Source organism: Agromyces sp. NPDC056389 (assembly GCF_042262385.1).
In the GTDB taxonomy this organism is placed as follows: Bacteria; Actinomycetota; Actinomycetes; order Actinomycetales; family Microbacteriaceae; genus Agromyces.
In genome coordinates this window covers 1,813,839-1,925,010 of record NZ_JBHJPN010000001.1, presented here as the reverse complement: position 1 = coordinate 1,925,010, position 111,172 = coordinate 1,813,839, and the positions used below count along the sequence as shown (strand labels likewise).

At 71.3% G+C, this 111,172-nt stretch carries 104 protein-coding genes (1 of these 104 running past the window's edge); 54 read left to right on the top strand and 50 right to left on the bottom strand.

Annotated features, from left to right (window positions below):
* Positions 1-66: 66 nt before the first annotated feature.
* From ACFCVM_RS08925 to ACFCVM_RS08890, 8 genes are all read right to left on the bottom strand, one after another.
* Positions 67-660: a TetR/AcrR family transcriptional regulator gene (locus ACFCVM_RS08925; protein WP_375835769.1), complete on the bottom strand. Its 594-nt coding sequence runs from the start codon at positions 658-660 to the stop codon at positions 67-69.
* 71 nt (positions 661-731) lie between these two features.
* Positions 732-1,574 (bottom strand): VOC family protein, encoded by an 843-nt coding sequence (locus ACFCVM_RS08920; RefSeq protein ID WP_375836686.1) that lies wholly within the window; start codon positions 1,572-1,574, stop codon positions 732-734.
* Positions 1,575-1,683: 109 nt separating this feature from the next.
* Positions 1,684-2,439 carry a sugar isomerase domain-containing protein gene (locus tag ACFCVM_RS08915; protein WP_375835768.1) on the bottom strand — a complete coding sequence of 252 codons (756 nt, stop codon included), beginning with the start codon at positions 2,437-2,439 and terminating at the stop codon, positions 1,684-1,686.
* A complete protein-coding gene (locus ACFCVM_RS08910; RefSeq protein ID WP_375835767.1) occupies positions 2,436-3,680 on the bottom strand; it encodes a hypothetical protein in 1,245 nt (414 codons plus the stop codon). The genes ACFCVM_RS08915 and ACFCVM_RS08910 overlap by 4 nt, the downstream gene beginning before the upstream one ends.
* Entirely contained in the window at positions 3,674-4,627 is a 954-nt protein-coding gene (locus tag ACFCVM_RS08905) for an N-acetylglucosamine kinase (RefSeq protein ID WP_375835766.1), read from the bottom strand. Before ACFCVM_RS08905 ends, ACFCVM_RS08910 begins: the two co-directional genes overlap by 7 nt.
* On the bottom strand, positions 4,624-5,526 hold the full coding sequence (locus ACFCVM_RS08900; RefSeq protein WP_375835765.1) for a carbohydrate ABC transporter permease: 903 nt from the start codon (positions 5,524-5,526) through the stop codon (positions 4,624-4,626). Before ACFCVM_RS08900 ends, ACFCVM_RS08905 begins: the two co-directional genes overlap by 4 nt.
* A complete protein-coding gene (locus tag ACFCVM_RS08895) occupies positions 5,526-6,452 on the bottom strand; it encodes a carbohydrate ABC transporter permease (RefSeq protein ID WP_375835764.1) in 927 nt (308 codons plus the stop codon). Before ACFCVM_RS08895 ends, ACFCVM_RS08900 begins: the two co-directional genes overlap by 1 nt.
* Positions 6,449-7,723, bottom strand: coding sequence for an ABC transporter substrate-binding protein (locus ACFCVM_RS08890; RefSeq protein WP_375835763.1), 1,275 nt, complete (start codon positions 7,721-7,723; stop codon positions 6,449-6,451). Before ACFCVM_RS08890 ends, ACFCVM_RS08895 begins: the two co-directional genes overlap by 4 nt.
* A gap of 181 nt (positions 7,724-7,904) precedes the next feature.
* On the opposite strand from ACFCVM_RS08890, the gene ACFCVM_RS08885 reads away from it, so the two are divergent.
* The 3 genes from ACFCVM_RS08885 to ACFCVM_RS08875 all read left to right on the top strand — a co-directional run bounded on the left by ACFCVM_RS08885 (position 7,905) and on the right by ACFCVM_RS08875 (position 12,466).
* The gene (locus tag ACFCVM_RS08885) at positions 7,905-8,690 is read left to right on the top strand and encodes a GntR family transcriptional regulator (protein ID WP_375835762.1); all 786 of its coding nucleotides are present in this window, start codon (positions 7,905-7,907) and stop codon (positions 8,688-8,690) included.
* Between the two features lie 113 nt (positions 8,691-8,803).
* Positions 8,804-11,740, top strand: a complete 2,937-nt coding sequence (locus tag ACFCVM_RS08880; RefSeq protein WP_375835761.1) for a beta-N-acetylglucosaminidase domain-containing protein — start codon at positions 8,804-8,806, stop codon at positions 11,738-11,740.
* Positions 11,741-11,938: 198 nt separating this feature from the next.
* Positions 11,939-12,466 (top strand): DUF1269 domain-containing protein, encoded by a 528-nt coding sequence (locus tag ACFCVM_RS08875; protein ID WP_375835760.1) that lies wholly within the window; start codon positions 11,939-11,941, stop codon positions 12,464-12,466.
* A 48-nt stretch (positions 12,467-12,514) separates the two neighbouring features.
* Here ACFCVM_RS08875 and ACFCVM_RS08870 read toward each other — a convergent pair whose 3' ends face one another.
* Together ACFCVM_RS08870 and purD are read right to left on the bottom strand one after the other, a co-directional pair.
* Positions 12,515-13,462, bottom strand: coding sequence for a phosphoribosylaminoimidazolesuccinocarboxamide synthase (locus tag ACFCVM_RS08870; RefSeq protein ID WP_375835759.1), 948 nt, complete (start codon positions 13,460-13,462; stop codon positions 12,515-12,517).
* 8 nt (positions 13,463-13,470) lie between these two features.
* Positions 13,471-14,808 (bottom strand): phosphoribosylamine--glycine ligase, encoded by a 1,338-nt coding sequence (gene purD, locus ACFCVM_RS08865; RefSeq protein WP_375835758.1) that lies wholly within the window; start codon positions 14,806-14,808, stop codon positions 13,471-13,473.
* A 127-nt stretch (positions 14,809-14,935) separates the two neighbouring features.
* Between purD and ACFCVM_RS08860 the strand changes: the two genes are divergently transcribed.
* Positions 14,936-15,565, top strand: a complete 630-nt coding sequence (locus ACFCVM_RS08860; RefSeq protein WP_375835757.1) for a signal peptidase II — start codon at positions 14,936-14,938, stop codon at positions 15,563-15,565.
* 46 nt (positions 15,566-15,611) lie between these two features.
* Positions 15,612-15,995 carry a sterol carrier family protein gene (locus tag ACFCVM_RS08855; protein WP_375835756.1) on the top strand — a complete coding sequence of 128 codons (384 nt, stop codon included), beginning with the start codon at positions 15,612-15,614 and terminating at the stop codon, positions 15,993-15,995.
* 4 nt (positions 15,996-15,999) lie between these two features.
* On the opposite strand, the gene ACFCVM_RS08850 is transcribed toward ACFCVM_RS08855, so the two are convergent.
* From ACFCVM_RS08850 to ACFCVM_RS08840, 3 genes are read right to left on the bottom strand one after another with little or no spacing between them, the layout of a single operon-like run.
* Positions 16,000-16,836 carry a heme ABC transporter ATP-binding protein gene (locus ACFCVM_RS08850; protein ID WP_375835755.1) on the bottom strand — a complete coding sequence of 279 codons (837 nt, stop codon included), beginning with the start codon at positions 16,834-16,836 and terminating at the stop codon, positions 16,000-16,002.
* The gene (locus ACFCVM_RS08845; protein ID WP_375835754.1) at positions 16,833-17,948 is read right to left on the bottom strand and encodes a FecCD family ABC transporter permease; all 1,116 of its coding nucleotides are present in this window, start codon (positions 17,946-17,948) and stop codon (positions 16,833-16,835) included. The genes ACFCVM_RS08850 and ACFCVM_RS08845 overlap by 4 nt, the downstream gene beginning before the upstream one ends.
* Entirely contained in the window at positions 17,941-19,086 is a 1,146-nt protein-coding gene (locus ACFCVM_RS08840) for a hemin ABC transporter substrate-binding protein (RefSeq protein WP_375835753.1), read from the bottom strand. Before ACFCVM_RS08840 ends, ACFCVM_RS08845 begins: the two co-directional genes overlap by 8 nt.
* Before the next feature lie 161 nt (positions 19,087-19,247).
* Here ACFCVM_RS08840 and ACFCVM_RS08835 point away from each other — a divergent pair, with 161 nt between their 5' ends.
* The 3 genes from ACFCVM_RS08835 to ACFCVM_RS08825 all read left to right on the top strand — a co-directional run bounded on the left by ACFCVM_RS08835 (position 19,248) and on the right by ACFCVM_RS08825 (position 23,706).
* Complete coding sequence (locus ACFCVM_RS08835; RefSeq protein ID WP_375835752.1) at positions 19,248-22,982, top strand: HtaA domain-containing protein; 3,735 nt, start codon at positions 19,248-19,250, stop codon at positions 22,980-22,982.
* 80 nt (positions 22,983-23,062) lie between these two features.
* Positions 23,063-23,428 (top strand): potassium transporter Trk, encoded by a 366-nt coding sequence (locus tag ACFCVM_RS08830; protein WP_375835751.1) that lies wholly within the window; start codon positions 23,063-23,065, stop codon positions 23,426-23,428.
* A gap of 107 nt (positions 23,429-23,535) precedes the next feature.
* Positions 23,536-23,706, top strand: coding sequence for a hypothetical protein (locus tag ACFCVM_RS08825; protein WP_375835750.1), 171 nt, complete (start codon positions 23,536-23,538; stop codon positions 23,704-23,706).
* A gap of 22 nt (positions 23,707-23,728) precedes the next feature.
* On the opposite strand, the gene purF is transcribed toward ACFCVM_RS08825, so the two are convergent.
* The 3 genes from purF to ACFCVM_RS08810 form a co-directional block, all read right to left on the bottom strand.
* The gene (gene purF, locus ACFCVM_RS08820; protein WP_375835749.1) at positions 23,729-25,186 is read right to left on the bottom strand and encodes an amidophosphoribosyltransferase; all 1,458 of its coding nucleotides are present in this window, start codon (positions 25,184-25,186) and stop codon (positions 23,729-23,731) included.
* Between the two features lie 124 nt (positions 25,187-25,310).
* Positions 25,311-25,742, bottom strand: a complete 432-nt coding sequence (locus ACFCVM_RS08815; RefSeq protein ID WP_375835748.1) for a hotdog fold thioesterase — start codon at positions 25,740-25,742, stop codon at positions 25,311-25,313.
* Between the two features lie 48 nt (positions 25,743-25,790).
* On the bottom strand, positions 25,791-26,402 hold the full coding sequence (locus tag ACFCVM_RS08810; protein WP_375835747.1) for a zinc-binding alcohol dehydrogenase: 612 nt from the start codon (positions 26,400-26,402) through the stop codon (positions 25,791-25,793).
* Positions 26,403-26,482: 80 nt separating this feature from the next.
* On the opposite strand from ACFCVM_RS08810, the gene purM reads away from it, so the two are divergent.
* Positions 26,483-27,586 (top strand): phosphoribosylformylglycinamidine cyclo-ligase, encoded by a 1,104-nt coding sequence (gene purM / locus ACFCVM_RS08805; RefSeq protein ID WP_375835746.1) that lies wholly within the window; start codon positions 26,483-26,485, stop codon positions 27,584-27,586.
* Between the two features lie 11 nt (positions 27,587-27,597).
* Positions 27,598-28,359 (top strand): LLM class flavin-dependent oxidoreductase, encoded by a 762-nt coding sequence (locus ACFCVM_RS08800; RefSeq protein ID WP_375835745.1) that lies wholly within the window; start codon positions 27,598-27,600, stop codon positions 28,357-28,359.
* 141 nt (positions 28,360-28,500) lie between these two features.
* Here the strand turns inward: ACFCVM_RS08800 and ACFCVM_RS08795 are convergent, their stop codons facing one another.
* Complete coding sequence (locus tag ACFCVM_RS08795; protein ID WP_056654186.1) at positions 28,501-28,704, bottom strand: DUF3073 domain-containing protein; 204 nt, start codon at positions 28,702-28,704, stop codon at positions 28,501-28,503.
* A gap of 202 nt (positions 28,705-28,906) precedes the next feature.
* Here ACFCVM_RS08795 and ACFCVM_RS08790 point away from each other — a divergent pair, with 202 nt between their 5' ends.
* On the top strand, positions 28,907-30,082 hold the full coding sequence (locus ACFCVM_RS08790; protein WP_375835744.1) for an NAD(P)-binding domain-containing protein: 1,176 nt from the start codon (positions 28,907-28,909) through the stop codon (positions 30,080-30,082).
* A 15-nt stretch (positions 30,083-30,097) separates the two neighbouring features.
* Here the strand turns inward: ACFCVM_RS08790 and ACFCVM_RS08785 are convergent, their stop codons facing one another.
* Positions 30,098-30,526, bottom strand: coding sequence for a DUF1801 domain-containing protein (locus ACFCVM_RS08785; RefSeq protein ID WP_375835743.1), 429 nt, complete (start codon positions 30,524-30,526; stop codon positions 30,098-30,100).
* A 10-nt stretch (positions 30,527-30,536) separates the two neighbouring features.
* Positions 30,537-32,642 (bottom strand): APC family permease, encoded by a 2,106-nt coding sequence (locus ACFCVM_RS08780; RefSeq protein ID WP_375835742.1) that lies wholly within the window; start codon positions 32,640-32,642, stop codon positions 30,537-30,539.
* 104 nt (positions 32,643-32,746) lie between these two features.
* On the opposite strand from ACFCVM_RS08780, the gene ACFCVM_RS08775 reads away from it, so the two are divergent.
* The 4 genes from ACFCVM_RS08775 (at position 32,747) to ACFCVM_RS08760 (ending at position 35,986) form a co-directional block, all read left to right on the top strand.
* Entirely contained in the window at positions 32,747-33,355 is a 609-nt protein-coding gene (locus ACFCVM_RS08775) for a hypothetical protein (protein ID WP_375835741.1), read from the top strand.
* Positions 33,356-33,457: 102 nt separating this feature from the next.
* Complete coding sequence (locus tag ACFCVM_RS08770; RefSeq protein ID WP_375835740.1) at positions 33,458-34,186, top strand: copper resistance protein CopC; 729 nt, start codon at positions 33,458-33,460, stop codon at positions 34,184-34,186.
* A gap of 19 nt (positions 34,187-34,205) precedes the next feature.
* Positions 34,206-34,730 carry a copper chaperone PCu(A)C gene (locus ACFCVM_RS08765; protein ID WP_375835739.1) on the top strand — a complete coding sequence of 175 codons (525 nt, stop codon included), beginning with the start codon at positions 34,206-34,208 and terminating at the stop codon, positions 34,728-34,730.
* Positions 34,730-35,986, top strand: a complete 1,257-nt coding sequence (locus tag ACFCVM_RS08760) for a Dyp-type peroxidase (RefSeq protein ID WP_375835738.1) — start codon at positions 34,730-34,732, stop codon at positions 35,984-35,986. Before ACFCVM_RS08765 ends, ACFCVM_RS08760 begins: the two co-directional genes overlap by 1 nt.
* Here the strand turns inward: ACFCVM_RS08760 and ACFCVM_RS08755 are convergent.
* The 3 genes from ACFCVM_RS08755 to ACFCVM_RS08745 form a co-directional block, all read right to left on the bottom strand.
* Positions 35,962-36,489 carry a GNAT family N-acetyltransferase gene (locus ACFCVM_RS08755; protein ID WP_375835737.1) on the bottom strand — a complete coding sequence of 176 codons (528 nt, stop codon included), beginning with the start codon at positions 36,487-36,489 and terminating at the stop codon, positions 35,962-35,964. The genes ACFCVM_RS08760 and ACFCVM_RS08755 overlap by 25 nt on opposite strands.
* Before the next feature lie 95 nt (positions 36,490-36,584).
* Complete coding sequence (locus ACFCVM_RS08750) at positions 36,585-37,235, bottom strand: PadR family transcriptional regulator (protein ID WP_375835736.1); 651 nt, start codon at positions 37,233-37,235, stop codon at positions 36,585-36,587.
* On the bottom strand, positions 37,232-38,122 hold the full coding sequence (locus ACFCVM_RS08745) for a DUF4097 domain-containing protein (RefSeq protein ID WP_375835735.1): 891 nt from the start codon (positions 38,120-38,122) through the stop codon (positions 37,232-37,234). Before ACFCVM_RS08745 ends, ACFCVM_RS08750 begins: the two co-directional genes overlap by 4 nt.
* Positions 38,123-38,361: 239 nt before the next feature.
* Here ACFCVM_RS08745 and ACFCVM_RS08740 point away from each other — a divergent pair, with 239 nt between their 5' ends.
* The gene (locus tag ACFCVM_RS08740) at positions 38,362-39,120 is read left to right on the top strand and encodes a MerR family transcriptional regulator (protein ID WP_375835734.1); all 759 of its coding nucleotides are present in this window, start codon (positions 38,362-38,364) and stop codon (positions 39,118-39,120) included.
* A gap of 107 nt (positions 39,121-39,227) precedes the next feature.
* On the opposite strand, the gene ACFCVM_RS08735 is transcribed toward ACFCVM_RS08740, so the two are convergent.
* Complete coding sequence (locus ACFCVM_RS08735) at positions 39,228-39,953, bottom strand: YitT family protein (RefSeq protein WP_375835733.1); 726 nt, start codon at positions 39,951-39,953, stop codon at positions 39,228-39,230.
* A 62-nt stretch (positions 39,954-40,015) separates the two neighbouring features.
* On the opposite strand from ACFCVM_RS08735, the gene ACFCVM_RS08730 reads away from it, so the two are divergent.
* Together ACFCVM_RS08730 and ACFCVM_RS08725 are read left to right on the top strand one after the other, a co-directional pair.
* Positions 40,016-41,458: a PLP-dependent aminotransferase family protein gene (locus ACFCVM_RS08730; RefSeq protein WP_375835732.1), complete on the top strand. Its 1,443-nt coding sequence runs from the start codon at positions 40,016-40,018 to the stop codon at positions 41,456-41,458.
* Positions 41,459-41,612: 154 nt separating this feature from the next.
* A complete protein-coding gene (locus tag ACFCVM_RS08725; protein WP_375835731.1) occupies positions 41,613-44,384 on the top strand; it encodes an esterase-like activity of phytase family protein in 2,772 nt (923 codons plus the stop codon).
* Between the two features lie 179 nt (positions 44,385-44,563).
* On the opposite strand, the gene ACFCVM_RS08720 is transcribed toward ACFCVM_RS08725, so the two are convergent.
* Positions 44,564-45,913 (bottom strand): hypothetical protein, encoded by a 1,350-nt coding sequence (locus ACFCVM_RS08720; protein ID WP_375835730.1) that lies wholly within the window; start codon positions 45,911-45,913, stop codon positions 44,564-44,566.
* A 90-nt stretch (positions 45,914-46,003) separates the two neighbouring features.
* A complete protein-coding gene (locus ACFCVM_RS08715) occupies positions 46,004-47,086 on the bottom strand; it encodes a hypothetical protein (RefSeq protein ID WP_375835729.1) in 1,083 nt (360 codons plus the stop codon).
* Between the two features lie 172 nt (positions 47,087-47,258).
* Between ACFCVM_RS08715 and ACFCVM_RS08710 the strand changes: the two genes are divergently transcribed.
* The 4 genes from ACFCVM_RS08710 to ACFCVM_RS08695 all read left to right on the top strand — a co-directional run bounded on the left by ACFCVM_RS08710 (position 47,259) and on the right by ACFCVM_RS08695 (position 52,516).
* Positions 47,259-50,654 carry an efflux RND transporter permease subunit gene (locus tag ACFCVM_RS08710; RefSeq protein WP_375835728.1) on the top strand — a complete coding sequence of 1,132 codons (3,396 nt, stop codon included), beginning with the start codon at positions 47,259-47,261 and terminating at the stop codon, positions 50,652-50,654.
* A 16-nt stretch (positions 50,655-50,670) separates the two neighbouring features.
* Complete coding sequence (locus tag ACFCVM_RS08705) at positions 50,671-51,360, top strand: alpha/beta fold hydrolase (RefSeq protein ID WP_375835727.1); 690 nt, start codon at positions 50,671-50,673, stop codon at positions 51,358-51,360.
* A gap of 50 nt (positions 51,361-51,410) precedes the next feature.
* Positions 51,411-51,914 carry an RrF2 family transcriptional regulator gene (locus ACFCVM_RS08700; protein WP_375835726.1) on the top strand — a complete coding sequence of 168 codons (504 nt, stop codon included), beginning with the start codon at positions 51,411-51,413 and terminating at the stop codon, positions 51,912-51,914.
* A gap of 116 nt (positions 51,915-52,030) precedes the next feature.
* Complete coding sequence (locus ACFCVM_RS08695) at positions 52,031-52,516, top strand: cupin domain-containing protein (protein WP_375835725.1); 486 nt, start codon at positions 52,031-52,033, stop codon at positions 52,514-52,516.
* Between the two features lie 3 nt (positions 52,517-52,519).
* On the opposite strand, the gene ACFCVM_RS08690 is transcribed toward ACFCVM_RS08695, so the two are convergent.
* Together ACFCVM_RS08690 and ACFCVM_RS08685 are read right to left on the bottom strand one after the other, a co-directional pair.
* Positions 52,520-53,827, bottom strand: coding sequence for an RNA polymerase sigma factor (locus ACFCVM_RS08690; protein ID WP_375835724.1), 1,308 nt, complete (start codon positions 53,825-53,827; stop codon positions 52,520-52,522).
* A gap of 9 nt (positions 53,828-53,836) precedes the next feature.
* Positions 53,837-54,265: a YciI family protein gene (locus tag ACFCVM_RS08685; RefSeq protein ID WP_375835723.1), complete on the bottom strand. Its 429-nt coding sequence runs from the start codon at positions 54,263-54,265 to the stop codon at positions 53,837-53,839.
* A 180-nt stretch (positions 54,266-54,445) separates the two neighbouring features.
* Here ACFCVM_RS08685 and ACFCVM_RS08680 point away from each other — a divergent pair, with 180 nt between their 5' ends.
* The 4 genes from ACFCVM_RS08680 (at position 54,446) to ACFCVM_RS08665 (ending at position 58,431) form a co-directional block, all read left to right on the top strand.
* Positions 54,446-54,784 carry a heavy-metal-associated domain-containing protein gene (locus tag ACFCVM_RS08680; protein ID WP_375835722.1) on the top strand — a complete coding sequence of 113 codons (339 nt, stop codon included), beginning with the start codon at positions 54,446-54,448 and terminating at the stop codon, positions 54,782-54,784.
* Positions 54,785-54,834: 50 nt separating this feature from the next.
* Positions 54,835-55,422 carry a DUF305 domain-containing protein gene (locus ACFCVM_RS08675; RefSeq protein WP_375835721.1) on the top strand — a complete coding sequence of 196 codons (588 nt, stop codon included), beginning with the start codon at positions 54,835-54,837 and terminating at the stop codon, positions 55,420-55,422.
* 162 nt (positions 55,423-55,584) lie between these two features.
* Complete coding sequence (locus ACFCVM_RS08670; RefSeq protein WP_375835720.1) at positions 55,585-57,468, top strand: glycoside hydrolase family 15 protein; 1,884 nt, start codon at positions 55,585-55,587, stop codon at positions 57,466-57,468.
* A gap of 204 nt (positions 57,469-57,672) precedes the next feature.
* Positions 57,673-58,431, top strand: a complete 759-nt coding sequence (locus ACFCVM_RS08665; protein ID WP_375835719.1) for a hypothetical protein — start codon at positions 57,673-57,675, stop codon at positions 58,429-58,431.
* A gap of 60 nt (positions 58,432-58,491) precedes the next feature.
* Here ACFCVM_RS08665 and ACFCVM_RS08660 read toward each other — a convergent pair whose 3' ends face one another.
* Positions 58,492-60,738: a copper-translocating P-type ATPase gene (locus tag ACFCVM_RS08660; protein ID WP_375835718.1), complete on the bottom strand. Its 2,247-nt coding sequence runs from the start codon at positions 60,736-60,738 to the stop codon at positions 58,492-58,494.
* A 194-nt stretch (positions 60,739-60,932) separates the two neighbouring features.
* Between ACFCVM_RS08660 and ACFCVM_RS08655 the strand changes: the two genes are divergently transcribed.
* The 9 genes from ACFCVM_RS08655 to ACFCVM_RS08615 all read left to right on the top strand — a co-directional run bounded on the left by ACFCVM_RS08655 (position 60,933) and on the right by ACFCVM_RS08615 (position 69,921).
* On the top strand, positions 60,933-61,919 hold the full coding sequence (locus ACFCVM_RS08655; RefSeq protein WP_375835717.1) for an NAD-dependent epimerase/dehydratase family protein: 987 nt from the start codon (positions 60,933-60,935) through the stop codon (positions 61,917-61,919).
* A gap of 107 nt (positions 61,920-62,026) precedes the next feature.
* Positions 62,027-62,572: a GNAT family N-acetyltransferase gene (locus ACFCVM_RS08650; protein WP_375835716.1), complete on the top strand. Its 546-nt coding sequence runs from the start codon at positions 62,027-62,029 to the stop codon at positions 62,570-62,572.
* A 74-nt stretch (positions 62,573-62,646) separates the two neighbouring features.
* Positions 62,647-63,579: an arginase family protein gene (locus ACFCVM_RS08645; RefSeq protein WP_375835715.1), complete on the top strand. Its 933-nt coding sequence runs from the start codon at positions 62,647-62,649 to the stop codon at positions 63,577-63,579.
* A gap of 48 nt (positions 63,580-63,627) precedes the next feature.
* Positions 63,628-64,119, top strand: coding sequence for a histidine phosphatase family protein (locus ACFCVM_RS08640; RefSeq protein ID WP_375835714.1), 492 nt, complete (start codon positions 63,628-63,630; stop codon positions 64,117-64,119).
* Between the two features lie 172 nt (positions 64,120-64,291).
* A complete protein-coding gene (locus tag ACFCVM_RS08635; protein WP_375835713.1) occupies positions 64,292-64,819 on the top strand; it encodes a histidine phosphatase family protein in 528 nt (175 codons plus the stop codon).
* A 47-nt stretch (positions 64,820-64,866) separates the two neighbouring features.
* Complete coding sequence (locus tag ACFCVM_RS08630) at positions 64,867-65,457, top strand: sulfite oxidase-like oxidoreductase (RefSeq protein ID WP_375835712.1); 591 nt, start codon at positions 64,867-64,869, stop codon at positions 65,455-65,457.
* Positions 65,454-66,284, top strand: a complete 831-nt coding sequence (locus tag ACFCVM_RS08625) for a ferredoxin reductase (protein ID WP_375835711.1) — start codon at positions 65,454-65,456, stop codon at positions 66,282-66,284. The genes ACFCVM_RS08630 and ACFCVM_RS08625 overlap by 4 nt, the downstream gene beginning before the upstream one ends.
* The gene (locus tag ACFCVM_RS08620; RefSeq protein WP_375835710.1) at positions 66,284-66,541 is read left to right on the top strand and encodes a DUF6510 family protein; all 258 of its coding nucleotides are present in this window, start codon (positions 66,284-66,286) and stop codon (positions 66,539-66,541) included. The genes ACFCVM_RS08625 and ACFCVM_RS08620 overlap by 1 nt, the downstream gene beginning before the upstream one ends.
* A 140-nt stretch (positions 66,542-66,681) precedes the next feature.
* Positions 66,682-69,921 carry a NosD domain-containing protein gene (locus tag ACFCVM_RS08615; protein ID WP_375835709.1) on the top strand — a complete coding sequence of 1,080 codons (3,240 nt, stop codon included), beginning with the start codon at positions 66,682-66,684 and terminating at the stop codon, positions 69,919-69,921.
* On the opposite strand, the gene hutI is transcribed toward ACFCVM_RS08615, so the two are convergent.
* The 4 genes from hutI to hutH all read right to left on the bottom strand — a co-directional run bounded on the left by hutI (position 69,911) and on the right by hutH (position 76,144).
* Positions 69,911-71,215, bottom strand: coding sequence for an imidazolonepropionase (gene hutI / locus ACFCVM_RS08610; protein WP_375835708.1), 1,305 nt, complete (start codon positions 71,213-71,215; stop codon positions 69,911-69,913). The two genes, ACFCVM_RS08615 and hutI, sit on opposite strands and share 11 nt — an antisense overlap.
* Positions 71,212-72,891: a urocanate hydratase gene (gene hutU, locus ACFCVM_RS08605; RefSeq protein WP_375835707.1), complete on the bottom strand. Its 1,680-nt coding sequence runs from the start codon at positions 72,889-72,891 to the stop codon at positions 71,212-71,214. The genes hutI and hutU overlap by 4 nt, the downstream gene beginning before the upstream one ends.
* Before the next feature lie 108 nt (positions 72,892-72,999).
* The gene (locus ACFCVM_RS08600) at positions 73,000-74,439 is read right to left on the bottom strand and encodes a M23 family metallopeptidase (RefSeq protein ID WP_375835706.1); all 1,440 of its coding nucleotides are present in this window, start codon (positions 74,437-74,439) and stop codon (positions 73,000-73,002) included.
* A 133-nt stretch (positions 74,440-74,572) separates the two neighbouring features.
* Positions 74,573-76,144, bottom strand: a complete 1,572-nt coding sequence (hutH, locus tag ACFCVM_RS08595) for a histidine ammonia-lyase (RefSeq protein WP_375835705.1) — start codon at positions 76,142-76,144, stop codon at positions 74,573-74,575.
* A gap of 100 nt (positions 76,145-76,244) precedes the next feature.
* Between hutH and ACFCVM_RS08590 the strand changes: the two genes are divergently transcribed.
* On the top strand, positions 76,245-77,021 hold the full coding sequence (locus ACFCVM_RS08590; RefSeq protein ID WP_375835704.1) for an IclR family transcriptional regulator: 777 nt from the start codon (positions 76,245-76,247) through the stop codon (positions 77,019-77,021).
* Between the two features lie 90 nt (positions 77,022-77,111).
* Complete coding sequence (locus ACFCVM_RS08585; RefSeq protein ID WP_375835703.1) at positions 77,112-77,771, top strand: DedA family protein; 660 nt, start codon at positions 77,112-77,114, stop codon at positions 77,769-77,771.
* 21 nt (positions 77,772-77,792) lie between these two features.
* Here the strand turns inward: ACFCVM_RS08585 and ACFCVM_RS08580 are convergent, their stop codons facing one another.
* The 5 genes from ACFCVM_RS08580 to ACFCVM_RS08560 form a co-directional block, all read right to left on the bottom strand.
* Positions 77,793-78,392, bottom strand: coding sequence for an antibiotic biosynthesis monooxygenase (locus tag ACFCVM_RS08580; protein ID WP_375835702.1), 600 nt, complete (start codon positions 78,390-78,392; stop codon positions 77,793-77,795).
* Between the two features lie 177 nt (positions 78,393-78,569).
* The gene (locus ACFCVM_RS08575) at positions 78,570-78,734 is read right to left on the bottom strand and encodes a hypothetical protein (protein ID WP_375835701.1); all 165 of its coding nucleotides are present in this window, start codon (positions 78,732-78,734) and stop codon (positions 78,570-78,572) included.
* A complete protein-coding gene (locus ACFCVM_RS08570) occupies positions 78,731-79,381 on the bottom strand; it encodes a M15 family metallopeptidase (RefSeq protein WP_375835700.1) in 651 nt (216 codons plus the stop codon). The genes ACFCVM_RS08575 and ACFCVM_RS08570 overlap by 4 nt, the downstream gene beginning before the upstream one ends.
* A complete protein-coding gene (locus ACFCVM_RS08565) occupies positions 79,359-79,892 on the bottom strand; it encodes a VanZ family protein (RefSeq protein WP_375835699.1) in 534 nt (177 codons plus the stop codon). The genes ACFCVM_RS08570 and ACFCVM_RS08565 overlap by 23 nt, the downstream gene beginning before the upstream one ends.
* 261 nt (positions 79,893-80,153) lie before the next feature.
* Positions 80,154-81,515: a MinD/ParA family protein gene (locus ACFCVM_RS08560; protein WP_375835698.1), complete on the bottom strand. Its 1,362-nt coding sequence runs from the start codon at positions 81,513-81,515 to the stop codon at positions 80,154-80,156.
* Positions 81,516-81,722: 207 nt separating this feature from the next.
* Here ACFCVM_RS08560 and ACFCVM_RS08555 point away from each other — a divergent pair, with 207 nt between their 5' ends.
* Both ACFCVM_RS08555 and ACFCVM_RS08550 read left to right on the top strand, forming a co-directional pair.
* Positions 81,723-82,310, top strand: coding sequence for an RNA polymerase sigma factor (locus ACFCVM_RS08555; protein ID WP_375835697.1), 588 nt, complete (start codon positions 81,723-81,725; stop codon positions 82,308-82,310).
* Positions 82,307-83,080: a peptidase M56 family protein gene (locus ACFCVM_RS08550; protein WP_375835696.1), complete on the top strand. Its 774-nt coding sequence runs from the start codon at positions 82,307-82,309 to the stop codon at positions 83,078-83,080. The genes ACFCVM_RS08555 and ACFCVM_RS08550 overlap by 4 nt, the downstream gene beginning before the upstream one ends.
* A gap of 91 nt (positions 83,081-83,171) precedes the next feature.
* Here ACFCVM_RS08550 and ACFCVM_RS08545 read toward each other — a convergent pair whose 3' ends face one another.
* Positions 83,172-84,083 (bottom strand): LysR family transcriptional regulator, encoded by a 912-nt coding sequence (locus ACFCVM_RS08545; protein ID WP_375835695.1) that lies wholly within the window; start codon positions 84,081-84,083, stop codon positions 83,172-83,174.
* A gap of 70 nt (positions 84,084-84,153) precedes the next feature.
* Here ACFCVM_RS08545 and ACFCVM_RS08540 point away from each other — a divergent pair, with 70 nt between their 5' ends.
* From ACFCVM_RS08540 to ACFCVM_RS08530, 3 genes are all read left to right on the top strand, one after another.
* Positions 84,154-85,230 (top strand): YeiH family protein, encoded by a 1,077-nt coding sequence (locus ACFCVM_RS08540; RefSeq protein ID WP_375835694.1) that lies wholly within the window; start codon positions 84,154-84,156, stop codon positions 85,228-85,230.
* 91 nt (positions 85,231-85,321) lie between these two features.
* Positions 85,322-85,729 (top strand): DUF4383 domain-containing protein, encoded by a 408-nt coding sequence (locus tag ACFCVM_RS08535; RefSeq protein ID WP_375835693.1) that lies wholly within the window; start codon positions 85,322-85,324, stop codon positions 85,727-85,729.
* A gap of 9 nt (positions 85,730-85,738) precedes the next feature.
* Positions 85,739-86,308, top strand: a complete 570-nt coding sequence (locus tag ACFCVM_RS08530) for a hypothetical protein (protein WP_375835692.1) — start codon at positions 85,739-85,741, stop codon at positions 86,306-86,308.
* Between the two features lie 24 nt (positions 86,309-86,332).
* Here ACFCVM_RS08530 and ACFCVM_RS08525 read toward each other — a convergent pair whose 3' ends face one another.
* Positions 86,333-86,878 carry a helix-turn-helix domain-containing protein gene (locus tag ACFCVM_RS08525; RefSeq protein ID WP_375835691.1) on the bottom strand — a complete coding sequence of 182 codons (546 nt, stop codon included), beginning with the start codon at positions 86,876-86,878 and terminating at the stop codon, positions 86,333-86,335.
* A gap of 80 nt (positions 86,879-86,958) precedes the next feature.
* On the opposite strand from ACFCVM_RS08525, the gene ACFCVM_RS08520 reads away from it, so the two are divergent.
* Both ACFCVM_RS08520 and ACFCVM_RS08515 read left to right on the top strand, forming a co-directional pair.
* Positions 86,959-87,705, top strand: coding sequence for an ABC transporter ATP-binding protein (locus ACFCVM_RS08520; RefSeq protein ID WP_375835690.1), 747 nt, complete (start codon positions 86,959-86,961; stop codon positions 87,703-87,705).
* A complete protein-coding gene (locus ACFCVM_RS08515) occupies positions 87,702-88,499 on the top strand; it encodes an ABC transporter permease (protein WP_375835689.1) in 798 nt (265 codons plus the stop codon). The genes ACFCVM_RS08520 and ACFCVM_RS08515 overlap by 4 nt, the downstream gene beginning before the upstream one ends.
* Here the strand turns inward: ACFCVM_RS08515 and ACFCVM_RS08510 are convergent.
* The 6 genes from ACFCVM_RS08510 to ACFCVM_RS08485 form a co-directional block, all read right to left on the bottom strand.
* Positions 88,439-89,845: an acyltransferase gene (locus ACFCVM_RS08510; protein WP_375835688.1), complete on the bottom strand. Its 1,407-nt coding sequence runs from the start codon at positions 89,843-89,845 to the stop codon at positions 88,439-88,441. The genes ACFCVM_RS08515 and ACFCVM_RS08510 overlap by 61 nt on opposite strands.
* A gap of 108 nt (positions 89,846-89,953) precedes the next feature.
* A complete protein-coding gene (locus ACFCVM_RS08505; RefSeq protein ID WP_375835687.1) occupies positions 89,954-90,622 on the bottom strand; it encodes a response regulator in 669 nt (222 codons plus the stop codon).
* Positions 90,619-91,938: a sensor histidine kinase gene (locus tag ACFCVM_RS08500; protein WP_375835686.1), complete on the bottom strand. Its 1,320-nt coding sequence runs from the start codon at positions 91,936-91,938 to the stop codon at positions 90,619-90,621. The genes ACFCVM_RS08505 and ACFCVM_RS08500 overlap by 4 nt, the downstream gene beginning before the upstream one ends.
* A gap of 83 nt (positions 91,939-92,021) precedes the next feature.
* Complete coding sequence (locus ACFCVM_RS08495; RefSeq protein WP_375835685.1) at positions 92,022-93,071, bottom strand: YihY/virulence factor BrkB family protein; 1,050 nt, start codon at positions 93,069-93,071, stop codon at positions 92,022-92,024.
* A gap of 60 nt (positions 93,072-93,131) precedes the next feature.
* Positions 93,132-94,148: an alpha/beta hydrolase gene (locus ACFCVM_RS08490; protein ID WP_375835684.1), complete on the bottom strand. Its 1,017-nt coding sequence runs from the start codon at positions 94,146-94,148 to the stop codon at positions 93,132-93,134.
* Between the two features lie 68 nt (positions 94,149-94,216).
* Positions 94,217-94,696: a GNAT family N-acetyltransferase gene (locus ACFCVM_RS08485; RefSeq protein WP_375835683.1), complete on the bottom strand. Its 480-nt coding sequence runs from the start codon at positions 94,694-94,696 to the stop codon at positions 94,217-94,219.
* A 164-nt stretch (positions 94,697-94,860) separates the two neighbouring features.
* Here ACFCVM_RS08485 and ACFCVM_RS08480 point away from each other — a divergent pair, with 164 nt between their 5' ends.
* The 7 genes from ACFCVM_RS08480 (at position 94,861) to paaZ (ending at position 104,548) form a co-directional block, all read left to right on the top strand.
* Positions 94,861-95,568 (top strand): collagen-like protein, encoded by a 708-nt coding sequence (locus ACFCVM_RS08480; RefSeq protein WP_375835682.1) that lies wholly within the window; start codon positions 94,861-94,863, stop codon positions 95,566-95,568.
* 242 nt (positions 95,569-95,810) lie between these two features.
* A complete protein-coding gene (locus ACFCVM_RS08475; RefSeq protein ID WP_375835681.1) occupies positions 95,811-98,225 on the top strand; it encodes a DEAD/DEAH box helicase in 2,415 nt (804 codons plus the stop codon).
* A gap of 109 nt (positions 98,226-98,334) precedes the next feature.
* Positions 98,335-99,444, top strand: a complete 1,110-nt coding sequence (locus tag ACFCVM_RS08470; RefSeq protein ID WP_375835680.1) for a hypothetical protein — start codon at positions 98,335-98,337, stop codon at positions 99,442-99,444.
* 187 nt (positions 99,445-99,631) lie between these two features.
* Positions 99,632-100,840, top strand: a complete 1,209-nt coding sequence (locus ACFCVM_RS08465; protein WP_375835679.1) for an acetyl-CoA C-acyltransferase — start codon at positions 99,632-99,634, stop codon at positions 100,838-100,840.
* A complete protein-coding gene (locus ACFCVM_RS08460; protein WP_375835678.1) occupies positions 100,840-101,601 on the top strand; it encodes an enoyl-CoA hydratase/isomerase family protein in 762 nt (253 codons plus the stop codon). The genes ACFCVM_RS08465 and ACFCVM_RS08460 overlap by 1 nt, the downstream gene beginning before the upstream one ends.
* Positions 101,598-102,467 carry a 3-hydroxyacyl-CoA dehydrogenase family protein gene (locus ACFCVM_RS08455; protein ID WP_375835677.1) on the top strand — a complete coding sequence of 290 codons (870 nt, stop codon included), beginning with the start codon at positions 101,598-101,600 and terminating at the stop codon, positions 102,465-102,467. The genes ACFCVM_RS08460 and ACFCVM_RS08455 overlap by 4 nt, the downstream gene beginning before the upstream one ends.
* 11 nt (positions 102,468-102,478) lie before the next feature.
* The gene (gene paaZ, locus ACFCVM_RS08450; protein ID WP_375835676.1) at positions 102,479-104,548 is read left to right on the top strand and encodes a phenylacetic acid degradation bifunctional protein PaaZ; all 2,070 of its coding nucleotides are present in this window, start codon (positions 102,479-102,481) and stop codon (positions 104,546-104,548) included.
* A gap of 22 nt (positions 104,549-104,570) precedes the next feature.
* On the opposite strand, the gene ACFCVM_RS08445 is transcribed toward paaZ, so the two are convergent.
* On the bottom strand, positions 104,571-105,347 hold the full coding sequence (locus tag ACFCVM_RS08445; protein ID WP_375835675.1) for an SGNH/GDSL hydrolase family protein: 777 nt from the start codon (positions 105,345-105,347) through the stop codon (positions 104,571-104,573).
* Between the two features lie 29 nt (positions 105,348-105,376).
* A complete protein-coding gene (locus tag ACFCVM_RS08440; protein WP_375835674.1) occupies positions 105,377-107,500 on the bottom strand; it encodes a RecQ family ATP-dependent DNA helicase in 2,124 nt (707 codons plus the stop codon).
* Between the two features lie 146 nt (positions 107,501-107,646).
* On the opposite strand from ACFCVM_RS08440, the gene ACFCVM_RS08435 reads away from it, so the two are divergent.
* Entirely contained in the window at positions 107,647-107,868 is a 222-nt protein-coding gene (locus ACFCVM_RS08435; protein ID WP_375835673.1) for a hypothetical protein, read from the top strand.
* Between the two features lie 39 nt (positions 107,869-107,907).
* On the top strand, positions 107,908-108,288 hold the full coding sequence (locus tag ACFCVM_RS08430; protein WP_375835672.1) for a hypothetical protein: 381 nt from the start codon (positions 107,908-107,910) through the stop codon (positions 108,286-108,288).
* Between the two features lie 6 nt (positions 108,289-108,294).
* Here ACFCVM_RS08430 and ACFCVM_RS08425 read toward each other — a convergent pair whose 3' ends face one another.
* The 3 genes from ACFCVM_RS08425 to paaI form a co-directional block, all read right to left on the bottom strand.
* Positions 108,295-108,924, bottom strand: a complete 630-nt coding sequence (locus ACFCVM_RS08425; RefSeq protein WP_375835671.1) for a TetR/AcrR family transcriptional regulator — start codon at positions 108,922-108,924, stop codon at positions 108,295-108,297.
* Between the two features lie 58 nt (positions 108,925-108,982).
* On the bottom strand, positions 108,983-110,242 hold the full coding sequence (paaK, locus tag ACFCVM_RS08420) for a phenylacetate--CoA ligase PaaK (RefSeq protein WP_375836684.1): 1,260 nt from the start codon (positions 110,240-110,242) through the stop codon (positions 108,983-108,985).
* 103 nt (positions 110,243-110,345) lie between these two features.
* Positions 110,346-110,756, bottom strand: coding sequence for a hydroxyphenylacetyl-CoA thioesterase PaaI (gene paaI, locus ACFCVM_RS08415; protein ID WP_375835670.1), 411 nt, complete (start codon positions 110,754-110,756; stop codon positions 110,346-110,348).
* A 117-nt stretch (positions 110,757-110,873) separates the two neighbouring features.
* Between paaI and paaA the strand changes: the two genes are divergently transcribed.
* Positions 110,874-111,172: the beginning of a 1,2-phenylacetyl-CoA epoxidase subunit PaaA gene (gene paaA / locus ACFCVM_RS08410; RefSeq protein WP_375835669.1), read on the top strand. It continues 700 nt past the right edge of the window; the window shows 299 of its 999 coding nt (coding positions 1-299); its start codon is at positions 110,874-110,876; its stop codon lies off the right edge, out of view.

Here is a 111,172-nt window from a genome sequence, read left to right as displayed (position 1 = left end):
CATCGCATGAAGCGTTCGGATCTCATGGAGCACCTCCTTCCGCGGTCTCGAACGGTTCGGCAGGGCTCACGGCGCCGAGGGGCTCGTGCCGAGGACCGTTGCCGCGAGGTCGGGGTGCCGGATGCCGGCGGCGAGGGCCGCGGCCCATGGCTCGGACGTGTCGTCGAGCCCGAGGGTGGCCACGAGATGGCAGAGCTGGCCGAAGGCGATGAAGCGCTGCACCGCGGCATCCGCTGCGCCCGACCTCGTCGATGCGAACTCGGTCACGCGTTGGTAGCCGCGCCGCAGTGCCGCGCCGATCTCGGGCACGTCGACCGATGACTGCGCGTGCACCTGCAGCATGAGCAGGTCGCGGTCGGCGATGAGTTCGGCGTACGCGCCGCCCATGGAGTCGAGGATGGCGTCGGGGGTCTGCGAATCGGCCCGCTCGACCCCGGTCGCAAGCGAATCGACGACCCGGTCGTAGCAGGCGTCAAGGGCCCCGACGAAGAGCAGTTCCTTGCTCGGGAAGAGCTTGAAGACGTAGGCCGAGGAGATGCCGGCCTCTGCGGCGACGTCGGCGACGGTCGTCGCCCGATAGCCGGCGCGGGCGAAGGCGGTGATCGCGGCGGCGATCACGAGTGGTCGTCGTTCCTCGGCCGTGGAGAGCTTGGTTGCCATATGAGTGACTGTACACTCACTCGTCGCGCAGGCGCAAGCTCCGGACTGGCCGGCTGCATGGGCGGCGCGACTCAGCTTGCGGCGCGCACCACGACGAGGTTCGCCCACGGGTCGTCGAATGCGAGCGTGAGTCCGTCGTCGCGAGTCGCGACCCGGTAGTGCCCCATGCGCTCGCCGAGGTCGCCGAGGTCGTCGGCGCTCGGCACGACGATCTCGACCTTGCCGAGACCGAGGGCGAGGCCCCGGCGGCCGGCACCGCGGCTGTTCCACGTGTTCATCGCCATGTGGTGGTGGTAGCCGCCCGCCGAGACGAAGAGCGCCTGGTCGCCCATCTCGGCCGTGGTCTCGAAGCCGAGTCGTTCGACGTAGAACTCGCGGGCGCTCGCGACGTCGCCGACCGAGAGGTGCACGTGGCCCACGATGGCGTCGCCCAGGCCGGTGCCGGTTGCCGCGGCATCCGCCCCGCCCTCGGTCAGGTGCTCGCGCAGGTACGCGTTCGGGTCGAGGTGCAGCGTCGCCATCTCGATCGAGCCGTGCGCCCAGCTCCACTTGGACCGGTCGCGGTCGAAGTAGAGCTCGATGCCGTTGCCCTCGGGGTCGGTGAAGTAGAAGGCCTCGCTCACGAGGTGGTCGGCGCTGCCGGTGAAGGTTCCCGGATGCTTCGAGGCGATCGAGTAGATCGCCGTCGCGAGCGCCTCGCGGGTGTCGAACAGGATCGCCGTGTGGAAGAGGCCGGCGTCGCGCGGGCTCGCGTGCTTCAGCTCGGGCGCGTGCTCGAGGATCACGATCGGCGTGGTGCCGCGGCCGAGCACGGCGACGGGGCCGTCGTGGCTCAGGAGTTCGAGCGTGACCGCGTCGCGGTAGTAGCGGATCATGGCGTCGAGGTCGCCGACGCGCAGCGTCACGGCGCCCATGCCGGTGTCGGCGGCGAGCAGTCCCGCGCCTTCCGGCGCCCCATTGGTTGTAATCACAACTAATAGTAACCGCTGGGGCGGCGGAGTATTCCTTCGACGAGTTCGCCGGTCACGGTTCGATGGGTCGCACCCGGCTTCCGAACGCCGTGTAGAGCGCCCGATTGTGCTCGTCACCGTCGGGAAGATTCGCGGAGACGAAGACGGGAGCCTCGCCGCCCTGCTCCAGCAGCCTGCGCGTGATTCCCTCGGCGAGCATCTGGGCGATGACGATGCCCGTGAGGTTCGACACCGCGCCGATGCGGATGCCGCTTCCGAGGTCGATGGTGGCATCGCCGGCCGGGGCGGCGTTGTCGATGACGACATCGGCGAGGTCGGCGAGGTTCGAACCGGATGCGTCGCGCGTGGCGACCTGCGCATTGTGCTTCAGCGAGGTGATCGCGACGATGGGGTGGCCCTTGCTGCGCGCGAGCACGGCCATCTCGACGATCGCCGAGTTGATGCCCGAGTTCGAGACGATCACGAACGCGTCGTTCGGCTGTGGCCGGGCGAGCTCGTAGATCCTGGCCGCGATCCCCGACTCGCGCTCGAACGTGGGATCGAGGATCTGCTCGGGTGACGTGTCGCCGAAGAGGACCAGGTCTTTCACGGCGAGCATGCCGACCGCCGCGAGGCCCCCGGCCCGACCAGCGAGCTCGAGCGTCACCGCCCGAGAATGCCCCGTGCCGAACGCCTGGATGATCCCGCCGGCGGCGATCGCGTCGGTGAGGATCTCCGTGGCCTGTTCGATGCGTTCGGTCTGGGTGTCCAGCACCATCTGGATGTGCTCCAGCGCAACCGTCTGATACTGCAGTGTCGTCGTCGTCATGCCGATACTCCTTGGCTGTACGGGGTGGATTCGAGTTCGAAGAGCTGCTCCAGCGCGGCGGCGACGAGCAGCTCGCCGCTGCCGCGCCCGACCGGGCTGACGACCGTCTCGTAGCTCACCGGTGCGTCCGCATCCGGCAGGTAGCCGAGATATCCGTTCGTGTACCCGATCACGATGACCGGTCCCGGGAAGGGATGCTCCGTGCGGATGCGTTCGGCGAGCGAGAGGTAGAGCTCGGCGGGAACGGCGACGAGCCGGATGTGCGCGAGCGCGAACACCTCGAGGGTGACCTCCGTCGTCCCGGGTGCGAGGCGCTCGCGGTTCGCGGCCGCCAGGGCGAGCCCTTGCTCGAGCACCACGCGACGCCGTTCGGAGAACGCGTCGGCGGGGTCGAGTCGTGGAGCGAGGAGTGCGTGCTCCGAGTCCCCGCTCGCCGGCAAGGAGATGGTCCGCGAGATCGGCAGGATCAATCCGCCGATCGTCGCGGGAGTCGGGGCGGCGAGCGCTCCGCGGAGCGCGCTCGCGATCCGGCCTGCGAGGCGGTCGATCTCCGCGAGGCTGCGCGCCCGACGCGTCGCCCGTGTGCTGATGTCGCCGGCGGCGCCGGTCGCTGCGACGGCCCACTGGGCATCGGGGGCGAGGGCGCGCCGCACTCCGCCTGCGAGGTCGGCGCTGGCGAGTCGGTTGTCCGCGCCGAACACCGTCGGGTGCACGGGGGTCACGACGAGGAGACCGAGTCGCTCGCCGTCGATCCCGTCGAAGGCGATGGCGTCGATCGGGACGGTCGGTGCGCCCGAGGGCGGGACATTCCGGCGCCCGCCCACCTCCGAGACATCGGTGCGTACAGCGCGGACCACGGCGGTTCGTTCCGCGTCGATGGCATCGCGAGTCGCGGCGCGGGCGGCGGTGCTGACGCGCTGCGCCACCTCAGCGGGCGTGGTGGCTCCGCCCGGGAAGCAACCGGCTTCGGGCGTCGAATGGGCGTGGGTGGCGGAGACCCACACCGCCTCGACTCCGAGCTCGAGCACCGACTCGCGGATTCGAGCGACCAGGTCGGTGTTGACGCAGATGAGGTCGATGACCAGGAGCAGGATCCGTGTCTCGCCGGTGCTGATGCTGATCGCGTGGACCTCGAGCGGTTCGAGCGAGCCGATCGCCCCGCCGGTGCGGTCGATGTAGCCGCCGAGCGGCTCGCCGAGAAGAACGGGGAGCGGCGCAACCGCGTGTCCCACCGCTAGCACGGGCCCTCGCTCTCCCAGGCGCTCAGCGCCTGTGCGTAGACGGACATGTCGGTATCCGGATCGGTCGTGGCTCGTGCGAGCCGCAACCCGCCGGTGAGGGCGTCGCCGCGGGGGGAGTCGAGCCGGAGTCCGCGAGCGGCGAGGGCGGAGGAGAGGAACTCGCGGAGCGCGCCGTTCGCTTCGAGCAGCCGCCCGGTGTGGCTGATCGGGTACCCGGGCGCATGAGCTGCGGAAACCGTGTCGGCGAGGTCGGCGGCGGCAGCTCGCAGGATCTCGGTCGCGACACCGTCGCCGGCCTCCGATGCCGCTGCGACGCGGAGTGCGAACGACGAGACGGCGACCACCGTCGACTCCGAGCGGTAGAACCGCTGGAGCGCTGCAAGCGAGGTGCCTCCGAGTGCGTCGGCGAGGTCGGTTGACAGCGCGGTGATCGGCCCGGCCCCGTCGACCGCGGCGGAGGCCGCACGCATTCCGGCGAGACCGATCGCGTAGGCGCTCCCGCGGTCGCCCAGTATCGGCCCCCACCCGTCGACCGACTTCGGCCGCCCGTCTGCTGCGATCGCGAGGACGATCGACCCGGTGCCGGCGCTGAGGACGGTGCCGGGCCCTGCCACGGCCCCCGCGTGCGCCAGCAGCGCGTCGTCGACGAGCAGGACTCGCGTTGCGAGCTCCTTCTCGAGGGCCGTGATGAGCGCGGCTCGCTCCGCACGATCACCGGGCACGCCGGTGAGCCCGATCGCCATGGAATCGATCGGCGTCGCGGGGCCCAGGACCGGTCCGAGGGCGTCGTCTCGGGCGATGCGCACACCCCTGACGATCGCCCGGAGGTCATGCGAGGATTCCGTGTAGACGAACCCCGGCCCGTCGCCGGCCAGCTCGCCGGAGGGCGTCGAGATCCGAATGCGCAGCCCGGACTTCCCGCCGTCGACGGCGGCCACCGTCGTCACTTGCTGATCCCCGCGGTGAGGCCGGACATGATCTGCTTCGACGCGAATGCGAAGACGAGCGCCAGCGGAAGCAACGCGATCACGAGACCGGCGAACAAGGTGCCTCGATCGGTGGAGTACTCGCCGAAGAACTGGGTGAGACCGACCGGGATCGTGTACTTGTCGGTGTCGCGGAGCAGGATGAGCGGATAGAAGAAGTCGTTCCACGTCGGGGCGAACTGGAAGATGGTGACGACGGCGAGAGCGGGGCGCACGAGCGGCAGCATGACCGAGACGAAGATGCGCCCGTCGTGTGCGCCATCGAGGCGAGCGGCTTCTTCGAGCTCCACCGGGAGCCCGCGCATGAATCCCATCAGCACGAACATCGTGAACGGGATGCCGCTGGCGGCGTACAACAGGATCAGTCCGAGGTGGCTGTCGATGAGACCACCGGCCTGGAACATGTAGTAGATCGGGAGCAGGCCGAGTTTCGCCGGCACCATGAGTCCGGCGATGAAGAACGCGGCGAGGAAGGCCCGGCCCCTGAATCGTCGGCGCGTGATGACGAAGGCGGCGGCGACCGAGACGCCGACGCAGAGCGCGACCGAGCAGATCGTGATGAAGACCGAGTTCACGAAGTAGGTTCCGAGGGAGGCCGACTCCCAGGCCCTGACATAGTTCGACAGGTCGAAGCTGGTCGGAAGCGCGATCGGGTTCTGGAGGATCTCATTGGTGGGGCGCAGCGATCCGAGCACGACCAGCAGGATCGGGCCGAAGGCGATGGCGGCGTACAGCCAGAGCACCGCCTGCACCCCGATCTTCTGACCGAGGCGGGTCCGGCGCTGGGTTCGCAGCTGCCGGTCGGCCTCGCGCGATGGTTCGGGCGCCGTCGTTCGCGGAGCGTCGAGCGTGGCGGTCATCAGGCCTCCCGGCGTCGAAGGAATCGTTCGAGCGCAATCGCTACGCCGAAGACGAGGATGAACATGAGCACGGCCATGGCGGAGGACTCGCCGATCGCGTTGGTGCCCCCGCCGAAGGCGAGTCGGTAGTAGAGGAGTCCGAGGACGTCCATCGATCCAGACGGGCCGCCGTTGGAACCGCCGAGTGCGTAGACGAGGTCGAACAGGTTGAAGCAACCGATGAAGGTCAGCACGGTGATGATGCCGACGGCCGGCATGATCAGCGGGAATCGGATCGCCCAGAAGAGGCGGCTCGGTGAGGCGCCGTCGAGTGCCGCGGCTTCTTCGAGTTCCTGGGGGACTCCGCCGAGTGCGGCGCCGAAGATCAGGAGCGGGCCGCCGATCCACTGCCAGGCGTTGATGAGGATGAGGACGGGCAGTGCGGTGCTCGGTTCGCCGAGCCAGGGCATCGCCCATGCGTCGAGACCGACCGCGCGGAGGCCTGCGTTGATCGGGCCGAACGTGGGGCTGAGCAGCATCGCCCAGAGGTACCCGACGATCAGCGGACTCAGCAGGTAGGGCGTCGAGTAGAGGGTCTGGAAGAAGCGCTTGCCCGTGCCCGTGCGGTGGAGGAGCACCGCGAGTCCGAGCCCGATGGTGTTCTGCACCGCCATCGTGCCGATGAAGAAGAGCACGTTGTGCCAGAACGCGGCACCGAGCTGCTCGTTCACCGGGTAGCGGGTGAACAGCTCGACGTAGTTGCCGAGACCGACGAACGCCCCCGCGGTGGTGCCCTTCCAGTCGAAGAGTCCGTAGACGAACGCCGTCAGGATGGGGACGATGACCAGCACCGTGTACAGCACGAGCGCGGGGCCGCTGAACAGGGCGATCCAACCGAACGAGATGTGCTCGGGCGAATAGCGGCCCCGCACTCGTGCCGTGGTCATGAGCGCGGAGTGAACCACTGGTCGACGCCCTGCTGGATCTGTCCAGCGGCGTCGGCGGCGGTGATCTCTCCGAGCACGAGGCTCGAGAACGATGCGGAAGCGAGATCCCAGGCGGTCGGAGTGCCACCCGAGAAGTACGCGTAGGTGATGTACGGGCTCGGATCAGCGGCGTAGGCGTCGACGGCTTCCGCGAGCAACTCGTCGGAGGGAGTCACGCCGGGCACCGGCGAGATCTGGGCGAGCTCGTCGCTGAACAGCTGCCCGAACTCGGCGCTCGCCATCCACTCCACGAGTTCGAGTGCGGCCTCCTTGTTGTCGCTCGCGTCGGAGACCCCGAACGACCCGTCGACGTAGCCCGGAACGGGTGTGCCGTTGCCATCGGGTGCGGGTGCGTTGAAGATGCCGAGTTCGAGCTCGGGGTTGGCCTTGCGGAAGTTCGCGAGCTCCCAGATGCCGCCCGGGAACGCCGCGGCCTGGCCCGAGGTGAACAGTGCCTGAGCGTCCTCGTAACTCGTGCCCTTGAAGCTCTCGCCCCAGTACGGCTGCGTGCTCGTCCACGCGTCGACGGAGTCGACCCACGGGGCATCCGTGAAGGATGCCTCTCCGGCGAGCATCTGCTCGAGGTACGGTGTGCCGCCGTATGTGCCGGCGCCGAAGATCTCCTGCTCGATGGGGAGCATCCAGGTGTCGGTCACGGTGTTGGCCAGTGGGATGACCCCGGATGCCTTGATCGTCTCGAATGCCTCGGTCATCTCGTCCCACGTGCCCGGCTCCTCCAAGCCGAGCTCGTCGAAGATCGCGGTGTTGTAGATGACGTGGAGCGTCTGGACGGCGAACGGCACTCCGTAGACGGCGTCGTCCGAGGCGCCGCGGGCACCATCGAGCACCGACGGGGCGAAGTCCTCGAGCGCATCGATCTCGTCGTCGAGCGCGACGAGGCTGCCGGATTCCACGAGCGGCTGGAGCAGCCCGTACGAGCGCAACTGGGCGACGTCGGGGCCGGAGGCGTCCTTGAGACCGGTCGACAGGATCGTGTCGTACTCGGTGTTGAGATACGGCACGTACTCGACGGTGAGTCCGGGGTGCGCGTCTTCGAAGGTCTTGAAGATCGTCTTGTAGGTCGCGGCATCTTCCTGACGCCACCCCCAGACGGTGATCACGGAGTCATCGCCGGCTCCGCTGCTGCCGGAGCCCGGGGCGCAGGCGGTGAGGACGAGCGCACCTGCTGCGAGCATTCCGGTCGCGAGTGAGGCCCTTCTGATGTTCGACATGGTTCTCCTCTTGGTGAGACTGCTGCCGACGAGAGGTGGCAGTGAGTCGGCGGGGCGAATGTGGTGCGCTCACGCTAATACTGGTCTATACCGCATGTCAATGGTTGGTATAGACCAATGTGTCACGGGCGGCCCTATGCTGACTACACGCGGACCGAGCGCGTTGGGAGTGAGGAGTCACGTGGCACGCACACGGCAGTCCGACGGGCGCGCGGAGATCGGCCTGCTCGCCGAGCACGTCGGCGAGCAACTGGGCGAATCCGGCAAGGGCGAGCAGATCCGCCAGGCGCTCGCCGCCTACGCGGCCGCGTCCCGACCCGACACGCTGCTCCCCTCCGAGCGAGTCCTCGCCGAGCAGTTCGGTGTGGCTCGCATGACGGTGCGGGGCGCGATCGACAGCCTCGAAACCGCCGGGATGATCCGTCGGGAGCCCGGGCGCGGGGCGTTCGTCCAGCATCCGAGACTCACGCATTCCGAGATCTTCCGCTCCTTCACCGAGGACATGCGCCTTCGCGGAATGGAGCCGGGCGCCCGCGACTTCGCGGCCCGCATCGAGGAGGCGACCTCCCGGGTGGCCGTGGCGCTCGAGATAGCCGAAGGCGACGCGGTCATCCGCATCGAGCGCGTGCGCACTGCAGATGGCACGCCCATGGCGTTCGAGACGTCGAATCTCGCGCTCGCGCGGTTCCCGGATCTGCTCGATCGGATGTCGGAATCCGCGTCGCTGTACGAGGTGCTCGGCACGGCGTACGGCGTTCGCCTGGAGAACGCCGAGCAGACCGTCGCGATCGACCGGCTGAGCGAAGAGGATGCGGCGCGCCTCGAGACGGCCGCCGGCGAGCCCTGCTTCGCCATCGAGCGCAAGGCCCACGACAACATGGGGAAGGCCGTCGAGTTCGGCCGCTCGCTCTACCGCGGCGACCGGTACATCATCGAGATGCACGTCGGGCGCTCGCAGCACGCGTGACCGACACGATCTCGAGAAATCCTTGACAGGGATACCGCTCTAGACCAGTATCTGGCGTAGTCCGCCGCAACCGGTGCGGCGCTGGTCGGAAGGTGCCATGCCTCATGAATTCCTTGCGTACTGCCATACATCGTCGCCGCAGCGCTGCACTGGCGCTCGCCATCGCGGCAACCGTCTCCGTCGGAGTCCTCACTCCGACCGGCATCCTCGATGCCGCCCCGGCGGCCGCGGCCCCGACCGGACCGGTCATCTGGCCGAAGCCGAAGCAGTTGACGAGCAGCGGCCAGCAGCTGTCGCTTCCGGCGAGCGTCACGGTCGTCGCCCCCGCGGGTGCCGACGCGGCCGCCGTCGCGCTGACGCGCAGCGTGCTCAGCGCAGCGGGTACCGCGACCACGGTGGCATCGAGCGACCCCGGTAGCGGTCCGACGGTGTACATCGGGGGCCCCTCCGAGAACCCCGCCAGTGCCGCGGCGTTGACGGCACTCGGCACGGCGGGTCCGGCAGGACTTCCCGCCGAAGGGTACGTCCTCGCCACCGGTGCCGACGGCCAGGGCCGTGTCCGTGTCGTCCTCTCGGGTGCCGACAGGACCGGCACCTACTACGCCGCCCAGAGCCTCGCCCAGATCGTGACGCAGGGCGCCCCCGGGGCCGCGATCTGGAAGGTCGCCGTCAGCGACAGTCCGTCGTTCGTCATGCGCGGAGGCATGCAGTCCTTCTACGGACCGGTCTGGTCTGCGGCTGCGGAACACTCGCATATCGAGTTCCTCGCGCGGAACAAGATGGACACGTACTTCTACGGTCCGGCGGGCGACCCCAAGACCGGTTCAGAACCGGCCGACAAGGTGGTGACGGGCGACCACTGGCGGACTCTCTACTCACCGAGCGAGCTCGCCGCCATCGCCGCGACCGTCGACCTCAGTGCTGCGCGCCACGTGGAGTACATCTACCGCATCTCGCCGCAGGCGCCGATGGACTCGTCGAAGGGCATCTGCTTCTCCAGTCCCGCAGATGTCACCGCGTTGAAGAACCGCATCGATCAGCTCTGGAGCATCGGCGTCAGGCGCTACACCCTCGCCTGGGACGACATCCCCGAGAAGTTCGTCTGCGATGGCGACAAGCTCGGGTACGGCGTGACCGATGAGGGCCTCGCGACCGCACAGGCGGAGCTGGTCAACAAGATCCAGGCGTTCCTCGACGCCAAGGCGGGGGCCCGCCCGCTTCTGGTCGTGCCGACGGAGTACTTCTCCACACGCTCCACGGTGTATCGCACACGACTCGTGCAACTGATGACGCCGAAGGCAACGCTCTACTGGAGCGGACCCGAGGTGATCTCTCCCACGATCACGGAGTCGGATTTCGCCGATGCTGAGGACGCCTTCGGCGGGCGCCCCATCGCGATCTGGGACAACTACCCGGTCAACGATTACGCCGATCGCTTCAGCGCCGATCGACTGCTCCTCGGCCCCGTCGAAGGTCGCGACGCGAGCTTGGCGCAGCAGAGCGCGGGGATCACCTTCAACGCGATGCAGCAGGCCGAATTCTCGCAGCCCGCCTTGTTCACGGCGGCTGATTTCGCGTGGAACCCGGGAGCATACGACAAGGCAGCCTCCTGGGAGGCGGCCGTCGCGGCACTCGGCGGAAGTCGCACCGACGCGCTCCGCGCCTTCGCGGAGAACAACTACGCCTCGTCGCTGAGCGACATCGAGTCGGCGGGCATCGGAGCGAAGATCGCCGCGTTCCGTACCGCGTGGCAGTCGAACAGCGGGTTGGCGGCTGCCGGAACCCAGCTCACTGCCGCGTTCACCGCGCTGAAGAACAGCGCATCGACGCTCCGCGAGCCCGGTGCCAATCAGCTGCTCGCCGCGGAGGGCTCGCCATGGCTCGACAAAGCGAGCCTGTACGGTCGTGCGGGCGAGGCCGCCGTCGCCGCCCTCCTGGCCGAGCGCGCGGGCGACACGACGACGATGAAGCAGAAGCGCGGCGAAGTCACCACGCTCGTCGGGCAGCTCAGTTCGAGCACCGTTCGAGTCGGAGTCGGCGTGCTCGACCCGTTCCTCTCGTTCGCACTCGCTCGCGGAACCGAGCTCGGCGACCTCAGCGGCACCGGTCGGTCCGACCTGCTCGCCGTCATGGCCGACGGAACGCTGAACGCGTACCCGAACCACTCGACGACCAGCGGCGAGTCCAACCAGGACGGAGCCACGACGTTCGGTCAGAGCGTCACCGTCGGTTCCGGGTACAGCAGTGCGAAGCGTCCGATCGTGGGCGAGTTCTGCGGCGACCGCCACCTCGACATCCTCCAGGTCGAATCCTCCGGGACGCTGCGATACCGCGGGAACACTCGCGTCTTCGCGAACATGTTCACGGCTCCGGTGCAGGTGGGCCAGGGCTGGCAGGGCAACCTCTCGCTGAACGCCACCGATCTGGACGCCGACGGGCGCGCCGACCTGCTCGGGGTTCTGGCCAACGGCGATCTCATGGCCTACCGGAACACCGGGTGCAGCAACAACGTCCCCGCATTCAGCGGCACGGGGGTGAAGGTCGGCCAGGGGTGGTCAGCAACCCAGCTCCCCGTGCTCGCCGATCTCTGCGGTGATCGGGACACCGACCTGCTCACCATCGACGCCGGCGGCAACCTGAGGGCGTACAACAACAGCGGCGCATTCACCGGCTCGATGTTCTCCAGCACGGCGCAAGTGGGCTCCGGTTGGTCGGGCACGCTGCGGTTGAACGCCGTCGAGCTGAACGGCGACGGCCGTGCCGACCTCCTGGCCGTCCTTGCCGACGGAACGCTCGCCGCCTATCGGAACACCGGCTGCACCAACGGGATCCCCGCCTTCGGGCCGCGGGTGAACGTCGGCGCCGGCTGGACGGGCGCCAACCTGCCGGTCGTCACCGACCTGAACGGAGACTCGCAAGCGGACCTGCTGTCCGTCGATGGCTCCGGAGCACTGCTCGAGAACGTCAACACGGGAGTGTTCACCGGCAACATGTTCACCCCGGCGAACCGCGTCGGACAGGGGTGGCAGGGCGCCCTCTTCATCCTCTGACCATCGATCGGGTCGGTTCGGGTCGGACGTTCCGGCCCGGCCGACCCGATCCCGGCGGAGCACGGGAGCACGCCCCTGCACTCCGGCACCGGGTTCTGCGCCCGTGGAATTGGGCCTGCCGCTCGGGTTTCGCGATCCCTACGATGGAGGCACCGGCTCCCGGGGACCGACGGGGAGCCCTCCGGAGGGGACGAAGACATGGGCATGGACAACCTGCTGCTGTACGTGGCGACCTACGACGACGGTGCCACCGCCACCGACCAGTACCGCTCGCTCAAAGACGCGGAGGCGTCATCCGATCTCGAGGTCGTGTCCTCGGTCGTGATGCGTCGCGGCGACGACGGCAGGGTCGCCGTCGATGAGCACGGCACGGGCCAGGTCGCCGCCGGCACCTGGATCGGCGGTGCCGCCGGACTCGTCGTCGGGCTGTTCGCACCCCCGCTGCTCGCCGCAACGGCGATCGGAGCGGGCGTCGGCGCCATCTCGGGCGCAATCGCGAAGAAGCACGATGAGAAGAAGGTGGGCCTCGAACTCGAGGAATACCTGCCGAAGGGGTCGTCGGCCATCGTGGCCGTCATCGACGACAAGTACCTCGACCGCATCGACGCGGTGCTGACGAAGTACTCCAAGAAGGTCGACAAGGCGATCGACCGAGACGACTACGAGGCGCTCGAGAAGGCGATCAGCGAGGGCGGCGACAAGATCGCGAAGGCGATCGGCTCCTAGACGAGCGGATGCCGCGGCGCGAGCCGTCGCGGCATCCGGAACCGTGGCTCAGGCGCCGAGCAGGCGGTCGAGCAGTTCTCGGTAGCGGGCCGCCGTCTGCTCCACGATCTCGTGGGGGAGCGTCGGCGGCTCCTCCGAGACGTCCTGATCCCAGTTCGCCGCAAGCCAGTCGCGCACGATCTGCTTGTCGAAGCTCGCCATGCGCAGCTCGGGCGTCGCGGCCGTGGCGTACGCCTCGGCGTCCCAGTAGCGGCTCGAGTCGCTCGTCAGCACTTCGTCGGCGAGCGTCACGATGCCGGTCGCACGGTCGGCGCCGAACTCGAACTTCGTGTCGGCGAGGATGACGCCGCGCGCCTCGGCGATCTCTGAGGCGCGGGCGAAGATCTCGAGCGACAGCGAGCGCAGCTGCTCGGCGACGACCTCGCCGACGAGTTCGACCGTGCGCTCGTACGAGACGTTGACGTCGTGCTCACCGAGCGGCGCCTTCCACGCGGGGGTGTAGATCGGCTCGGGCAGGCGGTCGCCGTTCGAGAGGCCCTCGGGCAGGGCATAGCCGCCGATGGCGCCCGTCTCCTGGTATTCCTTCCAGCCGCCGCCCGTGATGAAGCCGCGCACGACGCACTCGACGGGGAACATGTCGAGCGTGCGGCAGAGCGTGCCGCGCTCGGCGAGCTCGGCCGGCACCTCGGGCAGCTCGAGCGCCTCGAGGCGGTCGTCGAGCGGGTGCGCCAGGTGGTTCGGCACCTCGGGCAGTTGGTCGAACCACCAGCGCGTGAGGCTCGTGAGCATCGCACCCTTGCCGGGGATCGCGGGCGAGAGCACCTGGTCGTAGGCGCTCACGCGGTCGGTCGCGACGACGAGCACGACCGGCGAGTGGCTCAGCGGGTCGCCGGTCCAGGTGTCGTCGTCGACGAGCAGCTTGGTCGGCACGTACAGGTCGCGCACCTTGCCCGAGTAGACGTGGGTCCAGCCGGGGTGCTCCTGCGTTTCACTCATGGTTCACCCTATTCCGCGACGCGTGCGGCGATGTCGGTGCGGTACTGGCCGCCGTCGAGGCGCAGGTGTCCGAGCGCCTCGTACGCACGGCGACGCGCCTCGGCGAAGCCGTCGCCGACCGCGACGACGTTGAGCACGCGGCCGCCGGTCGCGATGAGCGGCAGCTCCTCGGACCCGTCGCCGGTCGCCGCACCGATCGCGGTCGCGGCGTGGGCGAGATGCACGCCGGGCACGGATGCCGCGGCCTCGATGCCCTCGATCTCACGCCCCGTCTGGGGCGCCTCGGGGTAGCCCTCGCTCGCGAGCACGACCGTGACCGCGGCATCCGCTCGGAAGACCGGTCGCGGCAGCGAGCCGAGCCCGCCGGTCGACGCCGCGAGCAGCAGGCCAGAGAGCGGGGTCTCGAGGCGGGGGAGCACGACCTGCGTCTCGGGGTCACCGAAGCGGGCGTTGAACTCGATGACGCGGATGCCGCGCGAGGTGAGGATGAGGCCCGCGTAGAGCAGCCCGATGAACGGGGTCTGCTCCTCGGCGAGCTTGCGCACCGTCGGCAGGGCGATCGTCTCGATGACCTCGTCGACGAAGGCCTCCTCGCTGCCGAAGCGGCCGCCGCGACCGTCGATGGCATCGGCGAGCCACGGCAGCGGCGAGTACGCGCCCATGCCGCCGGTGTTCGGGCCCGCGTCGCCGTCGCGCAGTCGCTTGTAGTCCTGCGCGGGCGAGAGCGGCAGCACGTTCGTGCCGTCGGAGAGCAGGAACAGCGAGACCTCCTGGCCGTCGAGGAACTCCTCGATGAGCACGGGGCCCTGCTGCAGGTAGTGGGCGGCGTGGGCGACCGCTGCGGCGCGGTCGTCGGTGACGAGCACGCCCTTGCCGGCGGCGAGCCCGTCGGCCTTCACGACGTAGGGGGCGCCGAACTCGTCGAGCGTGGCCTCGACATCGTCGAGGGTGTCGGCGAGGTTCGCGCGGCCGGTCGGCACGTCGGCGTCCTGCATGATGCGCTTCGCGAAGGTCTTCGACCCTTCGAGCGCTGCGGCGGCCTTGCCCGGACCGAAGACGGCGATGCCGCGGGTGCGCAGGGCATCGGCGACGCCCGCGACGAGGGGCGCCTCGGGGCCGATGATCACGAACTCGATGTCGTTGTCGAGCGTGTAGTCGGTCACGAGCACCGGGTCGGTCGGGTCGAGCGCGATGGTCGTGACGCTGCCGCGAGCCGACGAGGTGGGGGATGCCGCGATGCCGGCATTGCCCGGCGCCGCGATGATCTCGTGGCCGGCCTCCTCGTCGAGGAGCGCGAGGATGATGGCGTGCTCGCGCGCGCCCGAGCCGAGGACGAGGATTCTCACCGGTTCAGGCTACCGCCTCGGGCTGGGCGGCCTCGCCTCGTGACGCATGGGCCGGAGGCGTGCGACCCTCGCCGCGGTTGCGGGCGACCGGGCGTGCACACGGACCGGTGCTGCGAGAATGGTGCGGGTGAGCTCAGACACGACCGGCGCCGACGACGCGCAGACCCCGGCCGGCCTCGACGACACGGCGAAGGCCGGGGCGTCCGGCCACCGTCTCTTCGGGTGGGTGCTCGGCATCGCCGCGCTCATCGTGGTGATCGACCAGGCCAGCAAGTGGTGGGCCGAGGCCGCGCTCGGCGACGGCACCACGATCCCGGTGATCGGCGACCTCATCCGTTTCGTGCTCGTCTACAACCCCGGCGCCGCGTTCTCGATCGGCACCGAGTACACGTGGATCTTCGCGATCCTCGCCGGCGTCGGCGCGATCGCGATCGCGTGGTTCGCCTGGCGGGTCGGTTCCGTGGGCTGGGCGATCGCGCTCGGCCTCCTCCTCGGCGGCGCCGTCACGCACCTCGGCGACCGCCTCTTCCGCGACCCCGGGTTCGGCCGCGGTCACGTCGTGGACTTCATCGGCTACGGCGACTGGTTCATCGGCAACGTCGCCGACATCGCGATCTTCGCGGGCGCCGTGATGATCCTCGTGCTGACGTTCATGGGCATCGCGCCCAAGGGCGGGCGCGTGCACGACTCGTCCGAAGCGAGCACCGATGCGAGCACCGACGCGAGCAGTGACTTGAGCACTGACGGCGAGCGCTGACGGCCTGCACTGACGGCCGCGGAGCGCCGGTGGCAGAATGGCCGACATGGCACGCGTGAGGATCGGCGACGACATCGGACGGGCGGCTGTGACGCTCGTGCAGACGGTGACGGCCGAAGGCGCGGATGCCGCGACCTCACTCGATCGGTCGACGCTCGCGCTCGCGGTGCGCTACTCGCTGCAGCTGCTCGCCGAAGAGGCGCCCGGCGGCACGGTCGAGGTGCGGGTGCCGCCCTTCGGCGCCGTGCAGTGCATCGAGGGACCGAAGCACACGCGCGGCACCCCGCCGAACGTCGTCGAGACGGATGTCACGACGTGGCTCGCCCTCGCGACCGGTACCCTCTCGTGGGCCGACGCGCGCGCCGCCGGGCGCGTGCACGCCTCGGGCCAGCGCGCCGACCTCGGTGACGTGCTGCCGATCATCCGCTGACATCTCAGCGCACCGGCAGCACGAGTGGGACCCCGGTGCGCGGGTGCGGCACGACGTCGACCGGCTGACCGTAGACCGCCTCGATGCGCTCCGCCGTCAGCACCTCGGCGGGCGCGCCGGTCGCGACGACCCGGCCGAGTCGCAGCAGCGTGATGTCGTCGGCGTAGGCGGCTGCGAGATTCAGGTCGTGCAGCACCACCACGACCGTGGCGCCTGCAGCGGCGTGGTCGCGGGCGAGGCGCAGCACGTCCTCCTGGTGCTTCAGGTCGAGGGCGGCCGTCGGCTCGTCGAGGAGCAGCACCGGCGTGCGCTGCGCGATGATGCGGGCGAGGGCGACGCGTGCGCGCTCGCCGCCCGAGAGCGATGGCACCGTGCGCGTGGCGAGATGCCCGACATCCGTCGCCGCCATCGCCGCATCGATCTCGCGGTCGTCGTCGTCGGCCGCCGGGCTGCCCGCCCACGGGTGGCGGCCCATCGCGATGATCTCGCGCACCGGGAACGGGAACGAGACGGTGTGCTCCTGGGTCAGCACGGCGCGGAGGCGCGCGAGCGTCTTCGGCGACTGCCGGGCGACCGGGGTGTCGCCGAGGTGCACGGTGCCCGCGGCCGCCGCTCGATCGCCTGCGAGGGCCGCGAGCAGCGTCGACTTGCCGGCGCCGTTCGGGCCGATGAGCGCATGCACGCGCCCCGGCGTCGCCGAGAAGTCGACGTCGTCGAGCAGGCGCGCGCCGTCGATCTCGATGGCGAGGCCCGCCGCGGAGAGCGAGAGGCCGGTGGTCGGGGTATCCGCCTTGGCCCGGGCAGTGGTCGTCGGCGTCGCGACCGCGCGTGAGCGGCTCATCCCCAGCCTCCCGACCGGCGCCGCGTGCGTCGCAGCAGCCAGAAGAAGAACGGTCCGCCGATGATCGAGGTCAGCATGCCGATCGGCAGGTCGGCCATCGGCACCATCGTGCGGGCGGCGAGATCGGCGAGGAGCAGCAGCAGGGCACCGCCGAGGGCGCTCGCGACGAGCAGGGGCCGATGGGCCGGGCCGATCACCATGCGCATGAGGTGCGGCACGATGAGGCCGACGAAGGCGATGATGCCGGCGAACGCGACCGCCGAGCAGACGAGCACGGCGACGACGACGATCGAGACGATACGCACCGTCTCGACGCGCACGCCGAGGTGGCGCGCACCGCGCTCGCCGAGCGAGAAGAGATCGAGCGTGCGGCCGAGGAGGAGGGCCGCGACGCCCGCGACGACCACGAGCGGGAGCATGACGGCGACTTCGGGCCAGCGGGCGCCGTTCAGCGAGCCGAGCTGCCAGAACACGATCTCCTCGCGGGAGCCGGTGTCGCCCATGAAGGTGAGGAACGCGAGGGCGCCGCCGGCGAATGCGTTGATGGCGATGCCCGTCAAGACGAGGGTGACCACCTCGGTGCGCCCGCCCGCACGGCTCGCGAGGTAGACCACGAGGGTCGCTCCGAGGCCGGCGACGAATGCGGCGACGGCCGTCACCCAGTCGCCGAAGGCCGTCCAGCCGAGCACGATCGCGGCGGCGGCGCCGAGCGCGGCGCCCGACGAGACGCCGACCACGCCCGGTTCGGCGAGCGGGTTCGCGAAGATCGCCTGCATGACGGTGCCGGCCATCGCGAGTGCGGCGCCGATCAGCAGGGCCATCGCGATGCGCGGGAAGCGGATGTTCCAGAGGGCCGAATCCGTGTTGGGCAGGGCCTCGGGCGCATCGCTCAGGCCGAGGCCGCGCAGCAGCGAGTTCCAGACCTCGTGCGGTGGCACCGGCAGCTGGCCCGCACCCGCGGAGATCACGACGCCGACGACGAGCGCGACGCCGAGGCCGCCGAAGAGCAGCAGGCTCCTCGTGCGCGGGGCGAGGCCCCGGGTGGGGTCGCTCGCGAGGCTCGGGAGCACGGCGTCGGCTGCCGCGGGCGCGCTCGCGCGGGTGTCAGTCATCGAGGTAGCCCGACTGCTCGGGCGCCCACACCGCCCGGGCGAGGGCCTCGACGACCTGCGGAGCGCGCGGCCCGAAGCTCAGGATCTCGCTGTCGGCCATGTCGACGAACCGGCGGTGCGCACCGGCAGGCGTCGAGGCGAGCGCCGGCACGCGTTCGAGCAGCCCGTCGATTCCGCCGGCCGACTCGAGCCCGCCGCTCATGAGCAGCACGACATCGGGCTGCGCGGCGACGAGCGCCTCGGCGGTGACGGGGCGCATCCCCTCCCAGCCGATCTCGCTCGCGATGTCGACGCCGCCGATCGATTCGATGAGCGAATCGGCGCCGGACTCGGCGCCGAAGAGGTAGTAGACGTTCGCCGATCCGCGCACGTAGAGGAACGCGATGCGCGGGCGCACCGCGGGGTCCGCGGGGATCGCCGCATCGATGTCGGCGACGACTCGGGCGAGGTCGGCGTCGACCTGCGCCGAGAGCAGTTCGCCCCGCTCGGGCACGCCGAGCGCCGCCGCGACCTGGCCGATGAGGTCGTCGATCGTGTCGAGGCTGCGCTCGGAGGTCGTGATCACCACGGGGATGCCGCTGTCGCGGAGCTGGTCGAGCACGTCGAGCGGGCCGAGCGTCGTGTCGGTGATCACGACGGTCGGGTCGAGGGCCAGGATCGCCTCGGCGGTGAGGTTGTGTCCGCCCTGCGTCACGACGGGCAGAGCGGATGCCTCGGCGAACCCGGTCGAGCTGTCGCGCCCGACCACGCGGTCGCCGAGTCCGAGGCCGAACACCGTGGCCGCGAGCGAGCCCGAGACGTCGATGGGCAGGATGCGCGAGGCATCCGTCACCGTGACCTTCGTTCCCTCGTCGTCGGTGACCGTCACCGGAAGCGCCGGCGACTCGTCGGAGTCGATCGCACGCAACGCGGCGTCGGCCAGGCATGCCGTCGACGGGCCCTCGACCGCGCGCGGCGACTCGTCGATCGCGAGTTCGGCGAATGGGGTCGCGCTGGCGACGCACTGCGGTTCGGCCGTCGAGCCGCTCGCGGTCGCGACGCAGCCGGTGGTGAGCAGGGTCGAAGCGGCGAGAACGGCGATGAACGCGAAACGGGTGGTGCGGGCCGACGTCGGGCGCGGAAAGACACGGGAAGCCATGAAGTGAGGTAAGCCTTACCTTAAAGTTGACAGGGCGGCGGTCTTCACTCTAGCGTCATTCTTAGCTGAGGCTTACCTAACTCGGCCTTCCCCATCTCACCCCCCGCGAGCTCCCGGCGCGCACAAGCGCCGTTGCTTCGCCATGCCTGGAGGACCGCGTCGTGAAGACACCGTCACCGATATCCACCCGCTCGGGGAGGCGCTGGATCGCCGGCGCACTCGCGGCACTGCTCGCCCTGGGCGGCTCGATCCTGACGGCGGCGCCCGCGCTCGCCGACGAGGTCGCTCCGGCCGCGGTGGCTGCGCCGTCGCTCACCGTCACGCCGGCTGCCGACGTGGATCCGGCGGTCGAGCACACCTTCACCGTGTCGGGCGCCGGCTACGTCGGCGACGGCGCGCGGGACGGCGCCTACGTGCTGCTCGGCGACGCGTCGATCTGGAGCGGCGGCGGGCCGCTCGTCGCCGAGGGGTGGATCGCCCAAGGCTGGGTGCGTCCGGCGTCGATCGTCGACGGTGCGTTCACGACGACCCTGACGGTTCCGGCGGGGGCGTTCGACCCGGCGACCTCCTACGTCGTGGCGACGTCTGCGGCGCACGGCCTCTCGGTCACGGATCGTTCGCTCGACCGGTTCGCCTCGATCACGATCGCACAGCCGGCCCCGGAGCCCGAGCCCGAGCCCGAGCCCGAGCCGGAACCGGTCGCGGACCCGGTGGTGACGGTGTCGCCGTCGGCGGACATCGACCCGGCGGTGGCGAACGCGTTCACCGTGTCGGGCACCGGTTTCGTGGGTGCCGGTGCGAAGGACGGCGCGTACGTGCTGCTCGGCGACGCGTCGATCTGGAGCGGTGGCGGTCCGCTGGTCGCCGAGGGCTGGCTGACGCTCGGCTGGGTGCGTCCGGCGTCGATCCTCGACGGTGCGTTCACGACGACGCTGACGGTTCCGGCGGGCAAGTTCGACCCCGCGACGTCGTACGTCGTGGCGACGTCGGCGGCGCACGGGCTGTCGGTCACCGACCGTTCGCTCGACACGTTCACGCCGATCGCGATCGCGCAGCCCGAGCCCGAGCCGGTGGTGCCGTCGGTGACGGTGTCGAAGACGAGCGGGTTGGATGCCGCGGGCGAGAAGGTCGTCGTGAAGGGCACCGGGTTCGTGCCGAACGCGCCTGCGACGAATGGCGTGCGTCCGCCGCTGGCGGGCAAGTTCGCCGGTGCGTACGTGGTGTTCGGTTCGTTCGCCGATGACTGGAAGCCGAGCGCGGGGGCTGCGTCGTCGACGCGGGTCGTGGACTCGCAGAAGTGGGTCGTGAACGCAGCGGATGTCGCGTCGATCGGCGGCGCTGCCGCCGGTGCGGTCGCGATCGGCGCCGACGGCTCGTTCGAGGTCGAGCTCACGGCACGCGAGTTCGACAAGGCCCTCGCCGATGGCAATTACGGCGTGTACACCTACGCCGGCAGCGGCGCCAAGGTCGCAGCCTTCGAGACGTACACCCCCGTCGCCTTCGCGACCGCGCCCGAGCCGACGCGGCCCGCCGTCACGGTGACGCCGTCGACCGGTGTCGATTCGGCCGTCGAGAACACGTTCACCGTGACGGGAACCGGCTTCGTCGGTGCCGGTGCGAAGGACGGCGCGTACGTGCTGCTCGGCGACGCATCGATCTGGAGCGGCGACGGCCCGCTGGTCGCCGAGGGCTGGATCTCGCTCGGCTGGGTGCGCCCGGCGTCGATCGTCGACGGCTCGTTCACGACCACGTTGAAGGCCCCTGGCGGATCGTTCGACCCGGCGAAGCAGTACGTGGTCGCCACCTCCGCAGCGCACGGACTCTCGGTCACCGATCGCTCCCTCGACACGTTCACCCCGATCTCCATCGCGAAGCCGGTGGTGCCGTCGGTGACGGTGTCGAAGACGAGCGGGTTGGATGCCGCGGGCGAGAAGGTCGTCGTGAAGGGCGCCGGGTTCGTGCCGAACGCGCCTGCGACGAATGGCGTGCGTCCGCCGCTGGCGGGCAAGTTCGCCGGTGCGTACGTGGTGTTCGGTTCGTTCGCCGATGACTGGAAGCCGAGCGCGGGGGCTGCGTCGTCGACGCGGGTCGTGGACTCGCAGAAGTGGGTCGTGAACGCAGCGGATGTCGCGTCGATCGGCGGCGCTGCCGCCGGTGCGGTCGCGATCGGCGCCGACGGCTCGTTCGAGGTCGAGCTCACGGCACGTCAGTTCGACAAGGCCCTCGCCGATGGCAATTACGGCGTGTACACCTACGCCGGCAGCGGCGCCAAGGTCGCAGCCTTCGAGACGTACACCCCGATCGGCTTCGCAACGGTGCTGCCGCCGAATCCCGATCCCGGCCCTGGCCCCGTCGCGCCGATCGCGAGCGGGTCGCTCTCGTGGGGCGTCTCCGACGCGTTCCGCACGTACATCGTCGGCAGCATCGCGAAGGGCTCGATCTCGGTCGGCTCGGGTGCGACGCAGTCGGGCGGCCGCTTCCAGTTCGGCCAGACCGGCGGCAGCTACAGCCAGGTGACCGGCACCGGCACCGCCGACTACGCGGGCTCGGTGCGGTTCACGGGCCACGCGGGCCTCCTCGACCTGACCTTCGCGAACCCGACCCTGCGCGCGACCACCCCCACGAGCGGAGTGCTCGAGGTCTCGGTCAACGGCTCGCGTGTCGACCTCGGTGTCGTCGATCTCGCACGCGGGGCGAAGTCCTTCGTGAACGGCGCCACGCGCATCGCGAACGCGCCGGTGACGCTGACCGCCGCCGGAGCGTCCGCGTTCCAGGGCTACTACTCCGCCGGAGCATCGCTCGACCCGCTGACGGTCGTCATCGGCACGCCCGGTGCCGCGCCGGCCGGCAACTCCGGCACGGTCGCCACCACCTCGACGAGCACGCCGGCGCCCAAGGCGGTGCCGGCGACCCCGCCGGCGACGACGGGCATCGAGCTCGACGCCGCCACCCTCGCCGCGCTCGCCGCCGGCAAGGAGGTCACGGTGACGGTCGGCGGCTTCCAGCCGAACGAGACCGGCATCATGGTCGTCGTCTACTCGACGCCGACGGTGCTCGCCCGCGACCTCGTCGCCGATGCGAACGGCGTCGTCACCTGGACGGGCAGCCTGCCCGCCGGCCTCGCGGCCGGCGACCACACGCTGACCTTCCAGGGATCGACGGCGAAGGGCATCCGCTTCACCGTCAGCGCACCCGCCGGTCAGTGCGCCGTGACCGAGGCGACGCTCGACTGGGGCTTCAAGGCGTCGTTCCTGCAGTACCTCGAGAGCGGCATCGCGAACGGCGACTGGACGGTCACCGGTGCGAGCGAGGCCGACGGGGTGTTCGGCTTCACCGGCGGCACGGGTTCGATCGAGGCCGAGACCGTGCGCGGCCTCATCGCCTTCCCCGGCTCGATCGAGTTCACCGGCCACGATGGTGCGCTCGACACGACGATCGCGAACCCGTCGATCGAGTTCGTCGGCAGCGACGAGGCCTACCTCCGGCTCGACGTGACCGGCACGACCCAGCAGGGCGAACCGGTCACCGCGACCGGTGTGCGCTTCGCGGCGCTCGATCTCGACGGCGCGCTCGTCCGCGACGGGGACTCGCTCGTCGGCGCGGCCGTGCCGGCCGAGTTCACCGAGGAGGGCGCCGCCGCGTTCGGTACATACGGGAGCGGCGAAGAACTCGACCCCGTCTCGTTCGCGATCACGCTGCCCGCAGACTGCGGCATCGAGGCGAACGCCGCGAAGCCCGAGGTGAAGGCCGCCGTCGCCGCGGAGCCCGAGGCGAAGTCGACCGCCTCGGCCGGCCCGTCGGCGTGGCTCATCTGGCTGCTCGTGGCGATCATCGTGCTCGCGCTGGCCGCACTCGTGGTGTTCCTGATCCTGCGGAGCCGTCGCTCGGCCGCATGACGCAGGCGCTTGAGAGGCTCACCCCGCCAGGGGTGGGCCTCTCGCTGCGTCGTCACAGCGGAGGGTGGGACAATGGAGGGGTGACCGACCCCGTGAGCACCCCCGAACCCGACGAGCAGCGCGCGCCGCATGGTGCGGATGCGCCCGTGCCGCTCGAGACCGAGGTCGAACGCGACACCGTGACCGTGCGCCGTGCGCCGCGCTACTCGCGATTCATGACGCTCGGCGCCCTCGTCGGCGCCGTGGTCGCACTCATCCTCACCGTGAGCTTCCCCGCGAACGACGAGTTCGACCTCGGCCAGGTGTTCGGGTTCCTGCTGCTCGCGTGCGCGGCGATCGGCCTCGCGCTGGGCGCCCTCGTGGCGCTGCTCATCGACCGCGCCACCGCGCGGCGAGCGAAGTCGGTCACCGTCGAGCACGAGACGATCCACCCGGTCGACGAGTAGCCGCCGCGCCGTCGGCCTCGCCGCCACGCCGCGGGCACTCTGGAGCGCGACAGTATCCGTCTCACGGGGGAGGCGGACCGTCGGCGGACTCGCGGAGAATTCAGCGTATGAGCGACACCATCTTCACGCCGGGCGCCGAGGTGTTCACGACGCGCGGACGCGGCGAGATCGTCGATGTCCGGGCCACTCCATCGGGCAAGTTCGTCTTCGGGGTCGAGGACGTCGACGGCGAAGTGCACTACTTCACCGAGAAGGCCATCCGGCTCGCAGGGAGCTGAGCCCTCTCCCGGCAGGCGCCCCCTAGCTCAGCTGCGTGCGCTCCACCCAGCCGAGGTACTCGTCGGTGACGGTGCCGGTGACGTACTCGCCCGTGAAGCACGACAGGTCGAGCTGCTCGATCGAGGTGCCCTCGGTGATCGCGGCCTGGAGGTCGGCGACCTCCTGGTAGATCATGTGGTCGGCGCTCAGCTCCGAGGCGATCTCGGGGATCTTGCGGCCGTAGGCGATGAGCTCCTGACGGCTCGGCATGTTGATGCCGTACACGTGCGGGAACCGCACCGGCGGGGCCGCCGAGGTGAACGTCACCTTGTTGGCGCCGGCGGCCCGGGCCATCTCGACGATCTCCTTCGAGGTCGTGCCGCGCACGATCGAGTCGTCGACGATGAGGATGTTCTTGCCCTTGAACTCCGTGCCCATGGCGTTGAGCTTCTGGCGCACCGAGCGCTTGCGCTCCGCCTGGCCGGGCATGATGAACGTGCGGCCGACGTAGCGGTTCTTGTAGAAGCCCTCGCGGTACTCGATGCCGAGCTTCTGCGCGACCTGCATCGCGGCGGGGCGCGATGAGTCGGGGATGGGCATGACGACGTCGATGTCGCCCTTGTCCATGTGGGTCTCGATGGTCGTCGCGAGCCGGTCGCCCATGCGCAGGCGGGCCTCGTAGACCGAGATGCCGTTCATGATCGAGTCGGGACGGGCGAGGTAGACGTACTCGAACGAGCACGGCACGAGCACCGGGTTCTTCGCGCACTGGCGCGAGATCATCTGGCCGTCGAGGCCGATGAAGATGGCCTCGCCCGGGTGCACGTCGCGCACGATCTCGTAGCCGCCCGATTCGAGCACGAGCGACTCGGATGCCACGATCCACTCGTCGCGGCCGTTGTCGGCGGTGCGGCGGCCGAGGATGAGCGGGCGGATGCCGAAGGGGTCGCGGAACGCGAGGAGGCCGTAGCCGGCGATCAGCGCGATGACGGCGTAGGAGCCCTCGACGCGCTCGTGCACCTGCTCGACGGCCGTGAAGACCTGGTCGGGGTCGAGGTCGAGCCCCGTGATCTGGCCCTGCAGCTCGGTGGCGAGCACGTTCAGCAGCATCTCGGTGTCGCTCGTCGAGTTCACGTGGCGGCGGTCGATGCGGAACAGGTCTTCGGACAGCTCGCGCGTGTTCGTGAGGTTGCCGTTGTGCACGAGGATGATGCCGTACGGCGCGTTCACGTAGAACGGCTGGGCCTCCTCTTCGCGCTCTGCGGCACCCTTCGTGGTGTACCGCACATGCCCGAGGCCCATGTTGCCGATGAGCGAGCGCATGTCGCGCGTGCGGAAGGCCTCGCGCACCTGCCCCCGCGCCTTCGCCATGTGGAACACGGGGCCGTCGGCCGTCGCGATGCCAGTCGAGTCCTGACCGCGGTGCTGCAGCAGCAGCAGGCTGTCGTAGATCTGCTGGTTGGCCGGTTCAGTGGAGACGATTCCGACGATGCCGCACATGCGAGCGATGGCTCCTCGAAGGTGGGGGAAGTGTCCGAGCAGGACGACTCAATCCTCGCATACGCGCGCGTGTGAGCCGGCTGAGCGAACGCTGCTGCTCAGCTGAGCGGGAGGCAGCGCGGAATCAGTACTCCGAGGGTTTCGCGAGCACGGCCATCGTGCACCTCGAGATGCACACGAGCTTGCCCGCGGCATCCGTGATCTTGATCTCCCAGACCTGGGTCGTGCGGCCGCGCGTGAGCGGCGAGGCCTCGCCGTAGACCCAGCCCTCCGCGACCGGTCGCACGTGGTTCGCGTTGATCTCCATGCCGACGCAGTAGAACTTCGCGGGGTCGACCGTGAGCGTCGAGCCCCAGCTCGCGAGCGTCTCGGCGAGGGCGACGGATGCTCCGCCGTGCAGCACCCCGCCGGGCTGGCGGGTGCGGTGGTCGACCGGCATGCGCCCCTTGAGGGAGCCGTCGGTGGTCTCGGTCAGCTCGATGCCGAGGGTGCGGATCAGGGTGTCGTCGCGCGCGTTTGCCCACTCCAGTGAGGGCTCGCCGAACCAGATGCTCATGCCGTCGAGTCTGGCACGCGGGCCGCAGCGGGGGTGCGAACCCGCGGCCTAGGCGAGCTCGGCGATGATCGGGTGCATGGCGTCGTCGAACGCCGAGGCATCCGATCGCAGCGAATCGGTCACCGCGACCGTCATGTCGCCGATCCACCAGACGCCCGACTCCGAGAGGGGCACGACCTCGACGTTGAGCTCGAAGGAATGGGCGCGGCGGCCGACCTCGCGTTCGTGTTCGGCGATCGTGCCGGCGTAGGCGCGGTACGAGTCGCCCCGGCGGGCGGCCGACGCGTTGCGATAGCCGTCGTGCGCCCAGTCGGCCCATGCTCGCGATGCCTCGGCGTGCGGCAGGATCGCGGCGGCGAACACCTCGGCGCCCGACGTCGGCAGTGCGACCTCGGTCTCGTAGGCGTCGACGAGCTCGAGCGGCACCGCCGACGGATGCGTCTCGGGCTCGACGGTCATCGCCCACCACGTGCGCCACTGCTGCTCGAGCAGGTCGTGCCGGTCGATCTCGAGGCGGTCGCCGACGGGGCCGACATCGCGCAGGCGCGGGAGTTCGACGGGGGAGGCGATGCCGAGCACTTCGCGCAGGTAGAGGGCGAGGAGGACCGGGCGACTCGCATTCTCACGGATCACCCACGACGGTGTGCCCCCCGGCTGCATGGCTGTATTTTAGTCCTCCGTTCAGGCAGCGGCACGGATAGGCACGCGGAACGCCTGCACGGCGCGGGTACGCTTGACGGGTGACCTCGAACTCGTCCTATGCCGCTGCCGGAGTCGACACGCACGCGGGTGATCTCGCCGTCGAACTGATGAAGGCGTCGGTCTCCGCCACTCACGGGCCGAACGTGCTCGGCGGGGTCGGCGGATTCGCCGGGCTCTTCGACCTCTCGTTCGCCAAGGACTACACGCGTCCGCTGCTCGCGACCTCGACCGACGGCGTCGGCACGAAGATCGCGATCGCGCAGGCGCTCGACAAGCACGACACGATCGGTCAGGACCTCGTGGGCATGGTCGTCGACGACATCGTCGTGGTGGGCGCGAAGCCGCTCTTCATGACCGACTACATCGCGTGCGGCAAGGTCGTGCCCGAGCGCATCGCCTCGATCGTCACGGGCATCGCCCGCGCCTGCGCCGAGACCGGCACCGCCCTCGTCGGCGGCGAGACCGCAGAGCACCCGGGCCTCATGGGCGCCGACGACTACGACGTCGCGGGTGCCGCGACGGGCATCGTCGAGGCCGACCGCCTGCTCGGCGCCGAGAAGGTCGAGTCGGGCGACGCCGTCATCGCGATCGCCTCGAGCGGACTGCACTCCAACGGCTTCTCGCTCGTCAGGCACATCCTCACGAGCGCCGGCATCGGGTACACCGATTCCTCGGCCGAACTCGGCACCACCTGGGGCGAGGCCCTCCTCGAGCCCACGCGCCTCTACACCGGCCAGCTCGTCGAGCTGCTCGCCGGCCCGCACGGCGATGCCGTGCACTCGCTCTCGCACGTCACGGGCGGCGGCATCGCCGCGAACCTCGCACGCGTGCTGCCGCTCGGCTCCTGGGTCGAGCTCGACCGCACGAGCTGGTCGCCGGCCCCCGTCTTCCGCGTGCTGAACGACCTGGCCGGCACGACGCTCGAGTCGACCGAGGGCACCTGGAACCTCGGCATCGGCTTCTTCGCCGTCGTGCGAGCGGATGCCGCGGCATCCGTCATTTCGGCGCTCGGCGCGCTGGGCCTCCCGTCATGGCAGGCGGGCACCGTGACGATCGGCGATCGCGACCTCTCCGGCTTCGAGCAGGGCGCCAAGGGCGTCGACGGCGGCGCCGTGCGACTCGTCGGCTCCTACGCGAGCTGATCGGCCGCCCCGTGCGCACGCCGGTCTCGATCGGGCTCATCGGCACGACGGATGCGTCGACCGTGGCGGCGCTCGCGCCCCGCGTCGAGCGGCTCGGGTTCCAGGCGCTGTGGCTCAACGACGTGCCCGGCGGGGACTCGTTGGCCGGGCTCCGCATCGCCGCGGCCGCGACCGAGCGACTCGGTCTCGCGACCGGCGTGATTCCGCTCGATCGGCGACCCGTCGAGACGCTCGACCTCGCGGGTCTTCCCGAGCGTCGCACGAGCGTCGGCATCGGCTCCGGCCGCGTCGCGCACCCGCTGGCACTCGTCGAGCAGGGGGTTGCGCACCTGCGCGAGCGCAGCGACGCCGAGATCGTGGTCGGCGCCCTCGGGCCGCGCATGCGACGGCTCGCCGCAGAACGGGCCGACGGAGTGCTCCTCAACTGGCTCACTCCGACGACGGCCGCCGCCACGACTGCAGAACTCCACGAGACGGCCGGCGCGCGCCGGGTCCGGTCGGTGCTCTACGTGCGAACCATCGCTGACGACGGCGCCCGAGCGGAGCTCGAGGCCGAGGCCGAACGGTACGAACAGGTGCCCGCATACGCCGCGAACTTCGCCCGCCTCGGCATCCGTGCGATCGACGCGACGATCGACGACGCGCGAGAGCTCGCCGCCTACGATTCCGCCGTCGACGAGATCGTGCTGCGTGTCATCACGCCCAGCGGGTCGCTCGACGAACTGGAACGATTCGTCGAGACGACCGCCGCGTGGCTCGAGCAGAGCGGGTAGTTCGCCGCAGCACGAACGCCTCGCCGTGTCGGTCAGCGGATGCCGCGGCATCCGCCGACCGGTCACCGCTGCGCCGAGCCTCGAGGGCCGGGTGTCTCGCGGTGGTGCGAGGTCGTTGCGAGCTGGAAGAGGAACGCGCGCCTATGCGCGCTGTTCGTCTCCTGCGACATAGGTGTCGTCATCGTCGGCGGCATACTCCGCCCACTTCGACGCCTCTTCGCTGTACTCGTCATGCGGCGAGCTCGTGAGCTCGCGCTCAAGCGCGTTGTAGTCGGTGTTCGGGCTGAAGTACTTCAGCTCCCGAGCGACTTTGGTGTGCTTGGCTTTCTGACGGCCGCGCCCCATGCGTGACCCCCTTACGGCATCTGGCCGGGTGGGATTTGGTCTTCACCCGGCGCTCATCTGATAAATGAATTCGTCCAACCGCCAGTTTAGCACCGCCGCAGACACGCTTCGGCGTACTGCACAGGCATGCCGGAGGACGTATGGTGGGCTTTCGGCTCGCGTGCTGCGAGCACACAGCAAGCCGTGCTGAGATTGTCAGGTGATGACGAGCCCCGAACGCGTGAAGGTCGTGGTGATCGGCGCCGGACAGGCCGGCTTGTCGGTCGCCTTCTATCTGCGTCGGTTCGAACTCGTGGCCGATGAGGACTTCGTCATGCTCGACCGCGCCCCCGGCCCCGGCGGCGCCTGGCAGCACCGTTGGTCGTCGCTCCGGCTCGGCACCGCCCACCGTGTGAACGACCTGCCCGGCATGTCGGAGCTCGGCCTGAGCTTCGACACCGCCGACCGCACCCTCCCCGCGAAAGACGTGGTCGCCGACTACTACGACCGGTTCGAGCAGCACTTCGACCTGCGCGTGCGACGGCCGATGAACGTGCGTCAGGTCGTGAACGACGGCGTCGACCTGCTCGTGCGCTACGAAGACCTCGCCCCGCAGCCCCTCGAGGAGGCGAAGGCGGCTCGAGGGCTCTTCGGCCGCCGGCGCAAGACGTTCGAGGAGCCGGCCGAACCCACGGCCCCGCAGCACCAGATCAGCACGCAGTTCCTCGTCAACGCGACGGGAACCTGGGGTTCGCCGTTCGTGCCGTACTACCCGGGCATGACCGAGTTCGCCGGCCGCCACGTGCACACCTCCGACTTCACCGCCGCAGAGGACTTCCGCGACAAGCACGTCGTGGTGGTCGGCGGCGGCACCTCGGCGATCGGGTTCATGCTCGAACTCGAGGAGGTCGCCGCCGGGCTCACCTGGGTCTCCCGTCGCCCGATCGACTGGCTCGACCGGCAGGAGCTCGACCTCGAAGGGGCATCCGCCGCCGTCGCCATGCAGGACGAGGCCGCACGCTCGGGCCGCGCACTGCCCTCGATCGTGAGCGGCACGGGCGTGCCGAAGAGCCGCCGTATCGCCGCCGGCATCGAGCGCGGGCTGCTCGTCGCGCGGCCCATGTTCGACCGCATCGAGGCCGACCGGGTGGTCTGGGAGGGCGACGATTCGGGCATGGCCCGGGCCGACGTCATCATCTGGGCCACGGGCTTCCGGCCCGACCTGCGCCACCTCTCGCCGTTGAAGCTGCGTGAGAAGGCCGGTGGCATCACGGTGGGGCAGGGTGCGGCGTGGAGCGACCCGCGCATCTTCCTCGCGGGCTACGGGCCGCAGGCCTCGACGATCGGGGCGAGCCGGGCCGGCCGCATGATCGCGCGCCAGATCATGGCGATGCTCTAGGCGGGACCCACCCCGTCACCCCTCGCGAGGCGCCTCAGCGTCGGGCCCCTCGGTGACCGACTCGTACGACTCGAGCACGAGCTCGGAGAGCACGCCGAGGTCGATGTCCGCGAGGTCCTTCAGGTAGAGGCAGGTCAGGCCGTTCGTGTGCGGCCCGAGCCGCTCGAGCAGCTCGGGGTGTTCGGTGAGTCCGGGGTTGAGGTAGACCGTCGTGGCGCCCTTGCGCGGCGAGAACGCCGCGGCCGGCGCATCGCCCTCGCGGCCGCTGTCGTACGTGTAGTGATACTCGCCGAAGCCGACGATCGTCGGCCCCCACATGCGCGGCTGCTCACCCGTGATGCGCGCGAACAGCGCGAGCAGCGTCTCCGCATCGCGGCGGCGCACGGGGTGCGCGACCCGGTCGATGAACTCGTGCACCGAGGCATCCGTGAATTCCGTGGCCATGGCCGGCAGCCTAACGCGGGCGCTTCTGATTCGCCTCGGAGAGCGGACGGCGCGGCACGGGGCGCACCGGCTCGCCGCGGCGGTCCTGGCCGGGCAGCGGGCGCGAGCGGCGGCCGTAGAGCAGGTCGGAGGAGTCGAGCAGCCACGGCACCAGCGCGACCGTGACGCCGTGCACGAGCAGCAGCTTCTGGCGGATGCGGCGGGCCTTGTGGTTGTGCAGGATGTTCTCCCACCAGTGGCCCACGATGTACTGCGGCATGTACACGGTCACGACCTCGGAGCCGTGCTCCTCGCGACGCGACTTGATGTACGTGATGAGCGGGTAGCTGAGGTCGCGGTAGGGCGAGTTCAGGATGCGCAGCTTCACGTGGATGTTCTGCTTGACCCAGTCCTTCTTGAGCTGCTTCGTCTGCTCCTCGTCGAGGGAGACGTGGATGGCCTCGAGCGAGTCGTGGCGGGCGGCGATCGCGTAGTCGAGCGCCTTGAGGGTCGGCTTCTGCATGCGGCCGACGAGCACGATCGCGTGGTCTCCGGTGGCGCCGAAGGTCGTGGTCGGGTCGACCTCGATCTCCCTCTCGACATCGCGGTAGTAGCGGTTCACGCCCATCATCAGGAAGAACAGGATCGGCATCAGCAGGAACACGATCCACGCGCCGTGCGTGAACTTCGTGACCGTGACCACGATGAGCACGACCGCGGTCATCGCGGCGCCGATCGCGTTGATCACGAGCGCGCGGAGGATCGCACCGCGAGTGAGCGGCGCTGGCGCGTCGGCGTCGGCGCGCGGGGCGCGCTTCGGCGCCCCCTTGGCCGGATGCCGCAGCCGCGAGAGCTCTCGCAGCCAATGCCGCACCATGCCCGTCTGGCCGAGCGTGAACGAGACGAAGACGCCGATGATGTAGAGCTGGATCAGGACGGTCAGGTTCGCCTGGAAGATCAGCAGGATGAGGGAGGCCGCGAGCGCGAGGATCACGACGCCGTTCGAGTAGATGAGGCGATCGCCGCGGGTCGACAGCGACTTCGGCGCGTAGCCGTCGCGGGCGAGCACCGAGCCGAGCAGCGGGAAGCCGTTGAACGCGGTGTTCGCCGCGAGCAGCAGCACGAGGGCGGTCGCCGCCTGGATCACGTAGAAGAACACGGTCGCGTCGCCGAAGGTCGCAGCGGCGACCTGCGCGATGAGGCTGCGCTGCGGTTCGGTCGCGCACTCGGTCCAGCCGATCAGATGGCATGGATTCTCGGCGTAGTGCACCTGCGAGATGAGCGCGACGGCCGTGAGGCCCGCGAACAGCACGATCGCGATGCCGCCCATGAGCACGAGCGTGCGCTGTGCGTTCTTCACCTTGGGGCGGCGGAACGCCGGCACGCCGTTCGAGATCGCCTCGACACCTGTCAGTGCGGAGCATCCGCTCGCGAAGGAGCGCAGCAGCAGCAGGATGATGCCCGCCTGGGTCAGCGACTCCGCCTCGACGCCGAACGTCGCCGACTCCGCCACCGGCGGATCGCCGAGGAGGGTGCGGGTCAGGCCGACGACGATCATCACGAAGACGCTGCCGATGAAGAGGTACGTCGGCACGGCGAACGCCTTCGACGACTCCGAGACGCCGCGCAGGTTGATCGCCGCGAGGATGATGACGAAGACGATCGCGAGCTCGACCCGGAACGGGTTCAGCTCGGGGATCGCCGAGATGATGTTGTCGACGCCCGACGCGACCGACACCACGACGGTCATGACGTAGTCGACGAGCAGGGCCGACGCGACGACGAGGCCCGCCTTCTCGCCCAGGTTGCGGTGGGCGACCTCGTAGTCGCCGCCGCCCGAGGGATAGGCGCGGATCAGCTGCCGGTAGCTCGCGACGACCGTCACGAGCAGCACGACGACCGCGAGCGCGACCCACGGCGCGAAGCTCAGGAAGGCGAGGCCGCCGACCATGAGGATCATCACGAGCTCCTGCGGCGCGTACGCCACCGACGAGAGCGGGTCGCTCGCGAAGATCGGGAGCGCGAAGCGCTTCGGGAGGAGCTGGCCCTCGAGTTTCTCTGTTGGCAGCGGGTCGCCGATGATCCAGTGCTTCGGCGACTTCAGCTCAGCCGGCGGTGTGTCCGCCTCATTCGTCACGGCGGTCGAGACTACACCCGCTTCAGGCGGTGTCAAGTGTGCCGCTCAGCAGTGCCTTGTAGAGTGGTGGCGATTCTTCGATCACTCGACTTCCGGGGGCACTTGTGAACCGTGCGGCGCAGCTCGCGCGTGGCTCGGCCACCGCTGTCGTCGCCCTGTTCCTCGCGGCCTTCTCGCACGGCGTCGCCGCCGGCGAGGCGCCCGGCGCCGTCGGGCTCCTGCTCGCGGGCATCGTCGCGCTCGGGGCATCCGTCGCCTTCGTCGGCCGCCGTGCGACACCGCTGCGCACGACGCTCGCGGTGATCGTCAGCCAGGGGGCCTTCCACCTGTTGTTCGGCGTCGGGGCGGGCGCCTCGAGCGGATCGTTCGTCATGAGCGGCGACGGACACCACCAGGCCGTGGCGTTCGTCGACGGCGGTGGCGCGGCCGCGGTCGGCCACGTGCACGCCGACACCGCCATGCTCCTCGGCCACGCGCTCGCCGCGGTCGCGACCATCTTCTACCTGCTCGCCGTCGAGCAGGCGGCGTGGCGAACCCTCACGGCGACCGCTCGCCGCTTCGTGCTGCGGCTCACTTCGCCGGTGCCGCAGCTCGCACCGCTCGCCTCCGTCGTTCGCCGCGTCTCCTCGGCGCGCGTGCCGCGGCTCAGATCACGACTCCGCTTCACCACCCTCGGTTCCCGGGGCCCGCCGCCCCTCCTCGCCTCCGCGTAATCCCGCCTATCGGCGGAACCCAGAGAATTCCGGATGCCCCTGCGGCCGCGCCAAGCGTGAGCACCGCCCGGCCCGGACCCGAGGAGAGAGACTCCCATCGCAATGAACACCCCGACGACCACAGCGACCACCCTCGACGTGCGGGAGCGCGCCACGCGCCTGCGCAGCGTGGTGCTCGCCGCCGCTGCGCTCACCGTCGCCGCCGGCATCACCCTGGCGGGCGCATCACCCGCCTTCGCGCACGACGAGCTGCTGGCCTCGAGCCCCGAACCCGGCCAGGTCTTCGAGACCGCACCCACCGAGGTCTCGCTCGAATTCTCGAACGACATCATCGAGGTCGGCACGGCGGTCGTCGTCGTCGACCACCACGGCGGCGACGTCGAGGTCGGCGACCCCGTGATCGCGGGCGCGCACGTCACGGCGGCGCTGCCCACCGACCTCGAGGGCGAATACCAGGTGCGCTGGCGCGCCGTCTCGAGTGACGGGCACCCCATCGAGGGCACGATCGACTTCGGCGTCGGCGCCGACGCCACGGGCGTTTGGACCGAGGAGCCGGTCCACGACGACGCGGCGACCGAAGAGGAGCCGGCCGACGGCGACCACGCCGAGGGCGACCACGACGAGGCCGATGCCACCGCCCAGAGCGGACCCGACGGCTGGGCCGTCGCCGGTTTCGTCGTCGGCGGGCTCGGGATCCTGGCGCTCGTCGTCGCCGTGATCCTGAACGCGAAGCGCAAGAGCGCCGGCCCCGGCGCGGGTTCGGGCGACGGATCCGGCGCGGGTGACGGCGCGGCCGGCACCGGCACCGGCACGTCCGGCGACGACGCCTGAGCCCGGGGGAGCAGAACACATGCGTTCCACTGCGATGACCCCTGCCCTCGGCGCCGCGCTCGCGGCCGTGCTCGCCCTCGCCGGGTGCGCCGGCGGGCAGCCCGCCGAGACCCCTGCCGCGTCGGTCCAGGCCGAGGCCGCGGCATCCGTGACCGTCACCGACGCCTGGGTGAAGGCCGGCGACGACGGCATGACCGCGCTCTTCGGCATGGTCGACAACGGCGGTGCCTCCTCGATCACCCTCTCGGGGGCCGAGACCGACGCCGCCGAGATGGCCGAGCTGCACGAGACGGTCGAGTCCGACGGCGCGATGACGATGCGCGAGAAGGAGGGCGGATTCGAGATCGAGGCGGGCGGCCACCTCATGCTCGAGCCCGGCGCGAACCACGTCATGCTCATGGGCCTGACCGGTCCGTTGCGCGCCGGTGACGAGGTCACCGTCACGCTCGCGTTCTCCGACGGCTCGACGCTCGACGTGGTCGCGCCCGTGAAGGACTACCAGGGCGCGAACGAACAGTACGACGAAGGCCACGAGGCGCACTGATGACCGGTGAACCCGGCGGTTCCGGGTTCTCGCGGCGGCATCTCCTGTTCGGAGGTGCCGCCGCGGCCGGAGCCGGTGCCGCGGTCGCGCTGGGCGCCTCCGCCGCGATGCGGGCGGGCGTCGACGGAGCGGATGCCACGGGTGCTGGTGCAGGTTCCGCCGCCGGTGGCGCCGTCGCGGCGACCGCCGTCGGCGCGACGGTCGTGCCGTTCCACGGCACGCACCAGGCGGGCATCGAGACGCCGCCGCAGTCGCACGCGCTCTTCATCGCGCTCGACCTCCTGCCCGAGGTCGATGCTGCGTCGCTTCGCCGCATGCTGCGGGTGCTGAGCGACGATGCCGCTCGCGTGACGCAGGGGCGCGCGCCCCTCGCCGATACCGAACCCGAGCTCGCCGAGGTGCCCGCACGGCTCACCGTCACGTTTGGCTTCGGGCCGGGGCTCGTCGCCCGAGCCGGTGCAGCGGCCCCGAGCTGGCTCCGCCCGCTGCCGCCGTTCGGCATCGACCGGCTCGAACCGCGCTGGAACGACGGTGACCTGCTCCTGCAGATCGGCGCCGACGACGCGGTGACGGTCTCGCACGCGGCGCGCATGCTCTTGAAGGATGCGCGCAGTTTCGGGGTCGTGCGCTGGACGCAGCGCGGCTTCCGCCGCGCGGCGGGCTCGGAGCCCGAGGGCCGCACGATGCGGAACCTGTTCGGCCAGCTCGACGGCACCGTCAACCCGAAGCCGGGCACTGCGGACTTCGACGAGCTCGTCTGGTCGGGGGGCGAACCCGGGTGGATGGCCGGCGGCACCTCGATGGTGCTGCGGCGCATCGCGATGGACCTCGACGGGTGGGACCGGGTCGATCGGCCCGGGCGCGAGGCATCCGTCGGTCGCAGGCTGGCCTCCGGCGCGCCGCTGACCGGCGAGCGCGAGCACGACGAGCCCGACTTCGCGGCGCTCGGCCCCGTGGGCTTTCCGGTCATCCCCGACTTCTCGCACCTGCGGCGGTCGAGGAGCGACGAGCCCGGAGAGCGCATCTACCGGCGCGGGTACAACTACGACGAGGCGCCCGCCGGCGAATCCGTCTCGGATGCCGGGCTGCTGTTCGCCTCGTTCCAGGCGGATGTCGACCGGCAGTTCGTGCCGATCCAGCGGCGGCTCGACGAGCTCGACCTGCTCAACGAGTGGACGACGCCCGTGGGCTCGGCGGTGTTCGCGATCCCGCCGGGCTGCGCCGAGGGCGGCTACATCGGGGACACGCTCGTCTGAGGCGGCGCGAGGTCGATGACCCAGTCGTTCGTGTGCAGCACGAGGCCGGGCTTCGCCTCGAACGCCTCCTCGCCGAGCAGTCGGAACCCCGCCTTGCGGCAGACGGCGTTCGACGGCGGGTTGTCGACCCGCGGGTAGGCGTGCACCGGCAGCTCCTCGCCGGCGGAGCGAGCCGCGTCGAGCATCGCGAGCACCGCGGCCGGGGCGATGCCCTGGCCGCGGTACTCGGCCTCGACCGACCAACCGGCCTCGAGGGCGGGAGCGCCGTGCCAGTCGTGCTGCCAGTAGCCCACGATGCCGACGCCCTCGGGGTGGCCGGGGATCACGATGCGGAACTGGTGGGCCGTGCCCTCGCGTCGCATGCGGAGGTAGCGCTCGTGCCGGGCGAGCACCTGCTCGTCGTTCTCGGGGCCGCCGAGCTGGTCCATGAGCTCGTGCGTGTTCGCGCGGTGCAGCAGGGCGAGGTCGTCATCGGACCATGGGCGCAGCTCGATCGAGGGCATGCGAACATCACACCACCGCCCGCAGACACCGACGAAGAAAGGGCGGCGCCCCGGGGGAGGCGCCGCCCGGTTCAGGGACTCGAGATGGACTCTGGCTAGTGGTCGCCGAGCGTCGCGAGCACGTCGGCCCGCACTTGCGCGAGTCGTGCGCGCAGCAGGGTGACCGTCTCGGGGGAGACCCGCCCGCGGCTCGCCCGCGTGCGGAGGTCGGTGCGCAGCTGCTGGCGGAACTCGCTCAGCACGAGGTCGGCCTCGTGCACCGCGCGGCTCGTCTCGGCGCGGGCGTCGCCGCCCCAGCCGGTGGTCGAGGTGCTGCCGGTCGTCGCCGCCGAAGCCGGCATCTTCGTCGACGCGCGCTTGGCCTCGCGGGCGGCGCTCGCGAGTTCGGCGCGGAGCGACCGCATCGCGTCGTTGACCTCGGCACGCACCCCGTCGGCGAGGCGGCGCACCGAGTCGGTGACCTCGTTCTCGATGCCGTCGAGCTCGTCGCGACGGGCCTCGAGTTCAGCGCGGCCGGCATCGGTGATCTCGTAGACGGTCTTGCGGCCGTCGGTGGTCTTCGAGACGAGGCCCTCCTCCTCGAGCTTCGAGAGCCGTGGATAGATCGTGCCGGCGCTGGGGCTGTAGGTGCCGCCGAATCGGTCGGAGAGCGCCTGGATCAGCTCGTAGCCGTGTCGCGGCTGTTCGTCGAGCAGGGCGAGCAGGTAGAGGCGCAGGCTGCCGTGGGCGAAGACGGGCGGGGTCATGCGGATGCCTCGTCGTCGCTCGGCCCCGAACCGCTCGACGTCGCGGAGCTGCCCGCACCCGCGGCATCCGCTGTCGTGCTCGCCGTCTCGCGGCGCATGACGGAGATCGAACCCGAGACGCTGTTGGCGCCGAGGTCGAGCCAGGAGCCCGAGAGTTCGCCGGTGACGCGCTCGAAGCCCTTGCCGAGCATGCCCCTGATCGTCGTGTCGTCGATGAGCACCGTGCCGCCGACGGTGTTGATGCGGTAGCGGGCGCCGGATCCGGGGGCGAAGCGCACCGTGAGGTTGCCCGCGACGGTGTTGGTGTCGACCCGATCGGGCGTGCCGAACGCGTCGAGGATCATGTTGCCCGAGACCGTGTCGGCGTTGAAGGAGCGCACGTCGCCCGTGGCGACGACGTCGCCCGACACCGAGTGCGCGGTGATGCGGCCGGTGTGGTTGCCCGCCGAGACCTCGCCCGAGACGGTCGAGAGCTCGACGTCGCCCTCGTGGTTGTCGAGCACGAGGTCGCCCGACACGGTCGAGAGCTTCGCATCGGTCGTGAATCCCGAGACGAGCGTGTCGCCGGAGACCATGCCGAGCTTCATGGCCACGTGGCGCGGCGCGAGGATCGACACCTCGGCCTTCGCGTTGCCGGCCCAGCCCTTGAAGACGTCGATGAAGTTGTCCCACCGCAGCTGCGGGTGGTCGATCTCGAGGGAGTCGCCGTCGATCTCGACCTTCAGGTCCTTGCCGGTGACGTTCGAGATCTCGATGCGGGCGCCGGGCTCGTCGTGGGCGATCACGTCGACCTTGCCGCCGATGAGGCTGACCTTGAGCTTGCGAACCAGTTCGAGGTCGATGACCCGGGTCTCTCCGGGGTTGATGACCCACTTCTCGATGGACATGCCGTGCTCCTTCTGTCGCGGTTGCGTTCGCTGTGCGAGGTGCGGGATGCAGCGGCATCCGATGCCCTCGAAATCTCTGACGCGATATATCGCGTATTTGTCTCTGAACACGATATATCGCGTTTGCGCGCAGTGCAAGTCCTGCCGGATGCCGCGGCGCTTGACATTGACGTGGCGTCAACCTTTACCGGTGCAGGCACGGGGGGTGAATGCCCCACGATCAGGAGAGAGGAGCCGCCGTGGACTGGTCGATCCAGGAGATCGCGAAGCTCGCCGGCACGACGAGCCGCACCCTGCGTCACTACGACGACATCGGGCTGCTCCCGCCGACGCGCATCGGCTCGAACGGCTATCGGCGCTACGACGACGCCGCGCTCGTGCGCCTGCAGCGCATCCTGTTGCTGCGGGAGCTCGGGCTCGGACTCCCCGCGATCGGCGAGGTGCTCGACCGCGAGGCGAGCGCCCCCCATGCGCTGCGCAGCCACCTCGAGTGGCTCCGCGGCGAGCAGGACCGGCTGGCGCGGCAGATCGCGTCGGTCGAGCACACCATCGGAGCATTGGAAGGAGGTGAACGACTCATGGCGGAGAACATGTTCGACGGCTTCGACCACACCCGGTACAAGGAGGAGGTCGAAGAGCGTTGGGGCACGGACGCGTACGCGAAGAGCGACGCGTGGTGGCGCTCGATGAGCGCCGACGAGAAGGCCGAGTGGCAGCAGCGGATGTCGCAGCTGGGCCGTGACTGGATCGCGGCGTACGAGCGGGGCGTCGACCCCGCGGGCGACGAGGCGCAGGCGCTCGCGCAGCGCCAGTTCGACTGGTTGCGCGGCATCCCGGGCACGCCCGGCGGCGGCGGAGCGGGCCCGAGCAAGGAGTACTTCCTCGGCCTCGCCGAGATGTACGTGGCCGACGAGCGCTTCGGCGCGAACTACGGCGGCCGGGCGGGTGCCGAGTTCGTGCGCGACGCGATGACCGCGTACGCCGAGCGCGAGCTCTAACGCGAGCTCAGCGCGAACCGGCGATCGCGGTCACGGCGTGGCCGCGCGACAGGTGCAGTCGCCCCCGAGGTGTCCCGACCTCGGGGGCGACTGCCGTCTCTGCGCGGTCAGGCCGCGGGCTCCGGTGAGGGCGCGGGGCTGACGGGCGGCGCGGGCGCCACGGCATCCGTCGGCTCGACGCTCGGTGCACTCGACTCGCTGGACCTCGTCGCCGGGCGCTTGATCGCGAACATCGGGATCGTGTACCCGCACAGCGGGCCGATGAGCAGGGCGAAGGCGACCGTGCCGATGCCGACGTTGCCGCCGAGCGCCCAGCCGATCGCGAGCACGATGAGCTCGATGCCCGTGCGCACGATCCAGATCTTCCAGCCGGTGACGCGGTGGAGGCCCGTCATGAGGCCGTCGCGCGGGCCGGGGCCGAAGTGCGCGCCGATGTAGAGGCCGGTCGCGATGGCCAGCACGACGATGCCGGCGGGAAGCAGCAGTACGCGCACCCAGAGGTCGAGTCCCGGCGGAATGAGCCAGAGGCCGATGTCGGCCGAGGGGCCGACGAGCAGTGCGTTCATGACGGTGCCGAAGCCGAGCCGCTGCCGGATCGGGATCCAGAGCAGCAGCACGATGCCGCTGAGCACCACGGTGATGAGGCCGAAGCCGAGGCCCGTCTGCTTCGCGATGCCCTGGGTCAGCACGTCCCACGGGGCGACGCCGAGCTCACCGCGCACGATGAGCGCGATTCCGAGGCCGTAGAGGAACAGGCCGACGAAGAGCTGCACGAATCGGCGCACGAGTACGGGCGTCGAATCGGCTGTGGTGAAACGGATGGTGCGGCGCATTCTGCAATCCAATTACACGATTGGCCTGTTCGCAAAGAGCCAATTCGTCTAAAGTGGCTCGAATGGCGGAGTCCACACTGAGTGCACGAGCGCTCGACACCCTGCTCGGCGACTGGCGCAGCGGCGCCGGCAGCGCGTACCACGCGCTCGCCGAGCGCATCCGGCTGCTCGTGCTCGACGGGCGCATCCCCGTCGACACCCGCCTGCCGGCCGAACGCGACCTCGCCGAGCGCCTCGGCCTCAGTCGCACGACCGTGACCGCGGCCTACCGGCACCTGCGCGAGCAGGGGCTCGTGCTGAGCGTGCGCGGCTCGGGCAGCGTTGCGCGACTGCCCGGTGCGCCGACCGTGCTGCCCCCGGCGCCGGCCGCCGACTACATCGACTTCTCGAAGGCGGCACCGCCCGCCCTGCCCTGGCTGCCCGACCTCGCCCGACAGGCCGTGGACGACCTGCCCGAGCACCTCGGCGACGCCGGATTCGACCCGATCGGCACTCCCGCGCTGCGCGCGGCGATCGCCGATCGCTACACGGCACGCGGGCTCCCGACGACGCCGGAGCAGATCATGGTCACGATCGGCGCGCAGCATGCGATCGCCCTGCTCTCGCGCGCGCTCATCGGCCGCGGCGACCGGGCGATCATCGAGGCGCCGACCTATCCGCATGCGTACGAGGCGCTCCGCGCTGCCGGAGCCCGGCTCGTGCCGGTCGGGGTCGCGCCTCGAGACGGCTCCGACCCGAGCGGCAGGGCCGAGTCCGAGGCGCTCGTGCGAGCGATCGGCCACTCGAACCCCGTCGCCGCCTACCTGATGCCCGACTTCCAGAACCCCACCGGGCGCTCCATGAGCGCCGAGACGCGTGAGCGCGTGCTCGACGCGGCCGCCCGGCAGGGCACGGTCATCGTCGCCGACGAGACCACCGGCGAGCTCGACATCGACCGCCCCGAGTCGTTGCTGCCGATGGCCGCCTACGGCCCGGCGATCATGGTGGGCTCGGTCGGCAAGACCGTCTGGGGCGGCGTGCGCGTCGGCTGGATCCGCGCCGACCGCCCGCTCATCCGCCGCCTGCTCGCCGTGCGATCACCGGGCGACCTCGGCACGCCGATCATCGAGCAGCTCCTCGTGACCCGCGCGCTGCCGCACATGGACGACATCCTCGACCTGCGCCGCGAGCAACTGCGCGCCGGGCGCGACCGGCTCGAGGGGCTGCTCGCGCAGTCGTTCCCCGAGTGGCACGTGCCGCACGTCGACGGCGGCATCGTGACCTGGGTCGGCCTCGGCGCGGCGGTGAGCTCGCAGCTCGCGCTCGCCGCGCGATCGCAGGGGCTCATCATCGCCGCAGGGCCGAGGTTCGGCATCGACGGTGCGTTCGAGCGGTTCCTGCGATTGCCCATCTGCTATCCGGCCGAGACGACGGATGCCGCGGTGCAGGCGCTCGCCCGCGCCTGGCGCTCCCTCTCGGGGGCCGCGCCGGTGCCCGACCAGAGCCTGCTCGCCTCGGTGATCTGAGCTGTCGAGCCGCTGAGCCTCGAAGCCGCTGAGCGGCGCCTCCGATTGTTCACGTGCTGGGCATCCGGCGTCCACCTCGGTCCCACCGGTCGGTCGCACGACTCGGCCAGCCTGTCGGCGTTCCCCTGCCTCGACTCGCTGGAGTGTGCCCGACATGTCCGTTCGCCCCTTGTCCGTCGCCGCGCTCGCCGTGGCATCCGTCATCGCGGGCGGCGCACTCGCCGGGTCCGCGGCCGCGGTGCCCGCCGAGGCCGCGCCGGGAGCCTCAGCCTTCCAGCGCACGGCCACGTATCCCGTGTTCCAGAACCTTCCCGACGGTGTCGACCCCGCCTCGGAGACCGTCGCCGAGATCTCGGCGATCACCCCTGACGGATCGACCGTCGTCTACACCGACGCGCTCGGCAAGCGCATCGGGTTCCTCGACGTGACCGATCCGTCGAACCCCGTCGGCGACGGCACGATCGAACTCGCATCGCTCGGCCACGCCGACGACCAGCCGACCTCGGTCGCCGCGTACGGCGACTACATCCTCGTCGTCGTCGACGAGACCGGCGGGGTGTTCACCGAGCCCGCCGGTCGGCTCGACGTGATCCGGGCCGACGATCGCAGCGTCGTTCGCAGCATCGACCTCGAGGGGCAGCCCGACTCGATCGCGATCTCGAAGGACGGCGCCTACGCGGCGATCGCGATCGAGAACCAGCGCGACGAGGAGGCGACGCCGCCCGGCGGCAAGAAGGGCGACCTGCCGCAGCTGCCCGGCGGCTTCGTGCAGGTGCTCGGCCTCGGCGCCGACCCCGCAGCCTGGTCGATCGACGCGGTGCCCTTCCTCGAGGAGGACGGGGCGCCGATCGACGTGATCGCCGCGGCCGGTCTCGACACCCCGACCGACCCCGAGCCCGAGTACGTCACCATCAACGCGAAGAACCAGCTCGCGGTGACGCTGCAGGAGAACAACGGCATCGTGATCGTCGACCTGCCGACGCGCGAGGTCGTGCGGGCCTTCTCGGCCGGATCGGTCGCCGTCAGCGGCATCGACACGAAGAAGGACAAGCGCATCGACCTGTCGGGCTCGATCGGGCAGACGCCGCGTGAGCCCGACTCCATCGCGTGGATCGGCGACGACCGCCTCGCGACCGCCAACGAGGGCGACTGGAAGGGCGGCACGCGCGGCTGGACCGTCTTCGACGCCGCAACGGGTGACGTCGTCTGGGACGCCGGCAACTCGTTCGAGCGCCTCGCCGTGCAGCACGGCCTCTACAACGACGACCGTGCCGCGAAGAAGGGCAGCGAGCCCGAGGGCCTCGCCGTCGCCGAGTACGACGGCGTGCCGTACGTGTTCGTCGCGAGCGAGCGGTCGAACTTCGTCGCCGTCTACGACGTGAGCGACCCGGCATCCCCGGCGTTCCGCCAGCTGCTGTTCGCGACGAACGGGCCCGAGGGTATCCTGCCGGTGCCCGGCAGCGACCTGCTCGTCGTCTCGAGCGAGACCGACGACGCGTCGACCGGTGTGCGCGCCGCGGTGAACCTCTACGCCTTCGGCACCGAGCAGCCCTCGCTGCCGAGCATCGTCTCCGACGTCGTCGGCGGCGCGCCCATCGGCTGGGCGGCGCTCGGCGCGCTGAGCGGCCACCCGAGTGATGCGGGCGTCGTCTACGCCGCGAGCGACGTCGCCGTCTCGCCGAGCACGGTCTACGCCGTGGACGTCACGCAGACCCCGGCTCGCATCACCTCCGCACTGCCCGTGACCGACGGCGGCGTGCCCGTCGCGCTCGACATCGAAGGTCTCCAGGCGCGCGCCGACGGCGGATTCTGGCTCGCGATCGAGGGCGCCACCGGCGCCGAGAACCGCGTGCTGCGAACGGATGCCTCCGGGGCCGTCGTCGAGACGATCGCCCTGCCCGCCGACGTCACCGCGCACGTCGCCAAGTGGGGCCTCGAGGGCGTCACCTCGATCGGCACCGGGGCCGAGGAGCAGCTCTGGGTGGCACTGCAGCGCCCGCTCTGGGTCGACCCGGCGGTCACCGGCGCCGACGCAGCGACGGTCGACGGCGCGAACCTCGCTCGCATCGGTCGCTACGACCTGGCGTCCGGGGCCTGGTCGTGGTTCGGCTACCCGCTCGAGACCACTTCGGTGGCCGGCGACTGGATGGGGCTCTCCGAGATCACGGCGATCGACGACGACACCCTCGCCGTGATCGAGCGCGACAAGCTCAACGGCCCGGCCGCCGCGGTCAAGCGCGTGACCCGCGTCGAGATCCCGGCGACGATGCCCGAGGCCGGCACGCTGCCGGTGCTCGAGAAGGCCACGGCGATCGACGCGCTGCCCGCGCTCCGTGCGACCGGCGGCTGGACGCAGGAGAAGCTCGAGGGCTTCGCCGTCGCGGCGGACGGCGCCCTGTACGGCGTCACCGACAACGACGGACTGAAGGATGCAACGGGCGAGACCGTGTTCCTGCGCCTCGGCGCGGCCGACGAGGTCTTCCCCGGCGAACCGGGCGGCCCGGGCGAACCCGGGACGCCGACGCTCGTGCTCGGCGCCGGATCGGTGGTCGCGGGCGGCTCGCTCGACGTACGGGGAACCGGCTTCGCGGCCGGCTCCGCGATGCGGCTCGAACTGCACTCGGAGCCCGTCGTGCTCGGCGAGGCGACCGCGTCGACCGACGGCGCGCTGGCCTTCCGCGCACGCATCCCCGCAGCGACCGCGCCCGGCGCGCACACGATCGTCGCGGTGCTGCCCGACGGCACCACAGTGACGGCGGCGATCACCGTGACCGCGGCGTCGAGCGGTTCCGCCGCCGGCGGTTCCGTCAGCAGCGCGGGTCTCGCGAGCACGGGTGTCGAGCTGACGGTGGCGCTCGTGGTGGCGTCGGTCGTGCTGCTCGCAGGCGCGGCATCCGTGCTGATCGCACGGCGCCGCGCGGCGTAGGGGAGTGAGTGCGGGGCGGCTCGACGACTGCGCTCATCGGGCCGCCCCGACCGGCCGCGGTGCCTGCGGCACCGCGGCCTGCCGTGCCGCACGGGTCAGCGGCACGGAGTCTCTGGGGCAGTGACCTGCCGGGGGTGCGAGCCCGGCGCCGGTAGGGCGGCGCCGGGCCGATCCCGTTGCTAGCGCTGCAGCGCGAACCGCCGGAACCCGACGAGCACGAGGCCCGCGAGCATCGCGAGTGCCGCGAGCCCGAGGCCCGAGGCGTCGGTTCCCGTCGAGGCGAGCGTCGCCGCGCCCGAGCCCGAGGCGGATCCGCCCGAACCGCTGCCCGACGCGACCGCCCCGCCGCCGGCGTCACCCGGTGTGGTGGGTGTCGTCGGGTCCACCGGGTCGACCGGATCGACCGGATCGACGGGATCGACCGGGTCGGTCGGGTCCACCGGGTCCGTCGGGTCGACGACGGTCGTCGCCCCGTCGGTCTCGCTGTCGCCGATCACCGAGATGGCATTGCCGCCGACCGTCACGGGCAGGGACAGGTTCGGCAGCAGCTGTGTTCCCCCGAGCAGCCCGCCGTTCCCATCCGTCGTCGCGGAACCGCCCCCGGTTCCCGGCGTCACGACCGTCTCGGCGCCGGTCGACGTGCTGTCGCCCACCCCCGAGATCGCATTGCCTCCGATCGTCACCGGCAGCCCGAGGCTCGGCAGCACCTGCGTGCCGCCGAGGATCCCGTCGTCGCCGCTGGTCGCTGCACCAGTGCCCGATTCGGCGCCCGTGCCGGTTCCCGGCTCGACCGCGTTCTCGGCGCCGGCGCTGCTGCTGTCGCCGATGAGCGAGATGGCGTTGCCGCCGACGGTGATCGGCACCGCTGCGCCGATGATCGCCTGCGTGCCGCCGAGGATCCCGTCGTCGCCGCTGGTCGCTGCACCAGTGCCCGACGCGGAGTCCGCGCCGGTTCCCGGCTCGACCGCGTTCTCGGCGCCGGCGCTGCTGCTGTCGCCGACGAGCGAGATCGCGTTCCCCCCGAGTGTGATCGGGATCGACACGTCGACGAGCGCCTGCGTGCCGCCGAGCACCGAGTCGAGCCCGCTGGTCTCGGGCGCCGCAGCCGCGGCGGGAGCCGGGGCCGCGTCCGGAGCAGTGGCCGGAGCGACCTCAGCGGTCGCGCCCTCCGACGACGAGTCGCCGACGACGGAGACGGCGTTGCCGCCGATCGTCACCGGTACCGACAGGTCGATGAGCGCCTGGCTGCCGGAGCCGATCCCGTCGTCACCGGAGGTGACGGCGGCCGATTCGGCCGTCTCACCACCGGGAACCTCGGTGCTCGCGTCGTGCGACGACGAGTCCCCGAGGAGCGAGATCGCGTTGCCGCCGAGCGTGATCGGCAGGTCGATCGAGATGCCCGCCTGGGTTCCCGACAGGATGCCGTCGTCGCCCGTCGTCTCCGACGCATGGGCCACACCGGCGCCGAGGAGCGAGAGGCCCCCGGCGAACAGGGTCGCGTACAGCGCCCTCAAGAGCAGTTTCTTCATTTCCAGTCCTCCTGAACTGATGGGTGGGTCGCTCCCGGGCAGGGAGCGATGACCGTCTTCCGCCCTCACATGCAGGCGGAACGGCCCCCGTCAGTCAGGGGTGGAGTCGGTGTCGTACACCGGCGACGACGGCAGCTCGTCGTCGACCGAGTGGAGCGCGAGCGACGCGAGCGCGTCGAGTTCGAGGGCGGCGTAGGCCGCGTCAGAGGTGCCGGATGCCGCGCCGCCGCCGCTTCCCGCAGCGCCGGTGCCGGTGCCGCCGATGCCGAGCGCGGGTGCTTCGAGCGCGGGCGAACCGTGGCCGAGCGGCGATCCGCCGCCTGTCGACGTGATCGTGCCCGATGCGGAGTCGCTGGTCGATTCGGCGTTCGTGGAGCCCGTGCGGTCGGTGGCGCCCGCTGGTCCGGAACGCTCGGCAGCGGCACCGAGCGGCGCCCCCGCGTGACCGGCCGGCGGCGGTTCGCCGGGCGTCTGGCCACCCGGGCCGCCTGGTTCTCCGGGCTTCGTGCCGCCCGGAAGCAACGGGATCGACGGAAGCTGGGGGAGCACGCCGGTGCCATCGGTGGGCAGTGCGGGCGACGTGCCGACGACGGTGCCGAGCGTGTCGTCGACGAGGCCGGCCACCGGGCCGAGCACCCCGCCGACCGTTCCGCTCGGGAGCAGCGCTCCGACGATCGGCAGCTCGTCGACGACGCCGTCGACAAGTCCGGCGACCGGGGTCGTGATACCGCTGACGGTGTCGCCTCCGGCGATGCCCGAGACAGTGCCCGTGACGCCGTTGACGAGGGTGCCGACGGCCGCGTTGCCACCGCCGATCACGGTGTTCGCGGTCTCGGTGACGGTGTCGACCGCACCGGGAACGACCACGGCGACGGGTTCGGCCACCGGCTCGGGCAGCACCTCGACGACGGGTTCGACGACCTGGTTCACCGGGAGGACGACCGTCTCGACGACGCCGCCCACGAGGCCGCCGACGGCGCCCGTGACCTCGGTCACGCCGCCGAGCAGCGAGCCGACGGTGCCGAGCAGTCCGCTGCCGGAGTCGCGTTCATTTGCCGAGGCGCTCGGGGCGGTCGAGAAGAGCGAGACGACGAGCCACACGGCGGTGAGGGAGGCCGCGAGGAGGGCGTAACGGAGCCACGGCACCTGCCGAGCAGCATCCGCGGAGCTCATCGCCACCCCTCTTCGTTCCCCTGCTGGCCACCATACGGGGGGTCCTTCTCGCGAAGATACCCCCCGGATGGGGGGTAGTTGGTACCACGTCGCCGACATGCCGAGCGCGGATGTCGCGTGAATTTCACCGGCATGTGATATTCGCCACGGCCGCGCCTGCGAGAATCGTGCAATGCACCTGCTCGCCGCGCTCAGCATGAAGAACCGTGCCCTCATCGCGCTCATCACCGTCGTCGTCGCGATCTTCGGCGGCATCTCCCTGACGAGCCTGAAGCAGGAGCTGGCGCCGTCGATCGAGTTCCCGCAGCTGTCGATCGTGACGAGCTACCCGGGCGCGTCGCCCGACATCGTGAACACCGACGTCTCGACCCCGATCGAGACCGCGATCCAGGGCATCACGGGCCTCGAATCGACCTCGACGACGAGCTCGACGGGCCTCTCCCGCGTCACCGCGAGCTTCACCTACGGCACCGACCTCGCCTTCGCCGAGCAGAAGATGCTCTCGGCCGTCAACCGCATCGCCGGCCAGCTGCCCGACGACGTCGACCCGCAGGTCATCGCCCTCAGCCTCGACGACTTCCCGGTGCTGCAGATCGCCGTGACCGGCGCCGACGACATCAGCGCGCTCTCCGACGAGATCGAGCGCACGACCCTGCCCGAGATCACCGACGTCGACGGCGTGCGCGAGGCGAGCCTCGTCGGCGAGATCGGCCAGCGCGTCACCATCACGCCCGACCCCGCGAAGCTCGCGGCCTTCGGCATCACCCAGCAGGCGATCCGCGACGCGCTGCAGCAGAACGGCCTGCTGGTGCCCGCCGGCACCATCACCGAGGGCGACTCGACCTTCGCCGTGCAGACGGGCACGCGCATCCAGAGCGTCGACGAGATCGCCGCGCTTCCGGTGCTCGGCGCCACCGAGCAGGTACCGGATGCCCCGGCGGAGGCGCCGACCGACGACGCCGCGCTGCCCGACGGCACCGCCCTGCCCGGCGGCACCGAACTGCCCGAGGGTCTCGCCGCCGCGACGAGCGTGCCCGCTGCGATCACGATCGCCGACGTGGCATCCGTCGAACTGACCGACAACCCCGTCTCGAGCATCTCGCGCGTGAACGGCGAGCCGGCCCTGACCATCTCGGTCACGAAGCTCCCGGCCGCGAACACGGTCGAGGTGTCGAACGCCGTGACGGCGCTGCTGCCCGACCTCGAGTCCTCGCTCGACACGACGAACCCCGGCGCGACCTTCACGGTCGTCTTCGACCAAGCGCCCTACATCGAGCAGTCGATCGAGTCGCTCGCGACCGAGGGCATGCTCGGGCTCCTGTTCGCGGTCATCGTGATCCTCGTCTTCCTGCTCTCGGTGCGGGCGACGCTCGTCACGGCGATCTCGATCCCGACGTCGGTGCTCATCACCTTCATCGGGTTGCAGGCGGCCGACTACACCCTGAACATCCTGACGCTCGGCGCGCTCACGATCGCCATCGGGCGCGTCGTCGACGACTCCATCGTCGTCATCGAGAACATCAAGCGGCATCTCGTCGAGGGCGTCGACAAGGCCGCGACGATCGTGCACGCCGTGCGCGAGGTCGCGGGCGCGATCACCGCATCGACGATCACGACGGTCGCGGTGTTCCTGCCGCTCGCGCTCGTCGAGGGCGTCACCGGCGAGCTGTTCCGCCCGTTCGCGCTGACGGTGACGATCGCCCTCGTCGCCTCGCTGCTCGTCTCGCTCACGATCGTGCCGGTGCTCGCGTACTGGTTCCTGAAGCCCGCGAAGCTGCACCGCCACGAAGACGAGTCCGAGATCGCGGCAGCTGCGTTCGTCGACGACGTCTGGCTCGCGCCCGAGCTCCGGGACGAGACCGGGTCGACGGGGCTTCCGTCGTCCGCCGGCGCCTCCGGCAGGCCTGCGACCGCCGTGCAGGCGAAGCCGGTCGCGCCCGTCGACGAGCTTGAGCACCCGTCGCGCCTCCAGCGCGGCTACCTGCCGATCATCGAGTGGACCCTCAAGCACGGCGTCGTGACCCTCGTCGTCGCCGGCCTCGTGCTCGGCGGCACGATCGCCCTGATCCCGCTCATGAAGACGAACTTCCTCGGATCGTCGGGGCAGAACACCTTCCGCGTGACGCAGGAGCTGCCGATCGGCACGAGCCTCGATGCAATGGACGCGGCGTCCCAGCCCGTCGAGCAGGCGATCCGCGACACCGAGGGCGTCGAGACCGTGCAGACCTCGATCGGTTCGGGCAGCGGCCTCACCGCGGCGTTCGGCGGCGGCGGCGCGACGATCACCTACTCGGTCACGACCGACGAGAACGCCGATCAGGACGCCCTGCAGGCGAGCGTTCGCGACGATCTCGACGCACTCGACGACGTCGGCGAGGTCACCCTCGCCGCCTCGAGCGGCTTCGGCGCCTCGAGCGACATCGAGGTCGACATCACCGCCTCGAACGCCGAAGATCTGCAGGCCGCCACCGACGCCGTCGTCGACGAGCTCGACGGCATCGACTCGCTCGCACAGGTCACCTCGAACCTGGCCGAGTCCCAGCCGTACGTCGCGGTCGAGGTCAACCGAGCGGATGCCGCGGCGGCGGGCTACTCGGAGGTCGCCCTCGGCGGATTCGTCTCCGCCGCGATGCAGCCGCAGCGCGCCGGAAGCGTCGTGATCGACGAGAAGACCCTCACGATCTACCTCACGACCGACGACCCGCCCGCGACCGTCGAGGAGCTCTCGGCCCTCGAGGTGCCGACGGCCGCCGGCCTCGTGCGGCTCGACACGCTCGCGACCGTCGAGAACGTCGACGGACCGGCATCCGTCACCACCGTGCAGGGCCTCCGCAGCGCGACCGTGGCGGCGACCCCCGCGGGCGACGACCTCGGCACGGCGAGCGGCGCCGTGGCCGCGGCGATCGACTCGGTCGACCTTCCGGCCGGCACGACCGCGTCGATCGGCGGCGTCAGCGCCGACCAGCAGGAGTCGTTCTCGCAGCTGGGCCTCGCCCTCCTCGCGGCGATCCTGATCGTCTACATCGTGATGGTCGCGACGTTCCGCTCGCTGCTGCAGCCGCTGCTGCTGCTCGTGTCGGTGCCGTTCGCGGCGACCGGTGCGATCGCGCTGCAGGTCATCACGGGCGTGCCGCTCGGCGTCGCCTCGCTCGTCGGCGTGCTCATGCTCGTCGGCATCGTCGTGACGAACGCGATCGTGCTCGTCGACCTCGTGAACCAGTACCGGGATCGCGGCATGACCGTGCGCGACGCCCTCGTGCACGGTGCGTCCCGGCGTCTCCGCCCGATCCTCATGACGGCGCTCGCGACGATCTTCGCGCTGCTGCCGATGGCGCTCGGCATCACCGGCCACGGAGGCTTCATCTCGCAGCCGCTCGCGCTCGTCGTGATCGGCGGACTCGTGTCGTCGACGGCGCTCACGCTCGTCGTGCTGCCCGTGCTCTACGACCTGGTCGAGGGCGGGCGCGAACGGCGCCGCGAGAAGCGGGCCGCGAAGGCGGCAGGCGGGGCGGATGCCGCGGCGTCGCCGGACTCCGGAACGGATCAGCAGCTCGGCGCGGGCATCTAGCCCGGTCGCGTCGACGATGACGACGTTCGTCCTGATCCACGGGGCCGCGAGCACCCCGTGGCACTGGCACCTGGTCGAGGCGGCGCTCGTCGCCCGAGGGCACGACGTTGTGGTCGTCGACCTGCCGACCGACGACGACTCCGCCGGGCTGGCGGAGTACGCCGATGCCGTCGTCGCGTCCGTCGGCGACCGGGACGAGGGGGTCGTGGTGGTGGCGCACTCCTTCGCCGGGTTTACGGCGCCGCTCGTGTGCGAGCGTGTGCGGGTCGATCGACTCGTGCTGGTCGCGGCGATGATCCCCTCGCCGGGCGAAGCGCCCCGCGACTGGTGGGCGAACACCGGATACGAGCATGCGCGACGCGCGCAGGACGATCACGACGGCGGCATGCGCGATGATCTGGGGGAGTTCTATCACGACCTGCCGGTCGAACTCGCGGCGGAGGCGCTGGGCCGCCAGCGGCGGCAGTCCGGCACTCCGTTCGAGCGGCCGTGGCCCATGACGGCGTGGCCCGCGGTGCCGACGGTGTTCCTGCTCTGCCGTGACGATCGGTTCTTTCCAGCCGAGTTCATGCGTCGGGTCGCTCGCGATCGCCTGGGCCTCGCCGTCGACGAGATCGACGGGGGCCACTACGTCCTCCTCAGTCGGCCTCACGAGCTGGCCGACCGGCTGGAGTCGTACGCTGCCGAGGTCGAGATGGTGCGCTGACCAGCGAGCGGGGGTTGCCGGCATAATTCTGGATGTGTAGTGTCTAGATTATGGAACTGAGCAAAGGGGTCGAGTGGGCGCTCCACACCTGTCTCAACCTGAGCTGGGCGGAAGAGGCGAAGACGACCGCGCAGTTGGCCGCGTTCTACGACCTCCCGGCCGCCTACCTCAACAAGCAGCTCCAGGCGCTCGTTCGCGCCGGGATCCTCAGCTCGACACCTGGTCCGCGAGGCGGCTTCCGCCTCGCGGCGGATCCGGATCGGCTCAGCCTCCTCGACGTCATCGTCGCCATCGAAGGTCGCACCGATGCGTTCGCCTGCGAGCACCTGCTGGCCGATGGGCCGGGCGGCGACGCATCGGTCGACTATGCGGTGACCTGCATCCTGTCGCAGGCGATGTCGAGAGCCGACCTCGTCTGGCGGCGTGAACTCGCCGGCAGAACGCTCGGTGACATCCGTCGCGAGGTCCAGGAGACCTACCCGGGAACCCCCGCCGCCACGCGCGACTGGTTCGAGAACGCCCGTCAAGACGGTCGTCGCGCCCTCAGGGCCTGAATCCGGTCGCCGACGCATCCGCCGCTGCATCCGCTAAATCTAGACCTCGAATATCCAGATTTGCCCGTGTTCATTCACACGCCATCGTCATCCGACGCGGAGAGAAGAGAGAGATCATGACCACCACGCACACCATCGTTCGGGGCGGCACGGCGGAACAGCTCGCCGATGGCCCCACGAGCACGATCACCCTGCTGGTCGACGGCGAGCACACGACGGGTGCCACGACGATCAACCGTGCGGCGCTGGCCGTCGGATCGCCCGGCGCTCCGGCGCATCGACACGAGCACGCGACCGAGACGATCCTCGTCATCGACGGGTCGCTGGACGTCTTGATCGACGACACCGTGCACACGCTCGCGGCAGGGGACCTGGTCTTCATCGCGGCCGGGATAGCTCACGCGTTCGCCCCCACCCCGGGCCACGACGCCGACATGCTGGCGATCTACACGCCGGGCCAGGAACGATTCGCGTACTACCGGATGCTCGAGCAGCTGCACCACGGGGAGATCACCCTCGCCGAGCTGCAGGCCACGTCGGATCGCTTCGACAATCACTACGTCGACAGCCCGGCATGGCGCGAGTCGCGAGCCGCTCACTAGCGATCAGGGAGCGGGCAACTCCGCGATCTTCGCGCGGAGCGACGCCCGCTCCCGCTCGTTTCCGGTGAGCCGCGCTGCCGCCTCGAGCTCGGTGCGGGCCTCGCCCGTGCGGCCGAGTCGTCGGAGCAGCTCGCCGCGCACGGCCGGGAGCGGCGCGTAGCCCGCGAGCCGCCCGCTCGCGACGAGCTCGTCGACGATGCGGAGCGCACTCGCCGGGCCCGTCGACATCGCGACGGCGACGGAGCGGTTCAGGTCGACGACGGGTGACGGCGCGAGTCGCCCGAGCGCTTCGTAGAGCAGCACGATGCGCGCCCAGTCGGTGTCGTCGACGGATGCCGCGACCGCATGGCACTCGGCGATCGCCGCCTGCAGCCCGTACGCGCCGCGTCCGCGCCCGATGGCGTCGGCGCGGGCGAGTGCCGCCCGGCCGCGCCCGATCTGCGCGCGGTCCCAGCGCGAGCGGTCCTGCTCGTCGAGCGGGATCGGCGTGCCGTCGCGAGCGGTGCGCGCCGCGAAGCGCGAGGCGGTGAACTCCATGAGGGCGACGAGCGACTGCGCCTCGGGCTCGCGGGGCATGAGGCCCGCCACCATGCGGGTGAGCCGCAGGGCCTCGGCCGAGACATCCGGTCGCACCCATTCGTCGCCCGCGGCGGGCAGGTAGCCCTCGTTGAAGATCAGGTAGAGCACCGAGAGCACCGAGCCGAGGCGCGCGGCGTACTCGTTCGGCTCGGGCACCTCGAACGGCACCTTCGCCGCCGCGAGCGTCTTCTTCGCCCGCACGATGCGCTGCTGCACGGTCGCGGTCGGCACGAGGAAGGCACGCGCGATCTCCTCGGAGCCGAGGCCGCCGACGATGCGCAGCGTCAGTGCGATCTGCGCCTCGCGGGAGAGCACGGGGTGGCACGAGACGAAGATGAGCCGCAGCACGTCGTCGTCGATGGTGTCGGGGTCCCAGAACGTGTCGGATGCCGGGGCGCCCTGCTGCTCGAGGTCGCGGGCCATCGCGGCGTATCGCTCGTCGAGGCGCTCGCGCCGGCGCCATCCGTCGATCGCCCGGCGCTTCGCGACCGCCGTGAGCCAGGCGCCGGGGTTGTTCGGCACCCCCTCTGCCGGCCACTGCCGGAGCGCCTCGACGAGCGCCTCCTGTGCGAGGTCCTCCGCCTGACCCACATCGCCGACGAAGCGGGTGAGCGTCGCGACGATGCGCGCCGACTCGATGCGCCAGACGGCGGCGACGGCGCGCCGGGCGCGGTCGGCGGCGACGGCGTCGTCCGCCGACTCGACCGTGCCCGCGGCATCCGTCTCGCTCATGGTGTCGGCCTACGCGGTGCCGAGGCGACCCTCGGCCTCTGCGCGCCAGCCGGCCTCCTTCTGGATCCACTCGTTGTCCTGCGGGAAGTCCTCGAGCTCGGTGACGCGGCGCACCTCGAGCTTCGATCCCGGCCCCAGGGGGCAGCGCTTGGCCCACTCGGCCGCCTCTTCGGGGCTCGAGGCCTGGATGATCCAGAAGCCGTTGAAGAGTTCCTTCGTCTCGCCGTAGGGGCCGTCGGTGACGACCGGGGGAGTCGAGTCGAAGTCGACGACGAAGCCCTCCTTCGCATCGGTCAGCCCCTCGCCGCCGAGCAGCACGCCGGCCTTGATGAGCGACTCGTTGTAGGCGCCCATGGCGGCGATGACCTCGGTGAAGTCGAGGTTCTCGTAGTCCTCGACGGCCGCGTCGTTCGAGCGCATGATCAGCATGTACTTCATGGTCGTTGTCTCCTTCGTGGGAGGGGGCGAAGTGCCCGCCTCACTCTGGCGTCGAACGGGCGACGGCCGGATCGACATCGCTCCGAGAAAATCTTCCCTTCATGCTGTCATGCCGGCGGAACTTGTGTCTTTGATACCCTAGGGGGGTATAGTGGTGGCGACCGACGAAAGGATCGAACCATGACGCTCGCACCAGAAGGCAGAACCGAGATCGACCTCGACGGCGGCGGGTGCTCCTGCTGCGCGATCGACACGGCGACGGATGCCTCGGCGCCCGCCGAGACCGCCGTCGACGCCTCGCTCGTCGAGGCGACGTTCGGCGTCGCCGGCATGACCTGCGGCAGCTGCGTGGCCCATGTGACCCAGGAGCTCACGGCGATCGACGGCGTCGACGGTGTCGAGGTCGAGCTCGTGAACGGCGGCGTCTCCGGCGTGACGGTGCGGAGCAACGCGCCCATCTCCGACGAGGCGATCGCCGCGGCCGTCGAGGAGGCCGGATACCGGGTGGCGGAGCGATGAGCGCCGCTGCTCGTTCCGGCGCCCGGGCGATTGCGCGCCGACGCGGCTTCGTGCGGACACTGCCCGTCGTCGCCCTCGGAGTCGCCGGACTGTTCGCCCTCTCGGGCTGCGCCGCGAACGCCGGCGACACCTCGGGCGGCGGTCACGACGGCCACTCGACGGCCGAGACCGAGGCGCCGGCGAGCGCGGGTACCGCGGCCGACGTGATGTTCGCGCAGATGATGATCCCGCACCACGAGCAGGCGCTCGAGATGAGCGGCATCGTGCTCGCGAAAGACGGGCTCGCCCCCGAGGTCGCCGCGCTCGCACAGGAGATCCAGGCTGCGCAGGGCCCCGAGATCGCGCAGCTCGAGGCCTGGCTCGAGGAGTGGGACGCGCCGCGCGAGGTGCCCGGCGGTGGGCACGGGATGAGCGGCATGCTGAGCGCCGACGAGCTCGCCGCGCTCGAGGCCGCCGACGCGGCAGCCGCATCGCAGCTCTTCCTCGAGCAGATGATCGAGCACCACGAGGGGGCCGTCGAGATGGCCGAGGAGCAGCTCGCGAGCGGCTCGCACGAGGGCGCGATCGAGATGGCCGAGGCCATCATCGCGGCGCAGAACGCCGAGATCGAACGGATGCGGGCTCTGCTCGAAGGGTGAGCCGAAGGGCTACGGTCGAGGTGGGGGCACGGCGCGGCGGCTTCGTCGGCGCAGCCCCCACCCGTGACCGACCGTGCTCGGAGGCCCCATGGAACGCAGTGACACCGATGTCGACGCCCCGCTCGTGATGCGGGGCGGCGCCGAGTTCGCGCCGGGGGCATCGTGACCACCGGGCGCGCGCCCCAGATGCGTGGGGCGGTGCCCCGCTCGCCGTTCCCGCCGATCGCGTCGTTCGCCTTCCTCTCCGACTGCCACACGGGTGCGCTCGTCGCGCCCGACGGTGCGGTCGGATGGCTCTGCGCCCCGCGATTCGATGCTCCGAGCGTGTTCGCGACGATCCTCGACCGGCAGGCCGGCTACTTCCGGTTCGGGCCGTTCGACGTCAACGCGCCCTCGGCGCGCGCCTACGAACCCGGCACCAACGTGCTCGTGACGACGTGGAAGACGCCGACCGGCTGGGCCGAGGTGCGCGACGCGCTCACGATCGTGTCGCGATCGGAGCCCGACACGACCACCCCGCACACCCGGGCGCCCGCCGACGACGACGCCGCGCACTGCCTCGTGCGCACCGTGACGTGCCTCGACGGGCACGTCGAGATGGAGCTCCTCTGCGAGCCGGTCTTCGACTACGGGAGGGCCGGCGCCGAGTGGGAGGCCGGCGACGAGCACGAGGCCACCGCGAGCGGCGCGGGGATGTCGCTGCGCCTCCGTTCCGACCTGCCGCTCGGCGTGCAGGGCGGCCATGTGCGGGCACGCCACACGCTGCATGCCGGCGACCGGGCGTTCTGTTCGCTCTCGTGGGCCGACGATCTCGCCGGCCCCGCGACGTTCGAGGAGGCGGCGGCGGAACTGGACTCCACGACCGTGTACTGGCGCGACTGGCTCGGCGACGCGACGATCCCCGACCACCCGTGGCGCGAGGCCCTCGAGCGCTCGGCGCTGACCATCAAGGGCCTGACCTACATGCCGACCGGGGCGACCGTCGCCGCCCTCACCACCTCGCTCCCCGAGACGCCGGGCGGCGAGCGCAACTGGGACTACCGCTACAACTGGATCCGCGACTCGTCGTTCACGGTGCAGGCCCTGCACTACCTCGACCTCGATTGGGAGGCCGACGAGTTCGTCGAGTTCCTCTCGGGGCTCGAGGCCAACGAAGACGGCTCGCTGCAGATCATGTACGGCATCGACGGGCGACGCGACCTCACCGAGATGACCCTCGACCACCTCACGGGCTATCAGGGGGCCCGACCCGTGCGCACGGGCAACGGGGCGTTCGCCCAGCGGCAGAACGACCTGTACGGTGCCGTGCTCGACGCGATCCTCATGCACGCCCGTCGCAGCCAGCGCGTGCCGCGCGCGCTCTGGCCGCTCATCCGCTCGCAGGCGGAGTGCGCGACGGCCGCCTGGCGCGAGCCCGACCAGGGCATCTGGGAGGCGCGCGGGGCGCCGCAGCACTATGTGTCGTCGAAGATCATGTGCTGGGTGGCGCTCGACCGCGCGTCGAAGCTCGGCACGATCGTGGGCGACGCCGAGTCGGCGACGCGGTGGCGCGGGGTGGCCGAGGAGATCGCCGCCGACATCCTCGCCGAGGGCGTGAGCGAGCGCGGCGTGCTGCGCCAGCACTACGGCACCGACGCGCTCGATGCATCCGCTCTGCTGGCGGCGATCTACGGGTTCCTGCCGCCCGACGACGAGCGGCTGCGGGCGACCGTGCTCGCGATCGCCGACGAGCTCTCCGAAGACGGGTTCGCGCTGCGCTACCGCACCGAGGAGACCGACGACGGGCTGTCGGGGCGAGAGGGCACCTTCCTCATCTGCTCGTTCTGGCTCGTGTCGGCGCTCACGATCATCGGCGAGGGTGCGCGCGCCCGCGCGCTCATGGAGAAGCTGCTGCGCGTCGTCTCGCCGCTCGGACTCCTCGCCGAGGAGCTCGACACCGAGACCGGGCAGCACCTCGGCAACTTCCCGCAGGCGTTCTCGCACCTCGCGCTCATCGAGGCGGCGCGGCGCATCATCATGATCGAGAAGCTGCTCGAGTTCGTCTGAGCGCCAGGGGCCGGCTTCGGTCTCGGCCCGTCCACTGCGGGGCGAATCCGCAGGAGATTCGGCGGTATGGCCCCGTATACGGACCCATCACCCGGAATCTCCTGAATTTCTCGCTGCATCCGGCGGTTCGAGTCTGGCGACCCGTTGCGCCGCACTGTTAGGTTCGCGGCGGAGGTGCGCATGCGCGTGAAGCGGGGTTCGACGATGAGATCCACGACGACGCGGGCTGTCGGTCCGGCTGTGGCCGTCGCGCTGGTGGTGCTGGCGGTGACCGGATGCTCCGGCTCGAGCGGTGACGTCGCCGACGTCACGGCGACACCCGAGGCGACGGATGCCGCGGCGCGGATCGTCGCCGTGCCGGTGCCCGAGTTCGCGCCGTGGCCCGAGAGCGACCCCTTCACCGAGGCCGACATCGAGGCCGCACGTCTCGCCGAGGCCGAGCGCGACTGGCAGGGTGTGCTGGCGTCGTACCCCGGCGCAGTGCGACCCGAGGTCGTCTTCGAGGCGTACGTGACCGACGAGAACCGCGTCGACGTGATGCGGGCCTGCTACGAGGCCGCCGCGCTGCCGATCGACGAAGGACGCACCGGCACCGACCCCGACAGCCCCGTCGACGCGATCGGCACGTCGACGACGACGGTCGAGCAGGCGATCGCCGCGTACTCGTGCCGCGTCGCGCATCCGAACAAGCGCACCTCGGGCCCGCCGAACGCCGAGCAGCTCGGCTGGATCTACGACTACCTCACCGAGTACTACGTGCCGTGCTTCGGGCTCAACGACATCGTCGTGCCGCCGGCCCCGCCACGAGCGGAGTTCGTGGCGAACTGGCCGAATCAGGGCTGGTTCCCGAGCGTCGGCGATCATCCCATGGCGATGGACCCGGAGTGGAGCGCCGCGATCTCCGAGGCGTGCGTCGACCCTGACACGGCGATCATGACGGGCCTCGTCGAGCGGGTGGGCTGATGACCGAGACTGGCCCGCGCCGCCTCCCCGGGTAGGGAGACGGCGCGACGAGCGGATGCCTCAGCGCGTGCGCTCGAGCACCGCCCGGGTCGAGGCCTCGGGCCGCAGGTCGAGGCGGCGCAGCAGCTGCGCGTTCGCCGCGACGATGATGGTCGAAAGGCTCATCAGGATCGCGCCGACCGACATCGGCAGCACGAATCCGATCGGCGCGAGCACGCCGGCCGCGAGCGGCACCGAGACGAGGTTGTACCCGGCAGCCCACCACAGGTTCTGCGACATCTTGCGGTAGCTCGCCCGTGACAGCTCGATGACCGAGATCACCGATCGCGGGTCGGACGACGCGAGAATGACGCCGGCCGAGGCGATCGCGACATCAGTGCCGGCGCCGATCGCGATGCCGACGTCGGCCTGCGCGAGCGCCGGGGCGTCGTTGACGCCGTCGCCGACCATCGCGACCGAGAGTCCCTCGTGCTGCAGTTCCTGCACCTTGGCGGCCTTGTCTTCGGGGCGCACGCCCGCGTAGACCCGGTCGATGCCGAGCTGCGCGGCGACCGTGCGGGCCACCGGCTCGGCGTCGCCGGTGATCATCACGACCTGCACGCCGAGGGCGTGCAGCGCATCGACCGCCTCCTTCGACTCGGGGCGTATCTCGTCGGCCAACGCGATGGCGCCGGCCACCTCGCCGTCGACGAGCACGTGCAGCACCGTCGAGCCGGCTTCGGCCCAGGCGACGGATGCGGCGAGCGGCGCGAGCCCGTCGCGTTCGAGCATGCCGGGGCCGCCGACCTGCACGGCCCGTCCGTCGACCGCGGCGCGGACTCCGATCGCCGCGGAGGCCTCGAAGCCCTGAGCGGCGCGCGTCGCGAGCCCGCGGTGCGCGGCCTCGGCGACGATCGCCTTCGCGAGCGGGTGCTCCGAGTCGCCCTCGGCGGATGCCGCGAGCACGAGCACCTCGTCGAGGTCGTGACCCGGCGCTGCCGCGGCATCCGTCACGGCGGGCTCGCCCTTCGTGAGGGTGCCGGTCTTGTCGAAGAGCACCGCGCCGACCGTGCGCATCGTCTCGAGGGCGAGGCGATCGGTGACGAGCACGCCGCCCTTCGCCGCGCGCTCGGTCGCGATCGAGACGACGAGCGGGATGGCGAGGCCGAGGGCGTGGGGGCACGCGATCACGAGCACGGTGATCGTGCGGATCACGGCGTCGTCGGGGTCGCCGAGCAGGGTCCAGGCGATCGCCGTGATGACCGCGGCGCCGAGCGCGAACCAGAAGAGCCAGCGGGCGGCGCGGTCGGCGAGGCGCTGGGCACGAGAACTCGAGGCCTGCGCCTGCGCGACGAGGCGCTGGATGCCCGCGAGGGCGGTGTCGTCGCCGACGGCGCCGACCCGCACCCGGATCGCGGTGTCGGTCGCGACGGTGCCGGCCACCACGTGCGAGCCGGGGCCGCGGGCGACCGTGGCCGATTCGCCGGTGATCATCGACTCGTCCATCGCGGCGGTGCCGTCGACCACCTCGCCGTCGGCGGGCACGCGGCCGCCGGGGCGCACGATGACGACGTCGCCGACCGTGAGCTCCGAGGGGGAGACGGTCTCGGTCGAGGGCGTGCCGTCGGCGGCATCCGTGACCCGCTCGGCCTCGTCGGGCAGGAGCGCCGCGAGCGCGTCGAGCGCACTCGACGCCTGCATGATCGAGCGCATCTCGATCCAGTGGCCGAGCAGCATGATCACGATGAGGAGCGCGAGCTCCCACCAGAAGTCGAGGTGGTGGCTGAGCAGGCCGAGGCTCGCGCCGAGCGACGCGAAGTACGCGACGGTGATCGCGAGGCCGATCAGGAGCATCATGCCGGGCTTGCGGGCCTTGAGTTCGCTCCATGCGCCCGTGAGGAACGGCTTGCCGCCCCAGAAGTACATGACCGTGCCGAGCACCGGGGAGATCCACGGGATCACGGGGTTGTCGGGCAGCGAGTAGCCGAGGATCGAGGCGAACATCGGGCTGAACGCGATCGTCGGCACGGCGATCACGAGCATGATCCAGAACAGCCGGCGGAACTGGCCGACGTGGTCGCCGTGGCCGGCGTGGCCGGCGTGCCCGCTCATGTCGTGCCCGGCGTGCGGGTCGTGCCCGCTCATGTCGTGCCCGGCGTGCGGGTCGTGCCCGCTCATGTCGTGCCCTGCGTGCGGGTCGACCGTGCCGGCTGCCGTCGCCTGGTGCCCGGCGTGAGCGTCGTGCCCCGCGTGAGCGTCGTGCCCCGCGTGCTCGTCGTGTCCCGCGTGCGCGTCGTGTTCGTGTCGTCCGCCGTGAGTCGTGCTCATCGATCTTCCTCCGTCGTCCAGCTCGATCTCGAGCCTATACCCCTAGGGGGTATCTGTCATCAGGTGGAACGCATGTCCGCCGGGACTATTCCCGAACAACGGCGAACTTCTTCGACGCTAGCAGCGGGTGCGATGTGGTTCGCGGAGCGAGAACAGGCGCGCGCGCGGCATCCGCATCGTGCTGTGATGTCCGCATGCAGATCCTGATCCTCGGCGGTACTCAATGGCTCGGCCGCGAACTCGCCCGCGAGGCGCTGCGTCGCGGGCATGCGGTCACCTCGCTCGCGCGGGGGGAGGCCGGCGAGGTCGCCGAGGGCTCGGCCTTCGTCGCGGCCGATCGCTCGGAGCCCGGCGCCTACGACGGCGTCGCCGATCGCGAATGGGACGCCGTCATCGACGTGACCCGGCAGCCCGGATTCGCGCGCCGCGCGGCCGCCGACCTGGCACCGCGCTCGGCGCATTGGACCTTCATCTCCTCGTGCAACGTCTACGCCGCGCAGAACGAACCCGGTGCCGTCGAGTCGGCGGAGCTCATGGCCCCCCTCGACGGCGACGAATCGAGCGCCGAGACCTACGGCGAGGCGAAGTCCGCCATCGAGGCGGCCTATCGCGAGGCGCTCGGCGACCGGCTGCTCGTGATCCGTCCCGGCCTCATCGTCGGGCCCGGCGATGCCTCGGGCCGCGGTGGCTACTGGGTGGCGCGCGCCGCTCGCAGCGACGAGCCGATGCTCGTCCCCGACATCCTCGACGACGCCGTGCAGGCGATCCACATCGACGACCTCGTGGCGTTCACGCTCGACGCCGTCGAGCGGCGGCTCACCGGTGCCTTCAACGCCGTCGGTGAGCGCACCACGTTCGGCGACTGGCTCGAGCGCTCGAGGGCCCTCGCCGGACACGAGGGCGAGGTCGTCGCCGTCTCCCCGGAGTGGCTCGCCGAGCAGGGGGTCGCCGAGTGGTCGGGGCCCGAGTCGCTGCCGCTGTGGATCATCGACCCCGAGTGGAGCGCCTTCCTCGACCGGTCGAACGCCGCAGCACTCGCAGCGGGCCTGCGCTTGCGCCCGCTCGATCAGGTGCTGCAGGAGATCCTCGAGTGGGAGCGCAGTCAGGGGCTCGATCGAGAGCGCGGCGCCGGGCTCAGCGCAGACCGCGAACGCGAGCTGCTGGGGGCGCTCCGCGGCTGAGCCGGCGGCGACCGCGGTGGTCATGCAGGCCACGACCGGGTGACGCGCGCCTCGCCGGCGAGTACCATGCCGCCCATGGTGCCAACGTGCCGCCGCGGAGTCGCGGGATGCTGACCGGCGAACGAGTGACGCTCGACCCGGTGCGGCAGGCCGACCTGGCCGCGTTCTACGAGGCGCAGGTCGACCTCGCGAGTCGCGGCGCCTACTTCCCGCTCACGGTCGTCTCGGAGTCGGTGCTCGCCGCGCGGTTCGCCGCGACCGGCTTCTGGGAGCGCGACGAGGGCACGCTCCTGATCCGCGACCACGATGCCCGCATCACCGGCCACATCGAGTTCTTCATGCCCGTCGACTACTGGGATGCGTACGAGCTGTCGTACCGGCTCTACGATTCGGCGCACGCGGGCCGCGGTTACGTGACGGAGGCGGTGCAGCTGCTCGTCGACTACCTCTTCGGCACCAAGAAGAAGCACCGCATCCAATTGGTGATCGTGCCCGGCAACGCCGCCAGCCGGCGCATCGCCGAGAAGTGCGGATTCACGTACGAGGGCGTCGCGCGCGGAGCCTTCTTCAACGCGGGGGCCAATCACGACGTGGCCGTCTACAGCCTGCTGCGCACCGATCCGCGTCCCTGGAGCGCGAGCGAACGCGAGTGACGCGTCCGGTATCGCAGACACGAGTGGTGGCGGATGCCTCGGCTCGCGGCATCCGTCGTTGCTAGCGTCTGACCATGGGCACCGCCGCGCTTCCGAACGATCCGCTCTGGCCACGGGCCGGTGACTGGCCGCCGCTCGATGCGCTCGGCGCGGGGGAGCGGGCCGATCTCGCCCTCCTCGGTGTGCCGGCGTTCGCCACCTCGCTCTCGCCGACGGGCGCGCATGCGACGCCCGCCGCGATCCGCGCGGCCCTGCGTCGCTACAGCCCGACGCTCATGGCCGATCGCGGCCATCGTGGCGACGCGGGTTCGCTCGACGACCTCGTGTTCGCCGATGCCGGAGACGTCACCGAGCCAGACGGGCCCGAAGGCGAGGCGCGCGTGCGCTCTGCGGTCGCCGCCGCCTCGGCCCGGGCGGGCACGGTCGTCGCGCTCGGCGGGGACAACTCGCTGACCTCGTCCGTCGCACTCGGCGTGTGGGGCGATCGGCTCGCGACGGCGGGGCTCATCACGCTCGATGCGCACTACGACCTGCGCGACGGCGTGAGCAACGGTTCGCCAGTGCGCCGCTTGCTCGAAGCAGGGCTCGACGGTCGCCGCATCGTGCAGATCGGCATCGCCGATTTCGTGAACTCCCGCGAGTACGCCGATCGGGCTCGTGACGCGGGCATCACCGTCGTGCATCGCGACGAGCTGCACCGCCGCCCGATGGACGACGTGTTCGCCGAGGCGCTCGAGATCGCGGGCGCGGGCGGCGGCCCCATCCACGTCGATCTCGACGTCGATGTCTGCGACCGGGCCGTGGCGCCGGGATGCCCCGCATCGGTGCCCGGCGGCATCTCGGCGTACGAACTCCGGCAGGCGGCGCGTGCGGCCGCGGCCGACGCTCGCGTGGAGGCGGTCGACCTCGCCGAGGTCGATGCCACCGCGGACGCGCCGGACGGGCGTACCGTACGACTGGCGGCGCTCTGCGTGCTCGAGGTCGCCGCGGGCATCGCACTGCGCTGAGCAGGATGCCTCGATCGAGACGCGCACGATGAACACGGGAATGGAATCATGAAGACTGTCCTGCTGGTGCGGCACGCCAAGTCGAGCTGGGGCGACCCGAACCTTCCCGACCATGAGCGACCACTGAATCATCGCGGCCGGCGCGATGCGCCGAGGGCGGGCGAACGACTGCGGGAGCGCGGCGCCGTTCCCGACGTGATCGTGACGAGTACGGCGGTGCGCGCCCGGTCGACGGCGGTGATCCTCGCGCAGGCGCTCGGCCTCGGATCCGATCGAATCGTGGAGGACGGCCGTCTCTACGGTGCCTCCCCGGACGGCTTGGTCGACATCATCCGTGCCCTCGACGACGAGCTGACCAGCGTGATGCTGGTCGGCCACAATCCCGAGATCGGCGAACTCGCTTTCCAGCTCTCGGATGAGATCGCCGAGATGCCGACCTGCGCCGTCGCCGAGTTCCAGTACGACGTCTCGGAGTGGACCGAGGTCGGCGCGGTCGCGCCGGTCGGGGTGGTGTTCGAGGCTCCTCCTCGCGACCGGTGACGACACGCCCGCAGGTGACGAGTGCGATCGACCTCGCCGAGGACGATGCCAGCGCGGATGCGCCGGACGGGCGTACCGTACGAATGGCGGCACTCTGCGTGCTGGAGGTCGCGGCGGGCAGGCACTGCGCTGAGCAGTCGTGCACGCGACCGGCCCGACGGAAGGACGCACAGTGAAGACCCTCGTGCTCATGCGCCACGCGAAGTCGAGCTGGGACTCGCCAGGACTCGTCGACCACGATCGCCCGTTGAACGATCTCGGAAGGCAGGACGCCCCGCGCATGGGCCGGCGACTCTTCGAGCGCGGCATCGAACCCGACGTGATCGTCACGAGCACCGCGGAGCGGGCACGGTCGACGGCCGCGCTGGTCGCCGGTGAACTCCGCACCCCGGCCCGTCGCATCGTCGCCGACGAGCGGCTCTACGCCGCGTCCGTCGACACGATGCTGCGGGTCATCCGCTCGCTCGACGACCGGCTCTCGGTCGCGATGCTCGTCGGCCACAACCCCGAGATGACCGACCTCGCGACCCGCTTCTCGAAGGGGGCCGAAGCGATGCCGACGGCGGCGATCGCGGTCTTCACGTTCGACGCGGCATCCTGGGCCGACGTCCGCACCGCGACGAGCGCGGGCGACGTGGCCGTGGTGCCGGTCGCGGTGATGTTCGACGCTCCCGACCGCTCGCACGATCGGTACCGGTGACAGCAGCCTCCGGCGTCACTAGTGTCGATGCCAACGGAGGGAGCGCCATGTCGTTCATCACCAGGGGATTCAGCGGACGCAGCCGTGAGCGCGACGAACGACTGCCACCCGGCCAGACCCTCGTCCACGACTTCCCGGTGCTCTCGGCGGGGCCGACGCCCGACGTCGACACGGCAGAGTGGGAGTTCACGATCCGCACCGAGTCGGACGTGCATCGCTGGAACTGGGACGAGTTCACCTCCCTCGCGATCGACGACGTCGACACCGACATCCACTGCGTCACGCACTGGTCGAAGCTCGGCACGAGCTGGCGCGGCGTCTCGCTCGACACGCTCTTCGAGCACGTCGAGACCGAGCAGGAGTTCGTCATGGCGCACAGCTACGGCGGCTACACGACGAACGTGCCGCTCGATGAGCTGCTCGACGGCAAGGCGTGGGTCGCGTTCGAGTTCGACGGCGAGCCGCTCGAGCCCGAGCACGGCGGGCCGGCGCGGCTGCTCGTGCCGCACCTCTACTTCTGGAAGAGCGCCAAGTGGGTGCGCGGCCTCGTGATGATGGAACAGAACGAGCCCGGATTCTGGGAGCAGAACGGATACCACCTCCACGGGGACCCGTGGACGGAGGAGCGCTACTGGTGAGCGGCATCTCGACGCGAGCGTCGATGCCGGCCCCGCCACCGGATGCCGCGGCGCCCGCCGTGCCCCGATCGGGCTGGCACGTCGCGACCGTGGCGTCGACGCGCCGCGAGACGCCGAACGCGTCCCGGCTCGAACTCGAGGTCGACGGATGGCCCGGCAACGCTGCCGGCCAGCACCTCGACGTGCGGCTCACTGCGCCCGACGGGTACACCGCGACCCGTTCGTACTCCATCGCCTCGTCTGGTGCGGGCACGCGGGTGACGCTCGCCGTCGACAAGCTGCCCGACGGCGAGGTCTCGCCGTACCTCGTCGACGAGGTACGGGCCGGCGACCTGCTCGAGGTGCACGGGCCGCTCGGCGCGTTCTTCGTGTGGGCGCCGGATGCCTCGGCAGCGGGCGACCCGGGCGGCGCCGCCGCGGGCGGGTTCCGGCCGGTTCAGCTCATCGCCGGCGGCTCGGGTGTCGTGCCGCTCTTCGCGATGGCCGAAGCCCACGGGGCTGCCGAAGACCCGACGCCGTTCCGCCTGCTCTACTCGGTGCGGAGCCCCGACGACGTCTACTTCGCCGACGAGCTGCACCGGCTCGTCGAGGCATCCGCCCCATTGCAGCTCGACCTCGTCTACACGCGCCGCTCGCCCGCGGGATGGCCGACGCCGCCCGCGCGCATCACGCGCGACATGCTCGAGGCGGCCGTCATCCCCGCGGCCGAGCGACCGCGCGTCTTCGTCTGCGGTTCGACGGGCTTCGTCGAGCGCGTCGCCGACTGGCTCGTCGAGCTCGGCCACGATGCGCGGTCGATCCGCACTGAGCGATACGGAGGCACCTGATGCAGCACGTCGACGGCAACGCCCTGGCGGGCCCCCTCGCCGAGTTCTTCAGCTTCGACGCCACCACCGCGACGGCGCGGTGCAACGGCTGCGGCGCGATCGGCGAGCTCGCCCGCGCGATGGTCTACCGCAGCGGCGCGGGCACCGTCGTGCGCTGCAGCACCTGCGACCACGTGCTCGCGACCCTCGTCGAGACGGCCGACCGCGCCTGGATCAGCCTCAGCGGCATCAGCGCGATCGAGGTGCGGCGCGGGTGACGAGTACGGCTCGCGATGACCCCTCCCGAACGAATGAACGCGTGACAGGGGTGCGAGCCGAGGGGTAGCGTGAGCGAAGTGCTCGTCTCGAGACGGGGGGTCTCATGAGCGCTCGGAGTCGTCGACCCGGTCGATCGCGCATGGCTGCGGCCGTGATCGGGGCGATCATCGCGTTCCTGATCGTGCCGAGCGGTGCGGTCTGGGCCGATGAGATCGGGCCATCACCTGCGCCGCCCGCCACGGAGGTGGCGGACCCCGCCGCCGCGACCCCGCCGGCCTCGGCGACGCCCGAACCCGGGGATGAGGCGACCGAGGGCGAGTCGACCGAGGAGAGCGAGCCGACCGAGGTCGGCGCGGAGCCGACGGCGGCAGAGCCCGAAGCGGCGCTCGAGCCCGTCGTGCCGATCGCCCCGACGGTGCCGCTCTCGGTCGACACGCTGGTCTCGGCGCCGAGCGTCGCCCCGGCACCGGAAGCGCTCGCCGCGGAGGTCATCCCGCTCGTCGCACCTGTGCCGCCCGTCGCGGCATCCGATGCCGCGCTGATCGCGTGGGTCGGCGCGACCGAGCCGGCGACGAAGATCACCCTGCAGGCGGCGCTCAACGCCGTTCCAGCGGGCGGCACGGTCGGTGTCGTGCCCGGCGCCTATCGCTTCGTCAGCCAGCTTGTCGTCGCCCGGAGCACGGTCGTCACGGCATCCGCCGCCACCACGCTCTACGGAAGGTGGCTCGTGAACGCGGGCGGCCTCAGCGCCGACGGGATCACGCTCAGCGCGGCGGCCAACAGCCAGAGCGTCGTGACGCTCGGCGCCGCGGCGGCGGATGTCGCATTGACCGACCTCGTGATCACGAACTCGACATCCGACGGGTCGACGCCGTTCACCGCGACGACCGGCATCAACCTGGCGGCATCGCAGCGAACGCAGGTGATCCGGCCCGCGATCACCGACGTCTCGATCGCGCTCGCCCTCGCGACCTCGACCTCGACCAGGGTCGAGGACGCCGTCGTCAGCTCGGTCGCGACCGGTGCGTCGATCACGGCCGCCAACGCGAACGCCGGCCCGGTGTTCGCGGGCGGTTCGTTCACCGTCACCGCCGCGGGCATCGCCCTCGGCGCCACCGGAGCTCCGTCCATCACCGGCGTCACCATGCTGGGTGCCGGCGTCGGGGTCGGCGTCAACGTCAACAACGCCACCGCGCTGACACTGGCCGACTCCTCGGTCACGGGCTTCGCCAGCGGTGTCGTGCTCGCCAATGCCAACGCCGGTGCGGGGCCGACCATCACGAACACCACGGTCGGCGCAGCGACGATGGGCGTGAACCTCGGCACCTCCCAGACGCCGCAGCTCGACACGGTGACGGTCACGGGTACCGGCGTCGCCGGGACGACCTACGGCATCTACCTCGCGAACTCCACCGGGGCCGTCATCCAGACCTCTGCCGTCTCGGGATTCGCGAGAGGCATCTACGCGGTCGATGCGAGCGCCGTCGCCGGGCCGTCGATCACCGCCGGCACGATCGCGGCGAGCTCGGTCGGCATCGGCCTCGGCGCGACGACCGGCGCGAGCGTCACGGGAATGCAGCTCATCGGGCCGGGCGCCGGAACGACGTACGGGGTCAACGTGCTCAACGCCTCCGACGTGACACTCGCCGATCTCGTCGTCACGGGATTCAACCGGGCGATCCAGGCCGCCCCCGACAACGCCGGCACGGGACTGCGGGTCACCGCCCCGACGATCGTGGCCGTCGGCGCGAAGTCCGTCGGCGTCGGGCTCGGCTCCATGGTCGATGCCGTCGTGGACGGGGCGAACATCTCGGGCGACGGCGCGGCGGGCTCCACGGGGATCGCGCTGGGCCGGGCGCCCGCCGCGACCGTGACCGACCCCGTCATCTCCGGTGTCGTCTGGGGCATCCAGGAGCAGCGGGTCACCCTCGCCGCTCCGATCGCCGGACCCGCGATCACCGGGGCGCGGATCACGGGCGTGAGCAGCGGCATCTACCTCGCGAGCAGCTCGGGTGCCACCGTCACCGACACCGTGCTCGACATGACCGGCGACGGCATCACGGGCCATGAGGCGCAGGACGTCACGATCGACGGCGCGCAGATCACGGGACATCCGTCGTCGACGCCGCTCGCGCAGCAGGGCAGCAACGGCATCCGCTTCTACTACTCCGCGGCGATCGCGGTGGCCGACGTCCACGTCACCGGCGGTGCCACCGCGTTCTACTGGGACATGACCGACGGGGCGACGGTCGAGGACTCGTCGGCGACGCGGACCGAGTGGTGGGCGACGTATGCGGAGTCGGTCACCGGGTACGTCGTGCGCGACAGCACCTTCGATGCGAACGCCGCGATCGGCAACCTCACGATCAACCCGTCGAACGTGCCTCCCCTCGACCTCGCGAGGGTCAGCAGCGACGTGCTCTTCACCGGGAACACCTTCACGGACAACCCGAAGGGGCTCTACCTGCCGCTCGGCGCCAGGGACATCGCGCTCGCCGGGAACGACTTCTCGGGCACCGCCGAGTACGTCGTGCTTGCGGCCCCGGTGCACGGGCTCGAGATCACCGGAAACCGCATCGACTTCGAACCCGCCTCCGCTCGAGCCGAGGCGATCGCGGTGCGACCGCTGTACGAAGACCTCTACACACCGGGTTCGGCATCGTCGTCGGGCATCAGCATCACCGAGAACGTCTTCACCGGTTCGGGCCCGTTCCTCGGTGTCGGGAGCCCGCCGCCGCTGCTCGGCGATCCCATCCGACTCGGCGACCCCGTCGCGATCGGAGTGGAGCTCCCCGCCCCGCCGCCCGACGACATGCCGGGCCTCGACGGCGGGACGCCGCCACCCGACCCGGAGTTCGCACTGCTCGGCCTGTCGATCGTGCCGTTCGCCATGGTGGCGCCGGTCGAAGGGCGGCGCAGCCTGAGCGACACGATCCACGTCGCCCTCAACACGTTCCCGAAGGACTCGATCGCGATCGTCGCGCACCCGAACGCCGAGGTCGGCGAGGACTCTGACCCGACGAACGACATGATCGGCGGGAACGTCGCCGTCGACGCCCGTGAGGAGACCGAGGACGGTCAGAACGACTGGGGATCCCCGTGCGGTCCGCGAGTCGAAGCCACCGGCTACGACGGCGGCGGGGCATTCATCCTCGAGGTGCGCACGACCCAGGTGCTCTACCCGGAGTTCTGCGGCCCTGAGCCTCCGGTACCGCCCGCGCCGGCGCCTGGTGGCGGGTCCGCCGCCGGCCTGGCGGTATCCGGTTGGGATCCGTCGACAGGGGCGCTGCTGGCCCTGCTGATGGCTGCGGCGGGCATCGTCGCGGTCGCCCGTGCACGCACGAGCCGCGTGCGAGCCCGGTCGAACGTCAGGCGATGACGGCGCCGTCCTTCCAGACGCGCCCGATGAGCGGCACGCCCGGCCGGTAGGCGAGGTGCACGTGGCTCGGCGCCGCGAGCTCCACGAGGTCGGCCCGCATGCCAGGCCGGATCGCACCGACATCCGTTCGCCGCAGAGCCGCTGCCCCGCCCGCGGTCGACGCCCAGAGCGCCTCGGCGGGGGTCATGCCCATGTCGCGCACGGCGACGGCGATGCAGAACGGCAGGGAGCTCGTGAAGCTCGAGCCCGGGTTGCAGTCGCTCGCGAGGGCGACCGTCACGCCGGCCTCGATGAGCCGGCGCGCATCGGGGTAGGGCTGGCGGGTCGAGAAGTCGACGCCCGGCAGGAGGGTTGCGACGGTGTCGGATGACGCGAGCGCCGCGACATCCGCATCGCTCAGGTAGGTGCAGTGGTCGACGGAGGCGGCGCCGAGCTCGACCGCGAGCTGCACGCCGGGCCCTTCGCCGAGCTGGTTGCCGTGCACCCGCACGCCGAGGCCGGTCGCGGCGCCGGCTTCGAGCACGCGTCGCGACTGCTCGGCGGTGAAGGCGCCGCGCTCGCAGAACGCGTCGACCCAGCGCGAGTGCGGCGCGCACGCGGCGAGCATCTCCCCGATGACGAGGTCGACGTAGGCCTCGGCGGCGCGGTCCGCATCGCCGCCGAACGCCGGGTCCTCGCGGAACTCGAACGGCACGACGTGCGCGCCGAGGAAGGTCACCTCGTCGGTCACCTCGCGGGCGAGACGCACGAGACGCGCCTCATCGGCGACCGACAGGCCGTAGCCCGACTTGATCTCGAAGGTCGTGGTGCCCTGGGCGTGCAGCTCTGCGACGAAGCCGGCGAGTCGGGCCCGCAGCTCGTCGTCGCTCGCGGCACGGGTCGCGGCGACCGTCGAGCGGATGCCGCCGGCCTCGTACGGCTGCCCGGCCATGCGTGCGGCGAACTCCGCGGCGCGGTCGCCGCCGAAGACGAGGTGCGAGTGGCTGTCGACGAAGCCCGGGAACACGGCCCGGCCGCCGGCGTCGACGACCTCGACCTCGGCATCCCAGAGGGAGCGGTGCTCGTCGCCGTCCCGACGGTCCTCGCGTTCGGTGCGCCGCTCGCCTCGCTCGGCCACCCGCTCGTCGGCGTGCGTCGCGCTGCCGACCCACGCGATGCGGCCGTCTTCGACGAGCACGGCGGCGTCGCGCACGATGCCGAGCGGCCCGGCCTCGCGATCGGGCGAGGGGTCGTTGGTGACGAGCTCGCCGATGCCGGTCAGCAGCATGCGCCCCGCGGCGCCCCCGTCGCTCATGCCTCGAGCATAGGCACGCGCAGGCCGCGTTCGCGAGCGACCTCGACGGCGCGGTCGTAGCCCGCGTCGACGTGGCGCATGACACCGGTGCCCGGGTCGTTCACGAGCACTCGGGCGATCTTCTCGGCGGCGAGCTCGGTGCCGTCGGCGACGATCACCTGGCCGGCGTGGATCGAGCGGCCGATGCCGACGCCGCCGCCGTGGTGGATCGAGACCCACGTCGCTCCCGACGCGGTGTTCAGCAGCGCGTTCAGCAGCGGCCAGTCGGCGATCGCGTCGGAGCCGTCGGCCATGGCCTCGGTCTCGCGGTACGGGCTCGCGACCGAGCCCGAGTCGAGGTGGTCGCGGCCGATGACGACCGGCGCGCTCAGCTCGCCCGAGGCGACCATCTCGTTGAACTTCAGTCCGGCGAGGTGGCGCTCCTGGTAGCCGAGCCAGCAGATGCGCGCCGGCAGGCCCTCGAAGTGCACCTTCTCGCCGGCCTGGGTGATCCAGCGGCGCAGGTGCTCGTCGTCGGGGAAGAGCTCGAGAATGGCGCGATCGGTCGCGGCGATGTCGGCCGGGTCGCCCGAGAGCGCCGCCCAGCGGAACGGCCCCTTGCCTTCGGCGAAGAGCGGGCGGATGTAGGCGGGCACGAAGCCCGGGAAGGCGAACGCGCGGTCGTAGCCGCCGAGTTCGGCCTCGCGGCGGATCGAGTTGCCGTAGTCGAACACCTCGGCACCGGCATCCTGGAACTCGACCATCGCCTGCACCTGCTTGGCCATCGAGGCGCGGGCGCGCTCGGTGAACGCCTCGGGGTCGGATGCCGCGAGCTCGTGCCACTCGGCGACGCTCACGCCCTCGGGCAGGTAGCTCAGCGGGTCGTGGGCGCTCGTCTGGTCGGTCACGATGTCGATCGCGACGCCGCGGGCGAGGAGCTCGGGGAAGACCGTCGCGGCGTTGCCGACGATCCCGACGCTGAGTGGCGTGCGCGCTTCCTTGGCCGCGAGCACGCGGGCGATCGCATCGTCGAGGTCGGAGGTCATCTCGTCGAGGTAGCCGTGCTCGACGCGGCGGGCGAGGCGCGAGGCGTCGACATCGACGATGAGCACGACGCCCTCGTTCATGGTCACGGCGAGTGGCTGGGCGCCGCCCATGCCGCCGCAGCCGCCCGTGAGGGTCAGGGTGCCGGCGAGGCTGCCGCCGAATCGGGCGCGCGCGATCGCGCCGAAGGTCTCGTACGTGCCCTGCAGGATGCCCTGGGTGCCGATGTAGATCCACGAGCCGGCGGTCATCTGGCCGTACATCGTGAGGCCCTGCTGCTCGAGCTTCCGGAATTCGGGCCACGTCGCCCAGTCGCCGACGAGGTTGGAGTTGGCGATGAGCACGCGCGGCGCCCATTCGTGCGTGCGGAACACGCCGACGGGCTTGCCCGACTGCACGAGCAGCGTCTCGTCGGCCTCGAGGCCCTCGAGCGTGCGCACGATCGCGTCGAACGACTCCCAGTTGCGGGCGGCCTTGCCGGTGCCGCCGTAGACGATCAGGTCGTCGGGCCGCTCGGCGACCTCGGGGTCGAGGTTGTTCATGAGCATGCGCAGCGGCGCCTCGGTCTGCCAGCTCTTCGCGGTGAGCACGGGGCCGCGTGCGGCGCGAACGGTGCGGGGGCCGGCGGGTGCTGCGGTGGATGCGTCGGTCATGCTCCGATGCTCGCGCAACCGGCGGTCAGCGACAACGGATGTCGCGGGCATGCTGTCCGGGATCCCAGACGAGCCCGGACCGGCCGCGATGCTCGGTCGTTCCGGAGGTCAGCCGAGGCCGATGCCGCGAGCCGCCATGAACGGAACGGCGTCGACGGCGGTGCCGTCGAGACGCACCTCGAAGTGCAGGTGGCAGCCGGTGGATGCGCCCGTGCTGCCCACGGCGCCGATGAGCTGGCCGGCCGTGACCGCGTCACCGGGGTTGACGAGGATGCCGCCATCGGAGAGGTGCGCGTACCCGGTCGAGACGCCTGAGCCGTGCTCGAGCAGGATCCAGTTGCCGTAGCTGCCGTTCGTGCGGGCCTCGACGACGATGCCGCCCGTTGCGGCGAATACCGGAGAGCCGCAGCTCGCAGCGACATCCGTGCCTCGGTGGAACTCGTTCACGCCGGCGAGCGGCTTGTTCGGCCGGGGGCCGAAGCCGTCGGTCTGGTTGCCCGAGACCGGGGGAGCCCAGCCCTGCTCGCTCAACTGCCCCGCATCGCGCGGCAGCGAGTCGATGAACGAGACGCTCGTCGCAGCGACGCGCGTGCGCAGTCCGGAGAGATCGGAGCGGGCGGAAGCCACGGCGCGCTCGGCCTCGGCGACGGCGGCCTGCGCCGCCTCGACCGGCACGGCGTCGACGTTGGCCCAGGCCTCGGCGGCACGCTCCTCCGCGACATCGGCTTCGGCGGCACGCTTCTCGGCGATCTTCTGCAGCTTCTCGGCGTCGCCGGTGATCTGGTCGACGCGCGCGACTCCGCCGAGACCGGCGAGCAGGTCCTTGCCGGAGCCGAACGCGGCGGCCATCGAGGTGAGCGAGCTGTCGCCGCCGCGGGAGGCGGCGAATGCCGCGGCCCCGGCCGCGTCGGCGTCGGCGCGGGTCTCGTCGGCCTGATCCTGCAGTTGCTCCGCCAGGGCGCGTGCCTCGGTTCGCGTCGACTGGGCCGTCTCGAGTTCTGCTTCAGCCGTACGCAGCGCTGCGGTCGCGCGATCGAGCGCCGTGCGTGCTCCGAGCAGCGAGCTGAGCTGCGGGTCGCTGCCGCTCGAGATGCGGGCGTACGGGCCGGTGCCGATGAGCCGCGGGGTCGTGACGGGCGCGGAGGGCGTGACCGGCGGTGCGGTCGTCGGAGGCGTCGTGGCAGGCGGGTCGGTCGGAGTCGGTGTGGGAGTCGGAGTCGGTTCCGGTGTCGGCGTGGGAGTCGGTTCCGGTGTCGGTGTCGGCTCGGGCGTGGGAGTCGGCGTCGGCGTCGGCGTCGGTTCGGGCGACGGCGACGGTGACGGCTCCGGTTCAGTGGCATCGGTCGGATCGGTCGGTGCCGTACCCGTACCCGTGTCCGTCTCCGACGTCGTCGCCGGGGCTTCGGGAGGGGGGACCTCTTCTGCTGATGCGGTGGTGATACCCGAGATGCCCAGCACGATGACGGCCGCTGCGGCAGCCAAGGCGAGTCCGTCGGGCCGAGCGCGTCGCGCTCGGAACGGGTCGTGCAGGCCGGGCATTCGTTGCATCAGCGACATAGGGTTCCGTTCATATGCCGGCTTCGGGGGCCAGCATATGACTCAGTCTCTCAGCGCAGGCAGGTCGGCACAACACTTGAACGCGTCGATCTCGCGCCCTCTTCGGGGCACATGTCGACGCGGCTCAGTCGAGCGCGCCGACCGCCGACGTCGCAGCGACGACGACGTCGCCGTGCGCGACCATGCCCGAGATCGCTTCGATCTCGGGGGAGAGGAAACGGTCGGGTCCGGGCACCGCACCGGTCTCCGCAACGAGCACGACGACGGCCCCGGTCGCGGAACCGGGAGCGAGGGGCGCCCGAAGTGCGAGCCCGCGCGCCGCGGTCATGACCTCGATCGCGAGCACGCGGGAGAGCCCGTCGATGGCGCGGCGGAGCTTGCGCGCCGCCGCCCAGCCCATCGAGACGTGGTCCTCCTGCATCGCCGACGAGGGGATCGAGTCGACGGATGCCGGTGCCGCGAGCCGCTTCAGCTCGGAGACGATGCCCGCGGCGGTGTACTGCGCGATCATGAGGCCCGAGTCGACGCCGACCTCGTGCGCGAGGAAGGGCGGCAGGCCCTGGTTGCGCGCCCGGTCGAGGAACCGGTCGGTGCGCCGCTCGCTCATCGACGCGACATCCGCCACCGCGATCGCGATGAAGTCGAGCACGTACGCGACCGGTGCGCCGTGGAAGTTGCCGTTCGACTCGACGCGGCCGTCGAGCGTGAGCACGGGGTTGTCGACGGCGCTCGCGAGCTCGGCGTCGGCGACGGATGCCGCGTGCGCGAGCGTGTCGCGGGCGGCGCCGTGCACCTGCGGCGCGCAGCGGAGCGAGTACGCGTCCTGCACTCGAGTGCACTCGGGGCCCTTGTGGCTCGCGACGATGGGGGAGTCGGCGAGCAGGCGGCGCAGGTTCGAGGCCGAGATCGCCTGGCCGCGCTGCGGGCGGAGCGCGTGCAGGTCGGCGGCGAAGACGGCGTCGGTGCCCATGAGGCCCTCGACGCTCATCGCCGCCGCGATGTCGGCGGTGGTGAGCAGCATCCGCAGGTCGTCGATCGCGAGCGCGAGCATGCCGAGCATGCCGTCGGTGCCGTTGATGAGGGCGAGGCCCTCCTTCTCGGCGAGGTGGAGCGGCGCGATGCCGGCGGCGGCGAGGGCGCTCGATGCGTCCGCCGGCTCACCGGAGGCGTCGCGCACCTCGCCCTCGCCCATCGCCACGAGCGCGCAGTGCGCGAGGGGGGCGAGGTCTCCGGAGCATCCGAGCGAGCCGTACTCGCGCACGACGGGCGTGATACCGGCGTTCAGGATCGCCGCATAGGTCTCGGCGGTCTCGCGTCGCACGCCCGTGCGCCCGGTCATGAGGGTCGAGAGGCGCAGCAGCATGAGGGCGCGCACGACCTCTCGCTCGACCTCGGCCCCGGAGCCGGCGGCGTGCGAGCGCACGAGGCTCGCCTGCAGCTGCGCGCGGCGGTCCTCGGCGATGAACGTCGTGGCGAGCGCACCGAATCCCGTCGAGATGCCGTAGTGCGGCTCGGGGTCCGCGGCGAGGCCCTCGACGATCGCACGGCTCGCGGCGACGCCGTCGAGCGCGGCCGGGTCGAGCACGACGGATGCCCCGTGGCGCGCCACCGCGACGACGTCGTCGATGCCGAGAGGGCCCGTGCCGACGGTGACGGATGCCGCGGCGCGGGCGGGTGCTGTGGCGATGCTGCTCATACCTCCGATTCCACACCGCCCTCGTGCGCGCGGGAAGCGCGTGGACCGAGTCGCCGTCCGGTATCCCAGACTCCCGCGTAGGATGAGCTCGGAGGCGACGATGGAGCAATCGAAGGTGCCCGCGGCCGATCAGACGCTCGCGATCCTCACGCACCTCGCGTCGCAGCGCGGGCCCGTGCCCGCCGCGACGATCGCCTCGGCGCTCGGCATCCCGCGCTCGACGGCCTACCACCTGCTGGCCGTCATGCAGGAGCGCGGCTTCGTCGTGCACCTGCCCGAGGAGCGACGCTACGGCCTCGGCATCGCCGCCTTCGAGCTCTCGAGCGGCTTCTCGCGGCAGCAGCCGCTCGCACGCCTCGGCCGGCCGCTCGTCGCGACCCTCGTCGACCGGCTCGGCGAGAGCGGGCACCTCGCGGTGCTGCACGGGCGCGACGTGCTCTACCTCGTCGAGGAGCGCGCGCCCCGGCGACCCTCGCTCGTCACCGACGTCGGGGTTCGCCTGCCCGCGCACCTCACCGCCACCGGCCGGGCGATGCTCGCCGTGCTGCCGCCCGCGCAACTGCGCGCGCTCTACCCCGACAGGGCCGCGTTCGCCGGTCGTGCCGCACTCGACGGGTCCGAGGCGGAGTGGAGCTACGGGCGACTGAAGCGCGTGCTCGCCGTGGTGCGCGAGCAGGGCTGGGCCGGTGAAGACGGCGAGGTCACGGGCGGGCTCGCCTCGGTCGGCGCGGTCGTGCGCGATCACGTCGGCTGGCCGGCGGCGGGCGTCGCGGTGACGTATCCGGATGCCGCAGTCGAAGCGGACGTCGCCCGGTACGTGTCGGCGGTGCAGGAGGCGGCGTCGACGCTCGCGCGCCGCATCGGCACGCCGCGCTGAGCGGCGGCGCCCAGCTTCCGTCCACCCCGCGCCGGTACGGTGAGGTCGCCGCCGAGCACCGATCATCCGCCCCGACCTGAGAGCCGAGACATGACCTTGCTGACGACCGCCGACGACCACGGCTTCACGGGCCTCACCGGATTCGCCGCCGACGTGCTGAACTCCCTCGGCGACATCGGGGTCGGAGTGCTGGTGTTCCTCGAGGTGCTGATCCCGCCGATCCCGAGCGAGGTCATCCTGCCGTTCGCGGGGTACCTCAGCCAGTCGGGCGAGCTCCACCTCGGGTGGCTCATCCTCTGGTCGACGCTCGCCTCCGTGATCGGCGCACTCGTGCTCTACGGGCTCGGCGCCGCCGTCGGCCTCGATCGGGCCATCCGCTGGATCGCGTGGACGCGACTCGTCAGCCGCACCGACCTCGAACGCGGCGCCGAGTGGTTCCATCGCCACGGCCGCTGGTCGGTGCTCGTCGGGCGCATGATCCCCGGCGTCCGCAGCCTGATCTCGCTGCCCGCCGGCGCCGATCGCATGCCGCTCGCCTGGTTCTGCCTCTTCACGGCCCTCGGCTCGGGCCTCTGGAACACGCTGCTCATCGGCGTGGGCGCCGCGCTCGGCACCCAGCACGCGCTGCTCGAGGAGTACCTGCAGTACCTCGACTGGGTCGTCTACGGCGCGATCGCGATCGCGCTCGCCGTGCTCGTCATCCGGCGCATCCTCGAGCACCGGCGCGTCGTCGACGAGGCCTCGGCCTGATCGCGCCGGTTCCGACCCGTCTCAGCGGGCGGCGGGAGCGAGCCAGCGGCGCAGCACGCGCGTGACGAAGGGCAGCGCCCAGAACGTCATGATCGGCGTGAGCAGCAGGGTGGTCGCGAGCACCTTCCAGACGACCGCGAGGTCGTTCCAGCCGGGCACGAACGCGGTCACGAGCAGCGTGAAGACGAGGTTCACGGGGAAGAACCCGAGCCAGATCGTCACCGCCTGCTTCCAGCGCGGCGGCGCAGGCGGAAGTTCGTCGACTGAAGCGGATGCCGCGGCATCCGCCACCGGCACCGAACCCGTCGCCGGGTCGTCGAACCAGCCCTCGATGCCGGTGCGGCGCCGGCTGCGCTCCGAGCGCACGAAGCCCTCGCCCATCGAGAGCCACCAGGTCCGCTCGGCCGATCGCTCCCACGCGTCGAGAGTCTCCTCGCTCGCGAAGCGGTAGAGCATGTGCCAGACCTGCGATCCCTCGCCGGCGCGGACCCAGCCCGAACCGAGGAAGCCCGGGTACTTGGCCGCGAGGTTCACGCCGGTCTGCACCCACGCGGTCGCCTCCGAGATGCGCTCGGGGTCGACCTCGCGTCGGATCGAGACGGTGATCGGTTCGTGGTTCATGGGCCCCCGGGGTGTTCTCGTGGCTGGCGAATTCTGTTCGCGAGACTCTGCATGGTCGGGCCGTTCCGCTTGTGGCGGGCTGGTCCGGGCCAGATGCGAGTGTAGCCGGGCCGTGTTTCGAGCGTGCTTCGAGCGCGGACGGGAGTCGCGTGGCGCAGGAGTCCGCGGGCTCGACCGTCACGGCAGGAGCCGAGAGGCGATGCCGCCGAGGATGCCGACCGACGGCGCGAGCACGAGGCAGCCGAGCACGATCGCGAGCCCCAGGGCCGTCGCCGAAGCGCCGAGAAGGGCCGCCAGGTGCCCGACCGTCGAGGCGCCGCGGCCGAGTGTCCGACGCATCATCCGGCACTCGCGTCGCTCAGTTGTGCCGGGCACTCTCCGCCCGGCGTGGTCGCCAGTTCGAAGTGCCACATCTCGTTCGCGTAGGTCTGGCAGAGGCCGTAGTCGGCTCCGTGCTGGCTCAGCCAGCTGTTCGCATCGGTCCGGCCGATGTCGACGGCCTCCCCGGTGACGTGCTTGGACGCCTCGGGTGCGGCGACGTAGCGCCTGGCTTCCTCCTCGCTGCCGTATTCGGCGATGGCGGCGTTTAGGAGCACCTGCTGGTAGGCGGCGCTTCGCCACCCGTTCGTCACGACGAACTCGTAGCCGTCTGCGATCGCCGCGCGGGCGGCGTCCTGCATGGCGCCGCGCAGTTCTGGTTCCAGATTGGCGATCGCCGGCAGGTCGTCGGCGAACGGCGACACCGACTCGCCCTCCTCGATGTAGCCGTCGTCGACGCCGTACCCGGTGTCGGGATCGGGGACGCCGAGCGCGTCGGCCGGCGTGTCGCCGGGCGCTCCGTCGGCGGAGATGGCCTGCAGTCCCACCACGGCGCCGATGAGGAGCGCGATGGGCGTGAGGAAGACGATGCCCGCTGCGAGCATCCTCCGCCGGCGGCGATGACGCGGTTGCTGCGTCGTGGATCGGTTACTGGTTCGTTGGCTGGTCATGTCGGGTGCTTTCAGGTAGTGGACGTGGCACATGCCGGCCTGCCCCGAACCGAGCTCGCGTCGTTCGCACGAGTGAGCCGCCGAGTCCGAGCAGCGCAACGAGGCCGACACCGAGTGCGGTGCCGATCGAGTTGGCGATGACATCATCGGCATCCGGCACGCGACCGGGGAGCACGACCTGCGTGACCTCGACGATGACGGAGAGCGCCACCCCGCTGGCGAGCCCGGCCGCCCATCGCCGGTGCCCGAGGACGAGGGTGATGAGCGCGCCGAACGGGACGAACATCGCGACGTTCGCCAGGAACTGGAAGCCCGCGATGCCGGACGGAACCGGGGATCCGGAAATCGACTCGAACCACGAGGCGAACAGGTACCGGGCGTCGGAGACGAGGCGGGGCGGGCCGAACGTGAGGCCCGCGATCGCGACGAGGCACCCGGCCGTCCAGAACCAGGTCGAGCCCGAACGGGCGCGGCCTCCTGGGCGGGCATCGGCTGCCGGGTGCGAGGCCATTGGTGTCTCCCCACTCGAGATCGGGCGGAATCGGTCGTGCATGTGCTTTCGGTGATTCCCAGTGCACCAAGTGCGCTGTTGCGGGGGCGTATCACGAAATGCATATGCTCCCGATACGGGTGCACGGTCGAGTGGTCAGGCGGGAGCGGGCACCGCCGGATCGGTCATCCGGTGGCTCGCCGGACGGCCGTTCTCAGGCGCGGAGGCGCGACGGAGCTGGGGAGTGCGAAGCCCCCCATCGCCGGTTGGTCGTGGGACCGGTCAGAGCTGGTCGGCGACCACCGCGGCGGCGTTCAGCCACGCGTCGTGCGTCTCGGGCGACAGCGCATCGAAGTCGATCGTGCCGCCGTCGACCAGTGCGGCGTCGTAGGGGATCGTCGTGACCGCGGCGGTCAGCGCGCCGAAGTGATCGGCGAGGCGCTGCTCGAGCTCGCGGTCGGGCTTCTCCGACGGCGAGGTCAGGATCGTGACGGCCCGGTCGACCTTGTCGCCGAAGCCCTTCTCCGCGAGGCCGTCGAGGAGCCAGGCGGCGCTCGCCGCCGTGTCTTCGCGCACCGTCGAGACGATCACGAGCTGGTCGGCGGCGGCCACCGCCGCGACCCAGTTCGAGGCGCGCATGTTGTTGCCGGTGTCGACGATCAGCAGTCGGTAGTACCGCGAGAGCGTGCGGTGCAGCCGGTCGAACGCGGCGTCGTCGATCGTGGATGTCGCGGCGGCATCCTCATCGGAGGCGAGCACGTCGAAGCGGGCGTCGACCTGCGTGCGCACGTAGTCGTCGAGCTGGCTGAGGCTCGCGACGCTCGGGTTCTCGAAGCGATCGAGGTCGCCGAGCAGGTCGACGGCGGTGCGGTGGTGCGGGGTGTGCTGCGCGCGCCAGCCGAGCGTGCCGCGCGTCTCGTTGTTGTCCCACGCGAGGGTCGAGCCGCCGCGGAGCCGGCCGAACGTCGCGGCGAGCAGCAGCGTGCTCGTGGTCTTGTGCGCACCGCCCTTGGGGTTCAGCACCACGATCGTGCGAGGGCCGTCGAGCCGCTTCTGCACGCGGTTCGTCTGGTCGTGGCGGGTCTGCTCGGTCGCGCTCGGCTTCGGGGAGATGAGGCCGCCGCTCATGCGGCGCACCCGGCCCTGCCATCCCATGGTCGCCTTCAGCGGGCGCTGCCGGGGGCGGCTCGAGAGCAGGTCCTCGACGGTGGGGCGGTGGGGTTTCGGCTCGGCGGGGGGCGTCGCCGAGCCTGCCGCGACCGGGGCTGCCGCGACCGGAGCTGCCGCGACCGGAGATGCCGCGCCCGGCGCTGCCGCGACCGGCGTGGCGGGAATCGTCGGGATCGGCGCGGTCGTCGGGCGCGGTTCGAAGCTCTCGGTCACGAGGCCGGTCGGAGCCTCGGTCACGCGGCCGTCGGGCTCGACGGTCAGGGTCCAGTGCGAGGAGTCGTCGATGAGTGCGGCGGTCGCCGGGACTCCGAGGCGTTGCGCCCGCTCCTGCACGAACGCCACGACGCGGTCGCGCAGTGCGTCGCCGTCGACCGCCTGGATGCCGACGACCGCGCCGTCTGCATGCACGTCGGCCTCGGTGGCCGAGGTCAGGAAGACCGTGACGCCGTCGTGCGTGTTGATCGAAGTGGACAAGAGATTCCCCCAAATGCCATGCGTCGGTCGATGAGGATCAGGGCCTCGGGCATGCTGCTCGCATTCGCGTCGTGCCGCACGCCGAATGCGAGCGCTCCCGCGCCGCCGGCCGTTCCCCCGCGAACCAGTCTATGGTCCCGCCCAGCGGGTGCGGATTCGCGACGGGTGCGCCGGTAACCTCGAGCGCACATGCGGACATACCAGGATGTGGACGAACCTCGCGATGCCGAGCTGTGGGGCCGAAGCCGCCAAGGCGACGGCGCTGCGTTCGGGGTGCTCTTCGATCGGCACCGGGATCGCGTGTTCCGGCACGCGTGGTCGATGCTCTCGCACCGGCACGACGCGGAGGACGTCACGGCGACCGCGTTCCTCGAACTCTGGCGCCGCCGCCGTGACGTCCGAGTCGTCGACGGCTCGGTGCTCCCGTGGCTGCTCGTCACGACCTCGAACACCGCCCTGAACGCGAGCAGATCGACCAGGCGCTATCGCAGACTCATCGGCAGCTTGCACGCATCGGGAGCGCATCCCGATGCGGCCGACGAGGTGGCGGCGCGGATGCCGCTCGATCTCGACAACCGAGCTCTCGCCGACGCCATGCGGGGTCTTGGTCGTGTCGATGCCGGGCTCCTCGCCCTCGTCGCGCTCGAGGGCTACCAGGTCGCCGAGGCGGCGGCCCTGTTCGACCTCACGCCAGGGGCGGCGAAGACGCGCCTGCACCGGACGAAGGCCCGTGTGCGCGACGCACTCGCCGCAGCATCCGCTGAGCGAGAGTCGACCGGAAGGGGACGGCCATGAGCGACACGCGAATCGATCCCGAGTTCTCCCGTGCGCTGCGTTCCGCGCTGATCGAGCGAGTGGAGCGCCGACGCCGGATCGTGCACGTGTGGCTCGGCGTCGGAGTCATCGCCGGGCTCGGCCTCGCCGGGACCGCCGCGGCGACCGCCGCGTACCTCATCGAACCCGGCGGCACCGCTCTCGCGGAGCTCGACCGGCCCACGGTCGAGACGCACATCGGACCCGCGACGATCGAGCTCGGCGCTCCGCCCGAGGGCGCCACGCACGTCAGGATGGAGCTGTGGTGCCTCTCGTCCGGCACGTTCGTCTTCGACGACGGGGCGGCCATGTCGTGCACCGATTCCGATGCAGGCACTCCCGCAGGGTGGAGTTCCTACAGCCTGCCGATCGCGACGGGCACGACCGGGACCACCATCACCGCCCCCGACGACGCTGAATGGCGCATCTCCGTGGCCTACACCAGCGAGCACTCGACGCAGTGGGCGGAGAACGCACGCGGCGAGACCTACGGCGTCGCGAACGAGCGTGGCACGCCCGACCTCGTGGCCGTGATCGCCACGAACGGAGCCGAGGGGTATGTGTACGCCGACGAACTCGCCGATGCCGACGGCTCGGCGGCGGCGGAACGGTTCTCGACGCCCGAGGAGGCGCTTGCCTGGCAGCAGGCGCACGAGGGCCGCGCCGTCGTCGTTCCCGTCTACGACAACGACGGCGAGACGAGGATCGGCGAGTTCATCGTGGCACCCGAGCCGACACCCGCCCAGGGCTGACGCCAGGCGGCGATCGCACTCTCGAGGTTGCGCTCGAGCCATGGCGCGCCGCGGTCGGGAGCGCTCCCGACCCCCACCCTTCTCCCGCGAGTCAGTCCGCTCTCCCGCCCGGACGTCGCCCGGACACCTCGCCCAGCAACGCTGCGGCCGGGGCGGAGAGCACGTCGCCGCGTCGCCACACCGCTCGCAGGCGCCGCACGAGGTCGAGCCCGTCGACGGCGACCTCGACGAGCTCTCCGCGGGCGGTCCACGGCCGGGTGGCGAGGTCGCTGAGCACGGCGGGGCCCGCCCCGGATGCCGCGGCGACGAGCACGGCCGCATTGCTCGCCACGACCAGGGCGGGTTCGACGGGGGTTCTGCCGTCGAGCGCATCGGCGAGGGTCGATCGCGTGCCCGATCCCGCCTCGCGGGTCACGAGCGGGGTGGCCGCGAGCTCGTCGAGCGTGACGCGCGATCGACGCGCCCACGGATGCCTCGGCGACACCACGACCACGAGCCGGTCGGTCGCGACCGTGCGACTGTGCAGGCCCCGGCGCACCGCGGGCGACTCGATGAAGCCGAGGTCGATCTCGTGCGACTCGAGCAGCTCGAGCACCTGCGAGGAGTTCTCCACCCGCATGCGCACGTCCAGCACGGGGTGACTGCAGCGAAGTTCGCTGATCCAGGCGGGCAGCAGGTACTCCGCGACGGTGAGGCTCGCGGCGAGGTCGAGCCGCAACTCGTGGTGCTCGCGTCGCGCGGTCGCGGCGGTGAGCAGGTCGTCTGCGCCGGTGACGATCCGCCCGGCGAGCTCCGCGATCGCCTCGCCGTCGGGGGTCAGGCGCGATCCGCGGGCGTGGCGCTCGATGAGCGTGAGGCCGAGGGAGCGCTCGAGTCCGGCGATCGATCGGCTCGCGTTCGGCTGCGCCATGTCGACTGACCGCGCGGCAGCGCCGAGGCTGCCGTGCCGGCCGATCGCGACGAGCAACTCGAGCACCGCGAGGTCGGGCCAACGGTGAGGCATATCAGCATGATATGCCTCGATGCTGAACGGACGGCTACCGCCCGCGGCATCCGTTCGCGATCGTCGAGGGATGACCCGCACTGCACCGATTCCGGTATCGCCCCGCCCGCCGCTTCCGCCCGACCGGCCGACCACGGCGCGGAGGGTTCGCGCACGCCTCGTCGATGTGGCCCCCGGCCTCGGGCTCGCGGCCACGGGCGTCGCGGTGTCGATGGCCGCGACGTTCCTGCTGCCGGGCATGAGCGCGCTGCTCATCGCGATCGTGCTCGGTGTGCTGCTGCGGAACACCGTGCCGCTCCCGTCGCGCGTCGAGGCGGGGCTCGCGTTCGCCGCGAAGCCGCTGCTGCGTCTCGGCGTCGTGCTGCTCGGCCTCCAGCTCGTGCTCGGAGACATCCTCGACCTCGGCATCGGGGTCATCGTCGTCGTGGCGGCGATCGTCGTGATCGGCATCGCCTCGACGCTCGTGATCGGCCGGCTCCTCGGCATCTCGGCGACGCAGCGACTGCTCATCGCGTGCGGTTTCTCGATCTGCGGCGCTGCAGCGGTCGCGGCGGTCGATGGCGTGGTCGATGCGGAAGAGGAGGAGGTCGTGACCGCGGTCGCCCTCGTCGTCGTCTTCGGCACGCTCATGATCCCGTTGATCCCGCTCGCCGCCTCGCTCCTCGGTCTCGATGCCCAGCAGGCCGGCATGTGGGCGGGCGGGTCGATCCACGAGGTGGCGCAGGTCGTCGCGGTCGGCGGAGCGCTCGGCGGCACGGGTCTCGCGGTGGCCGTCGTGGTGAAGCTCGCCCGGGTGCTGATGCTCGCGCCGGTGCTCGCCGTCGTCAGCGTGCAGCGTCGGCGCTCGCTCGCGGCGGACGCGGGTTCGGACGGGGCCTCGGGCAGGCGGCCCCCGATCATCCCCCTCTTCGTCGTGGGGTTCATCGCGATGGTCGTGGTGCGCTCGTTCGGCTGGGTGCCCGACGTCGTCGTCGCGGGTGCCGGCGTGGCGCAGACGGTGCTGCTCGCGGCGGCGATGTTCGCGCTCGGAACCGGCGTGCGGTTCAGCATGTTCCGCCGCGTCGGGGTGCGCCCGTTCGCCCTCGCCGGGGCCTCGACGCTGATCGTGACGGGTGTCGCGCTCGCCGGAGTCGTCGCCGTCGGGTGAGGCGGAGTGCCGCCGATCCAATCCGAACCCGGGAAGGTTCCGAATCCCCTTCCAGCACGGCAGTCGCCGTGACTCGAGAAGGAGGAACCTCATGCGAAACTCCCCGAACCGCATCGTCGCGACCGTCTTCGGTGCGGTCTACCTGCTCGTCGGACTGCTCGGATTCGCCGTCACCGGCGGCGTCGGGTTCTTCGCGACCGAAGGAGGCCTCCTCCTCGGCGTGTTCGAGGTGAACCCGCTGCACAACGTGGCGCACCTGCTGATCGGCGCAGCGCTGCTCATCGGCGGCATCGTGTCCGCGACCGCGGCGAAGGCCGTCAACGCGACCGTCGGCGCCGCCTACCTGCTGCTCGGCATCGTGGGGTTCTTCCTCGCGGGCACGGCGGCGAACATCCTCGCGCTGAACACGGCCGACCACTTCCTGCACCTCGCGAGCGCGATCGTGCTGCTGGGTGTCGCGCTCGGGTTCGAGCGCTCCGGACGCGTGGCGACGGCGTAGGGGCCGGCCATGCACGCACTGGCGGCGGCCCTGCGCAGTTGGCCGATGCTCGCCGCGTTCGGCGCCGGGCTCGTGCTGGCCGCGCTCGCCGCCGGTGCCGGGGGAGCGATGCAGCCCGCCCTCGTCGTGGCCGGGGTCGCCGCGCTCGGCTGGGGCGGGCTCGCGCTCCGGGCGGGGCGCGTGATCGCCCCGTCCGCAACGCTCGTCGTGACCGCGGTCGCCCTCGTGGGGATGGCGGCGGCGGTCTCGACGGGTGCTGCTGCGACGACGGATGTCCCGGCGGGCCCGCTCGCCGCGGCATCTGTCTTCATCGTGGTCGTCGCACTGTCGGCCGGCCTCGAGCTGCGCGCTCGTACGCGCCTCGCCGGAGGGACGGACCCGGCGAACGATCGCGGCGCCGGGGCATCCGACGCAGCTCGGCTCATCGGCCTGGTCGCGGGCGCTGCGCTCGTCGCGGCCCTTGCGACTCCGGCGCTCGCGGCGACCGAGGCCGGCGAGTCCGCCGTGCCGCACGGCTCGCACCAACCGGGCACGGGTGAGCCGCTCCCCGGCGTGGAGGAGCCCGGCCACTCTCACTGACCAGGTCGACCGGGCTTCGCCGGGTCAGTCGCGAGGCGCGGTGCCGTCGGTCGGGATGAGCGCCGTCGCGAGCGTGACCGTGCGGCGGCCGTCGCCCTCTGCCGATAGGTAGGGCGCGAGCAGTTCGCCGAGCCCGGCCTGGATCACCGCGAGGTCGTCGGTCGTCACATGCAGCGTCGTCTCGCCGAATCCGAGGAAGTCGCGGAATCGCGGGTCCTCGGCCGCGCTCGCCCGATCGAAGCTCTCGCCGAGGTGGGCGAGGAACGTGAGGAACGCCTGCTGCAGTTCGCGCGTGCCCATCTCGAGCAGCTCGTCGTGATCGACGTGCGCCATGCGCTCGCCGAGCGCGAAGGTGCGCTCGACCGCTCCGCGCACGCGGCGCTCCTCGACGACGGTGAGCACGTCGGCGTCGACGAGCGCGGCGATGTGCCGGTAGAGCGTGGCCTGTGCGACATCGGGCAGGGCGCTGCGCAGGCTCGCGGTGGTGATCTCGCGCGTGCCCACCTGCTGGATGATGCGCAGCCGAACGGGGTGCATGACGACGTCGGCGATGGGCGACGGCTTGCGCATCGGTCCTCCGAATGATTATTCTCACAATGAGAACATTCTCATTGCTCTCGTTCGAGTATGCCACCGAAGGGATCCGCTCCATGATCACCGCCCAGATCGACGTCTCCGGACTCGCGAAGCGCATCGGCGACGTCGTGGCCGTGCACGACGCGACGTTCAGCGCGGCGCCCGGCCGCGTCACCGGCTTCCTCGGCCCGAACGGCGCCGGCAAGTCGACGACGCTGCGGATGCTGCTGGGGCTCGCGAAGCCCGATTCGGGCACCGCGCTCATCGGGGGCCGGCCGTACTCCGAGCTCTCCGACCCCACCGGCACCGTCGGGGCCGTGCTCGACCTCGCCGGTGCGCACCCGGCGATGACCGCCCGCGGGCACCTGCGCAGCTATTGCGCCCTCGGCGGGCACGGTGCCGAACGCGCCGAGCAGGTCGCCGGGCTCACCGGCATGTCCGAGTACCTCGATCGCCGCGTCGGCGGCTTCTCCACGGGAATGCGGCAGCGGCTCGCGCTCGCGACGGCGCTGCTCGGCGACCCCGGGGTGCTCGTGCTCGACGAGCCGTCGAACGGGCTCGACCCTGCCGGCATCGTCTGGCTGCGAACGTTCCTCCGCGAGTTCGCGGCGAACGGAGGCACCGTGCTGCTCTCGAGTCACGTGCTCACCGAACTGCAGCACGGCATCGACGATCTCGTGCTGATCGACCGCGGTCGCACCACCTGGGCGGGCCCGCTCTCGGACTTCACGGAGCGAGGCGCGAGCCTCGAAGCGGCCTTCCTCGAACTCACCTCGGGTGGAGCTCCGGCGTCCGCCGGCACCGAAGGGGTCCGCGCATGACCCGGCTGCTCCGAGGGGAGCTCGCCAAGCTCCTCGCCACCCGCCTCCCGTACTGGTCGCTCGTGACGGCCGCGCTCTGCGGCGGTGGCCTGACCGGGCTCCTCTCGCTCATCGGCCCCGAGAACGCGACCCCGCCGCTGCCAGGGCTCGACACCGCAGAGGGCGTGGGCATCGTCGTCGGTATGAGCGGACTCCTGCTCTTCGTGCCGGCGCTCATCGGCACGATCGCCGTCACCGGCGAGTACCGGCATCGCACGATCGGCACGACGTTCCTCGCGGTGCCGCGGCGTGGCCGGGTGCTCGCCGCGAAGCTCGTCGTCTTCGGCGCCCTCGGCGTCGCGTACGGGCTGGTGTCCGCGCTCTTCGCCGGTCTCGCCGTCGCGACGGGGGCCGCCGTGCAGGGCGTCGAACTCGGGGTGTCGATCGCGTCCCTCGTCGCGCTGCTCGCGCGGCTCGCCCTCGCGGCAGCCGTCTACATGGTGCTCGGCGTCGCGATCGGCGCGCTCGCCCGCAACCAGCTGCTCGCGATCGGCATCGTGCTCGGGTACTTCTACTTCCTCGAGCACGTGCTCATGATCGTTCCCGGGGTCAACGTCATCCACCCGTTCCTCCCCGGCGGCGCGACCGCGGCACTGACGGACTTCACCTTCCTCGGCGACGCGATCGCCGAGCAGCTGCCGATGGCAGCCGCCTCGACGACCTCGCCGCTCGTGGGAGCGCTCGTGCTGCTCGGCTACGCGGTCGTGGCGGCCTGGCTCGCGATCGCGATCCCGCTGCGACGCGACCTGCGCTGAGCCCGCATCTCCGCGGTCGCCCTCGTGAGCACGGTGCTGACGAGGGTGCTGCCGTGCAGCGCGACCGTCAGCAGGACGAGCGCGATGACGGCCTGTACCGGTCCGAACCCGGCGACGAGCACGACGGCGACGCCGGCCACGCCGCAGACGGCATCGAGCGCGGCGGCACGCGCGCTCGCCGCGGCCGGAACCCGGGCTGCGCGCCGCGAGCGTTCGAATCGAGCGAACACGAGCGTGGCACCGGCGACGACCGCGGCCGTCGCGCCCAGCCAGAGCGGACGCGTCGCCCACCACTCCGCGCTCATCGGCTCGGGCAGGGGGAGGCCGAGTCCGGCGTTCGCGACGAGCAGCGCGCCCGCGAAGCCCACGAGCACGGGCATGTGCCAGAGGTAGACCGTCATCGCACGCTCACCGACGGCCGAGACGAGCCGCGAGGCATCCGCTCGCTCGACCCAGGCGCGGATGCGGGGGCGGGCCAGCTGGAAGAGGGCGAGCTGGGCGACGCCGAGCACCACGAGGCACACGGTCGGCGGATTGAGGTTCTCGTACATGTCGGCCGAGTACGGCGCCGCGGCGGTGATCACGCCGAGCAGTGCAAGCGAACCGGCCGCGATCGACCAGAGGGCCGCCGGAGCGAGGCGGTCGAGTGCGCCGTCGGCGAGGTGGAAGCCGAGCTGCTGCACGAGCAGCCATACGAGCAGGAGGTTCAGGAACCCGATGCCGTCGAGCCCGGTCGAGAAGCGCAGCATGTCGACCGCGACGACACCCGCGAGCAGCGCGAGCGGGGTCAGCACCCGGGCTCGCTCGTGGGCGCGCACCATGAGCGGCACGAGCGCCGAGGTGGCGAGGTACACGCCGAGGAACCACAGCGGTTGCCCGATGCGGAAGCCGGCCGTCGCCACGAGCTCGGGGGCGAGGCCGGCGAACGACAGCGCGACGAGGGCTGCGGCGACCACGGCGACCAGCGCGATGGCCGGGCGCACGAGCCGCACGAGCCGCGCCCGCACGTAGTCGGCGCCGCTCGCCCCGCGCGATCGCATCGACCGCCAGTGGTGGAAGCTCGAGAAGCCGCCCGCGATGAAGAACAGCGGCATGATCTGCACGACCCAGCTCACGGCCGCGAACCAGGCCTGCCCCTCGAGGGCGTTCTCGAGCACGGGGCCGTCGGGGCCGACGCTCACGCCGACCATCATCGCGTGCAGGGCGAACACGACCACGAGCAGTGCGACACGGATCGCGTCGACGCTCGAGTCGCGGGCGACCGACGGGCGCCGAGCGGATGCCCCGGTGCGCGCCACCGGATCGACTGGGCCGTGCCCGGTCGAGCGTGCGAGTACGTCGGTCATGACCGCCTCCGTCCGGGCGGCCTCTCCGCCCCTCGGAGGCAGGTTACGAAGACGGTGCCGCGGTGCTCATCACCCGCAGGAGGTGTTCTGGCCGATACCGGCGTACGGTCAGGAACCGGGCTGGACGAGCCCCGTGTCGTACGCCAGTACGACGGCGTGCACGCGATCGCGGAGCCCGAGCTTCGAGAGGATCTTGGACACGTGCGTCTTGACCGTCTGCTCGGCGATGAAGAGCGCCGCGGCGATCTCGGTGTTCGAGAATCCGCGGCCGACGAGGGTCAGCACCTCGCGCTCGCGCTCGGTGAGCTCGGAGAGCCGCGTGGCGTCGATGCGCGGCGGTGCCGACCTAGCGAAGTCCTCGATGAGGCGGCGCGTCACGCTCGGCGCGAGCAGTGCGTCACCCGACGCGACGATGCGCACGGCGGCGACGAGCTCTTCGGGAGTCGCGTCCTTCAGGAGGAACCCGCTCGCCCCGGCGCGCAGCGCCTCGTAGACGTAGTCGTCGATGTCGAACGTCGTCAGCATGAGCACGCGGGGCACGTAGTCGCTCGATCGCGGCGGGGTCTGCAGGGCGAGCGTCGCCTCGAGGCCGTTGCGGCCCGGCATGCGCACGTCCATCACGACGACGTCGGGGCGCAACTCGTGCGCCATCGCCACGGCTTCGTCGCCGTCGGCCGCCTGCCCGACGACCTCGATGCCGGCCTGGGCGGAGAGCACCGCCGCGAAGCCGGCTCGCACCATCGCCTGGTCGTCGGCGATGAGCACCGAGATCGTCACACCATGCCTCCGTCCGACCCGAGCGGAAGGGTCGCGAGAACACGGTATCCGCCGCCGGGTCGTTCCCCGAATTCGGCGCGTCCGCCGAGCAGCGCCGCGCGCTCGCCGATGCCGACGAGACCGTGGCCGCCGCCCTTGGCGTCGGGCGCCGGGACATCCGTCGCCGTCTCGTTGTCGATGCAGACGACGAGGTCGTCGGCGAGCACCTCGATCGAGACGAAGGTGGGAGCGCCAGGGGCGTGCCGCACGACGTTGCTGAGCGCCTCCTGCACGATGCGGTAGGCGGCCGTCGCAGCGAGTCCGCCGTCGGGCAGGGAGGCGTCGACGGTGAGGGTCACGGGCACGCCGGCGCGTTCGACGGATGCCGCGAGCTCGGGCAGCTGGGCGATGCCGGGCTGCGGGGCGGTCTCGGCCGCGGTGTCGGCGCTCCGGAGCACCCCGAGCAGTTGCCGCATCTCGGTCATGGCCGACCGCGCCGAGGCTGCGATCTCGGCGAACTCCGTCTTGGCGTCGTCGCTCAGCCCAGCTACGCGGTACGGCGCGCTCGTCGCCTGCACGTGGATGATCGACAGGCCGTGCGCGACGACGTCGTGGAGTTCGCGGGCGATGCGGTTGCGCTCCTCGACGAGCACGCGTCGCTGCTGCTCCGAGGCGGAGTGCGCGCGTTCGCGGAAGAGTTCGACGCCGATCACGCGGCGCTGCGCGAGCAGCACCGAGATGGCGCAGGCGAGCGCCGTCACGGCCGCGCCGGTGATCATGCTCGCCGCGGCGCCCGAGTCGACGAAGGCGAACGGCAGGGTCACCACGACGCCGATGCCCCACGCGATGAGGCCGAGGCGCCACTCCCACATGAGGCCGAGCACGATGAGCAGCACGCCCTGGCTCACGATCGAGGTGACCGGCCACGGCCACGGCGCGACGTCGGAGCCGAGGGAGAGCAGTGCGAAGGCGAGCAGCCCCGCCGCGGAGACGCTCGCGGCGACCCACGGCCAGCGCACCGCGAGCGGCAGCGCGATGGCCAGTGCGAGGCACGTGGCGGCGGCGGAGAGCAGCTCGATGTCGTAGATCGTCGCGGCCAGCGGGAGCGACACCGAGAAGAGGATGACGGCGAGGAGCGAGGTCGACACGAGCATCCAGGCCCGGAACTGACGCTCGTCGGCCGTGATGCGGGCGAGCCGGGCGGGCGCCGCCGGGATCGACGGCACGGGCGGGAGCGGCGGCGCCGGCGGTCGCGGCGCGGGCCGGGCCGTTGCAGCGGGTCGGACCTCGGCCGCGGCATCCGCCGGGCCGTGCTCGGGATGATGGGTCTGCGCCATGATGCCAGTAGCCAACCACGCCGCGCCCGGCGCTGCATCCCTCCCGAGGACGATTCGCGGCCGTACGCCGGTAGGGTCGCCGATCAGCCGTGCGGCGGACGCCCGGCCGGCGGGGTGATGCCGTCGACGACCGCGTCGGGTCGCATGCCCGTCGATGCGTGCATGTCGCGCAAGCGCTGGGCGCGGTTCGTCGCGATCACGCGGTCGTCACGCAGCGGCAGACGCACCCGCTCCTCGGCCGGGATGCCGGCGCGCAGCTGGCGAGCACGTTCGACCTCGGTGTCGAGCACCGCGCCGAAGAGCATCGCGAGGTTCGACAGCCACACCCACAGCAGGAAGGCGACCACTCCGCCGAGGACGCCGTAGACGCGCACGTAACTGCCCACGCCGAAGACGTACAGCGCGAAGAGCGCCGTCGTCACGACCCACGCGAGCAGCGCGGCGATCGCCCCGACGCTGAACCAGCGCAGGTGCCGTCGCCGCACGTTCGGCGCCGCCCAGTAGAGCAGCGCCATCACGAGGATGCCGATCGCCGCGAGCACCGGCACCTTGGCGAGGTCCCACCAGAAGGCGACGCCCTCGTCGAGGCCGAGCACGCGGGCCGTGGCCTCGGCCACGGGTCCCGTCACCACGAGGCCGACCGCGGCGATCGCGCCGAGCACGACGAGCGCAGCGGAGGTCGCGAGCATCGCGGGGCGCATCTCCCAGAACGGGCGCCCCTCCTCGACGCCGTAGATGCGGTTCATGCCCCGGCCGAACGCGCCGACGAAGCCCGACGCCGCCCAGAGCGTGGCGACGAGGCCCGTCGCGAAGGCGAGGCCGGCGTGCGACGCGTTCACGAGTTGGTCGAGGGGCTCCCGGAGGGCATCGACGATCGATGCTCCGCCGAGCTCCTCCACGACGCGGAGCGCATCGGCCACGACGGCCTCGGCGCTGCCGAAGATGCCGAGGAGCGCGAGCGCCGCGAGCAGCGCGGGGAAGACCGTGAGTAGTCCGTAGAAGGTCAGGGCCGCCGCGATGTCGTGCACCTGGTTGATGCGGTACTCGTGCACTGTGCGCGTGAGGATGACCCGCCAGTCGGCACGAGACAGCTGTACCGGCGAGTCCTGGCCGGATGGATCGTGTTCGGGCATGTCGCCTCCCGTGTGACGGACCGAGCCTACGGGCAGACGACGCGGCGGCACAGGGCTTGCTCAGTCGAGGTGCGCGTGCAGGAATGCCGAGACACGGGCCCGCATCTGCGCATCGAGGATGCCGATCGAGTGATCGGCTCCCGGCACGACCGCGAGCTCGGCGGGCACGCCGGCCGCGATGAGGGTGGCTGCGAGTCGCTCCGACTGCCCGAGCGGCACGACTTCCGCTACGGCGTGGCCGATGAAGAAGGGGGGATCGCTCGGATCGGCGAAGCTTCCGGCCGAGGCATCCATCGCCTGCGGGCACTGCTCGCGGCTCGCGTCGGCTTCGCAGTCGAGGTACTCGCCGACGATGCGCCGCAACCAGTCGGATGCCCCGTCGGCCACGAGCTCGGCGGCCCCGAGCCCCACGGGGCCCGAGAGCTCGGCGACGGCCGCGACCCGGGATCCCGTGTCGAGCGGCCCCTCGCCCGTGGTACCGAGCAGGGCGGCGAGGTTGCCGCCGGCCGAACCCCCGAACGCGCCGATGCGAGCCGCGTCGATGCCGAAGCGCTCGGCCTGCTCGGGGTCGCGCAGCCATTCGACCGCGAGCGCGACGTCGTCGATCGCGGCGGGGAACCGGGCGTCGGGCACGAGACGGTAGTTGACGGATGCCGCGACGAAGCCCTCGCTCGCGAGCCAGAGGCAGACATTGCGCCAGTCGGCGTTGCCCTTGTCGCCGCGCGCCCAGCTGCCGCCGTGGATCGAGACCACTGCCGGCAGCTGCGTCTCGGTGAGTTCCGCGCCGGCCGGCGTGCAGATGTCGAGCGTGAGCAGCGTGCCGTCTTCGCGCACGCCGTACTCGACATCGGACTCGACCGTGATGCGGTCGGGAGCCGTGAAGGTGCGGATGCCGATGAGCTCGGCGGTCGCGACCTCGCTCGCCGCGTCGGCGCCCTTCGGATCGATCTCGCGCAAGGGCACGTGGAAGCCCGAGAGCGCGCTCACGGTCGCGATGGCGGCTGCAGTGGCCGCGACGGCCCACACCACTCGCCGGGCGCGAGTGCCGGAGCCGCCTGTGCGTCGGGTCGAGGTCACACCGGGCTCCGGGTTCAGGGGTGGAGTGATGCTACCTCACGTCCTGCGCGGGTGGAAGCGCTTGCCGCTCAGCCGGCGAGGGACTTCGCGAAGCACACCGAGTGCGCCTCGCCGACGTACTGGCCGAACTGGGGGATCTCCCGGTAGCCGTGGCGCGTGTAGAGCGCCTGCGCAGCGTCGTGCAGGTCGCCGGTCTCGAGCACGATCCCGGTGATCCCCCGCGCCGCGGCATCCGCTTCGATGCGTCCGAGCAGGGCGCCCGCGACGCCCCGTCCGCGCGCCGCGGGGTCGACGAACATGCGCTTCAACTCGCCGTGCGCGGCATCCGCTTCGGCGACGAGTGCGGCGATGCCGACCGCGCGCCCGCCGTCGCGCGCGACGTAGAAGGCGACCTCCGGTCGTTCGAGCGTCGCGACGTCGAGCAGGAAGTTGCTCTCGGGCGGGTACAGGCTCTCGGCGAAGGCGGTGCTGGCATCGAGGAGGCGCTCGACCTCGGGCTGGCGGGGCGGCTCGATGTCGACGGTCATGGGCGAGTGGTGCTGCGGCATCCGGTGAGCCTACGTCGCCGGTGTTTCGTCGCGATTTCGAAGTCGACCGTCTGCCCGCGTGGCCGCGATCGATCGCGGATCGCGATCGCTACGCTGGGCGCGACGCGGCTCCGCACCGTGCCGTCACGGGTCGACCGGAGCGCGAGACGTGAGGGGCGCGCGACATGAGTGACGACCGGATCCCGCAGGACGCATCGTCGGAATCGACCGGAGCGCCGCTCCAGTCGCCTCCGACCGACACGCCGGCGAAGCCCGCGGGAGTGAGCCGCGCCATGCTGCTCTGGGTCGGCGCAGCCGTCGTGCTCCTCTCGTTCGTGGCGTCGTTCCTCGGGGCGACGCTGGCGCGTTCGGCCGACGCGAACGAGGCGGTCGCCACCCCGACCCCGACGGCAGAGGTCGACGAGGCCGCCTACGAGGAGGCGCTCGCCGAGATCCTGCCCGCCGGGTCCGCCGTGCGCGCCGGTTCCGGCGTGCCCGAGTCGGGCAAGGGCTACGACGGAGACGTCTACATCGACATCGCCACGTCCGACGTCTACCTCTTCACGGACGGCGACTGGGCGCTCGTCGGCAACATCCGGGTGTCGGCGGCGGAGAACCTCGCAGGGGCGCCGGGCGCGACCGGGGAGACGGGTGCGAAGGGGGAGACGGGCGCGACCGGGGAGACCGGCGCGACCGGGGAGACCGGCGCACCCGGTGCACCCGGCACGCAGGTCGTGCTGGGCGTCGGCGAACCGGCCCCCGAGACCTGCACGACCGACGGTGACGTTTTCATCGACACCGAGACGGTGACGTTCTACCAGTGCACCGGCGGGGCATGGGTCCTCTCCGGCGCCACCACCGTCCCCGAGGTGACACCGGCCCCCGAGGGCTGAGCCGCTCGACGGCGGATGCCGCGTGCGGGACTTTCCCAGATGATTCCGGTATCGTGGCCGAGTCGGTTCTGGACACCGCGCCGTGCGCGGATGGGTTTGTGAGTCCAAAGGGCCGGTTTCGAGGCAAAGGCCTCGGATAGTCACCGTATGTGAACGGCCCCGGTCGACGATGCTCCGGGTTCTCAGTGTGCTGCGCCTGCAGTGGCGCTGCCATGTACACGAGTACAACCCAGGAAGTCACCATGCCCAAGAACAAGAAGCCCCAAGGCGGCAGGCCCGCCAAGAACTTCGATCCCTCGTACGCGAAGGGCGGCTCGAAGGGCGGCCCGGCGCGCGCCGGATCGCAGAAGCCCGGTTCGCGCAGCGAAGGCCACCGCGGCTACCGCCCCGAAGCCGACGCGCCTCGCAAGGAGCGTTGGTCGCGCGACGAGCGCGTCGCCACCGGTCGCGCCCCGCACCGTTCCGAGCGCGACGGCCGCGACGAGCGTGCGCCCCGTTCGAACGATCGCAACGATCGCCCCGCGCGTTCGTACGATCGCGACGAGCGTGCGCCCCGTTCGAACGATCGCAACGACCGCGCTCCCCGTTCCTTCGATCGCAACGACCGTCCCGCGCGTTCGTACGACCGCGACGACCGCGCTCCCCGTACGAACGATCGCAATGACCGTCCGGCCCGTTCTTTCGATCGGAACGACCGTCCGGCTCGTTCGTACGATCGCGACGAGCGTGCGCCCCGTTCGAACGATCGCAATGACCGCCCGGCGCGTTCCTTCGACCGGAACGACCGTCCGGCTCGTTCGTTCGACCGGAACGAACGTCCGGCGCGTTCCTTCGACCGTGACGACCGTGCGCCCCGTTCGAACGATCGCAATGACCGTCCGGCCCGTTCCTTCGATCGGAACGACCGTCCGGCTCGTTCCTTCGACCGTGACGACCGTGCGCCCCGTTCGTTCGATCGCAACGACCGCAATGACCGTCCGGCCCGTTCGTTCGACCGTGACGATCGCGCCCCCCGTTCGTTCGATCGCAACGACCGCAGCGACCGTCCGGCCCGTTCGTTCGACCGCAACGACCGTCCGGCCCGTTCATTCGATCGCAACGATCGCCCTGCGCGTTCGTTCGATCGCCCCGACCGTCCGGCCCGTTCCTACGACCGTGACGACCGCGCCCCCCGTCGTGACGTCGACCGCCCGGGCTTCAAGGAGTCGGGTCGCCGCGACTCGAGCTTCTACCCGGCGAAGGAGCAGGGCAACCGCTTCGCGCCGAACGACGACGTCGTGCTCGAGCGCCTCGAGGCCCAGGCCATCCAGGCGACCGACGCCGATGGCGTGAGCTTCGCCGACCTCGGCCTCGGCGGCAACGTCGTGAGCGCACTCAAGCAGCTCGGCGCCGAGTCGCCGTTCCCGATCCAGGCCGCGACCATCCCGGTCGTGCTCGAGGGTCGCGACGTGCTCGGCCGCGGCAAGACCGGTTCGGGCAAGACCATCGCCTTCGGCGCCCCGACCGTCGAGCGGCTCATGAAGCTCTGGGCCGAGTCCGGCAAGGCCGGCGGCAAGCGCCAGATGGGCCGCAAGCCCCGTGCGCTCATCCTCGCCCCGACCCGCGAGCTCGCCCTCCAGATCGACCGCACGGTGCAGCCCATCGCGCAGAGCGTCGGTCTCTTCACCACGCAGATCTACGGCGGTGTGCCGCAGGCCCGTCAGGTCGGCGCGCTCCAGCGTGGCGTCGACATCGTGATCGGCACCCCGGGCCGCATCGAGGACCTCATCGAGCAGCGCCGACTCGACCTCTCCGAGGTCGTCGTCACGGTGCTCGACGAAGCCGACCACATGTGCGACCTCGGCTTCCTCGAGCCCGTGCAGCGCATCATCCGCCGCACCGCGCCGGGTGGGCAGAAGCTGCTCTTCTCGGCGACCCTCGACCAGGGCGTGGCCGCGCTCGTCGACGAGTTCCTCGTCGACCCGGCAGTGCACGAGGTCGCCGGTGAAGACCAGGCCTCCTCGACGATCGAGCACCGCGTGTTCGTCATCGGCAACCACGAGAAGCGGGACATCGTCGCCGAGCTCGCGAACCGCGAGGGCAAGACGCTCGTCTTCTCCCGTACCCGCGCGTTCGCCGAAGACCTCACCGAGCACCTCGAGGACTACGGCATCCGTGCCGTCGCCCTGCACGGCGACCTGAACCAGTCGCGTCGTACCCGCAACCTCCAGCAGCTCACGAGCGGCCGGGTCAACGTGCTCGTGGCGACGGATGTCGCGGCACGCGGCATCCACGTCGACGACATCGACCTCGTGATCCAGGCCGACGCGCCCGACGAGTACAAGACCTACCTGCACCGCTCGGGCCGCACCGGCCGTGCCGGCAAGACCGGCCAGGTCGTCACGCTCATCCCGCGCAACCGCCAGCGCCGCATGGTCGAGCTGCTCGACCGGGCCGAGATCGACGTCGACTTCGTCGACATGCGCCTCGGCGACGACTTCGCGGGCGAGCTCGAGCGCGGCGCAGCCGCGGTCGAGGCCGACGCAGCGGTCGAGACGCTCGCCGCCGTTGAAACGACCGTCGAGGTCGAAGACGTCGTCGAGATCATCGAGGTCGAGGAGACCGTCGAGATCGTCGAGACCGAGTCGGCTGCCGCCGACGAGGAGCTCGCCGGCTGAGTGCTCCGGTACTGAACGATCGAAGGCCCGTGTCCGATGGACGCGGGCCTTCGTCGTCGCCCGGGACATCCCTGAATCGCAGTGCTCGAGCGACCACTAGGCTCGCGCCATGCGCCTCATCACCGGCGGTGCCGCCGCTGCCGCCCTCGTCCTGCTCCTCAGCGGCTGTGTCGCCGCCGCGCCGACGCCGACGGAGGCTCCCATCGCCGCGCCGACACCGGTCGAGACGACGCCGACTGGGCCGCTGATGTGCGACGAGCTGGCTCCGGGCGACCTCGTGGCCGCCGCGATGACCGGTGCCGACGGCGCTGTGCCCGATCCGGTACGCGCGATCCGGCCCACCGACGCGTTCGGCGCCGTCGAGCTCGCCGCGGCCGGCGCGCTCGGCTGCTCATGGCGTGTCGGCGAGCCGCCGACCGCGATCTACTCCGGCGATGCCGACGTGGCCTACCTCAGCATCGGCCTGCTTCCGGGTGCGGCCGGGCAGTGGCAGCCGGCCTGGGCCGGCGACGCTCCGTCGACCGACACGCTCGCGGTCGGTACCATCGAGGCGTCGACCGCCGTGGGCGAATCCGGCTGGCAGCTCACCGCCCCCGTCGGCGACGCCTGGATCGCCATGCGCCTGACCGCGTCGGGGCTCGGCACGACCGGTTCACGTTACGACGGTATCCCGCCGACCGAGATGCTCTCCCGTCTCGGCGCGCTCGCCGAAGCGTCGTTCTCGGCCGTGCAGGCGGCGTCGCCCGATCGGCTCGCGTTCCCGGCCGCGACGTCGCAGCGACAGGGCGACGCCGTCTGCAACGGCGGCCTCGACCCGCAGGGCATCGGCATGGCGCTCGACGTCACCTTCACGGAGACCGAGGTCGACGACCCGACGACGCGCGCACCGGACTCGTTCGAAGCCGCGGTCGCCGCGGCGGCACGCTCGTACTCGTGCGACTACCTCACCGACAGCATGCGCGGGCCCCACATCGCGGTCGTGCACGGTGCAGGCCAGTTCTTCGACCTGCTCGGACAGGCCGACGTGTCGACGGCGTTCGAGCCGCTCGACCTCTCGGCCGCGCCGGGCTACGCCGGGGGAGACGCCGCCATCCGTGCTCTCGTCACCGACGGACCGGCCTCGCCGGTGCTGTTGAAGGTCGGCGATTCGGTGTACGAGATCTACAGCAAAGATGGGGCCGCGGCAGTCGCCGAGGCGATCCTCGCGCAGATCCGCTGACCAGCGGGGCGACGGGGTGCGGTGCCGCCACGACCGTTCGAGTGGCTCGGGTGGCGCCGGGGACATCCGTTTGCCATAATTACTTCCTGAACGGTCGGTCGGGAATTCCTGATCCTCCGGAAGCCGCGCACCCTGCCTACGCTGGGTGCAGCGTTCCACCAGACAATGCGGTCAGGAGAGGGTGCCCATGAACAGCGCCAGGGCTGAGGCCTACCTCGTCGGCGGCGTGCGCACGCCCGTCGGACGCTACGGCGGAGCGCTCGCCGGGGTGCGGCCCGACGATCTCGCCGCCCTCGTCGTCGGCGAACTCGTGCGTCGCACCCGCCTCGACCAGGCCGGTGAGCTCGGCGCGATCGACGAGGTCATCCTCGGCGCCGCCAACCAGGCCGGGGAGGACAACCGCAACGTCGCCCGCATGTCGGTGCTGCTCGCCGGCCTGCCCGACGAGGTGCCCGGCATCACGGTCAACCGCCTGTGCGCCTCGGGCATGTCGGCGATCACGATGGCCGCGCAGGCGATCCGTGCCGGCGACGCCGATCTCATCGTCGCCGGCGGCGTCGAATCGATGACCCGAGCGCCGTGGGTGCAGGCCAAGCCCGATCGCGCGTGGGCGAAGCCGGGCGCCGCCTACGACACTTCGATCGGCTGGCGCTTCCCGAACCCGAAGCTCGTCGCCCGCGACAAGGCGACCTTCTCGATGCCCGAGACGGCCGAAGAGGTCGCCCGCATCGACGGCATCACGCGAGACGAGGCCGACGCCTTCGCGCTCCGCTCGCAGCAGCGGGCGGCCGCCGCGATCGCCGCCGGCCGGTTCGAGGCCGAGATCGTGGGCGTGCCGACCCATCGCGGCGAGGTGCTCGTCGATGAGGGGCCGCGCCCCGAGACCACGCTCGAGGCGCTGGCCGGGCTGCGGCCCGTCGTGCACGGCGGATCGGTCGTCACGGCCGGCAACTCGAGCGCCCTGAACGACGGCGCCTCGGCGATCCTCGTCGCGAGCGCCGCCGCCGTCGAGCGCTACGGGCTCACGCCGCGCGCCCGCGTCGTGGTCGGTTCCTCGGCCGGGCTGCCGCCCGAGATCATGGGACTCGGCCCGGTGCCGGCGACCGAGAAGGCGCTCGAGCGCTCGGGCATCGACCTCGACGACATCGGCTCGATCGAGCTCAACGAGGCCTTCGCGACCCAGTCGATCGCGTCGATGCGCCGCCTCGGGCTCGACCCCGAGCGCGTGAACGCCGACGGGGGAGCGATCGCGCTGGGGCATCCGCTCGGCTCGTCGGGCTCGCGCCTCGTCGTGACGCTGCTCGGCCGAATGGAGCGCGAGCAGTCGCGCTACGGCCTCGCCACGATGTGCGTCGGTGTCGGCCAGGGCAGCGCGCTCATCGTGGAGCGCGTCTGATGCCCGCTGCCCGCGAAGGCACCGCCGACGCGCCGCTCCTCGTCGAGCGCCGCGACGACCGGGTGATCGCCACGCTCAACCGGCCCGAGAAGCGCAACGCCATCGACCAGGCGACGATCGACGCACTCCACCTGTTGTGCGCCGAGCTCGAGGCGATCCCGCGCACGCTCATCCTCGCCGGCGCCGGCGGCGTCTTCGCCTCGGGTGCCGATATCGCCCAGCTCCGCGAACGACGAGCGGATGACGCACGCGCGGGCATCAACGCGAACGCGTTCGTGCGTCTCGCGCTGCTGCCGATGCCCGTCATCGCCGCCCTCGACGGGTACGCGCTCGGCGGCGGCGCCGAGCTCGCGTACGCGGCCGACATCCGCATCGCGACGCCGGCGCTGAAGATCGGCAACCCCGAGACGGGCCTCGGCATCATCGCCGCGGCCGGTGCGAGCTGGCGGCTGAAGGAGATCGTCGGCGACGCGCGTGCGATCGAGCTGCTGCTCACCGGGCGCACGGTCACCGCCGCTGAAGCGCTCGAGATCGGGCTCGTGAGCGAACTGCACCCGGCCGACGAGCTGCTGCCGGCCGCGCACGCGATCGCCGACCGCATCGCCCGCAACGACCGCGCGGCGACGATCGCGACGAAGCGCGTGTTCCGCGCACCGCGGGGCGCCCATCCCGCGGCCGATCTCGAGGAGCAGGCCGTGCTCTTCGAGAGTCCCGAGAAGCTGCGCCGCATGACCGAGTTCCTCGAGAGGAAGCAGAAGTGAACGAGACCGACACCGGAGCTCCGGCCGACGTCGGCGTGCTCGGCGGCGGGCGCATGGGCGCCGGCATCGCGCACGCCTTTCTGCTCGCGGGTTCGCGCGTCACCGTCGTCGAACGCGACGCCGCTGCCGCCGCTGCGGCCTCGACGCGGGTGCTCGACTCCGTCGCGGCATCCGTCGCCCGGGGCACCGCCGACGATGACGAAGCCGCGATCGCCGCCCGCTTCGCCGCCACGACGGACGTCGCCGACTTCGCCCGCTGCGACCTCGTCGTCGAGGCCGTGCCCGAAGACCTCGAGCTGAAGATCGACGCCCTGACCCGCGTCGAGGCCGTGCTCGCGCCGGGCGCCGCGCTCGCGTCGAACACCTCGTCGATCTCGATCGACCAGCTCGCGGCGCTGCTCGACCGGCCGTCGCGGTTCCTCGGCCTGCACTTCTTCAACCCCGTGCCCGCGTCGACGCTCGTCGAGATCGTGCGCGGCGAGGCGACCGAGGGGCCGCTCGTCGAGCAGGCCCGCTCCTGGGTGCACGCGATCGGCAAGACCCCGATCGTCGTCGCGGATGCCCCGGGCTTCGCCTCCTCGCGACTCGGCGTCGCGCTCGGGCTCGAGGCGATCCGCATGCTCGAAGACGGGGTCGCCTCGGCGGAGGACATCGACGCGGCGATGGCCCTCGGCTACAAGCATCCGATCGGGCCGCTGCGCCTGACCGACATCGTCGGACTCGACGTGCGACTCGGCATCGCCGAGTACCTCTCCTCGACGCTCGGCGAGCGATTCGCCCCGCCCGCGCTGCTGCGCCGCATGGTCGCCGAGGGCAAGCTCGGCCGCAAGACCGGCGAGGGCTTCTACCTCTGGGACGCCCCGTGAAAGGAACACCCATGAACACGATCCTGCCGAGCTACGTGAACGGCGAATGGTGGACCCCGGATGCCGCCGCGTCGGCGACCGAGGTGCGCGACGCCTCGACCGGCGAGGTCGTCACCCGCGTCTCGACCGAGGGGCTCGATCTCGGCGCCGCGCTCGAGTACGCCCGCACTGCGGGGCAGTCATCGCTCGGGGCGCTCACCTTCCACCAGCGCGCCGTGCTGCTCAAGCAGATGGCGCTCGCGCTGACCGAACGCAAGGCCGAGCTCTACGAGCTCTCCGCGCGCACGGGCGCCACGAAGCAGGACTCGTGGGTCGACATCGACGGCGGCATCGGCGTGCTCTTCACGTACTCCTCGAAGGGGCGTCGCGAGATGCCGAACTCGAAGGTCTACGTCGACGGCGCGGTCGAGCAGCTCTCGAAGGACGGCTCGTTCCTCGGCCGCCACATCTACACCCGGCTGCCCGGCGTCGCAGTGCAGATCAACGCCTTCAACTTCCCGGTGTGGGGCTCGCTCGAGAAGTTCGCCCCGGCCTTCCTCGCCGGAGTGCCGACGCTCGTGAAGCCCGCGACGCCCACCGGCTACCTCGCCGAGGCGTTCGTCCGCATCCTCGTCGAATCGGGCCTGCTGCCCGAGGGCTCGTTGCAGCTCGTCTCGGGCGGCGTGCCGACGCTCTTCGACCACCTGCGACTCGGCGACCTCGTCGCTTTCACCGGTTCGGCGTCGACCGCAGAGAAGCTGCGCTCCCACGATTCGGTGCAGACGGGCGGCGTGCGGTTCACGAGCGAGACCGACTCCATCAACGCGAGCGTGCTCGGCACCGATGCGGTAGCCGGCACCCCCGAGTTCGACGCGTACGTGAAGCAGCTCGTCACCGAGATGACGACCAAGGCCGGTCAGAAGTGCACGGCCATCCGCCGGGCGATCGTGCCCGCGGCATCCGTCGACGCCGTGATCGACGCCGTCCGCGCCCGCATCGCCGAGCGCGTCGTGCTCGGCGACCCGCGCGCCGAGGGCGTCACGATGGGCCCGCTCGCCTCGATCGCGCAGCGCGACGAGGTGCTCCGCCAGGTCGGCCGTCTCGAGGCGGGCGGCGGCGAGCTCGTCATCGGTTCGACGGATGCCCCGGCGGTCACCCTCGCCGACGGCGCCACCGGCGAGGCATCCGACGGCGCCTTCGTCGCGCCGATGCTGCTGCGATTCGCCGATGCCGCGAGCCCCGCGCTGCACGAGGTCGAGGCGTTCGGTCCGGTCTCGTCGATCCTCGGTTACGACTCCGTCGCCGAGGCGGCCGCACTCGTCGCCCGCGGCGGCGGATCGCTCGTGACGAGCGTCGCGACCCACGACCCCGAGGTCGCCGTCGCGCTCGCGACGGGCATCGCCGCCTACAACGGCCGCGTGCTCTTCCTCGACCGCGACGACGCCCGCTCGTCGACCGGCCACGGCTCGCCGCTGCCGAACCTCGTGCACGGCGGACCCGGTCGCGCCGGAGGCGGGGAGGAGCTCGGCGGCATCCGTGCCGTGCTGCACCACATGCAGCGCACGGCCGTGCAGGGATCGCCCGAGATGCTCACGGCACTCACCGGCGTCTGGCACGCCGGCGCCTCGTCGCAGCCCGGCGGCGTGCACCCGTTCCGCAAGTCGCTCGCCGAGCTGAGGATCGGCGACCAGGTCGTGAGCGCGTCGCGCACGGTGACGCTCGAGGACATCGAGACGTTCGCGCACTTCACCGGCGACACGTTCTACGCGCACATGGACGAGGCGGCGGCATCGGCGAATCCGTTCTTCCCGGGCCGGGTCGCGCACGGGTACCTGCTCGTGTCGTGGGCCGCCGGTCTCTTCGTCGATGCGGCACCGGGGCCCGTGCTCGCGAACTCGGGCCTCGAGAACCTGCGCTTCGTGACGCCGGTGTCGCCCGGCGACTCGATCCGCGTCGAACTCACGGCGAAGCAGATCACGCCGCGCGAGACCGACGAGTACGGCGAGGTGCGGTGGGACGCGGTGCTGAAGAACCAGGACGACGAGCTCGTGGCGGCGTACGACGTGCTCACGCTCGTGGCGAAGGAGCTCGCGCCGGCCTGAGGCGCGGTGGTCGGCGGCCCACCTACTCGGCGGCCGCCAGCACGGCCTCGACGAACCTCGCGGCGAGATACTCCTGACCCGCCTCGTTCAGATGGAGTCCGTCGCCGAGGTCGAATTCGGGGCTGTTGGCTTCATCGAGCCACATGCTCGGCGTGACCGGGTCGATGGAGAGGGCGCCCGCATCGGTCGCCGAGGTTCGGATGACGCCTGACTCGTCGCGGTTCCCGACGCCGCCGAACGGACCGGTCGGCCCGAAGACGATGACGTCGGCCTCCGGCCATGCCGCGCGTGCGGCATCGACCGCCGCGATGACGTTGTCCCGTTCAGTGTCGGCCGGCACGAAGAGGTCGTTGAGGCCGCCCTGCAGGACGACCAGGTCGTAGCTCGCCGCACCTTCGGCGTGCAGGTGGACCCGACTGGCGTAGTCGAGGCCGGTCCGACCGTCAGCTGCGGTGCCCTGAGTGAATCCGGTGCCGCTGACGCCGTCGATGGTCGCCTGCCATCCGCGATCTGCGGCGGCGATGTGGGCCCAGTCCGTGCCAGGCGCGATCCCGTAGCCCTCGGTGTACGAGTCGCCGATCACGAGCACCTCCGCACCCTCGGCGATGTGCGCCGGGGAGAGCGTCACGGCCGTTCCAGGGGTCGCGGACGTCGTAGGAGCATCGGCGCGACCCTCGGGAGAGGAGCTCGCGGACGCCACCGGCGAACCACCGCAGGCGGAGAGCAGCATCAGCGCGAGCACCGCGAACGGCGCCGCGGTCAGCGCAGCGCGGCGACGCCCGAGTCGATTCGTGCTCATCACCTCGATGCTAGGCGTGCCGCTGCGGATCACCCCCGAAGCGCGAGCGCGAAGGGCAGCACCTCGGTCGCGCCCGCCCGGCGGAGCTCGCGCGCGGCGATCGTGAGGGTCCACCGGCTGTCGGCCTGGTCGTCGACGAGCAGCACGCCGCCGGCTGGGACGTCGAGGGCGTCGGCCGAGAAGCGATCCCACAGTCCGGCGAGCCGGAACGCGCTGTTGCCGCCCGGCTGTCCGGTCGGACCGCCGTTTCGGAACTCGAGCGCACCGAGGTAGGGCAGTCGCCCGACCTCGGCGAGGCCGCGGGCGAGCGAGTCGACGAGCTGCGGGCGCGAGCGCGACGGCATCGCCACGACCGCGACCGGGCGCTCGGACCAGCCCCAGTCGGCGAGCACCCGTACGCACGCGGCGAGCACCTGCGGCGAGACGGGCGCATCGGGCGCTCCCGCTGCGAACAGCTCGCGCAGCGTGCCGCCCCAGCCGAGGTCGGTGAGGCGGGCCAGGGCGCGGCCCTCGCTCGCCTGTTCGGCGGGCGCGATGCGACCCTTGACCGGCACACCCAGCCGATCGGCGCCGGTGGGCCACGCTCGGCGCGGTTCGATGGGCACGCCGACGCGGTCGAGGGATTCGGCGGCGGTGGCCGTGGCGGATGCCGCGATCTCACGTGGGTACCAGACGCCCGCGCAGTTGTCGCACCGCCCGCAGGGCGCCGCCGTGTCGTCGTCGAGCGATCGCTGCAGGAACTCCATGCGGCATCCGTCGGTCTGCTCGTAGTCGATCATGTGCTGCTGCTCGGCCAGCCGCTCGGCGGCGATGCGCTCGTAGCGCTCGGCGTCGTAGACCCATGGCGCTCCGGTCGCGATCCAGCCGCCCTGCACGCGGCGCACCGCGCCGTCGACGTCGAGCACCTTGAGCAGCAGCTCGAGCGGAGTGCGGCGGATGTCGACCATCGCCTCGAGGGCCGGTGTGGAGACCGGCACGTCGGAGAGGGCGCCGATGACCCGCTCCGCTCGCTCCTGATCGGGCATCGACGCGGTCGCGAAGTAGTGCCAGATGGCGGCGTCTTCGGTGCCGGGGAGGAGGAGCACGTCGGCGCTCTCGCTCGCGCGCCCGGCGCGCCCGACCTGCTGGTAATAGGCCACCGGAGACGACGGAGCCCCGAGGTGCAGCACGAACCCGAGGTCGGGCTTGTCGAAGCCCATGCCGAGTGCGCTCGTCGCCACGAGCGCCTTGACCTCGTTGCGCTTCAGCATGCCCTCGGACTCGGTGCGCTCGTCGGTGTCGGTCTGCCCCGTGTAGGCGCGCACCTCGTGCCCGCGTTCGCGGAGCAGTCGGGCGGTGTCGTTGGCGGCAGCGACCGTCAGCGTGTAGATGATGCCCGAACCCGGCAGGTCGTCGAGGTGGCTGAGGAGCCAGGCCAGTCGGCTCGGCGAATCGGGCAGGCGCAGCACGCCGAGCCGCAGCGACGCCCGGGCGAGCGGCCCGCGGATCGTGAGCACCTCGGGCGCGTCGCCGCCGTCGGCCGCACCCGTGCCGAGCTGCTCGGCGACGTCGGCGACGACCCGGCTGTTCGCGGTCGCAGTGGTCGCGAGCACCGGCACCTCGGCGGGCATCTGCGAGATGAGGTCGCGGAGGCGCCGGTAGTCGGGCCGGAAGTCGTGGCCCCAGTCGCTGATGCAGTGCGCCTCGTCGACGACGAGCATGCCGATGCGCCGCACGAGGGCAGGCAGCTGCTCTTCGCGGAACGTCGGGTTGTTCAGTCGCTCGGGGGAGACGAGCAGCACGTCGACCTCGTCGCGATCGAGCTGGGCGAGCACGTCGCTCCACTCGTGCGCGTTCGTCGAGTTGATCGCCACGGCCCGCACGCCCGCACGCTCGGCGGCCGCGATCTGGTCGCGCATGAGGGCGAGGAGCGGCGAGACGAGCACGGTCGGCCCCGCGCCCCGCCGGCGCAGCAGCAGCGTCGCGACGAAGTACACCGCCGACTTGCCCCACCCCGTGCGCTGTACGACGAGCGCACGGCGACGCCCCTCGACCAGCGCCTCGATCGCCTCGAACTGCCCGTCGTGGAACTCGGCGTCGCTGCGCCCCACGAGCTCGCGCAGGGCGGCGAGCGCAGCGGATCGGGTGTCGGAGGGCTGCGCTGCGATGGTCATCCCCCCACTCTGGCGCACGCGACCGACAGGCGGCTGGGCGACCGGCCCCCACCCACCTCAGATGACCGGCCGAGGAATAGGGCGATCTCCGGATGCCGCACCCCCGCCTTAGCGAGGAGTCTCGACTCAGACACACAGGAGCAGACATGTTGATCTCGGAAATCGCCTTCCCGCACCTCGTCGCCGCGAACGACGAGCGCATCGCCGTCGACCTCGAGCGCCGCCGAGTGGCCCTCGAGCGCCGGGCCGAGGCGGTGGCGACCACGGGTGCAGCACCAGCGGCGCCGGCAGCGGCGACCGAGCGGTCACCGCGCCACGGGGCATCCCGCCGGCATCCGGCGAACCGGATGCCGCGCCCCGCGGCGTGATCGCTTGACTGGGGCCTCTGCGCCCACCACCCTGAACGCATGAGCGAATCGACGCGCACCGCCGCCCGTGGTGCGGCCTTCTGGATCTGCTACGCGGTCACGGTCATCAGCGCCGGGGTGAGCGTCACCTACTCGGTGCTCGCCGTGATCGACGGCGGACTCGAGGCGAGCGACGCGCTGTACGCGACCTCGCGAAGCGTTGCGCTCGTGGTCATGGCGCTCGTGGCGCCGATGTTCAGATCCGACGCGGGCCTGCTCATCATCGCGGTAGCGATGACCATCGTGCAGGGCATCGACTCGTTCATCGGTGCGGTGCAGGGCGACGTGGCAAAGACCATCGGGCCGGCGGTGCTGTGCATCGTGACGATCGTCGCCGCGACGTTCCTCGCCCGCAGCGACCGCATGCGCAGCCTCGACTGACCCGCGTCAGCCGAGCAGCTCGTCGACGCGGTTCGAGGTCGGCATGCGCAGGCCGTCGAGGGCGATGGCGATCACGTCGCCGGCGAGCCGGTCGGCATCCTCCTTGCCGCCGGGGCGGTACCACTCGACGATCGAGTTGATCATGCCGAATGCGAGGCGGGCGACGACGCTCGGGTCGATGTCGGAGCGGAGGCTCCCCTCGGCCTGCGCCTCCTCAACGAGCGAGGTGACCGCCCGGTCGAAGGCGCGCCGACGTGCGAGGGCGCGCCGCTCGACCTCGGTGTTGCCGCGAACGCGGAGGAGCAGCGTCACCGACGGCAGCCTGTCGACGAGCACGTGCACGGCGCCGCCGAGCACCGCCTCGAGTCGATCGGCCGCGCGGCCCTGCGTGGCACCCGATTCGCCGAGCACGCCCTCGAGGGCACTGAGCGCGTCGTCGAGGGCGCGCTCGAGGATCTCGTCCTTCGAAGCGAAGTGGTGGTAGATCGCCGACTTCGAGAGGCCGAGCCGATCGGCGAGCACGCCCATCGAGGTCGCGTCGTAGCCGTACTGGTTGAACGCGGCGACGGCGACCTCGAGGATCCCCTGCTGGTCGTACCCGGGGCGCCCCCGTCGAAGTGAACCGTTCTCGCTCATCGCCATCATCTTCGCACCCGGCGGTCAGTGCGGGCGGCAGGTGCCACGCGACATCCGCTCACGCGCCCCGCAGATCGTAGACGCGCTTGTACTTGCCCTCGCTGCGGGGGAGCGCGCCCGGCTCTTCGAGCTGCACGGCGACGGTCGATCCGATGCCCTCCTTGATGCGCTTGGCGAGCACCACGGTCGCGGCCTGGCAGACCTCGACCGAGAGGTCGGGGTGCCGCTCGATGCGCACGGTCATGTCGTCCATCGTGCCCGTGCGGCGCAGCTCGAGGATGAAGTGCGGCGTGAGCTGCTCGATGCCGAGCACGATCTCCTCGATCTGCGTCGGGAAGAGGTTCACTCCGCGCAGGATGATCATGTCGTCGTTGCGACCGGTGATCTTCTCGATGCGGCGCATGCCGGGGCGGGCGGTGCCGGGCAGCAGGCGCGTGAGGTCGCGCGTGCGGTACCGGATGACGGGGAACGCCTCCTTCGTGAGCGAGGTGAACACGAGCTCGCCCATCTCGCCGTCGGCGAGCTGCGCGCCGGTGTCGCCGTCGATGATCTCGGGCAGGAAGTGGTCCTCCCAGATGTGCGGCCCGTCCTTCGTCTCGAGGCACTCGTTGCCGACGCCGGGGCCCATGACCTCGCTGAGGCCGTAGATGTCGAGCGCGTCGATGCCGAGGCGCTGCTCGAGTTCGTGGCGCATCTCGTTCGTCCACGGTTCGGCGCCGAGCACGGCGACCTTCAGCGAGGTCGAACGCGGGTCGATGCCCTGCTCGACCATGCAGTCGGCGATCGTCAGCAGGTAGCTCGGCGTGCAGAGGATCGCGTCGGGCTCGAAGTCGAGGATGAGCTGCACCTGCCGCGCGGTCTGCCCGCCCGACATCGGGATGACGGTCGCGCCGAGCTTCTCGATGCCGCCGTGCGCGCCGAGTCCGCCGGTGAAGAGACCGTAGCCGTAGGCGTTGTGCACCTTCATGCCCGGGCGGATGCCGCTGGCCCGCAGCGACCTCGCGATGAGCGTCGCCCAGCGGTCGAGGTCGCCCTTCGTGTACCCCACGACGGTCGGCCGCCCGGTGGTACCGCTCGAGGCGTGGATGCGCGCGACCTGCTCCATGGGCACGGCGAACATTCCGAACGGGTAGGTCTGGCGCAGGTCCTCCTTCGTCGTGAAGGGCAGCTTCACGACGTCGGCGAGCGAGCGGATGTCGCGGGGGTGCACTCCCGCCTCGTCGAACTTCCTCGTGTAGAGGGGCACGTTGTCGTAGGCGTGCTGCACGGTCTGCTGCAGTCGCTCGAGCTGGAGCGCCTCGACCTCGGCGCGGGACATCCGCTCTTCGGGGTCGAGCTCGTCGGGTGCTGCGGGGGCGAGGCCGGAGTTGGAGGGGGAGGTGGTCGTCGTCGACACGGGGGCTCCTGGTGGCTGGGTCAGGTCAGATGGTGCGGTTGGTGGAGATCGAGCGGCCGCGGAACTCGGCGACGGCGTCGCCCTGCTCGTCGACGACCGTGACGTCGTAGAGGCCGGTGCGGCCGCTGCGGGCGCGACGCACGGCGGTGGCCGTGAGGGTCTGCCCGACGACCGTGGACTTCAGGAAGGTGATGTCCGCGCCCGCGGCGACGGTGATCGTGTCGTCTTCGTTGCAGGCGATCGCGAATGCGGTGTCGGCGAGCGTGAAGACGAAGCCGCCGTGGGTGATGTGGAAACCGTTCGTCATGTCGTCGCGAACCCGCATGGAGACGACCGCGTGGCCGGGCTCGTCGACCTCGACGACCATGCCGAGCGCCGCGGAGGCCTGGTCGCGCTGCATCATCGCGCGGGTGGAAGTGGTCGAGGCATCCGCCATGTGAAGCTCCTCATCGAGTTCATGCGTTCGCGCGCCGTTGCCGCAGCGCTCGAGATGAGCATATACTAACTGAACGATCGGTTAGTAATGCCGAATCCAGAGACACAGGAGTCGACGATGACCTCTCCAGCAGACCTCAGCGTGGCCGGTGCCGACCAGCCGGGTGACGCGGCCGCACAGGCGCTGTTCGACGACCTCATCGCCGCCGACTCCCGCATCGAGCCCCGCGACTGGATGCCCGAGGCGTACCGCAAGACGCTCATCCGGCAGATCTCGCAGCACGCGCACTCCGAGATCATCGGCATGCAGCCCGAGTCGAACTGGATCACGCGTGCCCCGAGCCTGAAGCGCAAGGCGATCCTCATGGCCAAGGTGCAAGACGAAGCGGGCCACGGGCTCTATCTCTACTCCGCGGC

Excerpts from the sequence above, each read along its gene's own strand:
- ACFCVM_RS08680 (WP_375835722.1), top strand. The coding sequence starts at position 54,446 with ATGACGCTCGCACCAGAAGGCAGAACCGAGATCGACCTCGACGGCGGC.
- ACFCVM_RS08495 (WP_375835685.1), bottom strand. The coding sequence starts at position 93,071 with ATGCCCGAACACGATCCATCCGGCCAGGACTCGCCGGTACAGCTGTCT.
- ACFCVM_RS08700 (WP_375835726.1), top strand. The coding sequence starts at position 51,411 with ATGGAACTGAGCAAAGGGGTCGAGTGGGCGCTCCACACCTGTCTCAAC.
- ACFCVM_RS08665 (WP_375835719.1), top strand. The coding sequence starts at position 57,673 with ATGAGATCCACGACGACGCGGGCTGTCGGTCCGGCTGTGGCCGTCGCG.
- ACFCVM_RS08580 (WP_375835702.1), bottom strand. The coding sequence starts at position 78,392 with ATGAACCACGAACCGATCACCGTCTCGATCCGACGCGAGGTCGACCCC.
- ACFCVM_RS08430 (WP_375835672.1), top strand. The coding sequence starts at position 107,908 with ATGAGCGAATCGACGCGCACCGCCGCCCGTGGTGCGGCCTTCTGGATC.
- ACFCVM_RS08760 (WP_375835738.1), top strand. The coding sequence starts at position 34,730 with ATGACCGGTGAACCCGGCGGTTCCGGGTTCTCGCGGCGGCATCTCCTG.
- ACFCVM_RS08565 (WP_375835699.1), bottom strand. The coding sequence starts at position 79,892 with ATGGCCTCGCACCCGGCAGCCGATGCCCGCCCAGGAGGCCGCGCCCGT.
- ACFCVM_RS08790 (WP_375835744.1), top strand. The coding sequence starts at position 28,907 with ATGACGAGCCCCGAACGCGTGAAGGTCGTGGTGATCGGCGCCGGACAG.
- ACFCVM_RS08600 (WP_375835706.1), bottom strand. The coding sequence starts at position 74,439 with ATGCAACGAATGCCCGGCCTGCACGACCCGTTCCGAGCGCGACGCGCT.
- ACFCVM_RS08855 (WP_375835756.1), top strand. The coding sequence starts at position 15,612 with ATGGCACGCGTGAGGATCGGCGACGACATCGGACGGGCGGCTGTGACG.
- ACFCVM_RS08845 (WP_375835754.1), bottom strand. The coding sequence starts at position 17,948 with ATGACTGACACCCGCGCGAGCGCGCCCGCGGCAGCCGACGCCGTGCTC.
- ACFCVM_RS08445 (WP_375835675.1), bottom strand. The coding sequence starts at position 105,347 with ATGAGCACGAATCGACTCGGGCGTCGCCGCGCTGCGCTGACCGCGGCG.
- paaI (WP_375835670.1), bottom strand. The coding sequence starts at position 110,756 with ATGGCGGATGCCTCGACCACTTCCACCCGCGCGATGATGCAGCGCGAC.
- ACFCVM_RS08655 (WP_375835717.1), top strand. The coding sequence starts at position 60,933 with ATGCAGATCCTGATCCTCGGCGGTACTCAATGGCTCGGCCGCGAACTC.
- ACFCVM_RS08695 (WP_375835725.1), top strand. The coding sequence starts at position 52,031 with ATGACCACCACGCACACCATCGTTCGGGGCGGCACGGCGGAACAGCTC.
- ACFCVM_RS08615 (WP_375835709.1), top strand. The coding sequence starts at position 66,682 with ATGGCTGCGGCCGTGATCGGGGCGATCATCGCGTTCCTGATCGTGCCG.
- ACFCVM_RS08875 (WP_375835760.1), top strand. The coding sequence starts at position 11,939 with ATGGGCATGGACAACCTGCTGCTGTACGTGGCGACCTACGACGACGGT.
- ACFCVM_RS08660 (WP_375835718.1), bottom strand. The coding sequence starts at position 60,738 with ATGAGCACGACTCACGGCGGACGACACGAACACGACGCGCACGCGGGA.
- ACFCVM_RS08810 (WP_375835747.1), bottom strand. The coding sequence starts at position 26,402 with ATGCAGCCGGGGGGCACACCGTCGTGGGTGATCCGTGAGAATGCGAGT.
- ACFCVM_RS08590 (WP_375835704.1), top strand. The coding sequence starts at position 76,245 with ATGGAGCAATCGAAGGTGCCCGCGGCCGATCAGACGCTCGCGATCCTC.
- ACFCVM_RS08715 (WP_375835729.1), bottom strand. The coding sequence starts at position 47,086 with ATGAGCTCCGCGGATGCTGCTCGGCAGGTGCCGTGGCTCCGTTACGCC.
- hutH (WP_375835705.1), bottom strand. The coding sequence starts at position 76,144 with ATGAGCAGCATCGCCACAGCACCCGCCCGCGCCGCGGCATCCGTCACC.
- ACFCVM_RS08795 (WP_056654186.1), bottom strand. The coding sequence starts at position 28,704 with ATGGGGCGCGGCCGTCAGAAAGCCAAGCACACCAAAGTCGCTCGGGAG.
- ACFCVM_RS08685 (WP_375835723.1), bottom strand. The coding sequence starts at position 54,265 with ATGAAGTACATGCTGATCATGCGCTCGAACGACGCGGCCGTCGAGGAC.
- ACFCVM_RS08460 (WP_375835678.1), top strand. The coding sequence starts at position 100,840 with ATGCCCGCTGCCCGCGAAGGCACCGCCGACGCGCCGCTCCTCGTCGAG.
- ACFCVM_RS08815 (WP_375835748.1), bottom strand. The coding sequence starts at position 25,742 with ATGAGCATCTGGTTCGGCGAGCCCTCACTGGAGTGGGCAAACGCGCGC.
- ACFCVM_RS08650 (WP_375835716.1), top strand. The coding sequence starts at position 62,027 with ATGCTGACCGGCGAACGAGTGACGCTCGACCCGGTGCGGCAGGCCGAC.
- ACFCVM_RS08520 (WP_375835690.1), top strand. The coding sequence starts at position 86,959 with ATGATCACCGCCCAGATCGACGTCTCCGGACTCGCGAAGCGCATCGGC.
- ACFCVM_RS08470 (WP_375835680.1), top strand. The coding sequence starts at position 98,335 with ATGCGCCTCATCACCGGCGGTGCCGCCGCTGCCGCCCTCGTCCTGCTC.
- ACFCVM_RS08640 (WP_375835714.1), top strand. The coding sequence starts at position 63,628 with ATGAAGACTGTCCTGCTGGTGCGGCACGCCAAGTCGAGCTGGGGCGAC.
- ACFCVM_RS08690 (WP_375835724.1), bottom strand. The coding sequence starts at position 53,827 with ATGAGCGAGACGGATGCCGCGGGCACGGTCGAGTCGGCGGACGACGCC.
- ACFCVM_RS08435 (WP_375835673.1), top strand. The coding sequence starts at position 107,647 with ATGTTGATCTCGGAAATCGCCTTCCCGCACCTCGTCGCCGCGAACGAC.
- ACFCVM_RS08645 (WP_375835715.1), top strand. The coding sequence starts at position 62,647 with ATGGGCACCGCCGCGCTTCCGAACGATCCGCTCTGGCCACGGGCCGGT.
- ACFCVM_RS08630 (WP_375835712.1), top strand. The coding sequence starts at position 64,867 with ATGTCGTTCATCACCAGGGGATTCAGCGGACGCAGCCGTGAGCGCGAC.
- ACFCVM_RS08870 (WP_375835759.1), bottom strand. The coding sequence starts at position 13,462 with ATGAGTGAAACGCAGGAGCACCCCGGCTGGACCCACGTCTACTCGGGC.
- ACFCVM_RS08725 (WP_375835731.1), top strand. The coding sequence starts at position 41,613 with ATGTCCGTTCGCCCCTTGTCCGTCGCCGCGCTCGCCGTGGCATCCGTC.
- paaK (WP_375836684.1), bottom strand. The coding sequence starts at position 110,242 with ATGTCCCGCGCCGAGGTCGAGGCGCTCCAGCTCGAGCGACTGCAGCAG.
- ACFCVM_RS08535 (WP_375835693.1), top strand. The coding sequence starts at position 85,322 with ATGCGAAACTCCCCGAACCGCATCGTCGCGACCGTCTTCGGTGCGGTC.
- ACFCVM_RS08465 (WP_375835679.1), top strand. The coding sequence starts at position 99,632 with ATGAACAGCGCCAGGGCTGAGGCCTACCTCGTCGGCGGCGTGCGCACG.
- hutI (WP_375835708.1), bottom strand. The coding sequence starts at position 71,215 with ATGAGCGACGGGGGCGCCGCGGGGCGCATGCTGCTGACCGGCATCGGC.
- ACFCVM_RS08585 (WP_375835703.1), top strand. The coding sequence starts at position 77,112 with ATGACCTTGCTGACGACCGCCGACGACCACGGCTTCACGGGCCTCACC.
- ACFCVM_RS08735 (WP_375835733.1), bottom strand. The coding sequence starts at position 39,953 with ATGCGCCGCACCATCCGTTTCACCACAGCCGATTCGACGCCCGTACTC.
- ACFCVM_RS08510 (WP_375835688.1), bottom strand. The coding sequence starts at position 89,845 with ATGACCGACGTACTCGCACGCTCGACCGGGCACGGCCCAGTCGATCCG.
- ACFCVM_RS08925 (WP_375835769.1), bottom strand. The coding sequence starts at position 660 with ATGGCAACCAAGCTCTCCACGGCCGAGGAACGACGACCACTCGTGATC.
- ACFCVM_RS08540 (WP_375835694.1), top strand. The coding sequence starts at position 84,154 with ATGACCCGCACTGCACCGATTCCGGTATCGCCCCGCCCGCCGCTTCCG.
- ACFCVM_RS08730 (WP_375835732.1), top strand. The coding sequence starts at position 40,016 with ATGGCGGAGTCCACACTGAGTGCACGAGCGCTCGACACCCTGCTCGGC.
- ACFCVM_RS08750 (WP_375835736.1), bottom strand. The coding sequence starts at position 37,235 with ATGACCCCGCCCGTCTTCGCCCACGGCAGCCTGCGCCTCTACCTGCTC.
- ACFCVM_RS08485 (WP_375835683.1), bottom strand. The coding sequence starts at position 94,696 with ATGCCGCAGCACCACTCGCCCATGACCGTCGACATCGAGCCGCCCCGC.
- ACFCVM_RS08425 (WP_375835671.1), bottom strand. The coding sequence starts at position 108,924 with ATGAGCGAGAACGGTTCACTTCGACGGGGGCGCCCCGGGTACGACCAG.
- ACFCVM_RS08890 (WP_375835763.1), bottom strand. The coding sequence starts at position 7,723 with ATGTCGAACATCAGAAGGGCCTCACTCGCGACCGGAATGCTCGCAGCA.
- ACFCVM_RS08710 (WP_375835728.1), top strand. The coding sequence starts at position 47,259 with ATGCACCTGCTCGCCGCGCTCAGCATGAAGAACCGTGCCCTCATCGCG.
- ACFCVM_RS08550 (WP_375835696.1), top strand. The coding sequence starts at position 82,307 with ATGAGCGACACGCGAATCGATCCCGAGTTCTCCCGTGCGCTGCGTTCC.
- ACFCVM_RS08545 (WP_375835695.1), bottom strand. The coding sequence starts at position 84,083 with ATGCCTCACCGTTGGCCCGACCTCGCGGTGCTCGAGTTGCTCGTCGCG.
- ACFCVM_RS08475 (WP_375835681.1), top strand. The coding sequence starts at position 95,811 with ATGCCCAAGAACAAGAAGCCCCAAGGCGGCAGGCCCGCCAAGAACTTC.
- ACFCVM_RS08620 (WP_375835710.1), top strand. The coding sequence starts at position 66,284 with ATGCAGCACGTCGACGGCAACGCCCTGGCGGGCCCCCTCGCCGAGTTC.
- ACFCVM_RS08920 (WP_375836686.1), bottom strand. The coding sequence starts at position 1,574 with ATGGGCGCCGTGACGCTGCGCGTCGGCGACCTCGACGCCATGATCCGC.
- ACFCVM_RS08895 (WP_375835764.1), bottom strand. The coding sequence starts at position 6,452 with ATGACCACGGCACGAGTGCGGGGCCGCTATTCGCCCGAGCACATCTCG.
- ACFCVM_RS08525 (WP_375835691.1), bottom strand. The coding sequence starts at position 86,878 with ATGCGCAAGCCGTCGCCCATCGCCGACGTCGTCATGCACCCCGTTCGG.
- ACFCVM_RS08515 (WP_375835689.1), top strand. The coding sequence starts at position 87,702 with ATGACCCGGCTGCTCCGAGGGGAGCTCGCCAAGCTCCTCGCCACCCGC.
- ACFCVM_RS08785 (WP_375835743.1), bottom strand. The coding sequence starts at position 30,526 with ATGGCCACGGAATTCACGGATGCCTCGGTGCACGAGTTCATCGACCGG.
- ACFCVM_RS08705 (WP_375835727.1), top strand. The coding sequence starts at position 50,671 with ATGACGACGTTCGTCCTGATCCACGGGGCCGCGAGCACCCCGTGGCAC.
- ACFCVM_RS08765 (WP_375835739.1), top strand. The coding sequence starts at position 34,206 with ATGCGTTCCACTGCGATGACCCCTGCCCTCGGCGCCGCGCTCGCGGCC.
- ACFCVM_RS08745 (WP_375835735.1), bottom strand. The coding sequence starts at position 38,122 with ATGTCCATCGAGAAGTGGGTCATCAACCCCGGAGAGACCCGGGTCATC.
- ACFCVM_RS08755 (WP_375835737.1), bottom strand. The coding sequence starts at position 36,489 with ATGCCCTCGATCGAGCTGCGCCCATGGTCCGATGACGACCTCGCCCTG.
- ACFCVM_RS08570 (WP_375835700.1), bottom strand. The coding sequence starts at position 79,381 with ATGACCAGCCAACGAACCAGTAACCGATCCACGACGCAGCAACCGCGT.
- ACFCVM_RS08840 (WP_375835753.1), bottom strand. The coding sequence starts at position 19,086 with ATGGCTTCCCGTGTCTTTCCGCGCCCGACGTCGGCCCGCACCACCCGT.
- ACFCVM_RS08440 (WP_375835674.1), bottom strand. The coding sequence starts at position 107,500 with ATGACCATCGCAGCGCAGCCCTCCGACACCCGATCCGCTGCGCTCGCC.
- ACFCVM_RS08850 (WP_375835755.1), bottom strand. The coding sequence starts at position 16,836 with ATGAGCCGCTCACGCGCGGTCGCGACGCCGACGACCACTGCCCGGGCC.
- ACFCVM_RS08720 (WP_375835730.1), bottom strand. The coding sequence starts at position 45,913 with ATGAAGAAACTGCTCTTGAGGGCGCTGTACGCGACCCTGTTCGCCGGG.
- purF (WP_375835749.1), bottom strand. The coding sequence starts at position 25,186 with ATGTGCGGCATCGTCGGAATCGTCTCCACTGAACCGGCCAACCAGCAG.
- ACFCVM_RS08500 (WP_375835686.1), bottom strand. The coding sequence starts at position 91,938 with ATGGCGCAGACCCATCATCCCGAGCACGGCCCGGCGGATGCCGCGGCC.
- ACFCVM_RS08530 (WP_375835692.1), top strand. The coding sequence starts at position 85,739 with ATGCACGCACTGGCGGCGGCCCTGCGCAGTTGGCCGATGCTCGCCGCG.
- paaZ (WP_375835676.1), top strand. The coding sequence starts at position 102,479 with ATGAACACGATCCTGCCGAGCTACGTGAACGGCGAATGGTGGACCCCG.
- ACFCVM_RS08900 (WP_375835765.1), bottom strand. The coding sequence starts at position 5,526 with ATGACCGCCACGCTCGACGCTCCGCGAACGACGGCGCCCGAACCATCG.
- ACFCVM_RS08825 (WP_375835750.1), top strand. The coding sequence starts at position 23,536 with ATGAGCGACACCATCTTCACGCCGGGCGCCGAGGTGTTCACGACGCGC.
- ACFCVM_RS08770 (WP_375835740.1), top strand. The coding sequence starts at position 33,458 with ATGAACACCCCGACGACCACAGCGACCACCCTCGACGTGCGGGAGCGC.
- ACFCVM_RS08480 (WP_375835682.1), top strand. The coding sequence starts at position 94,861 with ATGAGTGACGACCGGATCCCGCAGGACGCATCGTCGGAATCGACCGGA.
- ACFCVM_RS08915 (WP_375835768.1), bottom strand. The coding sequence starts at position 2,439 with ATGACGACGACGACACTGCAGTATCAGACGGTTGCGCTGGAGCACATC.
- hutU (WP_375835707.1), bottom strand. The coding sequence starts at position 72,891 with ATGACCGACGCATCCACCGCAGCACCCGCCGGCCCCCGCACCGTTCGC.
- ACFCVM_RS08575 (WP_375835701.1), bottom strand. The coding sequence starts at position 78,734 with ATGATGCGTCGGACACTCGGCCGCGGCGCCTCGACGGTCGGGCACCTG.